The organism is Nocardia sp. A7 (assembly GCF_046549215.1).
Lineage (GTDB): Bacteria > Actinomycetota > Actinomycetes > Mycobacteriales > Mycobacteriaceae > Nocardia.
On sequence record NZ_JAJPWE010000004.1, the window covers coordinates 171,977 to 285,781 of the forward strand.

107 protein-coding genes and 3 tRNA genes (2 of these 110 only partly in view) are annotated in these 113,805 nt (G+C 66.2%); 41 read left to right on the forward strand and 69 right to left on the reverse strand.

The genetic code is table 11. The features are described 5' to 3' along the window. The 3 genes from ACLJPD_RS22710 to ACLJPD_RS22720 all read left to right on the forward strand — a co-directional run. Positions 1-1,937 carry the 3' portion of a fumarylacetoacetate hydrolase family protein gene (locus ACLJPD_RS22710; RefSeq protein WP_410874722.1) on the forward strand. The gene continues 211 nt to the left of window position 1, outside the view, so the window shows 1,937 of its 2,148 coding nt (coding positions 212-2,148); the start codon falls outside the window, past its left edge; it ends in the stop codon at positions 1,935-1,937. 43 nt (positions 1,938-1,980) lie between these two features. After that, positions 1,981-2,865 carry a phosphoribosylaminoimidazolesuccinocarboxamide synthase gene (locus ACLJPD_RS22715; RefSeq protein ID WP_410874724.1) on the forward strand — a complete coding sequence of 295 codons (885 nt, stop codon included), beginning with the start codon at positions 1,981-1,983 and terminating at the stop codon, positions 2,863-2,865. 396 nt (positions 2,866-3,261) lie between these two features. Next, a complete protein-coding gene (locus tag ACLJPD_RS22720; protein WP_410874725.1) occupies positions 3,262-4,023 on the forward strand; it encodes a hypothetical protein in 762 nt (253 codons plus the stop codon). Positions 4,024-4,256: 233 nt separating this feature from the next. On the opposite strand, the gene ACLJPD_RS22725 is transcribed toward ACLJPD_RS22720, so the two are convergent. The 38 genes from ACLJPD_RS22725 to ACLJPD_RS22910 form a co-directional block, all read right to left on the reverse strand. Continuing rightward, positions 4,257-4,850 carry a hypothetical protein gene (locus tag ACLJPD_RS22725; RefSeq protein WP_410874726.1) on the reverse strand — a complete coding sequence of 198 codons (594 nt, stop codon included), beginning with the start codon at positions 4,848-4,850 and terminating at the stop codon, positions 4,257-4,259. 226 nt (positions 4,851-5,076) lie between these two features. Continuing rightward, positions 5,077-5,991: a phosphotransferase gene (locus ACLJPD_RS22730; RefSeq protein WP_410874728.1), complete on the reverse strand. Its 915-nt coding sequence runs from the start codon at positions 5,989-5,991 to the stop codon at positions 5,077-5,079. 77 nt (positions 5,992-6,068) lie between these two features. Beyond that, a complete protein-coding gene (locus tag ACLJPD_RS22735; protein WP_410874729.1) occupies positions 6,069-6,827 on the reverse strand; it encodes an aldo/keto reductase in 759 nt (252 codons plus the stop codon). Positions 6,828-6,844: 17 nt separating this feature from the next. Continuing rightward, the gene (locus ACLJPD_RS22740; protein ID WP_410874730.1) at positions 6,845-8,068 is read right to left on the reverse strand and encodes a JmjC domain-containing protein; all 1,224 of its coding nucleotides are present in this window, start codon (positions 8,066-8,068) and stop codon (positions 6,845-6,847) included. A 10-nt stretch (positions 8,069-8,078) separates the two neighbouring features. Continuing rightward, complete coding sequence (locus ACLJPD_RS22745) at positions 8,079-8,219, reverse strand: hypothetical protein (RefSeq protein ID WP_410874732.1); 141 nt, start codon at positions 8,217-8,219, stop codon at positions 8,079-8,081. Positions 8,220-8,581: 362 nt separating this feature from the next. Next, on the reverse strand, positions 8,582-9,157 hold the full coding sequence (locus tag ACLJPD_RS22750; RefSeq protein WP_410874733.1) for a cysteine hydrolase family protein: 576 nt from the start codon (positions 9,155-9,157) through the stop codon (positions 8,582-8,584). Further along, positions 9,154-10,200, reverse strand: a complete 1,047-nt coding sequence (locus ACLJPD_RS22755; protein WP_410874734.1) for a helix-turn-helix domain-containing protein — start codon at positions 10,198-10,200, stop codon at positions 9,154-9,156. The genes ACLJPD_RS22750 and ACLJPD_RS22755 overlap by 4 nt, the downstream gene beginning before the upstream one ends. 323 nt (positions 10,201-10,523) lie before the next feature. Then, positions 10,524-16,586 (reverse strand): MobF family relaxase, encoded by a 6,063-nt coding sequence (gene mobF / locus ACLJPD_RS22760; protein WP_410874735.1) that lies wholly within the window; start codon positions 16,584-16,586, stop codon positions 10,524-10,526. Between the two features lie 393 nt (positions 16,587-16,979). Further along, positions 16,980-17,360 carry a hypothetical protein gene (locus tag ACLJPD_RS22765; RefSeq protein ID WP_410874736.1) on the reverse strand — a complete coding sequence of 127 codons (381 nt, stop codon included), beginning with the start codon at positions 17,358-17,360 and terminating at the stop codon, positions 16,980-16,982. 99 nt (positions 17,361-17,459) lie between these two features. Further along, a complete protein-coding gene (locus ACLJPD_RS22770) occupies positions 17,460-19,040 on the reverse strand; it encodes a hypothetical protein (protein WP_410874738.1) in 1,581 nt (526 codons plus the stop codon). A 534-nt stretch (positions 19,041-19,574) separates the two neighbouring features. Next, on the reverse strand, positions 19,575-20,681 hold the full coding sequence (locus ACLJPD_RS22775) for a DUF4192 domain-containing protein (RefSeq protein WP_410874740.1): 1,107 nt from the start codon (positions 20,679-20,681) through the stop codon (positions 19,575-19,577). A 107-nt stretch (positions 20,682-20,788) separates the two neighbouring features. After that, positions 20,789-21,214 carry a hypothetical protein gene (locus ACLJPD_RS22780; protein WP_410874741.1) on the reverse strand — a complete coding sequence of 142 codons (426 nt, stop codon included), beginning with the start codon at positions 21,212-21,214 and terminating at the stop codon, positions 20,789-20,791. Positions 21,215-21,232: 18 nt separating this feature from the next. Next, positions 21,233-21,763, reverse strand: coding sequence for a hypothetical protein (locus ACLJPD_RS22785; protein WP_410874743.1), 531 nt, complete (start codon positions 21,761-21,763; stop codon positions 21,233-21,235). Between the two features lie 514 nt (positions 21,764-22,277). Beyond that, a complete protein-coding gene (locus ACLJPD_RS22790) occupies positions 22,278-22,805 on the reverse strand; it encodes a single-stranded DNA-binding protein (protein ID WP_410874744.1) in 528 nt (175 codons plus the stop codon). Positions 22,806-22,905: 100 nt separating this feature from the next. Then, positions 22,906-23,838: a DNA-processing protein DprA gene (locus tag ACLJPD_RS22795; RefSeq protein WP_410874745.1), complete on the reverse strand. Its 933-nt coding sequence runs from the start codon at positions 23,836-23,838 to the stop codon at positions 22,906-22,908. Between the two features lie 165 nt (positions 23,839-24,003). Next, on the reverse strand, positions 24,004-24,333 hold the full coding sequence (locus ACLJPD_RS22800) for a hypothetical protein (protein WP_410874746.1): 330 nt from the start codon (positions 24,331-24,333) through the stop codon (positions 24,004-24,006). After that, positions 24,330-24,680, reverse strand: a complete 351-nt coding sequence (locus ACLJPD_RS22805; RefSeq protein ID WP_410874747.1) for a hypothetical protein — start codon at positions 24,678-24,680, stop codon at positions 24,330-24,332. The genes ACLJPD_RS22800 and ACLJPD_RS22805 overlap by 4 nt, the downstream gene beginning before the upstream one ends. 388 nt (positions 24,681-25,068) lie before the next feature. Continuing rightward, positions 25,069-25,533 (reverse strand): hypothetical protein, encoded by a 465-nt coding sequence (locus tag ACLJPD_RS22810; RefSeq protein WP_410874748.1) that lies wholly within the window; start codon positions 25,531-25,533, stop codon positions 25,069-25,071. Between the two features lie 2 nt (positions 25,534-25,535). After that, a complete protein-coding gene (locus tag ACLJPD_RS22815) occupies positions 25,536-26,336 on the reverse strand; it encodes a hypothetical protein (protein WP_410874750.1) in 801 nt (266 codons plus the stop codon). Between the two features lie 203 nt (positions 26,337-26,539). Further along, positions 26,540-26,872 carry a hypothetical protein gene (locus ACLJPD_RS22820; RefSeq protein WP_410874751.1) on the reverse strand — a complete coding sequence of 111 codons (333 nt, stop codon included), beginning with the start codon at positions 26,870-26,872 and terminating at the stop codon, positions 26,540-26,542. A gap of 45 nt (positions 26,873-26,917) precedes the next feature. Continuing rightward, positions 26,918-27,415 carry a hypothetical protein gene (locus tag ACLJPD_RS22825; protein ID WP_410874753.1) on the reverse strand — a complete coding sequence of 166 codons (498 nt, stop codon included), beginning with the start codon at positions 27,413-27,415 and terminating at the stop codon, positions 26,918-26,920. Further along, positions 27,412-28,164: a hypothetical protein gene (locus ACLJPD_RS22830; RefSeq protein WP_410874754.1), complete on the reverse strand. Its 753-nt coding sequence runs from the start codon at positions 28,162-28,164 to the stop codon at positions 27,412-27,414. The genes ACLJPD_RS22825 and ACLJPD_RS22830 overlap by 4 nt, the downstream gene beginning before the upstream one ends. A 27-nt stretch (positions 28,165-28,191) precedes the next feature. Next, entirely contained in the window at positions 28,192-29,067 is an 876-nt protein-coding gene (locus ACLJPD_RS22835; RefSeq protein ID WP_410874755.1) for a bifunctional DNA primase/polymerase, read from the reverse strand. Further along, positions 29,064-29,396, reverse strand: coding sequence for a hypothetical protein (locus ACLJPD_RS22840; protein WP_410874756.1), 333 nt, complete (start codon positions 29,394-29,396; stop codon positions 29,064-29,066). Before ACLJPD_RS22840 ends, ACLJPD_RS22835 begins: the two co-directional genes overlap by 4 nt. 95 nt (positions 29,397-29,491) lie before the next feature. Next, positions 29,492-31,396: a ParB/RepB/Spo0J family partition protein gene (locus tag ACLJPD_RS22845; RefSeq protein WP_410874758.1), complete on the reverse strand. Its 1,905-nt coding sequence runs from the start codon at positions 31,394-31,396 to the stop codon at positions 29,492-29,494. 106 nt (positions 31,397-31,502) lie between these two features. Further along, complete coding sequence (locus ACLJPD_RS22850; protein ID WP_410874759.1) at positions 31,503-31,817, reverse strand: hypothetical protein; 315 nt, start codon at positions 31,815-31,817, stop codon at positions 31,503-31,505. Between the two features lie 67 nt (positions 31,818-31,884). After that, the gene (locus ACLJPD_RS22855) at positions 31,885-32,109 is read right to left on the reverse strand and encodes a hypothetical protein (protein WP_410874760.1); all 225 of its coding nucleotides are present in this window, start codon (positions 32,107-32,109) and stop codon (positions 31,885-31,887) included. Between the two features lie 71 nt (positions 32,110-32,180). After that, positions 32,181-33,413 carry a hypothetical protein gene (locus ACLJPD_RS22860; RefSeq protein ID WP_410874762.1) on the reverse strand — a complete coding sequence of 411 codons (1,233 nt, stop codon included), beginning with the start codon at positions 33,411-33,413 and terminating at the stop codon, positions 32,181-32,183. Between the two features lie 78 nt (positions 33,414-33,491). Next, positions 33,492-34,064, reverse strand: coding sequence for a hypothetical protein (locus ACLJPD_RS22865; RefSeq protein WP_410874764.1), 573 nt, complete (start codon positions 34,062-34,064; stop codon positions 33,492-33,494). 45 nt (positions 34,065-34,109) lie between these two features. Then, complete coding sequence (locus ACLJPD_RS22870) at positions 34,110-34,934, reverse strand: methyltransferase (RefSeq protein WP_410874765.1); 825 nt, start codon at positions 34,932-34,934, stop codon at positions 34,110-34,112. A gap of 105 nt (positions 34,935-35,039) precedes the next feature. Further along, positions 35,040-35,681, reverse strand: a complete 642-nt coding sequence (locus ACLJPD_RS22875) for a magnesium chelatase domain-containing protein (protein ID WP_410874766.1) — start codon at positions 35,679-35,681, stop codon at positions 35,040-35,042. After that, on the reverse strand, positions 35,678-36,262 hold the full coding sequence (locus tag ACLJPD_RS22880) for a hypothetical protein (RefSeq protein WP_410874767.1): 585 nt from the start codon (positions 36,260-36,262) through the stop codon (positions 35,678-35,680). Before ACLJPD_RS22880 ends, ACLJPD_RS22875 begins: the two co-directional genes overlap by 4 nt. A 74-nt stretch (positions 36,263-36,336) precedes the next feature. Then, positions 36,337-37,755 carry a DUF3560 domain-containing protein gene (locus ACLJPD_RS22885; RefSeq protein ID WP_410874769.1) on the reverse strand — a complete coding sequence of 473 codons (1,419 nt, stop codon included), beginning with the start codon at positions 37,753-37,755 and terminating at the stop codon, positions 36,337-36,339. Between the two features lie 91 nt (positions 37,756-37,846). Further along, positions 37,847-38,584 (reverse strand): hypothetical protein, encoded by a 738-nt coding sequence (locus ACLJPD_RS22890; RefSeq protein WP_410874771.1) that lies wholly within the window; start codon positions 38,582-38,584, stop codon positions 37,847-37,849. 192 nt (positions 38,585-38,776) lie between these two features. Beyond that, positions 38,777-40,030, reverse strand: a complete 1,254-nt coding sequence (locus tag ACLJPD_RS22895) for a hypothetical protein (RefSeq protein ID WP_410874772.1) — start codon at positions 40,028-40,030, stop codon at positions 38,777-38,779. A 195-nt stretch (positions 40,031-40,225) separates the two neighbouring features. Next, positions 40,226-40,726 carry a hypothetical protein gene (locus ACLJPD_RS22900; protein ID WP_410874773.1) on the reverse strand — a complete coding sequence of 167 codons (501 nt, stop codon included), beginning with the start codon at positions 40,724-40,726 and terminating at the stop codon, positions 40,226-40,228. Between the two features lie 289 nt (positions 40,727-41,015). Continuing rightward, positions 41,016-41,825: a hypothetical protein gene (locus tag ACLJPD_RS22905; protein ID WP_410874774.1), complete on the reverse strand. Its 810-nt coding sequence runs from the start codon at positions 41,823-41,825 to the stop codon at positions 41,016-41,018. A gap of 309 nt (positions 41,826-42,134) precedes the next feature. After that, the gene (locus ACLJPD_RS22910) at positions 42,135-43,265 is read right to left on the reverse strand and encodes a DUF4192 domain-containing protein (protein WP_410874776.1); all 1,131 of its coding nucleotides are present in this window, start codon (positions 43,263-43,265) and stop codon (positions 42,135-42,137) included. Positions 43,266-43,568: 303 nt separating this feature from the next. Here ACLJPD_RS22910 and ACLJPD_RS22915 point away from each other — a divergent pair, with 303 nt between their 5' ends. Next, complete coding sequence (locus ACLJPD_RS22915) at positions 43,569-44,078, forward strand: hypothetical protein (protein WP_410874778.1); 510 nt, start codon at positions 43,569-43,571, stop codon at positions 44,076-44,078. Between the two features lie 166 nt (positions 44,079-44,244). Then, the gene (locus ACLJPD_RS22920; RefSeq protein ID WP_410874779.1) at positions 44,245-44,499 is read left to right on the forward strand and encodes a TIGR02391 family protein; all 255 of its coding nucleotides are present in this window, start codon (positions 44,245-44,247) and stop codon (positions 44,497-44,499) included. Between the two features lie 112 nt (positions 44,500-44,611). On the opposite strand, the gene trxB is transcribed toward ACLJPD_RS22920, so the two are convergent. Next, positions 44,612-45,721 (reverse strand): thioredoxin-disulfide reductase, encoded by a 1,110-nt coding sequence (gene trxB / locus ACLJPD_RS22925; RefSeq protein WP_410874780.1) that lies wholly within the window; start codon positions 45,719-45,721, stop codon positions 44,612-44,614. A gap of 108 nt (positions 45,722-45,829) precedes the next feature. On the opposite strand from trxB, the gene ACLJPD_RS22930 reads away from it, so the two are divergent. Further along, a complete protein-coding gene (locus ACLJPD_RS22930) occupies positions 45,830-46,504 on the forward strand; it encodes a helix-turn-helix domain-containing protein (protein WP_410874781.1) in 675 nt (224 codons plus the stop codon). Positions 46,505-46,534: 30 nt separating this feature from the next. On the opposite strand, the gene ACLJPD_RS22935 is transcribed toward ACLJPD_RS22930, so the two are convergent. Genes ACLJPD_RS22935 through ACLJPD_RS22945 form a run of 3 tightly spaced genes read right to left on the reverse strand, consistent with a single transcriptional unit; the run spans position 46,535 to position 50,196 of the window. Continuing rightward, positions 46,535-47,626 (reverse strand): flavin-containing monooxygenase, encoded by a 1,092-nt coding sequence (locus ACLJPD_RS22935; RefSeq protein ID WP_410874783.1) that lies wholly within the window; start codon positions 47,624-47,626, stop codon positions 46,535-46,537. Between the two features lie 11 nt (positions 47,627-47,637). Next, entirely contained in the window at positions 47,638-48,861 is a 1,224-nt protein-coding gene (locus tag ACLJPD_RS22940) for an MFS transporter (protein ID WP_410874785.1), read from the reverse strand. A 3-nt stretch (positions 48,862-48,864) separates the two neighbouring features. Continuing rightward, positions 48,865-50,196, reverse strand: a complete 1,332-nt coding sequence (locus ACLJPD_RS22945) for an FAD-dependent oxidoreductase (RefSeq protein WP_410874787.1) — start codon at positions 50,194-50,196, stop codon at positions 48,865-48,867. A gap of 101 nt (positions 50,197-50,297) precedes the next feature. Between ACLJPD_RS22945 and ACLJPD_RS22950 the strand changes: the two genes are divergently transcribed. From ACLJPD_RS22950 to ACLJPD_RS23025, 16 genes are all read left to right on the forward strand, one after another. Next, on the forward strand, positions 50,298-51,164 hold the full coding sequence (locus ACLJPD_RS22950) for a helix-turn-helix domain-containing GNAT family N-acetyltransferase (RefSeq protein ID WP_410874789.1): 867 nt from the start codon (positions 50,298-50,300) through the stop codon (positions 51,162-51,164). A 134-nt stretch (positions 51,165-51,298) separates the two neighbouring features. Next, the gene (locus tag ACLJPD_RS22955) at positions 51,299-51,661 is read left to right on the forward strand and encodes an ArsR/SmtB family transcription factor (RefSeq protein ID WP_410874790.1); all 363 of its coding nucleotides are present in this window, start codon (positions 51,299-51,301) and stop codon (positions 51,659-51,661) included. Continuing rightward, positions 51,658-52,761, forward strand: coding sequence for an ACR3 family arsenite efflux transporter (gene arsB, locus ACLJPD_RS22960; RefSeq protein WP_410874791.1), 1,104 nt, complete (start codon positions 51,658-51,660; stop codon positions 52,759-52,761). The genes ACLJPD_RS22955 and arsB overlap by 4 nt, the downstream gene beginning before the upstream one ends. A gap of 53 nt (positions 52,762-52,814) precedes the next feature. Further along, positions 52,815-53,168 carry a low molecular weight phosphatase family protein gene (locus ACLJPD_RS22965; protein WP_410875417.1) on the forward strand — a complete coding sequence of 118 codons (354 nt, stop codon included), beginning with the start codon at positions 52,815-52,817 and terminating at the stop codon, positions 53,166-53,168. Positions 53,169-53,200: 32 nt separating this feature from the next. After that, the gene (locus ACLJPD_RS22970) at positions 53,201-53,872 is read left to right on the forward strand and encodes an arsenate reductase ArsC (protein ID WP_378908491.1); all 672 of its coding nucleotides are present in this window, start codon (positions 53,201-53,203) and stop codon (positions 53,870-53,872) included. Between the two features lie 31 nt (positions 53,873-53,903). Continuing rightward, positions 53,904-54,314 carry an arsenate reductase ArsC gene (locus ACLJPD_RS22975; protein WP_410874792.1) on the forward strand — a complete coding sequence of 137 codons (411 nt, stop codon included), beginning with the start codon at positions 53,904-53,906 and terminating at the stop codon, positions 54,312-54,314. A 29-nt stretch (positions 54,315-54,343) separates the two neighbouring features. Continuing rightward, entirely contained in the window at positions 54,344-54,721 is a 378-nt protein-coding gene (arsD, locus tag ACLJPD_RS22980; protein ID WP_410874794.1) for an arsenite efflux transporter metallochaperone ArsD, read from the forward strand. Positions 54,722-54,726: 5 nt separating this feature from the next. Further along, positions 54,727-56,505, forward strand: coding sequence for an arsenical pump-driving ATPase (arsA, locus tag ACLJPD_RS22985; RefSeq protein WP_410874796.1), 1,779 nt, complete (start codon positions 54,727-54,729; stop codon positions 56,503-56,505). Positions 56,506-56,664: 159 nt separating this feature from the next. After that, a complete protein-coding gene (locus ACLJPD_RS22990) occupies positions 56,665-57,621 on the forward strand; it encodes a PstS family phosphate ABC transporter substrate-binding protein (RefSeq protein WP_410874797.1) in 957 nt (318 codons plus the stop codon). Then, complete coding sequence (gene pstC / locus ACLJPD_RS22995; RefSeq protein WP_410874798.1) at positions 57,618-58,604, forward strand: phosphate ABC transporter permease subunit PstC; 987 nt, start codon at positions 57,618-57,620, stop codon at positions 58,602-58,604. Before ACLJPD_RS22990 ends, pstC begins: the two co-directional genes overlap by 4 nt. Next, positions 58,604-59,494, forward strand: coding sequence for a phosphate ABC transporter permease PstA (gene pstA, locus ACLJPD_RS23000; RefSeq protein ID WP_410874799.1), 891 nt, complete (start codon positions 58,604-58,606; stop codon positions 59,492-59,494). Before pstC ends, pstA begins: the two co-directional genes overlap by 1 nt. A gap of 22 nt (positions 59,495-59,516) precedes the next feature. Then, entirely contained in the window at positions 59,517-60,395 is an 879-nt protein-coding gene (gene pstB / locus ACLJPD_RS23005) for a phosphate ABC transporter ATP-binding protein PstB (protein ID WP_410874800.1), read from the forward strand. Further along, entirely contained in the window at positions 60,379-61,191 is an 813-nt protein-coding gene (locus tag ACLJPD_RS23010; RefSeq protein ID WP_410874802.1) for a response regulator transcription factor, read from the forward strand. Before pstB ends, ACLJPD_RS23010 begins: the two co-directional genes overlap by 17 nt. Positions 61,192-61,204: 13 nt before the next feature. After that, a complete protein-coding gene (locus ACLJPD_RS23015) occupies positions 61,205-61,579 on the forward strand; it encodes an ArsR/SmtB family transcription factor (protein WP_410874803.1) in 375 nt (124 codons plus the stop codon). 77 nt (positions 61,580-61,656) lie between these two features. Beyond that, positions 61,657-62,400: an aquaporin gene (locus tag ACLJPD_RS23020; RefSeq protein WP_410874804.1), complete on the forward strand. Its 744-nt coding sequence runs from the start codon at positions 61,657-61,659 to the stop codon at positions 62,398-62,400. Positions 62,401-62,609: 209 nt separating this feature from the next. Continuing rightward, positions 62,610-64,664, forward strand: a complete 2,055-nt coding sequence (locus tag ACLJPD_RS23025; protein WP_410874805.1) for a PhoX family protein — start codon at positions 62,610-62,612, stop codon at positions 64,662-64,664. 480 nt (positions 64,665-65,144) lie between these two features. Here the strand turns inward: ACLJPD_RS23025 and ACLJPD_RS23030 are convergent, their stop codons facing one another. Further along, positions 65,145-65,750 carry a hypothetical protein gene (locus ACLJPD_RS23030; RefSeq protein WP_410874807.1) on the reverse strand — a complete coding sequence of 202 codons (606 nt, stop codon included), beginning with the start codon at positions 65,748-65,750 and terminating at the stop codon, positions 65,145-65,147. A gap of 1,602 nt (positions 65,751-67,352) precedes the next feature. On the opposite strand from ACLJPD_RS23030, the gene ACLJPD_RS23035 reads away from it, so the two are divergent. Then, a complete protein-coding gene (locus tag ACLJPD_RS23035; RefSeq protein WP_410874808.1) occupies positions 67,353-68,657 on the forward strand; it encodes a tyrosine-type recombinase/integrase in 1,305 nt (434 codons plus the stop codon). Positions 68,658-68,848: 191 nt separating this feature from the next. On the opposite strand, the gene ACLJPD_RS23040 is transcribed toward ACLJPD_RS23035, so the two are convergent. The 4 genes from ACLJPD_RS23040 to ACLJPD_RS23055 form a co-directional block, all read right to left on the reverse strand. Further along, positions 68,849-69,763: a DUF2637 domain-containing protein gene (locus ACLJPD_RS23040; protein ID WP_410874809.1), complete on the reverse strand. Its 915-nt coding sequence runs from the start codon at positions 69,761-69,763 to the stop codon at positions 68,849-68,851. A gap of 23 nt (positions 69,764-69,786) precedes the next feature. Beyond that, a complete protein-coding gene (locus ACLJPD_RS23045; RefSeq protein WP_410874810.1) occupies positions 69,787-70,839 on the reverse strand; it encodes a tyrosine-type recombinase/integrase in 1,053 nt (350 codons plus the stop codon). After that, positions 70,836-71,270 (reverse strand): hypothetical protein, encoded by a 435-nt coding sequence (locus tag ACLJPD_RS23050; RefSeq protein WP_410874811.1) that lies wholly within the window; start codon positions 71,268-71,270, stop codon positions 70,836-70,838. The genes ACLJPD_RS23045 and ACLJPD_RS23050 overlap by 4 nt, the downstream gene beginning before the upstream one ends. 179 nt (positions 71,271-71,449) lie before the next feature. Then, positions 71,450-71,531 (reverse strand) — tRNA-Leu (locus tag ACLJPD_RS23055). Between the two features lie 372 nt (positions 71,532-71,903). Between ACLJPD_RS23055 and ACLJPD_RS23060 the strand changes: the two genes are divergently transcribed. After that, complete coding sequence (locus ACLJPD_RS23060) at positions 71,904-81,224, forward strand: fatty acid synthase subunit beta domain-containing protein (RefSeq protein WP_410874812.1); 9,321 nt, start codon at positions 71,904-71,906, stop codon at positions 81,222-81,224. An 11-nt stretch (positions 81,225-81,235) separates the two neighbouring features. Next, positions 81,236-81,664 (forward strand): holo-ACP synthase, encoded by a 429-nt coding sequence (locus tag ACLJPD_RS23065; RefSeq protein WP_056821637.1) that lies wholly within the window; start codon positions 81,236-81,238, stop codon positions 81,662-81,664. A 13-nt stretch (positions 81,665-81,677) separates the two neighbouring features. On the opposite strand, the gene ACLJPD_RS23070 is transcribed toward ACLJPD_RS23065, so the two are convergent. Next, the gene (locus tag ACLJPD_RS23070) at positions 81,678-82,298 is read right to left on the reverse strand and encodes a TetR family transcriptional regulator (protein ID WP_410875418.1); all 621 of its coding nucleotides are present in this window, start codon (positions 82,296-82,298) and stop codon (positions 81,678-81,680) included. A gap of 319 nt (positions 82,299-82,617) precedes the next feature. On the opposite strand from ACLJPD_RS23070, the gene ACLJPD_RS23075 reads away from it, so the two are divergent. Further along, entirely contained in the window at positions 82,618-83,838 is a 1,221-nt protein-coding gene (locus tag ACLJPD_RS23075) for a hypothetical protein (RefSeq protein WP_410874814.1), read from the forward strand. 50 nt (positions 83,839-83,888) lie between these two features. On the opposite strand, the gene ACLJPD_RS23080 is transcribed toward ACLJPD_RS23075, so the two are convergent. Beyond that, positions 83,889-84,656, reverse strand: coding sequence for an ABC transporter permease (locus ACLJPD_RS23080; RefSeq protein ID WP_410874816.1), 768 nt, complete (start codon positions 84,654-84,656; stop codon positions 83,889-83,891). After that, a complete protein-coding gene (locus tag ACLJPD_RS23085) occupies positions 84,653-85,615 on the reverse strand; it encodes an ATP-binding cassette domain-containing protein (RefSeq protein ID WP_410874817.1) in 963 nt (320 codons plus the stop codon). The genes ACLJPD_RS23080 and ACLJPD_RS23085 overlap by 4 nt, the downstream gene beginning before the upstream one ends. Before the next feature lie 109 nt (positions 85,616-85,724). On the opposite strand from ACLJPD_RS23085, the gene ACLJPD_RS23090 reads away from it, so the two are divergent. Beyond that, entirely contained in the window at positions 85,725-86,450 is a 726-nt protein-coding gene (locus tag ACLJPD_RS23090; protein ID WP_410874819.1) for a TetR/AcrR family transcriptional regulator, read from the forward strand. On the opposite strand, the gene bcp is transcribed toward ACLJPD_RS23090, so the two are convergent. Beyond that, positions 86,447-86,920 (reverse strand): thioredoxin-dependent thiol peroxidase, encoded by a 474-nt coding sequence (gene bcp / locus ACLJPD_RS23095; protein WP_410874821.1) that lies wholly within the window; start codon positions 86,918-86,920, stop codon positions 86,447-86,449. The genes ACLJPD_RS23090 and bcp overlap by 4 nt on opposite strands. Before the next feature lie 75 nt (positions 86,921-86,995). Here bcp and ACLJPD_RS23100 point away from each other — a divergent pair, with 75 nt between their 5' ends. After that, positions 86,996-87,229 carry a DUF3618 domain-containing protein gene (locus tag ACLJPD_RS23100; RefSeq protein ID WP_410874822.1) on the forward strand — a complete coding sequence of 78 codons (234 nt, stop codon included), beginning with the start codon at positions 86,996-86,998 and terminating at the stop codon, positions 87,227-87,229. 67 nt (positions 87,230-87,296) lie between these two features. On the opposite strand, the gene ACLJPD_RS23105 is transcribed toward ACLJPD_RS23100, so the two are convergent. Beyond that, positions 87,297-87,593 carry an excalibur calcium-binding domain-containing protein gene (locus ACLJPD_RS23105; RefSeq protein WP_410874824.1) on the reverse strand — a complete coding sequence of 99 codons (297 nt, stop codon included), beginning with the start codon at positions 87,591-87,593 and terminating at the stop codon, positions 87,297-87,299. A gap of 135 nt (positions 87,594-87,728) precedes the next feature. Beyond that, positions 87,729-88,706, reverse strand: a complete 978-nt coding sequence (locus ACLJPD_RS23110; RefSeq protein ID WP_410874825.1) for a pirin family protein — start codon at positions 88,704-88,706, stop codon at positions 87,729-87,731. A 68-nt stretch (positions 88,707-88,774) separates the two neighbouring features. Here ACLJPD_RS23110 and ACLJPD_RS23115 point away from each other — a divergent pair, with 68 nt between their 5' ends. The 3 genes from ACLJPD_RS23115 (at position 88,775) to ACLJPD_RS23125 (ending at position 90,292) form a co-directional block, all read left to right on the forward strand. Next, positions 88,775-89,239: a MarR family winged helix-turn-helix transcriptional regulator gene (locus ACLJPD_RS23115; protein WP_410874826.1), complete on the forward strand. Its 465-nt coding sequence runs from the start codon at positions 88,775-88,777 to the stop codon at positions 89,237-89,239. A 96-nt stretch (positions 89,240-89,335) separates the two neighbouring features. Then, positions 89,336-90,142, forward strand: a complete 807-nt coding sequence (locus tag ACLJPD_RS23120) for an alpha/beta fold hydrolase (protein ID WP_410874828.1) — start codon at positions 89,336-89,338, stop codon at positions 90,140-90,142. Between the two features lie 24 nt (positions 90,143-90,166). Next, the gene (locus ACLJPD_RS23125) at positions 90,167-90,292 is read left to right on the forward strand and encodes a hypothetical protein (protein ID WP_410874830.1); all 126 of its coding nucleotides are present in this window, start codon (positions 90,167-90,169) and stop codon (positions 90,290-90,292) included. A gap of 3 nt (positions 90,293-90,295) precedes the next feature. Here ACLJPD_RS23125 and ACLJPD_RS23130 read toward each other — a convergent pair whose 3' ends face one another. Further along, positions 90,296-91,189 (reverse strand): LysR family transcriptional regulator ArgP, encoded by an 894-nt coding sequence (locus ACLJPD_RS23130; RefSeq protein WP_410874831.1) that lies wholly within the window; start codon positions 91,187-91,189, stop codon positions 90,296-90,298. A 71-nt stretch (positions 91,190-91,260) separates the two neighbouring features. On the opposite strand from ACLJPD_RS23130, the gene ACLJPD_RS23135 reads away from it, so the two are divergent. Then, the gene (locus ACLJPD_RS23135) at positions 91,261-91,881 is read left to right on the forward strand and encodes a LysE/ArgO family amino acid transporter (RefSeq protein ID WP_410874832.1); all 621 of its coding nucleotides are present in this window, start codon (positions 91,261-91,263) and stop codon (positions 91,879-91,881) included. A 9-nt stretch (positions 91,882-91,890) separates the two neighbouring features. Here the strand turns inward: ACLJPD_RS23135 and ACLJPD_RS23140 are convergent, their stop codons facing one another. From ACLJPD_RS23140 to ACLJPD_RS23150, 3 genes are all read right to left on the reverse strand, one after another. Beyond that, positions 91,891-92,235 carry a hypothetical protein gene (locus ACLJPD_RS23140; protein ID WP_410874834.1) on the reverse strand — a complete coding sequence of 115 codons (345 nt, stop codon included), beginning with the start codon at positions 92,233-92,235 and terminating at the stop codon, positions 91,891-91,893. Positions 92,236-92,333: 98 nt separating this feature from the next. Continuing rightward, entirely contained in the window at positions 92,334-92,969 is a 636-nt protein-coding gene (locus ACLJPD_RS23145) for a transglycosylase SLT domain-containing protein (protein WP_410874835.1), read from the reverse strand. A gap of 621 nt (positions 92,970-93,590) precedes the next feature. Then, positions 93,591-93,663, reverse strand: a tRNA-Lys gene (locus ACLJPD_RS23150). Between the two features lie 315 nt (positions 93,664-93,978). Between ACLJPD_RS23150 and ACLJPD_RS23155 the strand changes: the two genes are divergently transcribed. After that, complete coding sequence (locus ACLJPD_RS23155) at positions 93,979-95,187, forward strand: L,D-transpeptidase (RefSeq protein ID WP_410874837.1); 1,209 nt, start codon at positions 93,979-93,981, stop codon at positions 95,185-95,187. A gap of 61 nt (positions 95,188-95,248) precedes the next feature. Here the strand turns inward: ACLJPD_RS23155 and ACLJPD_RS23160 are convergent, their stop codons facing one another. Then, entirely contained in the window at positions 95,249-95,593 is a 345-nt protein-coding gene (locus ACLJPD_RS23160; RefSeq protein WP_410874838.1) for a hypothetical protein, read from the reverse strand. A gap of 109 nt (positions 95,594-95,702) precedes the next feature. Then, entirely contained in the window at positions 95,703-95,873 is a 171-nt protein-coding gene (locus ACLJPD_RS23165; protein ID WP_410874839.1) for a hypothetical protein, read from the reverse strand. A 25-nt stretch (positions 95,874-95,898) separates the two neighbouring features. Here ACLJPD_RS23165 and ACLJPD_RS23170 point away from each other — a divergent pair, with 25 nt between their 5' ends. Then, complete coding sequence (locus ACLJPD_RS23170; protein ID WP_410874840.1) at positions 95,899-96,450, forward strand: CGNR zinc finger domain-containing protein; 552 nt, start codon at positions 95,899-95,901, stop codon at positions 96,448-96,450. A gap of 86 nt (positions 96,451-96,536) precedes the next feature. On the opposite strand, the gene ACLJPD_RS23175 is transcribed toward ACLJPD_RS23170, so the two are convergent. The 3 genes from ACLJPD_RS23175 to orn form a co-directional block, all read right to left on the reverse strand. Then, the gene (locus ACLJPD_RS23175; protein ID WP_410874841.1) at positions 96,537-97,847 is read right to left on the reverse strand and encodes an FAD-binding oxidoreductase; all 1,311 of its coding nucleotides are present in this window, start codon (positions 97,845-97,847) and stop codon (positions 96,537-96,539) included. Positions 97,848-97,937: 90 nt separating this feature from the next. Continuing rightward, positions 97,938-98,010 (reverse strand) — tRNA-His (locus ACLJPD_RS23180). Positions 98,011-98,065: 55 nt separating this feature from the next. Continuing rightward, positions 98,066-98,704, reverse strand: coding sequence for an oligoribonuclease (gene orn, locus ACLJPD_RS23185; RefSeq protein WP_410874842.1), 639 nt, complete (start codon positions 98,702-98,704; stop codon positions 98,066-98,068). 196 nt (positions 98,705-98,900) lie between these two features. Between orn and ACLJPD_RS23190 the strand changes: the two genes are divergently transcribed. Next, positions 98,901-100,571: a helicase HerA-like domain-containing protein gene (locus ACLJPD_RS23190; protein ID WP_410874843.1), complete on the forward strand. Its 1,671-nt coding sequence runs from the start codon at positions 98,901-98,903 to the stop codon at positions 100,569-100,571. Positions 100,572-100,610: 39 nt separating this feature from the next. Here ACLJPD_RS23190 and ACLJPD_RS23195 read toward each other — a convergent pair whose 3' ends face one another. After that, positions 100,611-101,903: a diaminopimelate decarboxylase family protein gene (locus ACLJPD_RS23195; RefSeq protein ID WP_410874844.1), complete on the reverse strand. Its 1,293-nt coding sequence runs from the start codon at positions 101,901-101,903 to the stop codon at positions 100,611-100,613. 141 nt (positions 101,904-102,044) lie between these two features. Next, the gene (gene cmrA, locus ACLJPD_RS23200; protein ID WP_410874845.1) at positions 102,045-102,848 is read right to left on the reverse strand and encodes a mycolate reductase; all 804 of its coding nucleotides are present in this window, start codon (positions 102,846-102,848) and stop codon (positions 102,045-102,047) included. Positions 102,849-102,959: 111 nt separating this feature from the next. Here cmrA and ACLJPD_RS23205 point away from each other — a divergent pair, with 111 nt between their 5' ends. Beyond that, positions 102,960-104,165 carry a phosphotransferase enzyme family protein gene (locus ACLJPD_RS23205; protein WP_410874847.1) on the forward strand — a complete coding sequence of 402 codons (1,206 nt, stop codon included), beginning with the start codon at positions 102,960-102,962 and terminating at the stop codon, positions 104,163-104,165. Positions 104,166-104,296: 131 nt separating this feature from the next. On the opposite strand, the gene ACLJPD_RS23210 is transcribed toward ACLJPD_RS23205, so the two are convergent. Both ACLJPD_RS23210 and ACLJPD_RS23215 read right to left on the reverse strand, forming a co-directional pair. Continuing rightward, a complete protein-coding gene (locus ACLJPD_RS23210; RefSeq protein ID WP_410874848.1) occupies positions 104,297-106,327 on the reverse strand; it encodes an FAD-dependent oxidoreductase in 2,031 nt (676 codons plus the stop codon). Beyond that, positions 106,324-106,878, reverse strand: a complete 555-nt coding sequence (locus tag ACLJPD_RS23215) for a PadR family transcriptional regulator (RefSeq protein ID WP_410874850.1) — start codon at positions 106,876-106,878, stop codon at positions 106,324-106,326. Before ACLJPD_RS23215 ends, ACLJPD_RS23210 begins: the two co-directional genes overlap by 4 nt. Positions 106,879-107,034: 156 nt before the next feature. Here ACLJPD_RS23215 and ACLJPD_RS23220 point away from each other — a divergent pair, with 156 nt between their 5' ends. Then, positions 107,035-108,372 carry an MFS transporter gene (locus ACLJPD_RS23220; RefSeq protein ID WP_410874852.1) on the forward strand — a complete coding sequence of 446 codons (1,338 nt, stop codon included), beginning with the start codon at positions 107,035-107,037 and terminating at the stop codon, positions 108,370-108,372. Between the two features lie 51 nt (positions 108,373-108,423). Here the strand turns inward: ACLJPD_RS23220 and ACLJPD_RS23225 are convergent, their stop codons facing one another. Further along, positions 108,424-109,071 carry a TetR family transcriptional regulator gene (locus ACLJPD_RS23225; protein WP_378766498.1) on the reverse strand — a complete coding sequence of 216 codons (648 nt, stop codon included), beginning with the start codon at positions 109,069-109,071 and terminating at the stop codon, positions 108,424-108,426. A 144-nt stretch (positions 109,072-109,215) separates the two neighbouring features. Here ACLJPD_RS23225 and ACLJPD_RS23230 point away from each other — a divergent pair, with 144 nt between their 5' ends. From ACLJPD_RS23230 to ACLJPD_RS23240, 3 genes are read left to right on the forward strand one after another with little or no spacing between them, the layout of a single operon-like run. Further along, positions 109,216-110,307, forward strand: a complete 1,092-nt coding sequence (locus ACLJPD_RS23230; RefSeq protein WP_410874853.1) for a ferredoxin reductase — start codon at positions 109,216-109,218, stop codon at positions 110,305-110,307. A 30-nt stretch (positions 110,308-110,337) separates the two neighbouring features. Further along, a complete protein-coding gene (locus tag ACLJPD_RS23235; protein WP_410874854.1) occupies positions 110,338-111,489 on the forward strand; it encodes a fatty acid desaturase family protein in 1,152 nt (383 codons plus the stop codon). A 42-nt stretch (positions 111,490-111,531) separates the two neighbouring features. Then, on the forward strand, positions 111,532-111,852 hold the full coding sequence (locus ACLJPD_RS23240; RefSeq protein ID WP_410874855.1) for a hypothetical protein: 321 nt from the start codon (positions 111,532-111,534) through the stop codon (positions 111,850-111,852). 3 nt (positions 111,853-111,855) lie between these two features. Here ACLJPD_RS23240 and ACLJPD_RS23245 read toward each other — a convergent pair whose 3' ends face one another. Then, on the reverse strand, positions 111,856-112,380 hold the full coding sequence (locus ACLJPD_RS23245; protein ID WP_410874857.1) for a DUF4254 domain-containing protein: 525 nt from the start codon (positions 112,378-112,380) through the stop codon (positions 111,856-111,858). 330 nt (positions 112,381-112,710) lie between these two features. Here ACLJPD_RS23245 and ACLJPD_RS23250 point away from each other — a divergent pair, with 330 nt between their 5' ends. Further along, positions 112,711-113,031 (forward strand): hypothetical protein, encoded by a 321-nt coding sequence (locus ACLJPD_RS23250; protein ID WP_410874858.1) that lies wholly within the window; start codon positions 112,711-112,713, stop codon positions 113,029-113,031. 2 nt (positions 113,032-113,033) lie between these two features. On the opposite strand, the gene ACLJPD_RS23255 is transcribed toward ACLJPD_RS23250, so the two are convergent. Beyond that, positions 113,034-113,805: the 3' portion of an ATP-binding cassette domain-containing protein gene (locus ACLJPD_RS23255; RefSeq protein ID WP_410874860.1), read on the reverse strand. It continues 221 nt past the right edge of the window; the window shows 772 of its 993 coding nt (coding positions 222-993); its start codon lies off the right edge, out of view; the stop codon is at positions 113,034-113,036.

The following is a 113,805-nucleotide window of genomic DNA, read 5'->3' on the forward strand; positions in this document are numbered from 1 at the left end:
ACGGTCACTTCACGGTACCGACGACACCGCAGACAGATATCTCCTTGCTGGCGCCGATTACCCACCCGAGCAAAGTGATCGGAGTGGGCATGAATTACCGCAGCTTCATCACGCAGATCGGCGCACCACCGCCACTGCAGCCGCACCTGTTCCACAAGACTGCTGCGGCGTTGAACGCTCACCTGGCCCCCATCGCGATACCGGACAACACTCGCCAGGCCGTTCCCGAAGGGGAACTCGCGGTGATCATCGGCCGGACGGCATGGCGGGTCGGCGTCACCGACGCCGATCAATACATCGCCGGATACACCTGTGCCAACGACATCAGCGCCAAAGATCTCGAATTTCAGACCTCTCAGTGGACCAGCGGCAAAATGCTGCCGACCTTCGGCCCGCTCGGACCAGCGCTGGTCACGCCCGAGGAGATCGGCGATCCCGACGACCTCGAAGTCCGCACCATCCTCAACGGCCAAGTAATCCAACTCGGCCACACGAGCGACATGACCTTCGGCGTGCGCGAATTGGTCAGCCGGATCTCGTGGTTGGTGCGACTCGAGCCAGGTGATGTGATCCTCACCGGAACGCCGTCCGATCTCGGCGAAGTCGACCCCCCGGTATTCCTCACCCACGGCGACACAATCCAGGTGTTTATCAACGGGATCGGCGAGCTCGAGAACACGGTCATCGCGCCTCACCTGTCCCCACGATCAGACGGTGCCGCTCAAGCGTCCGAGCGAGCACAGCACCCAGACCCTTTGGCGCTCGGCTCATCTCGAACTGACGATGTTGTGGCGATCACGTCAGTCGACACGGAGCGCGACTCGATGTCGCTCACCTGGGACGACGGATCGGCAAGCCGATTCCACCACCTGTGGTTGCGAGACAACTGCGCCTGCCTCAAATGTGGGCCGCACGACAGCGGCAGCAGGCTGCAGAAGTTCCTCGACATCCCCGAAGATGCCGCCCCGGAATCGGTGTCGATCCTTGGCACCACACTGCGGATCGTGTGGGCCGGTGACCACCACGAGTCGACCTTCCCTGCGCGATGGCTGAGGTCGCGGGCCTACAGTCCGCCAATGCTGCGCCTGTCGCGCGAGCCCCGCAAGACCTTGTGGGACAGTTCCCTCGTTGAGATGCCGACAGTGGACTGGCAGCGTGTACTTGTCGACGATGTCGAGCGATTGCGCCTGCACGCCGCCGTGTATGAGTTCGGTTTTGTCGTCGTGACGAACGCGGGCACCGATCACGACCTGATCGAGCGGCTCGCCGCCGAGGTCGGATATGTGCGCGAAACCCATTACGGTCGTGTGTTCGACCTGATCACGCGGCGGGATCCGACGATCCTCGCCGACCTCGGTGGCTCGATCTTGCCCCACACCGACGAGACGTACCGGGCTGTGCCCACCGGCATCAATATCTTCCATTGCATCCAGCCCAGCGGTGACGGTGGCGGCATATCGACGCTCGTCGATTCCCATCACGTCGCGGAAGTTCTCCGCCGCACCGAACCCGAGGTCTTCGACCTGCTGACCACACTCCCGATCCGGCACGAACGACGCGTCACCGATCAAACGATCGTCTCGGAGCTTCCCGCGTTCACGCTCGACCACCGCGGCGACATTGTCGAGGTGAGACTCAACGAACGGACCATGTCCGCGCTGTGTGTCGAGGAGGATCAGATGCTTGCGGCCTATCGCGCACTTCGCACGGTGTTCACCCTCGCCTATGACCCAGCGAACCGGATCGTGCACCCGTTGGCGGCGGGTGAAGCGCTGTTGTTCGACAACCTGCGGGTCCTGCACGGGCGCACCGGCTACAACGGCGACCGATTTCTGCGACAAACCGGGGTGATGCGTGACGAGTTCTTCGGCAAACTCGCGTCGCTGTCGGTGAGGGTGGGCGCACACCACGACGGTCTGGTAGCGCGGCTCGGGTAATATCCGCATCCACTGATCAGGGACCGAATCCCGAGAGGAAGTCGTGGTAGAAGGCAAGACCAAGCAGATCCTCGAAGGCCCCGAACCAGGCACCGTGGTGCTGTTGGCCAAGGACAGGCTCACCGGTGGCGACGCGGCGAAAGTCGCCGAGATTCCCGGGATCGGCGCTTGGAAGACGACGCAGACCGCGAACGTCTTCAGGTTGCTGGCCAACAGCGGTGTGCCCACTGCTTTCATCCGCCAACTCGATGAGCGGTCGTTGCTATGCGCGGACTGCGAGATGGTCCCGGTCGAGTACGTCGTGCGCAGGTATGGGTGGGGAAGCTACCGCGCCCGCCATCCCGAGACGCCTGCGGTCCCCACCCCGTTCGATGAGCTGGTGGTGGAGCGCTTCTACAAGCATGCTCTGGTGCTGCCCCCTGCGGTAGCCGAACCCGAGGTGCTCGAGGAGTCGGTAGCGCGATCGAAATACCTGAGCAATGGGCGCTGGGCCGAGGGCGTGCACACCGACCCGTACGTGCAGATCCGCGATGACGGGTGGTACCTCCACTCGGCCAAACGCCCGGAACCTGAGCGGGATGGTGGCTACAGGATCGAGGCCCCGGCCTCCGACACGGCAGATACAACTATCGTCCAAGAGATTCTGCTGCCAGCATTCCGTGTGATCGAAGATGCGTGGCGCGATGTGACCACCGAGCACGGCCCGGTGGTGCTCGTCGACTGCAAGTTCGAGATCGGAACCCGCAAGTCGGATGGTGCCTTGGTGCTCTCTGACGTCGTAGACAACGACTCCTGGCGAATCTGGGCGGGTGGGGATCCAAAACGGCAGCTCGACAAGCAGAGATTCCGGGACGGCGCACCGCTGCCAGAAGTCGCCAACGCCTACAAGTTGGTCGCTGAGCTGACATCTCGCTTTAGCGCCGAGTGAGGTTGGCGACGACTGTCTCGGTCGGACCTGCCCGGCTAGGACAGTCGTTCGCGCACTCGCTGCTGGACGGCTCGCGCAGTATTGGCGTCGGAGGCGCGGGATCGATTGGCGGCGGTTCCGTCTAGCTCGACCAAGATCGTCTCGTCGGCCGCGTCGTGCCGTCGAAGCCATCAACAACGGCAACTCTGACGGATAGCTCTGTGTTGCGATCAGTCTTCCTTGCTGACAGCCTCGGAAAATTGCAACGCCAGGGATCGCTCACCAAACCCGACAACCTGCTGCTACTGGGTGGAGTTGGATGCGGAACGGCCCGCCGGGTTCGGTGTTGGAACTACGATGCGAACCTCTAGACACGGCGCTGCCGGGGTCGTGTCCGAACCGAGCTGGGGGTGTGGGATGGAACGAGTTGATCTGGACCGCGTGCACTGGGAGTCGTTTTCCGTCGATGTAGAGCTGAAGGGTTCCATCGTTCGAGCGGACTCCGATCCTGGGGTCATCGTGTGGTCTGGTTCGGCCCACTACATGGCTGGTGTCGAAGACTACGACGAGCAAGACTTCTCCGATGGCAATGATGTCCCGAGGTGGGATGCGGCGATCGAGAAGGGGCGAGCGTTGTTCCTGCGCGAAGAGGATGAGGACCTCGCGCGCTGGTCGGTGTTGCAAATGTCTGGTGTTCTGGTCGATTTGGTAACGACCATCGGTAGTGTCGTCGACCAGCTCGACAGCATGTCCGCAGACTACGAAGCATTCAGTCCGGTCTTCGCCGACAACGAACTGCATCCTGACCTGCTCGAGGTAGTCGAGGGTGTCGGCAACCGCGCGGTGCTGATCGACCGTGTGAACCTCGCTCCGGCGTGGCGCGGTGCTGGGGGTGTCGGCCGGGTGCTGATCAGCCGGATTTTGGGGTTGTTCACCTCGACCGATGCCGGTGTTGTGGCCACGATTCCTTATCCGATCGACCTGTTCGACGAATGCGACCGTCGTCGGGATGTGGAACAGCATCCCCGGTTCGGTGAGGAACTCGAGCGGGTGCGAAGGGTATGGGATTCCATAGGATTCATGCCGTACAGGGACGGAATCTGGGTGATGGACCCAGCGAAGGTTCATCACGACAACGGTGTTCGCGTGATCGAGTCTCGCCTGCCGCGCATGCGGTGAGCGTGTAGCCCCGAGGCGCCAGCTCACGTATTTCACCTAAGGCGAGCGGTAGGCGGCGAATGAGCGCCGTCGGCGAGTGGTTGCCCTTGGGACCTCCTGGTCCTGCATTCTGAGGGCCGTGCTCATCTCTTCGGATCGGATCGCCAAGTGTCCAACATGAATGGGCACCGCCACGCAGCAAGTTCCAACGCCGATCGGCTACCCGGCCGGTCGACCCTTCCGTTGCAATGCGTTCAGTAGTACATCAGCGGGCGGTCGCATTTCGGGCATAGTCCCTCGGCCTTGAGTAGCGCCTCCTCGGCTTCCGTGCCGGGAACGATCGCGACCAATGACTCGCGGCATATAGGGCCGTGCTGGCTGACACGCAGAACGGGCGGTTGCTGCCGTGTCCATCCGACGTAGTGCATCACCGCCTTGTGGGTGTCGGCGTCGCGGAGTTTGGTTGGCTTCTCGAAGCACGCGATGTAGACATGCTCATTGTGGGCGCGGCAGTCGTTTGTGCACCGGTCCCGAGCAAGCGGTGGACGGTCACCGTCCATCGGAACGGTTGATGGACCATCTGTCAGTGCAGGCAGCTTCGGGAGACTCGACACCGGTGCACCGTCCCAGACGTGCTGGGGGTCGGGGCCACGAGCCAATACATCTTCAATCAGGGTTTCGAACTGTTCCTGGTTTGTCAGGAAGGGCTCGGCATGTTCTGTCCGATCGAGGTACTGAGCTGTCGCAGCCAAGATCCTCGGTTTCCACTCGGAATCGTTGGATGATCGGCATCGGCACAGCGAGTAGAACGGCATTTCGTCGCCAAACGAGCCCTCGTAGATAGCCACTCGCTGTTTACAGAATCGGCACAGAAGCCCGCGTGGCCTCCGGTCCGCTGCTCGTGTCGTCGTGTCGATCACCATTGCATGGCAGCGCAGGCACACCATGCAACGTCCGTCGAGTAGCTGAAGCATTCGATCGAGCTGCTGTGGAGCGAGTCTGTACTTTGACGCACGCTTCGCCAGGGCGGCGCGCGGCGTCTGTAGCATGCATCCCCCGATGCAGAGCGCATGGCTATCGACCTCGTCTGTCACCTGATGGTCCTGCCGGATCTGCCAGGTCAGCTACGAGTTCGGCCGCGTGTCGTACTGTCGGCTCGAACGCTGGTGCTGAATCGAATTGGGGATCGTTGAGGTCTTTCGAGCAGCAGAACAGAGCCATGATCTTGCCGGATCTGGTGTCCAAATCAGCACACCGCGCCCGATATACCTTGTCGGCTAGGGCGGGAACCATCAGCGAGGCTACCCAGAGTGTCGCGGCGTCGAGGCCACGTGGAGCAAGGCCGAGGTCTTCCCAATCGAGTATCCAACAGTCTGGTGCGGTGAGGTTAGACCAATTCAGATCCGCGTGGGCGGGCACCCATCGCTGATCGGAGATCGTCGTGTCCACTCGGTCAGGGAAAGCTCGCTCGATCGTCTCGGTAACCAACGCCTGGGTGATCGGCTCAGTGTCTGGCGTCGCAACCCGCGTCACGTGCTGGCGGGCAAGGCTCTCCAGAGAGCTGTTGAGCGTGCGCCACCAGTCCGGTGACAGTTCCGGTTCGGTGAGTGGGTATCCGATCGGCGTCGCGGACGGCTCGGTGATCAATGCGCATTCGTCGGCCCGCCAGAGTAGCCCTGCCGATTCGTCGAGCCAGGACACCGCCTGGTGCCACCGGGGTTTGGCGATGCCATCCAGGAGAGCTGAGGCTTCAATACCGTTGTTGATTTGGCCTTGGGCGGCGGCTTTGTCTAGTGGTTGAGCCTCGATCCGTACCCACGTGCCTCGATCGCTGCGTACACCGATCGTGCGCCGTTTCCGCACCATGGTGGATGCATCGAAACCTGTTCCGAGGCGGGCTTGCACGTCGGTGATCAGTTGCTCGACCGGTAGTTTGCGCAGGTCGCCGATATCGGACACTCGCGTCTGGCCTGTCAGAGCTTCTGCCACAACTCCAGCTCCTCAGTGGTAGATGTGCTGGCTGAACCCAAGGACGTTTATATCGTCGGCGGTCTGGTTGCCTGCTGTCAGGTATCGGTTCGGATGAGTTCGCGGTACTGGGTGATGGTCTCGTAGCCGATCTCGACGTCTGTCGCATCAACCAGTTGTGCGAGATGTACTGCGTCGCCCGTTCCGACCGCGATCCGTGTGACAGACGGTAGTTCATACGCGACCCGAAAAGCGGCTTGCGGCGTGGAATACGGCCGCTGTGATGTCAGGAAAGTGGACAGGTTCGCCGTACTCCACACGTTGTCGGCCGTGCTGCCGCCGAACGGGCTCATACCCCACCGCCCAGCAGCGGTGATGCCGAACGCCCCGCTTATCGCTTCCGCCGCGGCCAACACAGAGTCGGGCACGGTGAGACCGGCGCGGACGAGCAGGACGGTTGGAAGCTGATCGGGTCTACTTGCCGCGAGCACGTCGACCAACGGGTGTGGATCCCACGACGAAATCCCCCATGCTGCACAAAGACCCGATGCCACTGCGTCGTCGAGACAGGAACAGGCACCTGCCAACTGGTCTCCGCCCTCGTCCGTGGACAGATCAGCGAGGGTGCGCTCTGGGTTGTGCAAGAGGACCACATCCGGCGTCCGGCCGAGGTCCTCACTGGACTGTTCGACGGCGGCGCGAAGCCGTTCGGGCTTGAGGGAGTGAACGGTGTGCCCGTCCGGTTCCGGGAAGAATCCGACTTTGGTCGAGACGGTGAATTCTGCGAGTAGATCGCCGGCGGTCTGGGCGAGCATCCGGTGTGAGGTGAATCCGCGGTAGTTGTATGCGGTATCCACGCCACACACACCGAGTTTCAGGGCATGTTCGAGCAGGTGCCGGTCGGGATCATGTCGGTATAGCCCGAGCGCAACGCCTCGGTCAGTTCGGCGCACAGGCCCTCCTTTATCAGGCTCTCCGCAAGGACGGCGGCGTCGATGGCCGTCATCGCGGTCACGGTGGCGAGGTCGACCGGATGCCCGGTCAGCAATAGTCGAAGCGCCGGCTCAGCCCGGACGGCGAAGGTCAACTTCTTTCCGGCAGCCAAGACATCGACTTCCTGGTCCCGGACTTCTATGCGTGGAGGGAAGTCGGTCACGCACACCGTCGTTTGCGCCGGGCCGAATACTGCACCGGTCGCTACATGGCGCGGTGGCTGCCGTTCAAGCTCACGGGCCGCGAGATACGCCGAAGTCGGGTAGTCAGCGAGTAGCTGCGCCATCCCGGCTACAAGTTCATCTTCTTGTTTGGCACGATCGGCTGCTGTTCCCCATCGGTGCAAGTCGCGCCGGAATGGCTCGCGTTCCCTGCTTCGATCCGCTACCCACGACATCCAATCGACCCCGGTCCGCTTCACGAATCCGAACGTCACGTGCAGGCTGTAGCCCGCTCCGCGGTCCCCGCGAGTCGCCTGGTGCCAGAACCCGCGAGGAATATGCATCACGTCGCCGGTCCGCATAGTGCCCGACCACACGATCTCCTCTGGCGGAACTGTGTTCGGCTCCGCGTCCCGGTACATCGGAACCGGCCTGGATGCCGCGCGCACTTCCCACGACTTCTCACCGCCGATCTGGACGATAACGACGTCGTGGTCGTCCCAGTGGAGTCCGAACCCAGCGGCATCGTTGGTGGTCAGGTAGGTATTCACTTGAACCAATTCTCGGGACCACCATTGCAACGCCCGGCATGCGATCTCCATGGTCGGATCGAAGGAGTCCAAAGAGTCCAACACCAAAGAACAGCCCGACTGTATGAGCTGATTCAAACGGTCCATGTTGGCTACGGGAAGGACCTGTGACCGACGGGTCACAACCTGTGTCAGGTACGCATCAGGGTGCAACTCAGTCCCGTTCTCGAAGCAACGGAACTGAGGAGGCGCCACGGTACGGCGCATGATCACGTCGAGCAGCTTCTGCGGAGTCAGCATTCTGGCGCACAGGTCCGTGTCGGGAACGGTGCCGCGCGCGAACGCGGCACCGAGCCCGTCGGACCCACTCCAACCCAGCGCCTTCTCGATTGCTTGGGCCAAGTAGTGGTCCATGGATCGTGGCCTACGACTCGGGGATGTTCAGGCCGTCGCCGCCCGAGCTACCGTGGCCGTCGCTGTTGCTGTCCGAATGCGTGCCGTCCAAGCGTCCACGAACGCTCTCCAACTGTTCGACCGCGATCAGCAGGTCATTCTTCGCATCCATGCGCCGCTCCATTCTCGATTAGGTGCGCGCAACTAAGCGCCCACTGTCGTCACGCCCGTCCGCCCTCTGGCGGTCGCGGTCAACGACATACATAGAGAATGCGCCTCCGGCCTGGCGATGCACCCGGTCGAAAGTGAGGAACTTTCCCCCGGTCAACTCCCGGCTGTGACCAGCACAAACTGGCTCCACGCCAGCGGAAGTCCGCAGGCTTGAGTACATCCCTCGACACGAGCCGGGCATCACGATCACCTTGCGGCGACCGCACCAAACACACACCCCCGTAACCGGATTCGCTGGATAGCACCGCGCCGAGGCCGTCACTTCCCCGGCCACAGCGAGGCGCCGGTCCGTGACGAGGCTCTCTAGACCGCCGCTGTCTTCGGCTGGTTTCGCGTCCGGAATTCGCCCAGCGGGACACACTCGGCATCGACGAGCCAACCGAGGTACGTCACTGAGGCATCCTTGTCTTCGCGGAACGACTCGATCCCGTCGTAAACCAGAGATACCGCATAGCCCCTGTTGTAGGCGTCGACGGAGGTGAATCGGAGGCAGACATCGGCGGAGTACCCGATGAGATAGAGGTGATCGCAGTCGAGGCTACGCAGAAGATCGTCGAGGTTGGTGTTGTAGAACGCGCTGAAGCGCTTCTTCTCAACGACGAAATCATCTGGCTCGATGGACAATTGGTCGACGACCTTCGCCAACTCGCCACCCCGCACCAGATTCGCACACCAGCTCTCCCCGGTACTCCACGCCTTCGGCCAGTCGACCCGGTCCTCCCGGTACAGCGTGACGACGTGGACAACCGGCATACCCGCCTGCCGGGCAGTGTCGATGATCTCGTTGCAGCGCTTCCCCAAATCCGTGCGGTCGACGTTCGGGTTCTCCACGAAGAAGAACTCCTGCATGTCGACAACCACCAGTGCGCTCTTCTTCATTCTGTGCCGTCCCTGGGTTGATGGTGCATCTGAATCGCCGTGCCGATGAGCCGCAACGCGGGCTCCAGGACATCGAGTATCGCGACCGATCGTTGCGGCTCGAGCGTGTCGCCGTCCCCGATGGGGTTTTCGAATCTGAAGTTGAGATTGAGAACGCCGATGATGGCTGACGCTCCGGGTTCCGGAGATCGGATAGCCGCGGCCAGCAACGCGCCGAAGTAGCACTCATCGCGCCAATAGTCGTACCTGGCTTCGATTTCCGACGCTACATCCGGGGCCAGATCGTACTCGGGCGCGGAATACAGTCCGCGAAACGATCCGACATAGTCGATGCCTCGCGACAGGAACGCATTCCCGCTTCCGCGCCACGGAGTCCCGTTCACCTGGATCGGAATCAGAGTTGGTCGCGTGGTCCGGCGGACACCGCTGGCCCACACCTGCAACCATCCGTGCTCACTCACCAACCCTTCTACCAGCGGGACCGCCACGAGGGGTGCGTCTGAGTGCGCCGGCACCACAACGTCGAGCCATGCGGCGTCCTGACACACCAACGTGGTGACAACCCGGTTCAACACCACTAACAGCTCGTCGATCTCTTCGCGATAGAACGTTCCACTTTCGATGATCGACAAACAGCACTTCACGTAGGCCGCACAGCCGTTCGCGACGTCGGCGGTCATACCTGCGATAGCCGCTGTGGGGACTCCCCGGTCCCCAGGCGCCGTGAGGTGGTCGTGTGCGCGAAGTGCGGTCCGCTCGGTGCGGGTCATCGCCTCGTAGTCCGCGAAATCAACGAGGTGATGCGGCTGCGTGCCGTAGAGCTGCGCCAGCACCGACAACGTATGCAGAGTCGGCTTGACCCCACCTATCGGCCACGCCTCGAAGTCCGAGATCCGCTTGCTGCTCATCGGCGCTTGAGGATCCCCTATCAACGCGTTGTACTCGGCAGCGACCTCATCCTGGGTCATCCCACGCCCGTGCCGCCATGCTTGTCGCGGACGAAATCCCCACCGCACCGCGAACTCACCGACGATCTGCTCCAACGAGAAATCTTCCCGTTGCATCGCACGTCTAAGACGTTCTCGCGCCGCCCTGCCACCGCTCTCAAACCCCACCATGTCACCCCCAACTTCACGAAACCATCCCCAGCTGACGTCAACTACACGCTAGATCCGCTGGACACCAAAGCGATACCGCCGTATGGGCGACTTGGCCTCGCATGGTCTCAGTCGGCAAATCCCTGAGATCCCAACAGCCCGTGTCGATGCCTAAGGTGGTCAACGGCCTTCGAGCCCAGATCCTTGACATTCTTCACGAAGGATGGCTGCGGCGTCGGTGTTGACGGTTGTAGTCGCGTTTGTCGAGGTCAGGGTTCGGCATCAATCTCGGGAACCAGCGGGCTTTGGTACTGATCTAGGGCTGTGTGGTCTGTGGCGGTGACGAGATCGCCAGTGCGGGTGATCGGTTCGTGCTCGTGTTGGGCGGGGTTGAGAATGTGTCGGCGTTGTTGTTCTGCACGAAGCCGATCGATCTCGTGGTGTTGGTCTGCCGTGAATTGGTCGATTTCGGCACGAGTAGGGACGCCTTCGGCGCGGGGTTGGTGCATGGGGGCTCGGCTGTCACTGGTGCTGGTGTTGAGGATGTCGTTCCAGTGCTCTGGTGTTCCGGCGCGGTTGATGGCGTTGCGTCGGGCCTCGCGAGTGTCGGTGCGAGCACGGGTGTGTTCGCTTTCGTGGGTGGCTTGTTGTTTGACGAGTTCCTCGATGCGGGTGCGCAATACGTGGCGGGTGTGTCGTTTGCGGGTGGGGGATTGGTCGAGTGTTTGGCGGAGCGTGGCCAGTTCGGTGCGGGTGGCGTGGAGTGCGCGGGTGGCGTGTTGGAAGTGTTCGTCGGCGTGCAGTGCTGCACGGATCGCGTCTTGGGCTGCGTGGTGGCGGGCGGTGAGTTGGTTGATGTCGGGTTGGTCGTCGGGGTCAGGCGGGGCAGGAGCGAAGGCAGCGGCGTAGGTATCGGCAAGGGCGATTTGTTGCTGGCGTTCGGTGATCTGCTGCGCGAGTTCGGTGTCGGTGAGCGTGGACAGTGGATCATCGACGGGCGGGGTGGTGTCAGGGAGTGGGTGTTCGCGGACCCAGGTTTCGATGTGGCTGCGCAGGTGTGGTTCGGGGGTGGCCTTCCAGTCGCGGCGAAGGATGGCATGGACGGTGGGTAAGGGTTTGGTGGCGGCGAGATGGTTTGCGCGGGAGGTCATGTGGTGGATGGGGTCGTGGTCAGGGATTCCGGGCTGGTTGGTGTCGCGGCAGTCTTCGCAGAGGCCGTCGTCGCTGCGGCGGGGTGGGATGGGCGTGGCGTCGACGGGGCGGCGTTCGATGCTGCACGCGACGCATTCCAGGCCGCGTTGGCGCGGCATGGCGGCTTTGTCGTAGTCGACTGAGTAGGCGGCGGGGGTGGGGTCTTTGGCTTCGTCGCGCAGGTATCCGCGGGCGGCGAGCGGGTCGGATTCGCGCGGCGGTGCTGTGGCAGGCCGGGGCAGGGGCGGTAGGTGTGAGGCGGGTAGGTCGGGATCGTCGGTCAATCGGCGGGCTTCGTGGGCGTCGGGGCGTGCCCAGGGTTGGTCGTCGATCCCGGCGCGGGTCTCGTGATAGTCCTGCTCATGGCGGCGTGCGCGCACCTGTGGGTCAGGTAGCGGATCGCTGATCAGGTCTGGGTTGTGTCGGGTGGTGTGATCGCGTGGAGCGTGCTGGCGGCGCTCATGGTTAAAGGGCGGGGGTGCTGTTGTTCTGTCGGTGGCTGGTTGGTAGACGCCGGGGTCGGTGGCGGGGGTGCAGGCTTCGATTAGCGCTCGATGTTCGGGGAAGCGTTGGGCGGCGTTGGCCAGGCGTGCGGTGGCGACGGGGTAGGCGTACCGGTAGAGGGTCTCGGTCACCGCGCCCAGGACCCAGCGTTGCTCGGCGGTGAGGCGGTCCTCGAATTCGCGGAACCGCGACACCGCTGCGCTGATGCGGCCTTGTCCGAACAACTCGGCGACCATCGCGATCTCCGCACCGATGCCTTGGGCGGGATCCTCGTGTGGAGCGCTTGGCAGTAGTCCCGGTTGTGTCAGCCCAGTTAGGTCGAGGTTGCGGTGCACGCGGTTGGTATCGGGCGGGAGATCGCGCTCCGTGGAATCAGAGGTCGCAGAAGTACTGGTGTCATCGTGTTCGGTCATCGGCGTGTGTCCGGTGGGCTCGGTTTCGGGTGTGTGGTGCACGAGCGCGTCGATGCGCCAGGCGAGTGCGGCGGCGATCTGGTCGGGGCGCAGCCCGGTGCCGTCGTCGGGTGTTGCGGCGGTGAGGAGTTCGTGCGCGGTGGCCAACAGGTCGCGCGGCGTCCACCCGGTGCTGGCGGCGCGGTCGACGGCGGCGACGACGCGCGGCCATGCGGGGTCGTCGATGACGCGCTCGGCGGTATCGATGCCGAGGATGTCGGGGAGTTCGGTGATCCAGTCCGGGCGCAGGTTGTGGTCGCGGCTGTCTAGCGCGGAGGGGTCGAGTGCGAGGCGCGACCAGAGTGCGGCGGCGGGCATTTCGTCGGGCAATGGCCGCAGACCGGCAGCGGCACGCAGACGGGTGGTGATGTCGATCCCGGCGTGGGCGGCGAGGTCGACGCGGTCGGCGACGGCAGGCCAGTACGGGTCGTCGAGGATGCGGGGTTCGATGGCACCGATGGTCTCGGCCCACTGGTGAACCGGGCGCGCTGGATCACCCAACGCGGATTCGATCCGACTGTCGAGCACCTTTTGGTGGTCGCGTTCGAGAATGGGGTATCGGCGCGGCCCGGTCGGCCGAAGGTCGGCGTCTTCGACATGCACACTCGCGCGCCAGACGGCGAGATCGGCGAGCAAGTCAGGGTCGGTGCCGAGCAGAGGTCGCGCCCACACGGGTGCGTCGAGTGGTGTCCAGTCGGCGGCGTCGCGTCGGATCTGAGTGACGATGTCGGTCAGGATGCGTGCGCGCGCATCGGTTTGGGTAGAGGTGGTGTCGAGCCTTGACGGGATGCCGGGTGCCCATGCCAGCGGCCCGGCGGGGGCCGAATGTGCACCGGTCGGGTCCAGGCGCCAGTCCAGGACCGCGGCCGGATCGGCGGCGGTGTCGAGTTCGCGCGAGTCGGCGGCGGCGCGCAATGCGGTGACCGGGTCGGTGCCCGAGGCTGCGATGGTGGCCAGATGCTGACGAAGTGAGGGGTAGGCGGGGCTGTCGGTCAGTCCCGGGTGCAGGGTTTCGGCGGCGGCATCCAGGCGTGCCAGGCCGCTGTCACCGAGTGCGGCCTCTGCGGCAAGCCCGAGGCTGTCGAGGTAGATATCGAGTGCGCGTCCGATCCGCCGGTACGGGTCGAGGACATCACGCAGGTGGGTGTGGGCAGATTTCTGGGCACCGTCGCGCGCCAGAATCTGCGTGAGATGTTCGACGGCGGTGCGAGGAAACGCTGCGGCTTCGGTCCAGAACGAGCCTTCCTCGCCGCTGAGGGCGGACGGAATGTAGGTGTGGTTGGCGTGGATGCCTCGGGTCATCGCGACGTAGAACTGCTGGCGTGATTCGTTGCCGGTGAGCGCGACGTGACAGGTGTCGGCGGTGATTCCCTGCGCGGAATCGATCGTCGCCGCGTATCCCAGCCGCACGAACTGGGCGACGTAGTCGGCGGGCAGGCGCACACTCGCCGCGGTGTTCCCGTGGTGTCGGGCGGTGATGCTGCCGTCGGGATGGACGGCGGTGACAGTCCAGGCGTAGCCGTTGCGCACCCAGTCGCGGGCACCCAAGCGCAGCTTCTGATTGTTCTGGCGGGTGCGGATCGTGTCGCCCACCGACGCTGCGGTGTGGTCGACGAGCCCCACTTGCACCCCGTCGAACCCGCTGTCGCGGGCTAGGCGGTCGGCCCGCGCGCGGGTGTTGAGGGCGGTAACGGTGTCGTGGTTGGCGGCCAACATGATCGCGTCGAGACCCGTGGCGTGGTCGCCTGCCCAGGCGGTGTAGGCGTCGTCGTGGGTTGAGCCGGTGTGTCCGCCGTGGATTCGGGCGTTGTCGAGGTACCAGCCCAGGGCGGCGGGATCGCCGTCGCGCAGCATCAAACTCGCGGATGCTTCGGCGGTGGAGGCGAACCGGACGACGTGGGTGAGGGTGAGTTGGTGTTCGGGCGCGGCGGCGGCCATGTCGTCATCGACACCGCCGGCGTCGATGGCGGGCAGTTGATGGTTGTCGCCGAGGCATCTGATCGTCGCGCCGCGATCAGCCAGGAATCGAAGCATTTTCAGGCGTTTGAAGGTGCCGATTTTGACGTGTTCGTCGACGATGGCGAGGGTGTTCGCGTCGATGTCGAGGACCCACTGCGGCAACGGTGGTGGCTGATCTCGCTGCAGGGTGGGGCTGTTGGGGCCGGGGGCGTGGAGGTCGATGACGGTGAGAAGTTTGTCGACGGTTTCGCAGCGCGCACCGATGGACTCGCCCAGGACTGCGGCGGCGGCGGCGGTAGGCGCGAGACCGAGCACAGTGCCGCCCTGGGTTTGCCAGGCTGTGGTCAGCACTGACATTCCGGTGGTTTTGCCGGTTCCGGCGGGTGCGTTGGCGGTGTGTACGCGTAAACCGGAGCTCGCGAAACCCTCGATCACGTTGCGCTGCCCGGCATTCAACGGCCTATCCGGGTGAGCGATGTCGTGGTCACGGATCGCCGCGGCCACGACCTCGGGCCGGAGACGGCGCGCGCCGGGCTGTACCGACAACGTGATCAGGGCATTCTCGGCTTCGAGGAGTCGTGTGGAGGTGTAGATCTGTGCGCCGGCCGGGGTGTACGCGCTGGAGTGATCGCGGCGGCGCAGTGTGTCGGGGACGGTGGCGAGTTCGGGTTCAGCGGTGACGTCGGGGTCACCGAGGGCGATGGACCGGGTGGAGTCGAGGGCGGCGGTGAGTACGGCTTCGGCGGCTGTTTCCCAGTCTCGGGCGTGGATCTTGCCGCGGATGTGGCGTTCGATCTCGGCGCGTACGTTCGCTGCCCGCCAGGTCGAACGGTGCTCGGCTACGACTTGTAAGACGTGGTCGGCGGCGCGCGCGATCCACGCACCGGTGACGTGGGCCCTCTCCGAGCGCAACGGATTCAACGCCCCCGACACCATGGCGGTGACGGCCTGCGCGGAACCGAGCAGCGTGATGGCCTCACCGAGCCAGCTGCGCCGTTGCTGAGCGTGCGAGCGGGAACTGTGCTTGGCGGGGCGGGTTTCCAGCGTGGCTTGCTGGGCGAGGCTGCGTAGTTCGGCCGGGGTGGGCTCGCGACGGTGGATGTGTTGAAAGTCGGCGGCGAGTTCACCGACGCGGGAACGGATCGCGGTTTCGCGCCGCGACCACGCCTCGATCAACGGCACAGGGATGCCGACGACCTCACGGATCGGCCGTTTGGTGGGGTCGGTGCCGGGACGTTCGGCGAACTCCACACCGATGGAGGTCTCAAGGTGGTGTTCGAGGCGGGTGTTGTAGATCTCGCTCACGGTCACCACGACCCGGTACAACGCCGCCCCGTCCAGGGTCCGCCAGCGACCGTCCAGGGTCCGCGACCTGTTGGCGATCAGCACATGAGTGTGCAGGTCAGGGTCACCGGCACGACTGTCGCGGTGGGTGAAACCCGCCGCGACGATTCCTTCGACATCGACCTGGCGAATGCCGTTGCGCCCCAACCGGGTGAAGATCGCGTGCCGTTCCAACCAGCCCAACGCATCTGACAACGCGGCCTCGTGGGCGGCCTCGATCTGCGTCGCCACCGAGAGCGGCGCGAGCGCCCAGAGCGCGGACACCGATTTGACGGGGCTGAAGGTGATGTCGAAACCCGCAACTGCGGTCGCGGCTGGGCGTGAGTTCTTCGCGATCCACCCCGACAACTCCCGCTCATCAAAGGGCGGCCGGGAGTATTCGTCGGTGAACATATCGAACGCGATATGTGTTCGGATACGCGCACGATCATCATCGGAAACAGCGTCGTTCGCGGGCTTCTCTTGCGCGATATTGTGTTCGGCGAACGCCTCCAAACACCGCTTTCGGAAATCGGAATTGATCGCGTACACGCGAAACGGATTGCCCAGACGGGACGCTTTGTCGGCAGCGTCGTCGGCTTGTTTCGGCGTCGAGCCTGCCGCGATCGCGTGGTTGTAGACCTGGTCTTCGACCACTTCGGCGTTGGGATGGCGTCCCAGTCCGAACAGTGACTTCATCTGTGACTCGGTCACTTCCGCGCCCGCATCGATGCGCAGGGAAGCCAAGCCGGTACCGGACCAGGTGCCGGGTGCTTCACCGTGGGCGGAGTAGTAGTCCGACAGCGATGATCGGCCGCGAGAGTCTTCATCGTGCGCGGCTATATTTCGCAGGTAATACTGGTAACCATTGCCTGCGACTACTTTGTGGATCGTCGCGGTCATAATTCCATCGAGCGCTCCGTGGCGTGAAAAGTCGATGGATTCAAGTTATGCAGTTGTCGGCACCTGACGCGAAATCCCTGGTCGTTACCCCATCGGTATTTGAAACGTAAGATTTTCAAAACCTGAATGCAAGAGGTGTGCTTAAGAAAAGTGAGGAGAGAACAGTGGTAGAGGGTGAGTAGTTGCGGGCGGAGTGAGGGAAGGAGTGGGCACGGGGAGGTGTGTGTGAGGTGAGGTGAGGTTTGGGGGTGTGGATGGGTGTGGACAGATTAGGTAGTGAGGGGTGGGGATGAGGGGGACCGGGAGAGAGGGCGTGCAGGGACCGGAGGAGATGATCCGGTCCCTGCACGGTCGTGAGCGCCGACTTGTGGCGCTGGGCGCGCGGAAGGCGAGTCAGGTCGGTGGGGCGGGGACGGCGGTCCATCCGGAATCGCGGCACGCGTAGTGGCGGTCATCGAGTCCGACGACGTCGCCGACCGAGAGCGACCGGAATCGGTTGGCGTACCAGGCGCGGGTGTGCCGGTAGTCGTCATCGTGCTCGGGGAAGTCGTTGAACGCGGCGAACGCGCGCTCGAGCAGAACCCCGTCGGTATCGGCGCGCACTCGGTAGGTGTAGGCCAGTGTCATCGGTGTGCCGGACCGGTGCCCGGTCAGCATCGCGGTCGGGTCGGTGTTGAGGTAGACCCGCACCTGGATCTGGTTCGGTCCGGACGTGAACAGTGTGTCGCGCAGCAGGCGAAAGGCGCGGCGCGCCCGGGTGGGTAGTCGGTGCACAGCAGAGCTCCTACTCGGTGGGTGAGGTGGTGGACCGGCCCGCCGCGGGCAAGTCGACACCGCGGCGGACCGGCGAACTGGGATGTAAGCGAGGAAGGGTCAGGCCACCGACTTCTTACGGCGGGTAGCGGGGACGAGTCCGAGATCGACGCGGCAGCTGGTGCAGTAGTTGTCGGCGTGCACGACGCCGTTGCGGGCGCAGGCGTCGCAACGGCCGATCCGCTGCCCGGCCCCCAGCGCCGACGTACGGCGCGGGCGTCGAACCGTGGGCGCAGATCGGACAGGGCGGTCGGGCTGGTCGAGATTGAGAGCCATCCAGCGGGTGATCAACCGCCACGTGAGACCGGTGTTCGCAGCAGCCGCCCGGATACGATCCAGCAGCACGCGCGCCTGAGCGGGATAGACGGCGGCGATATGGTCGCACCGGGACTCGACGAAATCGCCCAACCGGAAGTCCGAAGGCAGCGCGGGGATACCGGTGTGGCCGTCAGCGCGGCAGACATCGCAGAGTCCGTCGTCGCTGACCAGTCGCCCGTCGCGGACGTGGACGGGACGGTGGTCGAGCGCGGTGCGGTCAATCCAGCACACCACACACGGCCACCCCAGATACGGGGTCATCGCGACGAGGTCGTAGTCCAATCCCGAGCCCTGCCACGTGGACTCACGAATGTCGAGTTCGCTGTAGGGCACCAAGATTTCGTAGTCGGAGGGAACCTGGATCCCGGTGCGTCGGGCCGCGAACCGGCTCTGGTCGGCGGGGCTGATCCGCGGGGGCAGTTGAGGGCGGCCCCGGCGGGCGCGCGTGCGCCGATTACGAGAGGCTCCTTCGGGCTCGATGTCGTGCTCGCCCAGCAATTCCCGCGCCGCGTCTTCGAGCTCGCTGTGGCGGTCGGCGTGACCGCTGTGGCGCTCGGGGATCGTGGGGGCGAGCAGATGACGGTCGGCCTCGGTGTAGCAGTCGGCCACGTGCAGGAAATAGCTGCGGTCCCACAGCTCGGCCTGCACGTGCGTCCACAGAAGATCGGCGCGCTTGCGCGCGTCCGGCACCGGCGGGGTGCGGTCCTCGTCGCCGACGGGGTCGATCGCGTACAGCCGCTGCGCGGCATAGCTGGCGTACTCGCGCTCCCGCCGCTGGGCTACCCGAAGGTCACGCGCACGGTGGCGCAGACTCAGCACACTGGAAGCGGGCGCGGGGACGCGGGCACGGCGCGCCGCGATCGCCGTCGCGGAATAGCGGGCAGCGTCGGTCTCGGCACTGGGGGTGGCGGTGAGCCGCTCGCGGTGTCGGCGGTCGCGGATGGAACGGCGAACCCATTCGGCGGCCTCGATCGAGGTGTCGGACTGAGCGGGCAGCTCAGGGCGGTACAAGCCGGGATCGCCTTCGGCGGTGTTCTCGACGATCATCGACCGCAACTCCGGGCGGCTCTTGGCCATCCACCCCAACTGGCGGGCAGCGACCTTCCACGGAGACCGGGTCAAGATGTCAGCGGCACGGTCGAGCACCATGCGCTCGGTCGGCGACGCATGGGCCAGCACAGCAGCGAAACGCTCACGGGCGCGGTCGGGATCGACCTCGAGCAAGTACTCGATCTCGCCGAGCGCAATGGCGAAAGGCGACACAGGATCGGTGACGTCGGATGCGACGGTGGTGGTATCGGGTGAGTTCAAGGTAGCGGTCATCGCGAGGTTCCTGTCAGTCGTGGAAACGGCACAGCCCCGCGCCGGACGCGCCAACTCGAGCACGCACCCCGGCACGGGGCTGGGTGGCTGGTCGTCTGACCCGCCTGAGTGCGGCCGACCAGGGTGGGAGCCCGACACGGCGGAGAGAACGCGCCGATACGGCCAGCGCCGAATTCGCGGCGCCAGCCGTCTGCGCTGTAGCAACACGACCGGTGGATGCGAACGGGTCGGCGCGCTGGTCGAATTCGGTGAGGGCCGGGCGCGGGCTCGCAGCCGTGGCGGGCTCACGCCCTGGTAGCACTCGGGAAGGCGGGGCAGACGGCCAGACGCTCAGCCCTTCCCACCGCCCAACCCGACCCCGCTGGTGACAGGGCAAGGTCTCGGCGCGTCCGGTTGCTGCCACTTCAGATCACCGGCGGCCCCGTGAGGCCACGCCCCGGTCGTGGCCGGCGACAGGGTTTCGCGGCCGTTGTGTGAATCAGGGCGGGGTTCTCGACCGACGCCGAGACCGAGCGGGCACTGCTGAGTCGTAGTTCAGTCGGTGGTGTCGATGCCTAGGTCTGAGGCGATCTCGGCTCCGGCATCGGCGATCCTGCGGATCTGATCAGGTCGAATTCCCGCCGACAATGAAATGTCGAACAGCTGCGTGATCGTGTGGTCGGGGTCGGCTTGTAGTGCTGCGTCGATGGCGATCGCGGCGAGAACGGTGTTGTCGCGGTAGTAGGCGCTGTAGCCGAACAGCGTGGCGGCCTGGGCGTGATCGGAGCCGTCGGTCACCGACGCGATCTGTCGCCACAGTGCCTCGGCTTCGCCGTGCCAGCGGGTCGCGGCGAGGCTGTACATGATGTCGCGGATGGTCTGATCGCGCAGGAGCACGACGATCATTGCCAGATCCCGTGCGGTGTGGAGTGTTTCGTCGGCGACGCCGATCTGGGCGAGGATCCATACGGTGGCCTCGCGTCGGTGGTGGATCGCGCAGTCCGTCGTATTGGTCGCGGCGAGGCGATCACGGTATTTGGTCGCGGCGGGGTCGATGAGGGGGCGGACCTGGGTGGCCAGTGCGGGGTTCGGGGCGAGGAAGTCGACGAGTTCGGCACGGGAGCCATGGATCTGGCGGCCCTTGAGGACGTGGTCGAGCGCCACCGTCGACGCGCGAGGGTCGCTCACGCGGCCGACGCGGCCGAGTCTGAGCAGGTCGTGGTACTCCTCATCGGTCGCTATGTTCTCGACCCACCAAGCGTGCCTGGGCTCTAGCCCGGCCTCAAGGAGCGCAAACACGACGTCAACGGCAGTCGTAGCCGCGGCGTCCCGGTCATCGACGGCGATCAGCATCGGCGAGGCAAGGTTCTCGCGCAGGCATATCGTGTCGACGCTGTCGGCCACCTGCCGGGCCAGGTGGCGGGTGGTGGCGTCGTCAATGTCGAATCGGATCACCGCCTGGAACGTTTCCATGCCGGGGGGCAGGGAGTCGGTGCTGAGCAAGGCCACCACCAACGACCGGGTCGGGAAGAACCCGAGCATCGCGGGTATCGCGGCGATCAACTCGCCGGGATTGTCGACGTGCAGGTGTGTGAAGTGCTCAGTCGGGTCGAGGGCGCGCGCATCGAACGCGGGGGAGCCCGCTTCGTCGTTGGCTTCCACCACTGATTCCTTTCTGGCTCGAAGCCAATTCACGTGGGAGTACGACGGCAGGCAGAGGACGAGGTGCGCGTGCCTTGCGGCCGGACACATGGTGAGCGCGTACGAGCTCAGGGCTGCGCTGCGGATTCCAGCGGATCCACCGATTCGATGAATCGCAGCGGCACCAGCACCGGGGCGAGCCCGGCGCAGCCGTGGGTGTCCAGGACAGCGTGGCGGTGACCGACTGCCAGGACGCGGACACGGTGGCGCTGCCCGCCGCGGGTCGTGATCGCCGCTGAAGTCGCGGCGCGGCGCAACTGGTGCAACTCCACCACGATCAACGCCCGCTGACCGTGCCCGCCGGTGACGCCGTCTGCCGGGTCGCCCGGTTCTGCCTCGGTGATGACGGTGAGGCGTCCGGCGATGACTGTGCGCAGGCGACGAATTCCGTCCCACGGGCTGGTCTCACCGGCCAGGGTTTCGAGGCGGTCGAGCAGGTGGTGCAGAAACCGGATCTGGATCGTGGCCGTCTCTGGCGGGTCGTCGGCGCTCATGGCACACCCTTGTCCGGGTCAGGCCACCAACTGGCGGTGCACATCGGTGCTGTGTCCGGTCGCTGCGGTGGTGACGCTTGCGAAACCGGGGTGGCGGGCCGTGCGGTGGCGGGCACGGGCGGCGATCGCCGCGCTGGTGGTGCGCATCGCGTCGGTGGCCGGGCTCGGTTCGGCGTGCAGGCGCAAGTCGTAGCAGTCCTCGCGGACCGGGTGACGCGCCCATTCACCGATCTCGACCTCGATCGGGACCTCGACGACCTCGACGCCGATCACCGGGCGGGCCTGATGTTCGAGCGCATCGGTGTCGGTGGTGGACAGGCGGGCTGCGGCGAGGGCGAGGACTCTGGACAGGGCAGCGTTGGGTGAGTGGGCGTGGCCGCTGTGGAGTAGCCCCAGCCACGCCCAGTCCGCGGGTGCCAGCTCGTCCAGTGCTGCGGCCATCGCGGCGCGTGCTCGCGTGGGCGCGTGCTCGGCGAGTGCGATCAGCGCGGACGCCGCCGCAGCTGACGCGGTGAGTGCGGGAGGTTCGGTAGAGACAGGCTCGCTCATCAGGGGTCTCCTGGGTTCGGTTGAGGCAGCGATGGGTTCACGCCCGAGGGATGGATCCACCGCTGTCGAGATGATGGGTTCGTTCAGTGCTGTTCTTCACGCATCTACGGCTCGCGCCAGATCCGCTGCCAGGTGCGCAGGAACCGATCGCCGGGGCGCAGGGCCGCGACTGCCCCGGCGCGGTCGCTGGTCTCGGCAGAGTTGCCCGTTGGGACGGTGCACGGTGTACCAGCGGGTCGGCTCCCAGTCGCCCTGGTCGCGGACGTAGGTCGAGTTCTCGGGATCGTTCACGCGGTCACCGGCCTTTCGCCATGTTGATTCGGCGTACCGCGACCGGTCTGGCCGGTAATCGGGAAGGCGCACCATCGGAGGGCGAACGTCGCCGACGCAGGGGCCGGGCGGCGGTGAAACCGTTCGGGGGTGCACCCGACCCGAACATCGGATGCACCCCCGCCGATACCGGTGAGTGGCACTGACGCGGACCCCGGAGTTGGCACTAGCGCGGGACCGGTTTCTAGAACGGGGGCTCGTCGCTGAATCCGCCGCCGAACCCTGCACCGGATCCGTTACCGGGTGCGGTAGCCCAAACATCGTCGCCACCGCCGGCCGGGGCACCAACAGCTGCCCCGACAAGTTCTGCGGAACGATCGGTGCTAGTGTTTGCGCTGTTGCGCTTGCCGTTTCGCTTGTTGACCTTGGCAGTCGCATAGCGCAGCGAGGGACCGACCTCGTCGACCTCGAGTTCCACGACGGTGCGTTTCTCGCCTTCTCGGGTCTGGTAGGACCGCTGCTTGAGACGGCCGCTGACGATGACACGTGCTCCCCGGGTCAGCGACTCCGCGGCGTTCTCGGCGGCCTCGCGCCAAAGGCTGCACCGCAGGAACAGCGCCTCGTTGTCCTTCCACTCGTTGGTGTTGCGGTCGAAATATCGCGGGGTCGACGCCACGGTGAAATTCGCGACCGCGGCACCCCCGGGCGTAAATCTCAGCTCTACGTCCGCCGTGATGTTTCCGATGACAGTGATGACGGTGTCTCCGGCCATGACAGTCCTCCTCGAAGTTCGATGATCAACAGGGGCAAATGAATTCGCGGGACCACGCGCGCGCAACCCGCCGCCACAAGCCGTGCGGGTCAACGCGCCGCTAATCGCCGAGCGGGACAAGGGGTTCGGGGTCGGCGGTTTCCTCGAGCGCGGTGAGTACGTCGGTGACCGAGTGCACGGGGCGGGCGTCGCCTTCGCTGATCAGTCGGTCACAGCCCCGCGCGGCTGCGCCGGGGGCACTGGGCACGGCCAGTACCGGGCGGTGCAGCCGCCGTGCCCACCGCGCGGTCGTGAGGGTGCCCGAGCGGGGTCCGGCCTCGGGGATCACCAGCTGTTGCGACATCGCAGCGACCAGTCGATTGCGCGCCAGCAGCCGTGCAGGGTCGATCCCCTCACGTGGCGGGTATTCCGACACGACCGCCCCGGTCTCGGCGACCTCGGAGAAGACTCGTGCGTGCGCGGTGGGATAAACCTGGTCGATCCCGGCCGCGGACACGAGCGTGGTCGGCATGCCGTGGTCGAGCGCGGCCTGATGTGCCAGAACATCGACACCGTAGGCGCCACCGCTGACCATGTGCACACCGCGTGCGGCCAGTGCGCCCGCGATCTCGCCGGTGATGCGGGCACCGCGCGGCGAGACCGCCCGGCTGCCGACGACACCGACGCGGGACAGGACAGAGACCGGGTCGACGGTGCCGCGCACCCAGACCGCCACCGGCGCGTCGAAGGAATTGGCGGGCTGGTCGAGGGCATCGAATCCCAGTCCGGTCCAGGCGGGATCGTCGCGGGTGAGCAACCACGCACCGGCCTGCTCGGCCCGATCGAGATCGCGGGCGGCGATCTCGGCGATCGAGGCTCGCGAACCGGGTCCGGCGGCGAGCGAGCCGAGTTGTTCGGCAGCGTCCTCGATGTCGGTTCCGGTTGATCGGGTGGCCGCGTGCGCGCGGGCCGCGGTGGTGGGGTCGTGGGCGGCGCGGGCCAGGATCGCCCATGCCCGCAGTCGCGTATCGGAAACCGTGGCGATCGTGTGCACGGCAGTTCTCCTCAGAATCGGTGGGATGAGCGGATCTCCTCAAGGCGGGTGACCCCGCGGAAGGTCCGTGCGCGGGATTCGGTGGTGGCAGCACATCACCGGGGTAGAAGGGTGAGGCCGGTGAACCTGTCCAGCGTCCGGTCTTCTCGGCCATGACTTCGCCGACTACCGCGTAGTGGGGATCGGGAGTGGCGCATCGGGTTCTGCGTTCGCCGCGGCGTCGGAGAGGATCGCGCTGACTGGACGGCCTGTGTGCGTCGAGAGCAGGATGGCGTTCACCGTCGCCTCGTTCAATCCGCGTGCCTGGTTGACCTTGTCGCAGTGCGTGCGAGCGGCGTGGAGTGTGGGCCATCGCGCGTCGTCGGTTTGGTAGTAGCCCTGCTCGCCGCCCTTGAGGATCACGACCTCGGCTGTGCCGTCGCTGTGGACAAAGCTCGCGTCTGTATGTAGCGCGATCAGCGGGTGGTCTTCTCGGGGGATCGGCTCTTGTCTCACAGCAGCCACCAGGTGTTCGCCTGCAAGTCGGGACCGTCCGCTGCGAGGTACGCGCGCAGCGCTACATAGCGTTTGGGGTCGACGTAGCGATCGGGCAGGATCGCCCGCCATTCCTCGAGGGTCGGCAGACTCATTTTCGTCATGTCATGGACCAACTCGGCGAACGCGGCCCACGCGGTGGGGGATCGGAGTTCGAGTTTGCCCATCAAGTACGCGATCCGGGCCCGTTCGGGGCCGGTCAGGTGCGGCCAGATCCCGGTGTTGTAGAAGCTCACCCACCGATGTGGGTCGCCCAACGAGAACCCGGCAGTGTCGACGTGGCCGTTGTCGTACTCAACAACCCACATATCCACCGTCGTGTACACGCCCGCATGTGGTTTGTTCCACCGTCCGGTCTTCGGGTTCAGAGTCTGGCGAACTCCGCGTGTCAAACCGGCCTTCGGTCCCTTCGTGGAGCGTTCGACCCAGTACCGAATCTGGGTGCGACTATCCCCGTGGGGGTAGTCCTCGACCACTTTCGCAGTCTCGGCGCTGTCGTGGCCGCGCAAAACCGCAACGACCTTCGCTCGTTCCTCGTAGGTGCTCACTGATTCCTCCGAACTGATTGTGAGAGAGGGCTTTAGGCGTCCCCGCTGATCGCCCGAGCTATCGGGCTCGGATCGGTGGGAGTAGCGCCGAATGGCTCAGGTGTTCAGCCGCGCCGACGGTCAGACCGGTGCAACGAGCTGACTGCGGTCACGTCGCCTCGACGACGACGAACGCGACGTCGGCGTAGTCGCCTCGCATCGCCGACTGCACCGCCTCCTCGAGTGCTTGATCGGCGCGGTAGGCGAATGCCGGTGCCGGCACGTGGAATACGACGAACCCGTCGTCGCCGTTCTGCGGCAGACCCAGGACAGTGCGTCCGGACATGATGACCACTCCTTGCACGGTCTGGCCCGCGGTGACCGTGACGTCGGCGGGCCTGCACAACGGCACCCCGCACAGTCCCCAATCCACGGGAACCGTGCGCTTGCTGTTGCTCCACCGGTAGGTGTCGGCGATCTGTTCTTCTGTCAGGACCTGGTGCTCACGTGCCCAACGGATCAACGAATCCCACCGATCACGATCGCCGGTGAGGATTGCGTGATCGGTCGCCGACAACGCCCAGAGGGTCGCTCCCAGAAGGTTTTCCGTGGGAGCGGCGGTCAGGTCGAACATCGTCACCCCTGCCCGAGCGCGACGCGCGGCACCGCGGTCCCGGCAACGGTGTGCACGATCGTGAAGGTCGCGCGCGTGCCTGACTCGAACAAGCCCCGGTGGATCTCGCGCCCCCACCGGTCCGTGCTCGACGTGGTCAGCCGAATGCCGAACTCGGCGGCCATCTTCTCCAGATCGGCGCGGGTGCCGCCGTCACGACTGAAGCGGGCACCGCCGAAGCTCAACTGGATCTCGGTGGTGCTGTTGTCGACTAGCCACCGCTGCCAGCGCTCCTTGCGCACCTCCAGTTCTCGGATCATGTCGGTGCACTTGGACACCGACGGGAACAGCACGTGATAGCTATCAGCTCGCGCGCCCCGGCGTAGGCGCTCTATCCGGACCCGCTTGCGGTACACCCGCGCTTGCGCCACGGCCAGGTCGACCAGCTCGGTGGTGTTGGCCGCGGTCACCAACGGGACGTAGTCGTCGCGCCCCGGTCCGCTCTGCTCGATGCTCACCGCCAGGTCGTGTGAGCTGGCGGTGACGGTGAATCGCCAATCCGCGTCGTGGTCCTTGCGGGTGCGGCGCAGCTCATCGTTGCGCTCGAGCAACATTCGGCCGCCGAGACTGCCGCACTCCAGGTGGGCGTAGGCGACCTCTCGGTACGCCTCCCACGCGTCCACCGTCAGCCGCGCTCCGGAGGTGACCGTGTCCACCGCGAACTCGGCGAGATAGTCCACGTCGAGGCGGCCGTTGACGTTGTGTTTGTAGTAGGACGCTGTCTCGCCGTACAGGCCGAAGAAGAACACACCAGGATTGCTCACCAGGACTCCATTTCGTGCGGGCATAAAAAACCCCGGCCACGAGCAGTGACCGGGGGAGGCTTCTGCAATTGCGATCTCGGATGCAGTACGGCGTCACCGATCGGTGAAGACGGTTTCGCCGCACTTAGTGGGGATGAGCTGATGCGGCAGGGCGCGGGGTGACCGCGACCTGCTCGAGCACGGGATTCGAATGCGGCGAGGCATCACTGGGGCGGGAGCGTCCGGTCGGTGAGTACATGCAGGGCTTGGCGCCAGTCGGCGAAGCGGGCGTGTAGGTGTTCGTCGGGGATCAGGTGCCCGCAGTCACCTGCGGCATAGGCCCACCCGCCGCAATCGCGGGTAACCGCGGCCAGACACAGCTCGCCGGCCCAGACCCGGATCTCGGTCGCCTCGGTATCGCCGCCCGGATGCGCGGTGAGATCTTCGTCGCCGCGACAGAACTGCAGACGCAGACCCTCCTCGGTTACGGATACGACGGGTACCGGTGATGGCGAGACCTGCTGGGCGGTGGACGGATTCGGGGTGGAATCGAGCATGTGGGTCCTTCGGGCTCGGGCGGTCGAGGGCAGCGGTGCACGAGGTCAATCACCACACGCGGGCGGGAGGACGGGCACTGGCCGGTGACGCGGGTGGGCGTCGGATGTCGCGATGTCCACTGGGTTGGTGTCGCGGAGTTCGACGTGGGTGGCGTTGGGCTCGACGGTGATGACGAGCCACGCGGCCGTGTCGCGCAGGAAGTCGATCAGCGGTGCCGCGCCCTCACCGAGTGGCGTGGTCAGCGGGAAGTATTCGACGAAGTCGTCGCCCAGCGGCGGGCCGTGGTTCCAATGAGTGCCGTTGCCGTGGCCGTGGGCGTAGACGACATGCATCTTGTTGTCCGGGGGATCGGCAGCGGTGCGGGGTTGGCTGGGCAGCCCGTTGCTGAGCAGGTAGATGCCGTTGTCCTTGACCCAGATCAGAGACGGTGTCCTGGTGGTGGATTCGCAGTAGGGGTCGGGGCGGTGGTCGGGGGCGGTGATGGCGTGCTCGGCGAGCTCGAGCACGTCAGCGTGGCGGAACCACAGATGGGCCGAGGTCATCGTGGTGAGGTGTCCTTCCCGGTGGTGGTCGGTGGTGCGGCGCAGTGCTGGACCAGGTAGCGCCAGACGCGGGCGCGGCTGCGAGTGGCCGGGGTGAGCGGTGTGAGAAGTCGCGGGTCCAGGCCGCGGTAGTAGTAGCTGCCCTCGTTTTCGTGGCGGTGGGCCAGTTCGACCCGGACCCGGTCGGTGTCGGATCTGCGGGCGAGGCGGTAGAGCAGTTGGTGGGCGGTGATTTCGCCGGTGGCGTCGGCGACGGCAGCGGTTAACACCCTGTCCCAGCTCGTTGGGACCCCGGTCGCGATCGTGTCGGCAGCTGGGGTGTGGTCGTGGTGGAGCAACCGGTGGCCCTCGGGCAGGTGCTCGCGTAGATACGTCAATGCCACCGTGTCGAGATCGGTGCCGGTGGGCACGGTGACCGCGACCGCGCGCGGCCCGGTGAGCCGATAGCGGGAGGCGAGCCGGTCCTCGGGATCGACCCCGTCGAGCCACTGCGTGTGTCCGCGACCCATCACGTATTCGCCGCCGGGCGGGTCGTCGAAGACGTCGATCAACTCGGCGCGGCAGGCTGGGCTGCTCGGTTCGGCGAGGGTGGCGTCGCGGAATTCGCGCCAGTCGTCCCATTCCCAGCCGTGTCCGGCGTCGATGTCCACCGACTGGCAGTCCACCGCGACGCCGTCGACATACACCGACACCGAGGTCTGTGAGGACGGGTCCCGAATGACCACGACTTCGACAGTCGGATCCGGCATGAGTGGTCTCCTTCGCAGTGGTGGCGGTCATCGCCGCAGGTAGCGGGGACGATTGCGGGAATAGGACAGGCCGTTGGCGATGGTGCGGTCTGCTTCTCGGGTGGTGAAGCCTTCGACGCCGACATGCACGGCCGCGGCATCGGAAAGCACGGCGTGGGCGTCGTGTTCGGTGATCTCGTCGGCGGCGACGAGCCGTCCGAGGACGAGCGCGGAACGAAACAGCGTGTCGTTGCGCAGATGGACTCGCGCGGTGGTGACGCGACGCGCTTCTCCGGCGAGGATGGCCGCGAGGTAGGCATCGGGATGGGTCGCGGTAGCGGGCAATCGCGACGCTGGCGCGGGTGGTGGCGGGGTAAGCAGGACGGCGAGCTCGGTGGGGAGGTCGGCGACGGGGTGGTCGGCGGCGACGGTGTAGTCACCGTGGCGGGTGCGGGATCCGGGGGCGATGACGTAGCCGCCGTGGCCTCGGGTGTCGATTCCGTCGCCGAGGCGGCCGATAGTGCACGGCAACCGCGGTGTGTGCGGGGCCCGGTAGTAGAGGTGCCAGCCGTGCGGGGTTGTCACCGTCCATGTCACCGGGACCGGATCGGGGAGGCGGGTGAGGGCGTCGGTGAATCCGTGGGCGGGCGGGCTCATGTGGCGGGGGTCGAGGTCGATCACGCACAACCCGGCCGGGCCTGTCGCGATCGCGATGTTGCGGGCCGGGTCCTGGTTCCACCACCGGTGGATGCGGGTGGGGTCGGTGCTGGCATGTTCGGGCCAGCGTTTGAACACCGGTGGCTTCTTCGCGCCGGGTCGGACCGGGAACACCGGCCACCCGCGCGCCGCGATCTCGAGAGCCACCGTCCGCAGATCCGGGCTCACCCCGCAGTCGTCGAGGTGTCGCGCCGTGGTGGTGCTCACCAGCGTGGCCCGAGGCCGCGGGCGGTCCGCAGGATCCACACCGTAGTGGTGTGTAGTTCGCGGATGCGGGCACGGACCTGTTCGAGGGTGGCGGGCAGGTCGTGGTCGGTGGGTAGGCGGGGGTAGTCGGTGTGGTCGGCGCGCAGCACCAGGTGCCACGACAAGCTCATCTGGTCGAACACACGCACGGTGGCACCGAAACCGCCTTCGCTATCGACGGTGACGGTGATGTCGGCGGGCTGATTGTCGACCAGGCACAGGCTGCGAGCGCGATAGCCGGTGTCGGTGCGGGCCAGGGTATCGATGGTGGGTTCGTCAGGGGTGCGCACAACTGACTCCTTCGAGGAATGTTGCGGGGGTCGGAACCTGGTCCCGGTGCGCCCGAGGGGAGTTCGGGCGCACCGGGAGCCGCAGGGCAGGGCGGTCAGGCCGCTGCGGGCAGGTCCTGCTCGTCGGCGTCGGATTCGGTGGAGGCGGCGCTCGGGTCGGCGGGTTCGCCGGTGGCGGTGGGGTTGTCGATGTCGATATCGATGGCTTTGATCTCGCCGAGGGCGGCGAGTTCGACGGGGACGAGGGGGTAGCCGAGTTCGCGCAGGAAGTTCAGGTAGCGACGGACCGCGGATTCGCTGTAGCGCCACAGGTCCTTGTCGGCGCGGTGTTCGTAGCCACCCAGCACCAGCGCCAGCGCGATGACCTGGGCGCGGGCGGGTTTGGTGGTGTCGAGGGTGGCGAGGATGTCGAGGCGGGAGCGGTAGCCCTCGATTCCCAGTAGCTTCAGCGCGGAGTCGAAGGCGTGGTACTCGCCGGTCAGGCCCGGATCGGCCAGCAAGGACCGGGTCAGGAACATCGCGGCCTGCGCGGGCGGGGTGCGTCGGGTCAGCAGCCGGGTCACGTACTCGATGCGGGTTGCCTTGGCGGCCACACCGAGCTTGTTGAGCTCACGTATCCGCCGCCGCTCGGCCCGCTCGATCTCGGCTCTCTGGGCCGCTGCTTCGGAGGCTGCTTCTGCGGCGGCGCGCCGATCCGCCGCAGCCTTCTCCGGGTCGACCTGACCGAAACGGCTGCCGTGCTCGCCGGGCTCGTCGTCCTCACCGGCGTCTACGACATCACTGGTGGCGGTTTCGTCCTCGGTGTCGACACGTTCGCACAGCCCGACGGTGTCGAGGTGTTCGCGGGGCAGGAAGTACTCGGGCAATACCTGGTCGCGCTGTTCGACCTCGCGGGCGTGGCGCAACCCTTCTGCGGGCGATGCTTCGGGCTGGTCGCGGGTGTCCCAGTCCACGGTGTCGGGGTCGATGATATGGCCGGTGTCGATCTCGACCCACACCTGGTTCTCGTCGAGGTCGAGCCACACCAGCCACGGCCCCGGATTCGCGGCGATGTGCGCGAATTCGAGAGCGTTGCCTTCGGCGTCGACGATCTCGGCCGCACACAGCAACTCGCCGTGATCGGGGTGATCGAGGTCGGGGTAGTCGGTGAGGACACCGAGTCCGGCCTCGGCGTAGGGCAGGGCGTCGGCGAGGTAGGTACGTCGTTCGTCGCGGTCGGCGGCGATGCGGTGGGCCTCGAAGTCGAACTGAGCGGGGCGGGCGTTGAGCAGCCGGGTGACCGCGTCGGTGTCGCCGAGGTGCTCGTAGTCGGCGATGAGCGCGGCATGGGCCAGGTCGTACTGATCGTCGTCGTCGATGAGCCTGCGCGCGGTCGCGGAGGCGCCGACCTTGCCGACGAGTTTGACCTCGTCGCGTTTGGTCTGCAACGCCTTGGCCACGCGGGTGACCGAGGCACCGAGGTCGAGGGCCTGGGTGATCCCGGCGGCACGGTCGCTGTTGGTGAGCGGGATCCGGCGGTCGTTGAGGGTGATCTGCTCGAAGACTCGCTCGATCGCGGCCTCGTTGGTGTCCACGCTCGGGTCGAAGTCGCGGATGTAGACCGGGACCTCAGCCAGCCCGTGGGCGAGCGCGGTCAGGGTGCGAATCTGTCCGTCGCGCACGACAAGGCGTTGGTCGGGCATCCGGATCACCAGGATCGGGTTCCGCACGCCGTGTTCGCGGATGGAGTCGGTGACCTCGGGGTGGTCGTCGAGACTGAAGGTCTTGCGCACGTTCTCGTCGATCTCGAGATCGGCGGGATTCACGGTCGGCCCCGTGCACAACCTCTCGAGGGAGCCGATTTCCTCGGCACTGTCGGCGGCGGCGTCGGGCTCGCCGGGGTTCGAGCCGCCGTAGTCGGTGTCGGGGTAGGTGGTGTCTGGACCGGGCCACGTGTCGAGGGCGGTGGCTTGCTCGACGATTTCGGGGTCGGTGGTGGTCGTGTCGGTGTCGGTGGGCATCGAGATGGGCTCCTATCGTGAAAGAGGCAGGGACCGGCCAGCCTTGGACTGGTGGGTCCCTGCCTCGGGGGAGGGGACTTCGATGGATAGAGTCGGGTGAGAGTGGCTACCCGGAGGTGGGGTCGGCGCCCGGTCGTGGGGATTGGCCTTCGATGACGATCTCGAGGTCCTCGCGAGCGATAGCGATCTCGGTGTGTCTGCCGCCGTGTTTGTGGTGTACGTCGCGATAGCAGGCACGGCACACGACACCGGAGATCGAATCGCCGCTGCCTTTGCCGGTGGCGTGACAGCACGGGGTGAGCACTGCGGTGTGGTCGGGGCCGAACCTGATGACCACGCAGCCTTCGGCGTCGAGGCCCACGATGTCCTCGACGGCGTCGAAGTCTGCGGGCAGCACCAGTTTTCGGTTCTGTGTCGTCACGGGTGCAGGCGTCCTTTCCTGGTGTCGTGGGTCGGCGGCACCGGTGGTGGTGCTCGCCGGGGTGGTGCTACGTCTTGGTGCGGGGGGCGACGTTGATCGGGCGCAGGTGCCGGGCGCCGTGGGGGGCTTCGGGTTCGGTGTAGCCCCAGTGCTTGGCTTTCCAGTCCGGGAACTGCGCGCGCCAGCCGGTCACAGTCGTCTCGCCCAGGGCGGTCGCCGCGCCGGCGGCGCCGAGGTGCTCGGCGGCGTCGAACTCGGCACGGGTCAGGGTCAGGGTGGTGGTGTCGGTCATGAGGCACAAACTCCTTCGAGAGAGCGGATAGGGAGGGTGCGGATCGAGTGGCGCGGGTGCGTTGGCGGAGTTCAGACGAGGGTCATCGCGGTCAGGGCGAGATCGTCGAGGTTGTCGGCGCGGTCGGGGTCGGGGATGGTCTGGGAGTAGCTGGTGACCGCGTTGGCGATCCCGGCCGCTGTTAGCTGCCCGCCGGCGATGAAGTGCGACAGGATCCCCGAGCGTTCGTTCTCGGTGAACCCGAGCTTTTTCGACATGACCTCGAGGGTGCGTTCGGGCTGGGTCACTGGTGTCGCGGCGTGACGTTCGAGGTCGGCGACCCGCGCAGCCAGGAAATCCGGGGACATCCACTCGCTGACCTTGTCGCGGGTCTCGGCGGTGATCACGGCCAAACGTTTGCGCTGGGTGTCTTGTGACCAGGTCCCGCCGACCTCGAGACGGTCCCCGACGTGGCGTTTGGTGAACGCGAACAACGGCAGAGTCAGTCCGTTGCCGCAGATCTGGACCATCAACTCCGGTTTGATCGTGACCGCGTGATGACCGATCTCGGAGTTGGAGAACCGCAGCCCGGCGAACACGACCGGCTCTGTGCCGGGCCGGTAGCCTTGCCCATCGCGGGCGGCCATGCGGCGCCCGGACTCGATCGGTCCGGCGGCACGGCGGCGTTCGGCTTCCAGATCCGGGTTGGCGAACGGATTGCGATAATTCGCCAGGAACGTCGGGGCCAAGGCCCGGATCTTCGGGGAGTACACCTTGCAGTGCATGGAAGTATCCGACAGATCACAGGAACGGACCTTCACATCGGTGTCGGCGGCACGGATGCCTTCCAGCACGGCGGTGAGGACATCGAGGTTGTCGATGATGCCGTAGCGATCCGACAACACCGCCCGCAGCAAGCCCGGTTCGTTCGGGTTCCCGGAGGTGAACAACCGCAACAGAAACGACCGCTCATCGGGTCCACCGGGCAGACGCGGATCCAGCGGCCCGTGGAGCAATCCGTTGACGTTGGCGTCGTAGAGGTCGGTGCGCTGCTCCTGGCGCAGCCACTTCAAGTAACCGGCGGGGATCTTCAGCTTCGATCCCAGATGCGAGTCCGCCGCGGCGGTCGGCCGATACAAGCCATCGACCGGGGTGAAGCCCCGCTCATCGAGCACCGGCTCCACCCCCGACAGTTCCAGCAGACCATCGCTGGCGCGCAGGGCCGACGCCGGAGCCAGGACGTCGAGCTTGGCGGCCTGCTGATCGTTGAGCCGCGCGACCAGATCCCCCAACTCGGCGTGACGGACAGACGAGGTGATCAACATAAGCGGAAATCCCTTCTCGGACAGACGGATACGACACAGGACACGAGTTGTCGGCCTGCGTGCGGATGGGGTGCGATGTCAGTTCTGTGCCCGCAAGGTTTGGAGCAGAGCCCAGGAAGCGTTGACATCGGCGCGGGCCTCGGTCAGGCGCTGGTAGGTGCGCTGTCGGAGCGCGTCGACGGCGTCGAGGGCAGTGGTAACTTCTTCGCGGCGTCGGTGAGCGCAGGAGTGCCGGTAGCGGGCGGCGCGCTCGTCGGTGAGGAATTCGTGGGCGAGCGCGATGACGGTGTCGGAGACGAGATCACGCCGATCGGTGTCGACGGTGTCGAGGGGATATCCGAGGTCGAGGTGCATACGTCCCGGTTCGCCCAGACATATCGCCGCGTCGGCCCCGCGTCCGGGATCGCCCGGGTGGAAACGTGCGAGCACGCGCGGGTTGCCGAGAGGGTCACTTTCCACGGCCAGTGCGAAGAACCGGGCGACGACCATAGATCGGATCTGGGGTTCCCCGTCCACGATCGGACTGTGTTCGCCCATGTCGAGGAAGACCTGCCCGGAGAGTGGCGCGTCGTCGGTGGCGAAAAGAATGTAGGCGGCGCCGAAGTCAGCGGAATAGGCATTGGTACTGAGGCTGAAACCTGCTGCGGGCATGACGAATCCAGAGCTCCTTACGGAAGCGATCGGTGATGGTGGTGTTCAGCTCGCGCGGGCGGACAGAGCCAACGGTGCAGCGAGGGGGTTCGCGGTGCGGGCGCGGCGGCGACGCGCGATCGCGGTGTCGGCGAAGTCGGTGGTGACGATCTCGGTACGGATCGGCGGCTGATGCCACTCAGAGTCGTAAAAGGCCGTGTCGACACTGCATCCGGGCTCGAGAGTGATGCCCGTGCCCGAGGAAAAGCGGCGGTATTGGGCGTCGCCTCGGCCTTCGTGCATGCCGTCGCCGCCGCTGTAGTGGAACGGGGCAGAGTTCTGCGGGATCAGGAACACCCCGTGCCGCGCGAGATGGGCGGCCACCGCGATCGCGTGGTACTCGAACCGGGGTCCGCGATAGCCGGGCGCGTTGCTGGTGCGGGGGTGGACACCGAACGGTGGGTTGGCGATCGCGGTGTCGAATGGCCGCCACCGTCGCCGCATCACAGCGAACATGTCCGCGCACACCCACGTGGCCTCGGGAACGATCTTCATCCCGGCGGCCACGAACTCGGGGTTGGACTCGACACAGACCAACTCCCGCGCCGGCCACCCGCTGGACTGCTCGTGCGGATTGCGGCACGCGTAGGCGAGTGCACCGATCCCCGCGCACAGATCGATCACCTGGGTACCGACGACATCGAGCGACATACACACCGCCAACCCGGTCGGGGTGAAGAACGCACCGTCGGTGTGGTGGGTGGGGTTGGCCGATTCCTGATAGTGGTTGAGGACGAACAGTTTCTCGTCCTCGGTGAGATCACGGCGAACACCGGCCAACCCGAGGGCCTCGCGATGCGCGGCGGCCTCGGAGCGAGAAAGTCTGCCCATAGCTGAACAACCTCCGGATACAACAAAGACGCCGGTCCCGCACTGCCGCGGCCCGGCGAACGATGGATGTGAGTACGAAACCGGCCCGCTTCTCAGGCTGGTGAACTAGAGCAGCCGGTCCGTGCGCAGTGCCTCGACATGCTGGGCAAGGGTTGTGGATCGGGTCTGCGGCGTCGGTTGTTCGGCCGTTCGCCTCGGTGTCGGGATAGGTCCAGGTTCGGACGTGTTGAGCAACGCCAGCCAGTCCAGGACCTTGCCGAGGGTTGCCGCGGTGATGATGGTGATGCCGTCGACAGTGTCGAGGTATCGGTCGTCGTCGCTGGCAGCGACGACCGCGTAACGGAATCGGGTATTCGCCGCAGCGCGGACGGCAGTGGTGATCACCTCGGGTGGGCCGGGGCGCAGGGTGCCGTCGAGGCCGAGTTCGGCGAAGAACACGATGTGATCGAGCAGTCTGGTCCAGTCCGGGGTGGTTGCCAGCTCGTGGACGGCGACCGCGATCGCCAGGTCGTGCAGTGACTGACTGCGTGAGCCACCGATTCGGTAGAGGTCGAACGCCTCGGACGGGAACCGACCGGAACTGTTGGCCATGGCTGCTCGGACTCTGTCGCGGGGTTCGGCCGCGATCGGTGCGGTCCCGTGGATGTCGGCGATCGGGTTGGCTTCCACGGCAGGACTGGCGGCGATGAGGGTCAACCCGGCGGTAGCGCCGGTCACGGTCGAGGTCCAGGCGTAGTTGTTGATCACGGGGTCTCCTGTTCCGGGGGCGAGCCGGGGCTATGGGCTGGTGTGGCGGTCGAGGGGCGGGGATATGTCTGTAGGGGACGCCCGTGGCGCCAGTTGGTCCAGGTGTCGGCGATATTGAGGCGGTTTCCGCCTGCGGCGACGAGCACGGCATAGGCGTGTCCGAAATCGACGGCGTCACCGGAGCCGATCCCGGCGGCGTCGCACCAGCCCCGCGCGTAGCCGACGGCCTCGACACACAGCCACAACGCGGTCCGGTCATGCAGGGCCGGGTCGTACTGTTCGAACGTCGGTGTCTGATCGTGGGCGGCGGTGGTGAGCTCGGCGGTGATGTCGCCGTCCGCACGCCAGCTGACCCAGGCACGGCCGATCGCGGGCGGATCTGTGCCCTCAGCGAGTAGCGTGCCGACGCCGGTGGCGTACGCATCGGCGAACGCCGTCGCTGTTCGCGCGTCGGCGGTGTCGGGGTGGTCGATGTGGAGAACTCCCCAGACGTAGCCCTCAGCGCGGGCACGGGCCGCAGCGACCCGTTCAGCCAATTCTGAGGCCGTGATGGGCAAGGGGACAGGGTGCGGTGTGGACATGGCCAGATGGCTCCTTCGAATCAGGGAAAATGCCGCAACCACCCAGGCATCGCAGCGCGCTGCGGCGGGGTGGATCAGGCGCAGAGCGGGAGATACGCGCGGGCCTCGACGAGAACCCGGACCTGGTTGTGGATTTCTTCGGGCCAGCACACCGGCCCCGCAAGAGCGAACTCGGTGACCGGCAACTCGACAGGCTCGCCGTGCACGCGGCCGGATTCGCGGCGTTGGGCTCGCACACGTACGACCCCTGGGTCGCTGATCGGCTGCGGTGGTGTGGTGTACCAGTGGGGCGGGTGCGCCCAGGCCGCGGCGTATTCGATCCCGTCGATGTTCCATTCCCACCGTTCGGCGGTGAGGCCGCGGTGGTGGTCCACTCGTGTTGTGCCGCTGCGGCGTTTCGGTCGCGGCGGTCGCGGGTCGGCGTCGAGGTCGGTGAAGATGTCGGCGAAGCGTTCCTGGGCTTGGGCCTGGCTCATCACAGCGGTGATGTCGATGTAGCGGACGGGGTGATCGGTGGTGATGTCCCGGCGACTCGACACCTTGGCCGCGATAGTGTGCAGAACCAGCCTGGCCGACGAGGTATTCACCACCGACACCGATTTGGGGTTCACGCGGGTGATCTGGTGCCACGGCGTGCCACTGATTCGGACGAAGTCCCCGACCGTGAAATCCTCGCGGCCCCACCCTGGCGTCAGTCCTTCGTCGATCTGGGACTGACGGATCCGCTTCCAGTAGGCGATCTGATTCTCGCGCTCGGTCATGCGGTCGAGCACCCGCGACCGGTGCTCGCCGGTAGCGGGGGAGGTGGTGTCGGTGTAGAGGACGCGGCCGTCGTTGTCGAGGAAGCGGCGGGTGTGGCCGTCGAGAGCGCGTTGATCGCCGCGTTGTTCGGCCTCGAGGGTGTCGATGCGATTGCTGACCGTGCGCGGGCCGTAGCGGTGCTCGGTCGTGTGCGTGGCGGCGTCGGCACGGTCATGTGCGTGCTGTGCGTCGCGACCAGCCTGTATCGAGCGCCCCCACGCCGTGTCGGCGCGCTCGATCGCGCGGCGATGTCGGTGTTCGGAGTGATGACCGATCTTGATGGGCTCACCGCCGGGCGGTAACGACTCGTGGGCCCGCCGGTGCGCGGCGTCCGCCGCAACGGCCTTCGCACCCTTGCGAAATGCCTTGTTCTGCAACGCATCAACTCTGTCGCTTTGGCGGGAGGCGCGGTCGGCCTCGGCGTCCTCGGTGGCCCGCGCGGTGCGGTCGATGGACAACTCGACGGTGTAGCCGGCCTCGCGCAGCTTCTCGGCGGCGTAGTCGATGTAGTACTGCTTGGGTTGGCGATCGCGAGAAGACACCACGATCCAGCAGTCCACGCTCCGGGCCCACCGCCAGTGCCCGACCGCGCCGCGCACGGCCGACATGACTTCGTAGGTGCCGTCGCCGCGAACGGTGCCCTCCAGCAGGGTGCCTCGCTCGGCGGTGTGGGAAATCGTGACCACGGTCATGACCGAAACCTCCTTCAGCAATGCTCTAATGCGCACTTACGCATTGATTGGATTGGGCGGTTCCGCTGGGGAACAACCCTCGAAGGGTGTGTCAGTGCGGGGATGTGTGGGTGTGCACCAGCAGGTATTCACCGGCTGCTGTCGGTGTGAGGTCGATGCGGGTGAAGTCTTCGACCGCGGGTCCGATCCACTCCGCGGTGTCGCCCGGATTGTCGGTGTCGCCGCGCAGCCAGGAGCCGAAGTCGTCGCCGATGTCGAACAGTCGACCCGTTTCCGGGTCCTCGACGCACAGACGCCGGGCATCCCCATCGCGGATCAGCAACAGTGCAAGTCCCGTCGCGTTGCGGATTTGGGTGAGGACAGTGACGACCGTCTCGGTGGGTATGGCGTCCAGGGCGGTGACGTCCAGGCAACCCTGGAAAACGGTGGGGGCGGGGAACGGGCACAACGTTCGGGTCAGCGCTTTCCGGCGCGCCCCGAACGCCGCGAAGACCACCTCGTCCAGGGCCTCGTAGACGGTGGAGCCCTTGATCGCGGTACGGATGAGTCGCAGTTCAGCGGCGGTCAGCGGGCCGACCAGCATGCCGAGGTCCGACACCGCGATCACCGGCGCTGTCTGCCGCGCCAACACGAGAGGCTCCGGCGTGGTGACGGTGGCATGGTCGGAGGTGGGGTCGTCGTCGTAGCCTCCGATTTCGAGATAGGCGCCGGTTGTAGTGGCTGTGCGTGGCGGGAGTTCGACCAGGGTGAGTCCGTCCTCGTCGATCCCGACGTGTCCGGTCGGGTCCAACGTGGCAGCCCACGCCAGCAGTTCGGATATCTTGATCACGATGTACCTCCAGATAGGTTGCGGGAAAACAGATTTCGGCCATCAGCGGGCCCATGCCAGCGATTGTCACGAACTCATGCTCGCGGTGGCGTGCGTCGAGTTGGTGGTCGCTGAAGCGGGAAATGCGGTCGTGACGGGGCCGCGCAAACCGCGCCGATCACCACGCTGGGTAGTGGTGGCGAGGCGGGGTTGTCAGGCGGCGCGCGCTGTCCTGGAATCGCAAAACAGTTCGGCTCGGTGTTCGAGAGTCAGCAGTGCCGCGTCGGCGTGACCGTGCCACCGGGTCTCGAAATTCAATCGCCGTTTCTCGATCACGGAATCCGGTGCGGCGACGAAGAATTCCTCCAACCGCGGAAACTGGGTCGAGGGCGGAGCCAGCCACAACCGGGTGTGCTCGCCATCGGTACGCAGCGGTATCCGTAGATGTGTGGCGAGGCCGGTCAGCAGTGCGGTCGCCTCGGCACGGTCTGCGCGGTGGACGATCTGAATACAACGCCATGCCTTGCCCGGTGCGGTGTAGCAGCGTCGCACCCGGTAGACCGCCCACCGGCAGCGCTCGAGCGCCGCGTCGGCCAGGGTATGGACCTCGACCGCGCCGTCGGTGCGTAACCGGTCTCGCAGGGATTTGTTGGGTCCGAACAGCCCGGTGCGGTGGTTGAGGGCCAGGCTGGTGTACTCGTCGACGAGATGCTTGTAGGACTCTTGCGGAGCTGCCCGGTAGCGGGCGAGCTGGTCAGGCCAGCTCGGCACTGATACGAAACAGCATTGGCGGCAGCATGATTTGGGCCACCAGACACCGAACAACCCGTACAGGTATCCCTGAGCTCGTTCGCGGCTCCATCCTGCCTCGTGCAATGGGTAGATCGGGTTGCGGCGCCCACTCATGGTGACCGAGGTGTCACGCTCGATCCGGCGAGTTTCGTTGTAGTTGAACCCAACCGCGTGGGTATAGGGGAGGTGACCCAAATGTGTTGCCCGCCAAGCATCGAGGGGCTGGCCTTTTGCCTTGGCCGAGCACGATCGCCCTGCCAGAGTGGGCATCACCCCATTGCCGCGGTGCTCGGCCGACAGCGCGTAGAAGCCGTGCTCGTCTGCGTCGGGGTGCAATCGGGTCGGGGTTCGGGTGTCCTGTAGAACCACGATCCCGTCCGCGACCTTGGGTCCGGCGCGGGCAACCTCGACCAGACGCACCCGCCGTGCGGCGAGCAGCGGTAGCACGTGTTCGGCGACCAGGTCGCAGGTCGACGTCCATTCATCACCGGTCTGAGCGACCATCACGATCAGATTCGATAGGTCTTCCCGTAACTGCGGTGGCCGGAAGCCCGGATCCAGCAGGGTGCGCACCACCCCGGCCGCGCTCTCGACACCGAGACCGAAAGACCAACATACCGGGGTCGCGCTACCGAAAAGCGAAGGCAGCGCGAATAGTCCGTCCGCGTATTCCATGTGATCAGCTCTCCTTCTATTACTGGCACGCGAGCCCGGAAACCATCACAGTGCTGGCAGGGCGCGAGGACACGGCACGGTTGTCGGCAGGCACTCGGACGACTTCGTGCGCGGCACGGGTGTGGCTCGTTGGCCCGTGGGCGGTGATCAACCGGCAAGGCGTCAGCGAGTGCTTATCGCGACGGGTTGCGGTTGTCAGCAGGACGAATCGATAGCTGTGTCCAGCCATTCGTCAGTCAAGGCGAGGCGGAAGTGAAACGAGAGGTCCGCGGCCATGGTGGTGGTGATGTGCAACCGGTAGGTGTCAGTCCAGGTGCGCAGCTCGTCCCCGGTGACGGTGAGTCGATGTTGGGCCTCGGGATCCAGTGTTTCGAAATGGGTGGCGTAGTCGGCGAGGCTGCCTGTGTAGAGCGCGCCCGCGTACTGCCAGAGATAGCGGCGCGGTTCACCGTGCAAGCACAGGTCGAGGTGGCGGACATGGACTCCACCGAGAACCGACTCCGCGGTATCGGGGCACTGACAACGAACAGCCGCACCGACATTGCGTTCGACAACAGTGACGCCGTTGAACCTGATCCGCACCGGGGCCATTCGCGCCTGGTCCGCAACGGTCATCTCGACCACCAACACACCCGGATCCACGCGGCGGTCAGCGATCTTCAGCAGTGGTGTGTGCTCGTTGGTGAGAACCTGCATGCAGAACGTTGTATTCGGGCCTGGGCCAGTGGCCATCGTGGCCGCCTTTCGGTAGTCGAGGTGAGTGAGGACGCGCACGACCGTGGACGGCGCGCACGTCCGGCGTAGTCATGGGGGCGGCACACGTGAGCTCAGGCTGTCAGTGGCGTTCGCCCGGATTCTGTTGGAGCGGCCAGGCAAGGAAGGGCGCTGCTCGCGGAGGGGTGGAAACTGCTACGACCGAGGGGCCGAAACCGGACTCGCAGATGGTCTTCGGTGGTAGATCTGGGCTTCGGATTGCCAGTGTGTGTCAGCGCTCGATGGGGCGGCGCGCGTGCAGGAGCACCGTGTCCACCTCGGTGCCGGAGGTGGTGAATGCCCCGGCGGGCAATGCCTCGTGAGCGCCGTGTTCGGTGATGAATTCCCTTATCGCCCGGTGGTCGCGGTCGGTGCGGTGGGTGTAGTTGCTGGGTGCGAGGGCCAGCATTTGTCCGCCGTCGTCGAGCAGGTCCCAGGCGGTATAGAGGTGGTCCATCCATACCGTGGCCTGCCCTGGCAGGGCGAACGGCGGGTTCATCACCACGCCCGCGTACCGGGTTGTGGCTGTGGTGGCGAATTCCTCGAAACTGGCGATCACGACGGTGACCCGCGGGTCGTAGGCGATGGCCTTGGCACGCTCGCGGTCGGGTTCCACGGCGGTGATCTGCACCGACTGGTTGGTGGCCAGGATCGCCCGCACCAGCGCGCCATCACCGGCCGAGGGCTCGAGCACGTGCGCGCCGGGCGCAAGAGCGGCGATGCCCGAATGCTGTCCCGCGACGAGGTGGCGGGCCAGCGGCCCGGGTGTCGCGAAGTACGCCTGCAACACTTTCCTGTCGGTGTTGGGGGTCGTGCCGCGCGCCACGGCCCCAGCGACGGTCTCGCTGGGGTCCTCGGGAAAGACGTGGGCTTGTGCCCGGCGGTTCCATTTTCCGCCCATGGACTCGATGACCCTGTTGATTCGTTTGTAGTCCGCGGTACTCAGCTGTTGGGGCAGGAACAGGTTGTTGCCTTCCACTCGGGACTCGGCCAGGATCACGCGAGCGAACTCGGGCACCGGCACCGACGTTCTCACAGCCATCGATGATCACCTTTCACATAGATATGACAGGGGCAGCGGACGATGAAACTTGCTGAGGCCGTACAGCATTCGCAGAAGGTCATCCCAGGCCGTTATGCGATCCACGCGGGTGGCTGCGGCCACCTCCCGTGGTCGACGCTGGGGACGACAGATCAGCGGAGTCAGTAGCGGTCGTCGATCTCACTGAGCGGCCGATGAGGTATGAGTTCGCCGCCTTCAAAGTAGATCTCGATCGCGGTCAGGATCCGCGCGAGCACCGCGGCGGGCCGCTCACCCTGTCGGTAGGAGCGCTGGTGCACAACCGGCGAATTAGCGGGTGTTCGTTGTGATATCGACGCCGAGGGTTCGTGCGACCTCGTGTCCACCCTCGGCGAGTTGGGTGAGCTCGTGCGGCGGGATGCCCTCTCGCAGTGCGGTTCCCAGCAAAACTGCTATCTGATGGGTGGGATCGGCACGTAGCGCCTCGTCGATAGCGATCCCGGCCAGGACAGTGTGTCCGCCGCAGTACGAGCTATGGGCGAACAGGACAGTGGCCCCGGCGCGGTCTGTGCCAGTGGTGGCGCGCGCCAGGTGCTGCCACATCATGTGCGCGGAAACGCTGTGCGGGGTTGTGGTGAGAGCGAACATGATGTCGCGAATGGGCCTGTCACGCACGACCGCGGCCAAGGTGGCCAAGTCATCGGCCGTCGGAGGGTTCGCCGTGACGGAGTCGATCTGGTCTAGCATCCATTCAGCGGCATCACGTCGGTGTTCGTCGCTACGGCCATCACGAATCGCTGCGTCTCGCTCGTCTCGACATCGGGCGAAAGCTGCGCCGATTGCCGCCGCAACTTCGGTGACAAGGTCGGTATCAGGTGCGAGCGAGTCGACGAGTTTGTCACGGGAGCAGCGGATTTGGGTGTCGTCGAGAACGTCGGCGAACGCGATCTGTCTGGCAGCTGGGTCCTCGGCTTGGCTATGGCCCTCGCCCACCAGCAGATCTCGGTATGGGGCTTCGGGCGCGATGGTTTCAACGAACCACGCATTGCTCAAAGGGATCGACAGGTCGCGTAGTGGTTGCAGGACGTGATCAGAGTGCTGCACCGCGCCTGGACGGTCGTCGATGACCACAGCCATTGTCGCGACAGCATTCTTGCGCAGGGCGATCGATGCGACGGTGGCTGTCAGGTGCGGGCGGAGGTGCTCGTCGGTAGCAGCGTCGACGTCGAAGCGGATCATGGGTTGGATCGACTGAACGGCCGGGTGGTCGGAGTGTTCACTCGCGGTTGTCAACAGGGCAACGACCAGTGATCTGCTGGGTAGGAAACCGAATATCGCGGGTATCGCGGCGATCAGCTCACCAGGAGTGTCTACCCGGCGCGGGGCACTGTCGCCGTCAGTCCCGTCGGAATTGGCCTCATCATCGGAGTCCGGGTCGGCGGGTTCCTCGCTCGTAAGCACGCGGAGTTTCCTTTCGTAGATTGTGCCGGTGGGAATCGGTATGGGGCGCAACGAGTGTCAGAGGGGTAGCGGCGGTGCCGATCTCAGACCGCAAATCGCCAACCGAAGCGGGTCCGGCTCTGGAGTGGCTGGCCAGCTGAGTGCCGTGCGACGGTGTGCATCTCGTGCTCAACAACCCGCGAAGTGGGCTTCTGTCTCGGATCTGAAACAGATAGATGAGGGAGGCGGTTGCGGATCGGACGCGGCGTACCGTCGGTGTGGGGGATCAGCAGCCTGGCCGCGATACCTTTGTGGAGGTCATTTATGTCATCGAGCCGTCCGCCCCGCTCTCCCCGCGCAGCGCGCTCACCCGAACTCATTGATCGGCTGGAACGCAGCCGCGAACGAGTTCGCAAGCGTCGTGAACGCGCGCGAGAGCGAGAACGCGTAATCGCTGGCGCCGTAAAGCGTTACCTGGATGCTTGGCAAGCGATCACGCTGCGGGAAACCGAACGCGACGCCGCGATCGACGGGCTCCGCCGCCAGATCAGCGATATCGAAAACCGTGCGGTCGAAGACATCGCCGGACTACGCGGTGACCAAGCGGGAGCCGCGGTCACCATCCGCGAGCAAGGACAGACCGACGACGATATCGCCGACCTGCTCGAGATCGGTGTGAAGCAGGTTCGTCAACTCATCAGCTTCGCGCGACCCCAAGTGCCGCCGCAGTCAACAGCGAAGCCCCAACTGTCTGCCATCGTGACTGGATCGGAAACGACGATTCGGAACTTGGGGTTGCGCGAGCCCGCGACCAGCGACGACGCAGAAGACTGATGTGGGTTGGGCGGCTCCGCTACCTATCCGCCGTCTACGCCATCAGAGTTGTCGATCTCGGCGAGAACCGCGGTGACAATGGCGCGGTTTCCACCACGCTCGATGAGGCAAGCAAGAACGCGGCCACGCTGCGGCCGAACTGCGGCGCCGCCGCACGCATCCGGACGTGCTCACCTACTGCACGGTGGAGCTGTTGAAGAAGAGCAACTTCCACGCCGCGCTGGAAGCAACCAAGGGTGTGTTCGACCGACTGCGCACGATGTCCGGGCAGACCGGCGACGGGGCGAAACTCGTCGACGCGGTGCTGGCACTCGGCGCCACGGGCATCCCGAAGGTCGCTATCAACAGTGGCCGGTCGACGACCGATCGCGACGAGCAGACCGGGTTCGCGGCCTTGCTCAAAGGGTTGAACAGCATGTAGCGCAACCCCACCGCGCACGACCCGCGAGCGCTACGAGCCTTTCCCGATGACGATCTGCTCAAGCTGCTCACGATGCTGTCGATGGTTCACCGTCGCCTCGACACCGCGATCGTCAAACCCTGATCGCCGAACGTCGCGAACTCTCGACACCACTGATAGGTGGCCCTGAGTCGGCGCCGGTTCTCAGTGTTCGGATCTCCGCCGGCGACTCGAGTGGTCCCGGGACCGTCATCGTTTGGTGAGCGAGCCAGCGTTCGGTGTCGATCGCTGCGGCACAACCGGATCCAGCGGCGGTGATCGCCTGCCGGTAGCGGTGATCGACGAGGTCACCCGCAGCGAACACTCCAGAAATCGAGGTTGCTGTCGAGTCCGCGGCGACAGTGACGTAGCCGCTGTCGTCGAGGTCGACCTGGTCGGCGACCAGCGCGCTGCGCGGTTGATGGCCGATCGCGACGAACACGCCGGTGACCGGCAGCTCGCGAGTGTCTCCGGTGGCGGTGTCGGAGATGGTCAGGCTGGTGACGGTGGAGCCGCCGTTGACCTGGTGGACTGCGGTATTGGTGAGGAAGGTGATCTTGTCGTTGCCGCGGGCTCGGTCGAGCATGATCTTCGAGGCTCGGAAGGTTTCGCTGCGGTGGATGACGGTGACGGTGCGGGCGAACTTGGTCAGGAAGATGGCTTCTTCCATGGCGGAGTCGCCGCCGCCGATGACGGCGATGTCGTGGTCGCGGAAGAAGAAGCCGTCGCAGGTCGCGCAGGAGCTGACACCGCGACCGAGTAGTTCTTGTTCTCCGGGGATGCCGAGGTAGCGGGCCGCAGCGCCCATGGCGAGGATCACCGCGCGGGCCCGATACCGGGTTCCGCCTGCGACGATGGTCTTGATCGGGTCGTGCAGGCGCAGCTCCTCGACGTCTTCGGTGCGCAGGTCGGCGCCGAAGCGTTGGGCTTGTTCGCGCATTTCGATCATCAGGTCAGGGCCGGTGATGCCGGTCCGGAAGCCGGGGAAGTTCTCGACTTCGGTGGTGGTCATCAACGCGCCACCGAATTGGGTGCCTTCGAAAACGAGTGGCGTTAGCTCGGCGCGGGCGGTGTAGATCGCGGCGGTGTATCCGGCGGGGCCGGATCCGACGATGATGACGTCGTGGACGCGGTCGTCGTCGATGATGGTCGGCGTGGCCGAGTCGGTGCTGGTGGTCAGGGTGATCCCGAGGTCGGCGGGCATGATTCAACGCTCCTGAAGAAGAGTTTTCGACGCGGTGACGTCGGTCAGATGATGCGGTGCTGTCGCCCATCCTTGAACATTTGATATATGTCAGTCAAGATTGAGTCAATGAACATTGAGTGTGATGAGACACTGTCGCGTCGTGTTGCTGTGCACGCAGCGTTGGCCGACCCTGCCCGGCTGCGGATCGTGGACGCCCTGGTCCTCGGCGATGCCTCGCCATCGGATCTGGCGCAGATGCTGGGAATACGGTCGAATCTGCTGGCCCATCACCTGCAGACATTGACGGCAGCGGGAGTTGTGACCCGGCAGCGGTCCGAAGGTGATCGGCGACGAACCTACGTGCGATTGCTACCGCGGGGGCTGGAGCCGCTGTCGAGGGCTACATCGTTGATCGCGCGGCGCGTGGTGTTCGTGTGCACGGCGAACTCGGCGCGTTCGCAATTAGCTGCCGCGCTGTGGTGCCGCGGCAACGAACTGCCCGCCGCATCGGCGGGAACTCATCCGGCCGACCGGATCAACCCCGGCGCGGTCGACGTCGCCGAGCGCCACGAGCTGGCATTGATGTCGGGTGGCCCGCAGCGTATCGACGATGTCCTCACCGAGGGTGATCTCGTGGTGACGGTGTGTGACCGCGCCTACGAGGAGCTTCCTGGTGTTCCGACGCTGCACTGGTCGATCCCCGATCCGGTCGGATCTGTCCAGGTCACCGCGTTCGACACCGCCTACGACGACATCGCCACCCGGGTCGAGAGTCTGGCCCGTCACGTCCGCTGTGCGTGACTCTCGACCCCGCACCGCCCGAGAAGCCGTCTACCGCTTAATGCCTATTTCGTTCCTGCCCTTGCTGTTTCGCGTCGCAGCCGCATCCAGCTGTTTGACGAGCCTTCGGGCATCGCGCCCGACCCCACGCAGTGACGCCGACGACAAACTGCGTTGCCATTCCAGACCGAGGTATCCCAGACCAAGGTGGGTGGTCGAGATTCCTTTGCGGTGCATCGGCGTGCCGGTGTCGTCGAGTGCACCGACGTTGCCGAGGTAGGACAGGTTCGGGCGGTAACCGGTGGCGAGGATGATCGTGTCGACCTTGCTGCGGGTACCGTCCGGCCAGATCACGGCGTCGGCTTCGAGACGGGTGAACATTGCCCGCGCCACGGGTTTCCCTGCGGCTAGCGCGCCACGGTAGCGGCCGGTGTCGAAGATCGGCGCGGTGGGTGGTTCGCTGATCAGGTGGCCGATGGGCAGTGAGTCCAGGCCGCTGTTGATGAACCAGAAGTGGATGTCTCGGCCGAGTGGTCGTTGGGGTACGAACTTGACCGGGGTGCGGCTGGCCAAGGTCACCGATGCGGTCTCGGCGAGTTCGGTGGCGATCTGGACTGCGGAGTTTCCGGCGCCGACCACGATGACCCGCTGACCAGCGAAATCCGCGGGTGACCGATAGCGGCTGGCGTGCAGGATATTCCCGGTGAAGTCGCCCTGGCCGGACAGTGTTGGGGTGTTCGGGGTTGCGAATCCGCCTGTGGCTGCGATCAGCCGTGGGGCGGTGTAGGAGTGGCCGGTGTCGGTGTGTGCGGTGAACAGGTGTCCGTCGTGGTCGACTTCGGTGACGGCCCGGGAGGTGTGGATGTCGGCGGTGACGGTGTCGGCGTAGCGGCGCAGGTAGTCGACCACTTCGTCGCGGTGCGGGTAGCGGTCCGGATCGCCGGGGAACGGAAGACCGGGTAGGGCACTGTATTTCGCGGGTGAGAACAGGGTGAGGCTGTCGTAGTAGTGCGGCCAGGAGCCGACCGGCTCGGGCCCCGTCTCCACGACCACGGTGCGCAGGCCACGTGTGCGGAGGTGGTGCGCGGCTGCCAGACCGGATTGGCCTGCGCCGACGACGACGGCGTCATAGCTCGAATGCACGAGGGGATCCTTTACAAGACAAAGAGTTGCGACGGGCGCGGCATGGTCGCGACGGCGGCGAGCGCGGCTACTGCGGCGATGCCGGCGAGGACGAAGTAGGTGCGGGCGTAGCTGCCGGTCCAGGTCATCAGCACGGTTCCGCCCCACGGTGCGAGCGCCATCACGATCACCATGGGCGCGGACAACAGGCCGTTGAGGCGGCCGTAGTGGGTGGCGCCCCAGCGATCGGTCACGGCGGTGGCCTTGACGAGGGTCATGATGCCGCGGACCAATCCGGCACCGATCGAGATGGCGATCAGAGCGAATACTGTCGTTGCCCAACCGGTCAGTGCCGTCGCTACGGCGGTTGCCGCGAAGACGCCGACGATGCGCCCGCGCGCGGTCGTGCGGGTGACCAAGGGCAGGTAGCCGATCCGTCCGAGAACCTGCCCGGCCCCGCCCAATCCGAGGGTGAGCGCAGCCAGTGTGGGGGAGAACCCGCGTTCGATCAGCAGCGGAACAAGGTTGAACACCGCAGCGAAGGCCGCGAACGCGCCCAAACTCGAGGCGAGGACCAGTATTCCGAACGCGGGACTGCGCGACACCGCGCCGTGGTCGTCGTCGGCGGGGGACGCAGCGATCGGCGGGTTCGGCCACGGGCCGGTCAATCCGAACAGGTGAGCGGGGATCGTCACGACCGCTAGGACGACGACGAGCGTGAGATAGGTTGCGCGCCAGTCGGTGCTCTGCACCAGCGCAGCGGTGAGTGGGGCGAAGACGGTGCTGGCGAACCCGCCGGATAGGGTGAGGATCATCAGCGCTTTGACATGGTCGGCGCCGAACCAGCGCGTCAGCGCCGCGAACGCGGGCGGATACAGCACCGCTCCCATCGCGACGCCTGCGGCCAACCACCCGGCGAAGAACACCGTCGGGTTCGGTGCCAATGCGACAGCGATCAGTGCGGGTACTGCCAAAACCGACCCCGCGGTCATGATCATGCGCGGCCCGAGCCGGTCGATGACGCGGCCGACCGGGATTCCGGTGAGCGCGGCGGCGAACTGGCCCAGCGAGAACGCCGCGGTGATCATCGGCAGCGACCACCCGGTATCGGCCGAGATCGACACCGACAGCACAGGAAACGCGTAGTACAGGATTCCCCAGCTGGTGATCTCGGTCAGGCAGAGCGTGATCAGAACCCGCCGACGCAGACCGGGCTCAGTCGACCCGGTCTGCGCGACGATGGTGGTGGTCGACACTTCTCAGCGGACGAGCGAGGGCGCCGACAAGGTCAGCACTTCGGGTGCGGGGCCGCAGCAACCACCCGAGCTTGCGCCTTCGGGCTCGTCGAAAACGCCTGCGCCGCCGCATACTCCGGTCTCGGGCAGGGTGAGCTCGACTCGGGCCGCGGACTCGTGGTCACCGACGAGTTCGGCGGCGATGGAGCGGACCTGTTCGTAACCGGTCATTGCCAGGAAGGTCGGGGCGCGTCCGTAGCTCTTCATGCCGACGAGGTAGACGCCGGATTCGGGGTGAGTCAGTTCGGCGACGCCGTGCGGGTAGACAGTTCCACACGAGTGCACATTCGGGTCGATCAGCGGCGCCAATCGAACCGGGGCTTGCAGCACCGGGTCCAGTTCCAGTCGCACCTCCGACAACCACCCGAGCTCGGGCCGGAAACCAGTGAGGGCCACCACGTTGTCCACATCGCCGATGCGGCGCTCGTCGTCGGCCACGAGTGTGACGCGTCCGCTGTTGTCCGATTCGATTGCCGCAGTGCGGAATCCGGTCACCACCGCGAGGAGCCCGGCGTCAACGACCTTCTTGGCTTGCAGGCCGAGTGCGCCACGCGCGGGCAGTTCATCGGCATCGCCGCCACCGAAGGTCGATTCGGCGGATCCGCGCCGCAGGATCCAGGTCAGCCGGGTTCCCGGCCGCTGCTCCGCCAACTGTGCCAGGGCCACGATGGCGCCGAGCGCGGAGTGGCCGCCACCCGCGATCACCGTGTGCTTGCCGCCGAAGCGGTCGGCCTGCTCGGCGGAGTCGATATCGGGTACCCGGTAGGTCACTGCGGCGGAGCCGCGTTCACCGAGCGCCGGAAGCCCCTCTCCGCCCAGTGGATTCGGTGCTCCCCAGGTACCTGAGGCATCGATTACCGCGCGCGCGAGGACGCGTTCCTCGCTACCGTCGGTGCGGCGCAGGTGCACCGACAGTGGTTCGCTGTCGCGGCCGGCGTCGACGACACGGTCGCGGCCGCGGCGGGCGAGTCCGACGACCTCGCTGTCGTAGCGCACGGAGTCGCCGAGCGCGGCGGCCAGCGGGGCCAGGTAGTCGCGCGCCCATTCCTGTCCGGTCGGGTAGCCCTCGTCGGCGGGGGCGATCCAGCCGGTTCCGTCCAGCGCGCGGCGAGCGGCGGGGGCGATCAGTTCGGCCCACCGGGAGAACAACCGCACGTGATTCCACTCCGCGACCGCGGCACCGGCACGCGGTCCGCGTTCCAGCACCAGCACGTCCACGCCGCGTTCTCGCAGTTCAGCGGCGGCGGCCAGCCCCACGGGCCCGGCTCCTACGACGACGACAGGCAGCTCGGTCATCACACTCTCCATCCATCGATACACATCGATCTAATAGGTGTGACTGTATCGACAGGCGTCTATGAATGCAACCATCGATTGTCGTCGATACAATGACGGTCATGACGTCCCTGGATATGCCCGTCGTGCGCGACGCAGCCGCTCCGCGCGTCGACGCCCTGGCCGACTCCGACGCGGCGACCTACGCCGAATGGTTCGCCTGCCTGGCTGACCCGACTCGTATCCAGCTGCTGCATCTGGTTGCCACGCGCCCGGCCGGGATCACGGTGCGCGAGCTGACCGCCGCTTTAGACATCACGCAGCCGACGGTGTCGCATCACGTCCGCAAGCTCGCCGAAGTCGGTTTCGTCACCACCCATAAGAGCGGGACCTCTACGGTCGTGGCGGTCAACCCGACCTGCTGCACCGGCCTTCCGTACGCTGCCGATGCGGTCATGGGCGTGCTCGCTCCGCGGCCTTGCTGCCCGACCGATCTGCCTGCCGACGTGTCGGTTCGGGCGATGCGTGAGGACGACTGGGACGCGGTCCGACGGATTTACGGCGAGGGCATCGCCACCGGATTGGCCACCTTTGCCACCGAGGTTCCCGACCGGGGGATGTTGGACGCACAGTGGTTGCCTGATCATCGCTGGGTCGCCGAGATCGACGGCGTCGTCGTCGGCTGGGCAAGTCTGAGCGCGGTGTCCGGGCGTGACTGCTACGCCGGCGTCGTCGAGAACTCGGTCTACGTCGGCGACGGCGTCCGCGGACGCGGCGTCGGGAAATCGCTGCTGCGGACCCAGGTCATGGCCGCTGACGAGGCGGGCTTGTGGACGCTGCAGAGTGCGATCTTCCCGGAGAATCGTGCCAGCATCGCGCTGCATCACTCGGCAGGATTTCGCACCGTCGGCGTCCGGGAGCGCATCGCCCAATTGGACGGCGTCTGGCGCGACACCGTCTTGCTGGAACGGCGCAACGCGAGTTCTTGACGCCGTAGATCAGCTCGGCCAAGACCGAACAATGTCGCGTCTAGGCACGGGGCGCCGACCATCTGAGTGGGCATCGCCACCTGTTCACCCGACGTTTGCTTGCACATTGATTCGATGTACGTCAATATCGAGGAATGTCTAAGTCGGAGCTGAACCTGACACCGGTCGAGGCCTGTGCCGCCGAGCCGGTCGTCCGCGATCCCTTGACCCCTCCGGAGGCGGTCGAACTCGCCGCCGTGTTCAAGGCGCTCGCGGATCCGGTGCGCCTTCGACTGTTTTCGCTGGTCGCTAGCCGAGCGGGCGGTGAGGCGTGCGTGTGTGATATCTCCGACGGTGTCGAGGTCAGCCAGCCGACGATCTCGCATCACCTCAAGGTTTTGCGTGAAGCCGGTTTGCTCACCAGTGAGCGCCGCGCCTCGTGGGTGTACTACCGCGTCGTGCCCGAAGCATTCGCCCGCGTCGCGAGCGCCCTGATCACCGAGAGCGTGCACGCATGAGCGCGACCACCACGACCGAGCACCCGCCCGTCGTCGGCAAGCTGTCGACTCTCGACCGTTTCCTGCCGCTGTGGATCGGTGCGGCGATGCTGGCCGGAATCCTTCTGGGGCGCATGATCCCCGGCCTCGGTGACGCGCTCGGCGCGATCGAGATCGACGGTGTTTCGCTGCCGATCGCGATCGGCCTGCTGATCATGATGTACCCGGTACTGGCCAAGGTCCGCTACGACCGCCTCGACTCCGTCACCGGCGACCGCAGACTCCTGATCGGCTCGCTGGCGCTGAACTGGATTCTCGGACCGGCGCTGATGTTCGCGCTGGCCTGGCTGTTCTTGCCCGACCTGCCCGAGTACCGCACCGGCTTGATCATCGTCGGCCTGGCGCGCTGCATCGCGATGGTGATCATCTGGAACGACCTGGCCTGCGGTGACCGCGAAGCCGCCGCGGTACTCGTCGCGCTCAACTCGGTGTTCCAGGTCTTCATGTTCGCCGTGCTCGGCTGGTTCTATCTGTCGATCCTGCCCGGCTGGCTCGGCCTCGAACAAACCCACATCGACACCTCGCCATGGCAGATCGCCAAATCGGTGCTGATCTTCCTCGGCATTCCACTCGTCGCCGGATACCTGACGCGTCGCTTCGGCGAGCGGGCCAAGGGCCGCGAGTGGTACGAGTCGAAGTTCCTGCCCAAGATCGGGCCGTGGGCGCTGTACGGGTTGCTGTTCACGATCGTGATCCTGTTCGCCCTGCAGGGCAAGCAGATCACCTCCCACCCGCTCGACGTCGTACGGATCGCACTGCCGCTGCTGGTGTATTTCGCCCTGATGTGGGGTGGCGGCTACGCACTCGGCGCGGTCATGGGCCTGGGCTACGCGCGCACCACGACCCTGGCGTTCACCGCGGCGGGCAACAACTTCGAGCTCGCGATCGCCGTCGCGATCGCGACCTACGGCGCCACGTCCGGTGAAGCCCTCGCCGGTGTCGTCGGCCCGCTGATCGAAGTTCCGGTGCTGGTCGGCTTGGTCTACGTGTCGCTCGCGCTGCGAAAACGATTCGCCGAAGCCACCGCCTCCAACCCGGCCGTCACCGGGGAAGTCAAGTGAGCGACAAGCCCTCGGTGCTGTTCGTCTGCGTCAAGAACGGCGGAAAGTCGCAGATGGCGGCAGGGCTGATGCGCCACCTGGCCGGTGACCGAGTCCAGGCGTACTCGGCGGGAACCCGCCCCGGCCCCGCGTTGAACGAGCTGTCGGTGGCCTCGCTCGAAGAGCTGGGTATCGACCTTGCCGGCGAGTCGCCCAAACCGATCGACCCCGACCTGCTGCGCACCGTCGACCTGGTGGTCACCCTCGGTCGCGAAGCCCAGGTCGAACCCGTTCCCGGTGTGCGAATCATCAACTGGGACACCGACGAACCCTCCGAACGCGGCATCGACGGCATCGAACGCATGCGCTTGGTGCGCGACGACATCCGCGATCACGTGCAACACCTGCTTTCCGAACTCGACACCTGAATATCATCGGACCCGACCAAGGGACATTTGTCATGGCTGACAGCCCGGTAGACCACGCCCACACTCTCCGCGACACCCTCACCCTCGATCAGAAGCACGCCATGAAAACAGCCGCGACCCGGCTACAGCGCGACTTCGAATCGACCTTCGGCATCGAGACGATCGAACGGTTCCTGTACTCCTCCTACGACCAGTTCGCCGGTCGCGCGACCGTGGTGAACTTTCTGCCGCTGCTCGCCGAGCGGTTCGCTCGACAGCGCCTGATCGCGTTGGCTCGCGTCGAGGGCAAGGCCAACACCGGCAAGCCGACCGTGCTGTTCCTGTGCACCCACAACGCCGGACGTTCGCAGATGGCACTCGGGTTCTTCACCCATCTGGCCGGTGACAACGCGGTGGCCTGGTCGGGTGGTTCCGAGCCCGGCGACGAGATCAACCCCGCCGCCGTGGCCGCGATGGCCGAGGTCGGCATCGACATCACCAACGAGTTCCCCAAGCCGTGGACCGAGGAGATCCTGCAGGCCGCTGACGTCATCATCACGATGGGTTGCGGTGACGCCTGCCCGCTGTACCCGGGACGCCGCTACGAGGAATGGCAGCTCGAAGACCCCGCCGGTCACGATGTCGCCGCGGTGCGTCCGATCCGCGACGACATCGAGACCCGGGTCCGGCATCTGCTCGCCGAACTCGACATCCTCACCCACTGACTCACTCCCTGACCGAAAGGCATTGCAGCCCATGTCGACCAAGCCCAGTGTGCTCTTCGTCTGCGTCCACAACGCCGGACGTTCCCAGATGGCCCAAGGGTTCCTGACCCATCTGGCAGGCGACGCCATCGAGGTCCGTTCCGCTGGTAGCGCACCTGGCAACTCGCTCAACCCGGCCGCGGTCGAGGCGATGGCTGAGCTCGGTATCGACATCACTGCCCAAACGCCGAAGATTCTCACCCCTGACGCGGTGGAGACGTCCTCGGTGGTGATCACCATGGGCTGTGGCGATGCTTGCCCGTATTTCCCCGGTGTCGACTACCGCGACTGGAAGCTCGAAGATCCCGCGGGCAAGGGCGTGGAGTCGGTGCGGCCGATCCGCGACGAGATCAAAAAGCGCATCGAGGAACTGATCGCCGAACTGCTCCCCGCCCGCGCCTGAACCACCCACTCCGAGAAAGCGACATGTTGATGAGCAAGATCGAGGTATTCGAGCCCGCACTGTGCTGCAACACCGGTGTGTGCGGGCCTGATGTCGACCAAGCCCTGGTGAGTTTCTCCGCCGATCTGGACTGGCTGCGCAGCCAGGGCGCAGACATCAGCCGGTTCAACATGGCATCGGAGCCTGTGGCCTTCGCGGGTAACGACGCCGTCCGTAGTTTTCTCGAAGTCGCGGGCTCGCAAGGGCTTCCGCTCGTCCTGGTCGACGGTGTCACCGCGCTGACCGGCCGCTATCCGACGCGTGAGGAGATCACCCTGTGGGCGGGCACCAGCCAGGTGAGCCCGCCGCAGGGTGTGGGTTTGCTCGATATAGCCGAGGACAGCTGCAGCGGACCCGGCTGCTGCTGATCACTGTGGAGACCCCCGCCTTCTTGACCGATGCCCCGCGTTTTGTGTTCTTCACCGGCAAAGGCGGGGTCGGCAAGACCTCGGTCGCCTGTGCGTCGGCGATCGCGCTCGCCCGCGGCGGTGCCCGGGTGCTGCTGGTCAGCACCGATCCCGCCTCCAACGTCGGACACGTCTTCGACACGACCATCGGCGCGTCGGTCACCGCGATCCCTGCGGTGACCGGCCTGTCGGCGTTGGAGATCGATCCACACCAGGTCGCGGCCGCCTACCGCGAACGGATCATCGGACCTGTGCGCGGGCTGCTGCCCGCCGCCGAGATCGACACCATCACCGAACAGTTGTCGGGCTCGTGCACCACCGAGATCGCCTCGTTCAACGAATTCACCGCGCTGCTCGACCCCGCAGCCACCCAGTTCGCGCAGTTCGATCACATCGTTTTCGACACCGCCCCGACCGGCCACACGATCCGACTGCTGCAACTGCCCGGAGCGTGGACCGAATACCTGCAGGGCAGCGGTGACGCCTCCTGCCTCGGACCACTGTCCGGACTGAACGCGCAACGCGAAACCTATGCCGCCGCGGTGCACGCACTGACCGACCCAGCGCTCACGCGTCTGGTCCTGGTCACCCGCGCCCAAAGCGCGGCGTTACGCGAGGTCGCCCGAACCTACGACGAGCTGACCGATATCGGCGTCAAAGCCGGACACCTCATCATCAATGCCGTTCTGCCACAGACGGATACACAGGACGATCTCGCCGCCGCGATCACCCGTCGCGAGAATACGGCGATCGCGGCGATGCCCGAATCGCTGGCCCAGCTGCCGTGCGACCGGATCGCCCTCAAGCCCGTCGAGATGGTCGGCGTGCAGGCACTGGGCATGCTCTTCGACTCCGCCGCAACGGTTTCCGAGCCCATTGACTGCGTTGAACCGCTCATCGAGCCTGCTCCGCTGGCGGCGCTGATCGATGAGCTGGCTCTCGATGACCATGGCCTGATCATGTGCATGGGCAAAGGCGGTGTCGGTAAGACGACCATCGCCGCCGCGATCGCGATTGCCTTGGCCGCCCGCGGCCACGACGTGCACCTGAGCACCACCGATCCCGCCGCGCACCTGACCGACACCCTCGGCACAGGTCTTGCCACCATGCAGGTCTCACGCATCGACCCCGACGAGGCGACCGAGCAGTACCGGCAGCGGGTGCTGCGCACCCGCGGAGCCGATCTCGACGAGCAGGGCCGCGCGGCACTCGCCGAAGATCTGCGCTCGCCCTGCACCGAAGAAGTCGCTGTGTTCCAAGCGTTTTCACGTCTGGTGCACGAGTCGCGGCGTCGCTTCGTGGTCGTCGACACCGCACCGACCGGCCATACCCTGCTGTTGCTCGATGCCACTGGCGCCTATCACCGCGAGATCAGTCGCAACCTCGGCGCTGATCGCAGTTTCACCACTCCGCTCATGCGGTTGCAGGATCCCGCTCAGACGAAGATCCTCGTCGTCACCTCCCCGGAATCGACACCCATCCTCGAATCCGTCGAACTCTGTGCGGATCTGGAACGCGCGTCCATCACCCCGTGGGCATGGGTCCTGAACAACTCCCTCGCCGCAGCCCACCCCACCGATGCGCTGTTGCACGCCCGTGCCGCCACCGAGGTAGCCCATATCGAGGCTGTCGCAACGCGATACAGCCGTCGTCATGCGATCGTCCCGATGCTCAGCTGCGAGCCGACAGGCACCGATCGGCTGGCCGAGCTGTCCGGCGACGCCCCGGTCTCGGCAGGCGAATAGCCACACCAAACATCTCGAATCGAAATTTATCGATCCATAGGGTGTCGAGTCGCCGTCCGTTCATCTCACCGTCACATCGAAATATTTGGATTCAAGGGTCCCGAGATGAGGGATCCGGTGGCCTACACCGGATCCGGGCAATGACTGGAGGCCCCACCCATGATCAAGCGCACCCGCGTGCACCTGACCGCCGCAAGCGCTGTCGCGGCACTGACTTTGGCCCTGTCCGCGTGCGGTGCTGACCCGGAGGGTCCGTCCCTGTCGGGCCCGGTGGTGATCGACGGATCGAGCACCGTCGAACCCCTCTCCGCGGCCGCGGGTGAGCTGTTCATGCAGGACCACAAGGACGTCCAGGTCACCGTTGGCACCTCCGGTACCGGTGGCGGTTTCAAGAAGTTCTGCGTCGGCGAGACCGACATCTCCAACGCCTCACGTCCGATCAAGGACGCCGAGAAGCAGATCTGCACCGACAAGAACGTGCAGTTCAGCGAACTGCACGTCGCCAACGACGCGCTCACCGTCGTGGTGAACAAGGCCAACACTTGGGTGAACTGCCTGACTGTGGCGCAGCTGAAGAAGATCTGGGAGCCTTCCTCCACGGTCAAGAGCTGGAACGAGGTCGACCCGTCGTTCCCGAACGAGCCGCTCAATCTCTATGGCGCGGGCCCTGACTCGGGCACTTTTGACTACTTCACCGGTGTCATCAACGGCAAAGAAGGCGACAGCCGCAAGGACTACAACCCGACCGAGGATGACAACATCACCGTCCAGGGTGTCGCGGGCGCCAAGGGTGGGCTGGGCTACTTCGGGTTCTCCTACTTCGAGGAGAACGAAGCCAAGCTCAAGGCCGTCCAGATCGACGGCGGCAACGGTTGCGTCGCTCCTTCGGTCAAGGCAGCCCAGGACGGCACCTACAAGCCGCTGGCTCGCCCGCTGTTCATCTACGTCTCTGACACGGGTGTGAAGAAGGCGCAGGTCGAGAAGTTCGCCGAGTTCTACATCGACCGCAACGACACCATCGTCGAGGCCGCGAAGTTCGTGCCGCTCACCGACGCCCAGAAGGACAAGACCCGTGCCGCCCTGGCTGATCTCAAGGCCAAGGCGGGCGCTAAGTGACCATTGGTCACCGCACGACCGATGGCCCCTCGACCGCGGGGGGCCATCCCGGCGTGTGGCAAGGAGAGACCGCTGACCTGAGCGCGCGCTCGGCACGGGTCGGCGAACGCATCATCAAGTTCGCGCTGATGTCGTCGGCATTCTTTTCGGTGGTCGTCACCGTGGGAATCGTGCTGTCGCTGATCGTTCCGCTCGGGACGTTCTTCCAGCACGTCGGACTCGGCGAGTTCCTGTTCGGCACAGAATGGACCGCCGCGTTCGGTGACAAGTTCACCTGGGACGACAAGTCCTGGGGTGTGCTGCCTTTGGTGGTCTCGACCATGATGATCACCCTGATCGCGCTCGCCGTCGCCGTGCCGCTGGGCCTGGGTGTCGCGATCTATCTCAGCGAATACGCTTCGCAGCGCGTACGCAAGGTGCTCAAGCCGCTGCTCGAGATCCTGGCCGGCATCCCCACCGTCGTCTACGGATTCCTCGCACTCACCGCGTTGACACCGATCCTCGGCAGCATTTTCGAGTTCCAGGGGATCTACACCAACCTCGCTCCGGGCATCGTGATGGGCTTCATGATCGTGCCGACCGTCGCCTCGCTGAGCGAGGACGCCATGTCGGCGGTGCCGCTGGCGTTGCGCCAGGGCTCGTATGCGTTGGGCGCCAACCGGATGCAGACCACTGTGCGCGTGGTGTTCCCGGCCGCGCTGTCGGGCATTGTCGCCGCGATCGTGCTCGGTATTTCCCGTGCGGTGGGCGAGACGATGATCGTCACCATCGCCGCGGGCAGCAAAGCGCACTTGTCGTTCGATCCGCGTGAGGGCGCGCAGACCATGACCGGGTTCATCGCCCAGATCGCCAGCGGCGACGCACCCCAGGGCAGCCCGGTGTACTACTCGCTCTTCGCGGTCGGCGCACTGCTGTTCGTGATCACCCTGGTGATCAACATGATCAGCATCCGTCTGGTCCGCAAGTACAGGCAGGCCTACTGATGACCTCGACATCGATCATCCGCCCCGATCTGACCAGCAAAAACCACAGTTCGGCACCCTCGACGATCTTCGCGATGCTGCTGTGGGCGAGCTTGGCGATCGTGTGCGTGTTCCTGTTCTTCGTGCTCGCGATCATCGTGCAGAAGGGCGTCGCCCGATTCGACCTCGACCTGGTCACCAACCAGCCCTCCAAGATCGCACCGCAGACCTCCGGCGTCGCCTCTGCCCTGTACGGAACGCTGTGGGTGTGCGTGCTGACCGCGACGTTCGCACTGCCGCTCGGTATCGCCGCCGCGGTCTACCTCGAGGAATACGCCGACCCGAACTCCCGATGGAATCGGTTGGTCGAGTTGAACATTCAGAACCTCGCGGCGGTGCCGACGGTCATCTACGGCATCCTCACCCTGGCGTTCGTGGTGCGCGGCCCGTTCGCGATCGGCGGTGTCGTGTTGGCCGGTGCGATCGCCTTGGCGTTGTTGATCCTGCCGGTCGTCATCATCACCACCCGCGAAGCGCTGCGCGCGGTTCCGCGCGAAATCCGCGACGGCTCCCTGGCATTGGGCGCCACGCTGTGGCAGACCACGTGGAAGCAGACCCTGCCCTCGGCGATCCCCGGCATAGCGACCGGGTCGATCCTGGCGTTGTCGCGAGCGATCGGTGAAGCGGCCCCGCTGATCCTGGTCGGCGCGACGACCTTCGTCACCTTCAACCCGGACGGGGTGTTCGACCGCTACACCACCTTGCCCGTGCAGATCTACAACCTCGTCCCGCAAGACCGCCAAGCCTTCCGCGACCTGGCCTACGCCGCGATCCTGCTCCTGCTCATCGTCTTGCTGGCCATGAACGCTGTCGCGATCTGGCTGCGCAACCGCTACCAGCGCCAGTGGTGAACCCGTCATGAAGGAGAAGACCATGACCACAGCAGATTCCCACCTCACCGCGGGCAGCGGCCGACGATCCACCCGCATCAAGATCGAACCAACCCAGTCCCTGCCCGCGGTGGGCGGGCAACCCGACGGCGTGATCAGCCTGCGCGACCTCGCGGTCTACTACAAAGACTTCCGGGCGGTCTCGGATGTGACCATGTCGTTCAGCAGCAAAGAGATCACCGCGCTGATCGGACCGTCGGGCTGCGGCAAATCCACCGTCCTGCGTTGCCTGAACCGGATGAACGACCTCGTCCCCGGAGCCAGGGTCGAAGGCCGTGTCGCCTACCACGGCGCCGACATCTACGGCGCCGGTGTCGACGTCATCGAAGTCCGCCGCCGCATCGGCATGGTGTTCCAGAAGGCCAACCCGTTCCCGAAATCGATCTACGACAACGTCGCCTACGGCCCCCGCGTGACGGGCATGCAGATCGAGAGCATGGACGAACTCATCGAACAGGCACTGCGCGGGGCGGCGCTCTGGGACGAGGTCAAAGACAAGCTCAAGGAGAACGCGTTCGGTCTGTCCGGCGGTCAACAGCAACGCCTGTGCATCGCGCGCGCGATCGCCACCTCCCCGGAAGTGATCTTGATGGACGAGCCGTGCTCGGCACTCGACCCGATCGCCACCGGCAAGATCGAAGACCTGATGACCGAGCTCGCCTCGGAGTTCACGATCATCATCGTCACCCACAACATGCAGCAGGCCGCCCGAGTCTCCCAGCGCACCGCGTTCTTCACCGCAGCCGCCGACGACAAGGGCCAGCGCACCGGAGCCCTGGTCGAATACGCCCCCACGGAGCAGATCTTCGGCAATCCCGTCGACCCTCGAACCGAGGACTACATCAGTGGCCGGTTCGGCTGAGATGCCCGACCCGCTCACCGAGGCATGGGAATTGGGCTACTCGCAGTTCCATGCCCGTCGCCGCGCCTGCGTCACCGGTGCCATCCGTGACCGGATGACCCTGTTGGTCGTCGACGAGGCAGACATCGCCCGAACCCTCGGTGTGGAACTGGCTGGGCAACCGGTCGAAATACGGGTGTGCAGCGACCCGGCACAGGCACTGCTCGTTCTCGGACGGACTTGTCCGGACGCGGTGTTACTCGGACCAGCGGTCGGGCGGCTGTCCGCGATCGATTTCCTCGAGATCCTGCGGGCCGAGGAACCCGGCATCCCGGTACTGGTGGCCGCAGGCTCGGGCGACGGCGCGTTCGCCGCCCGAGCCTCCGAGCACGGCGTGACCGCCGTCATACCCAGGCCCTACCGCAGCCGCGAACTACTCGCGATCCTGCAGTCCCTCGCAGTCGCCTCCGAGCCGCTCGCGATCCACCCCATGGTGATCGACCTGGGCAGACTGCGTATCGACGGCGCCGCCCCGCGGATCTGGCTCGACGGGGAGCAGATCATGCTGCCCCCAAGGGAATTCCTGCTGCTGCGCTACCTCGCCGAACGCGAAGGCTCGGTCATACCGCGCAAGGATCTGGTCCGCGCGTTATGGGGTGACCAACCGGTATCGAGTAACAGCCTGACCGTGCACGTACTGCGATTGCGACGACGCCTCGGTGACGACGAACACAACCCGCAATGGATCCGAGCGATCCGTCGACTGGGCTACCAGTTCGACGTGCCGCCACGTTCACCGAACGTTCACCGCACATGAGCACGATGTCACCATGGCAGCGTCACCGAAGGACACCGAACAGCACAGCACCACCGCAGTCGCGACCGTTACCGGTCACGAACCCGCCGTGGCCGCTCGCCTGTTCAAGGCCCTCGGCGACCCCATCCGCGTCAAACTCCTCATCCTGGTGCGTCGGTCCGCCGGTGGCGAAGCATGCTTCTGCGACCTAGCCGAGGAATTCGACTTCGCCCAGTCCACGCTCAGTCATCACCTGCGGATTCTCGTCGACGCAGGGGTGCTGTCGCGAACCCGCCGGGGGCGGTGGAGCTGGTACCGCGTCGAGCACGAAGCTCTCGACGAGATGGAGCTGATTCTGCGCGCCGGTGGTCCCTTGCGTGCGAGCCCGGGCAGCAACTGCGCCTCCTGACTCCGTCAGCGTCTTGTCCATCTGAGGTTCACCAGCCGTTCCTTGATCACCGGGTCGACACCCCGCAGGATCGAAATATGTCGATCCAACCCGCTCGTCGAGCCGTGCCTTTCGGTGCGGCCGGGAGGCTCGGCATCGCCATGGCAATCGAGTTCGTCGGCACAGCTCTGCTGGCGACACTGCTGTCGATGATCCGGGTGGCAACCGACGCGTCTCGACACTCCGGTAGCAGCGAATCGGTGACAGCAGCAGTGTCGGTGAGCGTGCTCGCCGCCTGCGGCGCCCTGCTGGCTCTCGCCCACGGTGCGCACCTCAATCCCCTTCTCACACTGGCTGCTTGGTTCGACGGCCGCCGTTTCCGCCACGACGGCCGGATAGTTTTCGCCTACTTCGCGGCGCAGGGCGCAGGCGCGTTCGTCGCTTTGACTGCGATCGATCTGGTGATCGACGGTCGACAGCTTCCCGCTGTCGACACTGCGGCGACGACCTGGCTGGTCGGCACCGAATTCGTTTGTGCCACCGGCTTGGTCGCGCTGTTCCTGATCTTCGCCACTGCGCGGCGCGGTTCATCGATCGCCGCAGCATTGGGTGGGTACCTCGACGTCATCACCGTGGTCGGCTGGTCGTATTCGTTGGCCAACCCGGCGCTTGTTCTCGCAACCCTGCCGCACACATCCTGGGAAGACGGCACCACCGATACCGCCGTTGTCGTACTTGCCGCCCTTTGCGGGGGCGGGTTCATCGGTGCCCAATTCTTCGCCGCTGAAAAGAGCGGAGGTGTGGATCTTCGGCCGAGAAAATCGATAAATATCCATCACTGAGAACTCATTCTCCAACGTAAACTGCGACGGTGAACAATCACCTGCCGCGCGCGAAACTGTCGCTCCAGCCCAGGCCTGACAGTAGGTTCTACCTGCCTAAATGCAACTTTATGAGGGTCGCCTAATTGGATTGAAATTCACTTTCCGGACTCTTTTCGATCCATTTCTGCCTCTACCGTCCCGAATACCACTCTATTTCGGGAGATTTCGTGAACCTCAAACCACTCGCCCTGTTCGTGAAGCACGACGGTCAGTCGTCGCGCACTTCCATGACATGCCAGTACAAATGCGGCAATGCGTGCTTCCATGAGGTCTCCAACACCTCCGACGGCGCGTACTTCGGCGACATCGTCTCCGCACTCTCCCGCCGCGGCGTGCTCAAGGGCGGCGCTGCCGCGGTTCTCGCGGTCGGTGCGGGCAGCGTCCTGGCCGCCTGTGGCGACGACGCTCCGGCCGATCCGGCCGCCAATCCCGCGGGCTCCCCGGGAACCGGCACCGAGTTCACCGCGATCGCGCCCAACACTCGCGACGAGGTCGTGATTCCCGACGGATACGAACAGCAGGTCGTTATCCGTTGGGGCGACCCGCTTTTCGCTGATTCGCCGAAGTTCGATTTCGACAACCAGACCGCGGCCGCCCAGGCCAAGCAGTTCGGCTTCAACGCCGACTATGCCGCACTGCTACCGGTCGAGGGCGCACCGAACAAGTACGTGCTGGTCGTCAGCCACGAGTACACCACCGAGCCGATGATGTTCCGCGGGTTCACTCCCGACACAGTCACCCAGGCGCAGTACGAAATCGCCTTGGCTGCACACGGTTTGACGGTCGTCGAGGTGCAGGGCGAAGCCGGGACCGGCAAGCTCACCGCGGGTTTGGGCAAGTACAACCGACGCGTCACCGCCACCACCGAGATCGGTTTCACGGGTCCCGCCGCGGGCAGCGACCTGCTCAAGACCTCCGTAGACGCTACGGGGACAATGGTTCTCGGCACACTGAACAATTGCGGTGGTGGTGTCACCCCGTGGGGCACGGTGCTCTCGGGCGAGGAGAACTTCAACGGCTACTTCGCCGGTGAAGCCAGCGACCCGGCGGTCGCGGCACGCCACAAGCGCTACGGCGTCGGCAAGGTCGATATCCCGCGCCACTGGGAGCGTTTCGACAAGCGTTTCGACGTCGCGAAGGAACCCAACGAAGCCAACCGATTCGGTTGGACCCTTGAGATCGATCCCTTCGATGCTTCGTCCACCCCGGTCAAGCACACCGCGCTGGGTCGGTTCAAGCACGAAAGCGCCGAAATCTATGTCACCGGCGACGGCACGGTTGTGCTGTACATGGGTGACGACGAGCGCTTCGAGTACATGTACAAATTCGTGTCCTCGAAGAAGGTCCAGTCCGGCACCGGTGCCGCGGCCCGCCGCCACAACATGACCATCCTGTCCGAAGGCACCCTCTACGTCGCCAAGGTCACCGGCGACCACCCCGACAAGATCGACGGCACCGGAAAGGTCCCCTCCGACAAGGGATTCACCGGCACCGGCCAGTGGCTCCCGCTGCTCGAAGCCCGCGCCGACGGCCAGAGCAAGTCCCTCGTCGACGGCATGAGCGCCGCCGAGGTCGCCGTGTTCACCCGCCTGGCCGCCGACAAGGCAGGCGCGACCAAGATGGACCGCCCCGAAGACATCCAGCCCAACCCCAAGACCGGCAAGGTCTACGTCGCGCTGACCAACAACACCAACCGCGGCAAAGAAGGCTTCGCTGGTCCCGACGAAGCCAACCCGCGCAACCAGAACAAGAACGGCCAGATCCTCGAGATCACTGACGACCACAAGGGCACCAGCTTCACCTGGACGCTGCTGCTGGTCTGCGGTGACCCCGCCGCCGCCGACACCTACTTCGCCGGTTTCGACAAGACCAAGGTCAGCCCGATCTCCTGCCCCGACAACGTCGCCTTCGACCCCTACGGCAACCTGTGGATCTCCACCGACGGCAACGCCCTGAAGTCCAACGACGGCCTGTTCTCCGTCGTCCTCGACGGCCCCAACCGTGGTGAGACAAAGCAGTTCTTGACCGTGCCGATCGGCGCCGAAACCTGCGGCCCGATCATCGAGGAGAACCGGGTCGTGGTCTGCGTGCAGCACCCCGGTGAGTCCGACACCGCCACCCCCGACAAGCCGACCTCCCACTGGCCCGACGGCGGCACCGCGCAACCCCGCGCGTCGGTTGTGGTCGTCTGGAAGAAGAACGGCGGCCGCATCGGCCGCTGATGCCGAGGTTCCTTGCTCCCGCTTCCCGGTCGGAGCAACGCACCCCCGTAGCGATCGCGGCGATCGCTACGGGGGTGCGGCTAGTCCTTCAGCTTCCTGGCGAGGTCGCACCTGGTCGACCCAACTCACGTTGCCAGCTCAGGCTTTGGCGCTAGGAAATGAAGGGAACCGTGAGAAGGCGCGCGGGCATCAGATCGGCAGATCGGCAACAAAGACAAGGTCAGCGCGCCGTGAAATGAAGCGAGGAGTGAGAACCTACACGGACTGTCCCGACCGCGTGCACGGCACTGTCACGGGTCGGGGCGGGCGATTGAACAGGCAGGATTCCGGCGTCTCCTGTTCGTTGTAGCAAGCAGCCCGGTCCGGCACGAGCGGGCTGTGGTCAGCCGGTAGCTGAAAGATCGCTGCCCCGTAACTGTGTCAGGCACAAACGATGCAGTAGCTCGCGGGCATCTCGAAGGCTGGGACGGCGTATACAGATCAGAACCGGGCGTACCCGCCAGCATTCCAGACATGCCACCGATACTGATGAGGCAGAAACGGTTGACGTCCAGGAATAGCCGGGGTGGGGGAGTACGGCCAGAACGCGGTGCCACAGCGATGGCAATAGAAGCCGGCCTGCCACAACGCGCGAGCGCTGGGGCGTCCACGTTTGATCAGTGTGTTGATGCGACGCCGACCCTTTGCCGCTGACAATGTCAGAAACCCGGGGGTGGCGAGCGCGCCTACGAAGCAGAGCGCGGCAACGACCTTGGCCCATATGGGACTGGGATTCTCCGCGACCACGGACGCGACCGATGGCGGCAGCGCCAGAAACGCCGGGATCATCAGCAACCACCCCGTGCGAGTCAAACGGCCTGTCGGGCGCAGGGGAGGTGAGAGGGCGAAACTCGCCGCGAGAGCGGTCGTGTGTCTGCGGTCGACGACCATGGTTCCGATCACTGGCACGAAGCCAGTCGATGAGACCCCGAACCCCGAATACGATCCCGCCCCAACGGAAGTCGAGGTCCCGTTGGCACTCAGCGCGGGCACGCTCTGGACGCAGTCGAGTTGACCGCAACCGGGGCAGTTGATGTCGATGGTCATGCGGGATGTACCTCCCCCAGCCGCGGCATCGCCGACGGATGGTCGCGGTGCCGCCTGCGAAGAAACTCCTGGCAAACCGAATTGAACACCGCTAGTGGCTTGATGTCGAGCAGCTATTTCAACAAAACGCATGGTCGGTTCTCCTTTTGGGGGCGCGATGTGCGAGTCGCCGTGCACGTGCTTGTGAAGCCCCTGGCTGCGCAGCAACTCGAGTGCCAGCACCTTCCTGCCGGATACTCAGGGGCTACGGGTTCGACCGCGTGAGCGAGGACAAGGGCACTATGTGAGTGAAAACACAGTTCTGATGACTGCCTCCCCGGATGGATTGCTCGCACTTCGGCCAATCTCGCACGGGGTCAGGGTCGCGAGAATATGCTGGTCAGACCCTGGTGACAGAGTCACCAGGGCGTTGTGGGGCCGGAATGCCACCTGCGGTTTTGACGCGTCACCACTTAACCCGGTATTTTGATTCTCGCAAGGTCGCGAAACGTCCCGAAACGGCACTCAACCAGGAAGGCAGGGGTCCCTGAACAGGGAAAATGAGAGGGTCACCGAAGAGGTTCAAGTCCTCCTAGGGCCTAAATACCCTGCGACCCTGCAAAATACATCATCCCGCAGTTCGCATATCCGCGCAAGTGTGGCTTCTTTCCGCCTGGTTGGACGGTTCGCCGATGGGTGCGTTTCGAGCTGAAGCAAGCTCGATCAAGCCCGTTTCGGTTGGCTCAGTCGTTGCGCTCTCGTCGTCCCGGCGCGCGGCTTGATTCTCGAAAATTCTGCAGCGATGAGTATTTTCCGCTCAGAAATATTCCTGTCGCGCACAATTGACTGTGCAATCGCGTGAATAGTGTGCTCAAAGAGATTTCGACCGGGCAATTGCGTCTGGCGGGTTGGCGGGTCGTGGCCGCGCATAAGATATCGAGGATTGGTTGTCGACAATAGTCGCCGACTACATTATCGGACGCTGGTATCGGAAGGGCTATTCGGCTGCCGCTTGTTATCGGCCCTGTGGTGGAATCGGCCGGCGGTGGCGGGTGCGCTGTGGTCGGTTGGGCCGGATTGGAGGCTCCGCACTCGCCGCACGTTTTAAGGACTTGCCCGGATGGCTGGTGGCCTCGATGGCTGCGGCGATGTCGCTGGTGGTGAGAAACCAGGTACGGCCTGCTCTGTGTCCCGGGAAGCGTCCAGCTCTGAGTTGCTGCGTGTACCAGCGTTCGGACTTGCCCAGTGCTCGGGCTCCGGCGGACACCGGGTACGTCGGTTCGTGGGGAGCACCAGGAACGGGTTGTTCAAGTTCGGAGCGTGCGACGTCCAGATCGTCGTTCATCGTCGGCCTCCTGGCTTTGAGGCTGTCGATCGAGGTGATGGTGACGTGCGATCGACATCGGGGATGAGTTGGATTCTATGGCGTCCCGGTAGCTGATCCGTGCTATTCGGTCGATCGGCTGCGAAAGTTCCTGCTGGGGGCCACCATATACGTGGTCGGATCTCTGATATCCGCAGTTGCTGAGTGGTCCGGGACGTGTTGTGGCCGGGCGAGATTCACGGTCGGTGCGACCGAGATCTCAATGAGACGAGTGTTCGGGTCCGACGAAAGGATTTCCGATGAGTGCTCCTCGGCCGCGCCAGCGCAAGGACGGCACAATCAATTGGCAGGTCCCGTTTCACTACTTCGACACAGACGGGGTTCGCCGCAGCACGGCAGAGAGTTTCGATGAGGATTACGAGGAAGCGGTCTGGTGGTCTGAGTATCTCGACCGTCACGGACTGGACCGGGCTTTGGCGATCTTGCCGGCCAGACGTGCGGGTGCGGACGGGGGTGTGTTGTTGGGTGGCTGGCTCACCGACTACGCAGACCGACTGCTGAAGGTCGGCAGTATCTCCCCGCCGGTCCATCGCAAATACCTCGGATACGTGCGCAACGATGTCGTCCCGTTCTTCGGGGCGACAGCCACTCTCGACGCGGTCACTGCCGACAGCGACGCAGCGTGGATCGTGTTCCTGGCGGAAGACAAGGGCCACAAACCCCACACGATCCACAACAAGCACGGGTTCCTCTCGGGTGGATTGCGGGCGGCGGTGAATCAGCGCCCGTTCGGGCTGTTGCCGTTCAACCCGTGCTCCGGTGTTCGGTTACCTGCCGATCGCGGTCGAAAGCATTGCATCTTCGACAATGACGAGTGGGAGTTGTTCGAGGAGTTGATCTTTCCGCGGTGGCGTCCGCAGGCTGAGTTCGGGCTGGTGTCGATGGCACGGCCGTCGGAGATCGGGGCGTTGCTGGTGCGCGATGTGCACCCTGTGACGGGGGTGGTGCAGATCGATAAGGCGTGGAAAGACGCTGGCTCGCGGTTGGTCTTGGGTCCGCCGAAGACCGAACGTGGAGAACGTAGCATCAATGTGCCGCTCCAAACTCTCGAGCGCCTCGATCTGGACCGCGATGGCGATGAATACTTGTTCTGCACTAAGGATAAGGGCCCGATCACGGCCGCGAGCTTCTATGAGAAGGCGTGGCAACCGGCGTTGCGGCGCCTGGAGGCACTCGCCAGTGCGGTGGCGGCGTTCAATGCGGGCAACGACACTCTGGCTCAGGCGCATCTTCAGCCGTTTACTCACCGGGCGAGGTGGACTGGCGTCGATGCGGAGGAATTGATCACCCGCTATCCCGCGGCATTGCAGTCGCTACGGCGCAAACACCTGACTCCGTACATGTTGCGCCACACCGGGATCTCGTGGAAGTTGCAGGACGGGGTGCCGATCTTCGTGGTATCCCGTGACGCTGGACACGAGTCGGTCGCCGTGACAGACCGGGTCTACGGTCACAACGACCGCAGACCCAGCGAATCCGCCGCGAAGACGATTGGCCAACGGCTGCCTCGGGTCCGCGCGCCTATGCTCGACGCCGAAGGCTGACCCGATCGGTCGCGTGACTGGCGGGATTCCATTCCATTCCACGCGGCCGAAATGGAATGGAATGGAATCATCCGCAGCATGATCTTCGTGCCGAGCACGCCTACGGCTCTGGCATGGACCTGCGTCGGCATCGGTCGAGATCGATTTGCCAGACCTTCGCGGAATCAGGCGACAGTCTTTGCGCAATCACGTCATTCGAGAGGCCCCGCATTCATCGTGACCGAGCCGGAGGACGGTGATGCCTCGGCACGGTCGGCCTGGTTGTGGAGACAGTTTTCCTTGGAGGTTGCGAAGGTTCCGAAGGCCGCGGCGTCGCTGAGAATCCGGCTGATAGTGGAGCGGCTCTTGTTCAGTTCGGTGGCGATGCGCGTGGGATTCCAGCCGTCGAGATGGTGATGGGCCAGTGCTCTGGCGACGAGTTCGGGGTCTCGTCGCCGGGCTGGATCACGTGCGCACAGCTGCGTCGCCAGTTCGGAGAAGTCACGGCTGCAGTCTGGGGATCTGGATGGGACCGTGCGCACAGCTCTGGCCACCACGAGCTCTTTCTGCGCGACCTCGCCGGGCACTACCGACAGATTCTGTGGCTCGGATAAATCGGTGGGCGCACGGTCACCAGCGTGCGCACGCTGGTGACCGCGACCCGGGGTCGAGTAGGCGAGCGCGAGCAATGCGACAGTGGCCTGGGCCATCGAGCCCTCGATGATCAACGGCCACAACCACGCTTCACCGCGGGGAACTCCGGCGGTCAAGGCTAGTGACCGCAGAGCGGTGAAGGACAACCAGAACGCGCCGGTGGCGATCAGGACTGTCATGGCGGTTGCGACCCAGCGTGTGGCTCGGGTCGCGGTGTGTGCACGGGCGAGGACGGTTACTCCGTGCACGGCGGCGAGCAGTGCCAGGGGCGGGATGATCGCGACCGCCGCAGCGACGACGGGCAGTGCGGTGTCGTGGAGGAGGGCTTGGGTGGCGTTGCCGGTGATGCTGACGGTGGCCGCAGCGGCGAGCACGGTCCAGAAAAATGCGTGCGCACGCGTTTTCGGTGGATCCGTCTGCGAATATGTCGTCCGCACGGCAGGGTCTGGCTCGGTAAGAGCGAAGTCGATCATGAGAATGTCCTTCGGTCGCGGGCTCAGCGTGCGAACGGCCCGGGCATGTCGGGCTGGTAGGCGGGCACGAGCGGATGGGTTTCGCCGGTGAGCACAGCGAGCGCGGCGGCGACTTCGGTGAGGTCGGATTTGACGTAGGTAGCGGTGGTGCCGTGGCTCTTGCTGTGGTGCCCGGCGTACTTCTGGGCGACGGCGTAGCTGAAGGTGCGTTCGACCCAGGTGAGGGTGGTGTGGCGCAGCCAGTGCGTGCTGATGCCCTGGCTGGTCACCCACGGCAGGGTTTGCCCGACGCGATTCCAGATGTGATCGAAACGCCTTTTGGTGATGGGTTTTCCGTTGCGGTAGCGCAGCAACTGCCCGGTGCGCGGGCCTTGTCGATCCTCGGCGTGCGCGAGTAGGTGTCGCATGAGCGTGGGGGAGACGGGTTGCCAGCGGTCGGTGCCGTCCTTCTCCCGCAGATAGATCAGGCATTGATCAGGGTCGAGATCGTGCGGACGCAGCGCGAGGGCCCCGCCGCGGCGGCACGCGGTCTCGGTGTGTAGCCGCAGGATCAGCGAGTCGAGTTCAGGGTCGTTGCCTGTGGTGGCCGCGACGGTGCAGATCTCGGTGAGCTGATTCGACGGGATGGCCTGGCGGTGCGACGGCTGTCGGATCGGCATGGCGAGTTTGCGGGCGGGGTTGTCGGAGGGCCGAATCCAGCCGGTGTCCTCGGCGTAGCGGTAGAGGCAGCGAGTTGCGCTGATGAAGTGCTCGACCGCGCTGGTGCCGCCGCGTGAGGCGCGGTTGACCCGCGCGTCTGCCTGGATGCGGCTGGCGATCTCTTCGAGGTCGGTTTTGCTCGGCTCGTCGAGACGACGGTCGGCCCACTGTGCGAGTAGGTGGTCGAAGTGGGTGTTGTAGGTGCGCAGCGTTCCTTCGGACAATCGTGCCCGGACCTTCGGAATCAGCTCGCCGAAAGTCGGCATCTGTGCGTCGGGGATGACGAGATCAGCTGGCGACAACCCCATCTGGGTCAACAACAGCCGTGCGGCGGCCACCGTCGCGGCGCTGGCGGATGACGAGGCGTGTTCGGTCATCGCGCGCCCTCCGTCATCAGCTGCAGGCTCGGCGCGCACAGCAGGTCGAGGGCGGCCGGTGGATGGATCAGCAGCGCACGGTGGCTGCGGTGCCCTATCAGCAGGGCACGATGACCGATCGACAGGCTCACTCGGCGCCGCAACCGGTAGGGAACCCGGAAGTAGCCGCCCTCGGAGACGGCGGTGGCACCGTCGGGTACCGGACGAGCAAGCAGAACCCCGGCATCCAGGCATATCAGCTCGAGGCGAGTGCCGCGACTCAAGTCCAACGCGGCGAAGGTGATTTTGTCGAGAATCCGGCCACCGTCGCCGACAGTGCAGGTGCCGATCACTAGGTTGTCGTCGGCCGGACCGATCGAGCGGGTCGCGGCCAGCGGTCCGTGGACGAGTTCCTGCAGCGTCGATTGTGGCGGGATGACTGGTGCGATCACCGCTGACCACCCCCGCCAGGGGTGTCAGCAAACCTCCCACAGGGGTCAGAAGTGTCGCGAAGTGGCAGATTTGCCAGTAACCGGTGCAGGTCAGAGTATGTTTCCACTGGTCGTCCTCCGTGTGTGAGAGTGCTCTCCAACACGTGGCACGAACAAGTGTCATATCTGACGTGAATCTGTGCGCGAGGGGGGACTTGAACCCCCACGTCCGTGGACACCAGAACCTAAATCTGGCGCGTCTGCCAATTTCGCCACTCGCGCTGGATGTGTACGACCGTCCAAACTCTACCGGGCGAATCGGGCTGTGCGAAGCGTTGGGGCGGCGTGGCGTACTCGTGGGTAACACGACCTGGGATTATAACGATTCGGTAAACCTCAATATGAGGGGCGCTCATGTTTGAGAATCGGAGTAACGGGTTGGACCTGCGCGTTCAAACATGAGGTTGAGTCATGTTTCAGAAGGTTTTGGTACTGACGTACGGAAATACTGTGGAGTAGGGCTCGGCGGGGCCGGAAACGTGAGGCTTTCCTCATGATTTTGTGCGATTGTGGCTCTCAACAGGCCCGAGGGGCTGCCGGAAACGTGTGCGTGCCGTCGGTGGGCGACACGCCAGGAGAAGGAAGTCGAGCGTCTTGACGATCAACGAGAGCACCGCAATCGGCACGGAAGCGACCACGAAGACCAACGGTCGTGGATCGGCGAGAGGTGCCCGCGCGGCGCTGTTGGAGCAGCTGCGTAGCGGGGCGGGGTACGCGTTGGCGTTCGGCGGGCAGGGTGCGCAGTGGCTGCGTGAGCTCGAGGAGATCGGGCGCGACAGTGCGCTGGAGCCCGAGCTGACCGCGCTGGTGAATGAGGCGTCCGTCCTGATCGAGCCGGTCGCGAACCAGCTTCTCGTGGTGCGCCCCGGTGGGTTCGACCCCATGGGTTGGGTGCTCGAGAGCGAGCTCGACGAGCCGGAGGAGCCGTCGTCGGCGCCCGCGGACTCGGTGCTGCGTTCGGTCGCGGTGTCCATGCCCGGTGTGCTGTTGGCTCAGCTCGCCGCGACGAGGGCGCTCCGGTTGCAGGGTCTCGACCCGGCCGAGCACGCGCCCGTCGCGATCATCGGACATTCGCAGGGGCTGTTCGCCGCCGCGGCGGTCGAAGCGGGCGGCACGCGTGACGCGGAGCTGCTGGCCATCGCCCAGCTCGTCGGCGCGGCTGCCGGGCTCGTCGCGCGCAGGCGTGGACTGATGCCGGTGGGCGAGCGCTCGCCGATGGTCGCGGTGTCGAATGTGGATCCCGAACAGCTGCGGGCGATCGTCGCCGAGGTCGCCGTCGGGGTCGATCCCGCGCTCGCCGCGGTGGTGTCGATCCGCAACGGCCGCAGGCGCGTCGTGCTCTCGGGTGCGCCCGCGCAGATCGACCGGGTGCGCACGCATTGCGCGCAGCTGCACGACGAGCAGACCCGTGAGCGCGAGACCAAGGCCCGTGGTGGCGCGGTGTTCGCGCCCGTGTTCGAAGACATCTCCGTCGACGTCGCCTTCCACCACCCGGCGCTCGCCGAGACCGTCGAGCTGGTCGCGGGCTGGGCTCGCCAGTGCGAGCTCGACGCCGACCTCGCCGCCGCCCTGACCCAGCAGGTGCTCGTCGACCCGATCGACTGGGTCGCCACCGTCGACGCCGTGGTCGATGCGGGCGCGCAGTGGATCCTCGACCTCGGCCCCGGCGACCTGCTTTCGCGGGTGACCGGCGGCTCGCTCAAGGGCACCGGCGTCGGCGTGATCGCCGCCGCCACTCGCGCCGGTCAGCGCAGCCTCGTCACCCCCGGCGCCGCACCCGAGCCGTCGACGCCGTGGTCGGCGTTCGCGCCGAAGCCGGTGCGCCTGCCCAACGGTCGCATCGTCGTCGAGACCGCGTTCACCAAGCTCACCGGTCGCTCGCCGATCCTGCTCGCGGGCATGACCCCGACCACCGTCGACGCGAAAATCGTCGCGGCCGCGGCCAATGCGGGCCACTGGGCCGAGCTGGCCGGTGGCGGACAGGTCACCGAGCAGATCTTCGCCGACCGGATGACCGAGCTGCGTCAGCTGCTGCAGCCGGGCCGCGCCGTGCAATTCAACTCGCTGTTCCTCGATCCCTACCTGTGGAAGCTGCAGCTGGGTGGCAAGCGTCTGGTGCAGAAGGCGCGGGCGGCGGGTGCGCCGATCGACGGCGTGATCGTCACCGCGGGCATCCCCGAACTCGACGACGCCGTGGCGCTGATCGGTGAGCTGACCGAGGCGGGCATCAGCCACGTCGCGTTCAAGCCGGGCACCGTCGCCCAGATCAAGGCCGTGCTGCGCATCGCCGACGCCGTGCCGGACTACCCGGTGATCATGCACATCGAAGGCGGCAAGGCCGGCGGGCACCACTCCTGGGAAGACCTCGACGACCTGCTGCTGGCCACCTACGCCCAGCTGCGCAGCCACGCCAACGTGGTGATCTGCGTCGGCGGCGGTATCGGTACTCCCGAGCGCGCCACCGACTACCTCACCGGCACCTGGTCCACCGGCCACGGGTACCCGCTCATGCCCCTCGACGGCGTGCTCGTCGGCACCGCGGCCATGGCCACCCTCGAGGCGACCACATCCCCCGAGGTGAAGCAGCTGCTGGTCGACACCCCCGGCACCCCCGACTGGGTCGGTGCGGGCACGGCCAACGGTGGAATGGCCTCCGGGCGCAGCCAATTGGGCGCCGACATCCACGAGATCGACAACGCCGCCTCGCGCACCGGCCGCCTGCTCGACGAGGTCGCAGGCGATGCCGAGGCCGTGGCGAGCCGTCGCGCCGAGATCATCGCGGCGCTCGACGCCACCGCCAAGCCCTACTTCGGCGATGTCGCCACCATGACCTACCAGCAGTGGCTGGAACGCTATGTGTCCCTGGCTGTTTCCAGTGATGTGCCGATCTCGTTCGATTGCGGCAGCGACATCGGCGATGCGATCCGCGACGCCACCCGCTCGGACTGGCTCGACATCACCTGGCGTGACCGCTTCGCGGAGATGATGCGCCGCACGGAATCGCGGCTCAACCCGGCCGACAGCGGCGAGATCGAAACCCTCTTCGCCGACGACGACGCCTTCGAGCACCCGGTGCAGGCGCTGTGCGCGCTGAAGAAGCAGTACCCGAGTGTCGCCGACACCGTGCTGCACCCGGCCGACGTGCCGTTCTTCGTCTCCCTGTGCAAGACCCCGGGCAAGCCGGTGAACTTCGTCCCCGTCGTCGACGCCGATGTGCGGCGCTGGTGGCGTTCGGATTCGCTGTGGCAGGCCCATGATCCGCGCTACTCGGCCGATCAGGTGTGCGTCATTCCTGGCACCGTCGCCGTCGCCGGTATCACTCGCGTGGACGAGCCGGTCGGCGAGCTGCTCGACCGCTTCGAACAGGACACCGCGTACAGCATGGTCAGGGCCGGTGTCGTCCCCGAGTCGGTGGACGCGCGTCGCGTCGCCGGTGTGGTGGCGGGACCGATCGACACCGTGCTCGCCGCCCCCGACGTGCAGTGGGCCGGTCGCACCACCGTCAACCCGGTACACCGCCTCGGCGACGTCTCGGAGTGGATCGTCGAGCAGGGGAGCGCGGTGCATCACGGCACCGGCGCCACGCTGACCGAAACCACCGGTCCCGAAGCCGAATTCAGCTACGTGGAGCTGACGGTGCCGCTTGCCCGCGACTCCGTGCGGATCCGCATCACCGTGCCCGCGAGCGTGTATTCCGGTGGCGCGCCGGTGATCACCGACGCCGATGCCGAAACCGCGATGTCGGCGCTGCTCGGCGTGGCCGCCGGGAAGTCGCTGCCCGAGGTGAAAGCCGGGGTGGCGCACGTCAACCTGGCGTGGATGCCCGATTTGATCGCCGACCATGCCGGCGTCACCGGCTCGGGTCTGCCCGACAACCTCAGCACCCTCGGCCGCACCGCTCCCGACGTCCTCGTCGGCGCCTGCTGGCCCGCGGTGTTCGCGGTGCTCGGCGCGGCCCGCACCCCGGTCGGAGGTTCGGTCATCGAGGGCATGCTCGACCTGGTCCACCTGGATCACCAGATCGACCTGCTGAGCGAACTGCCTTCCGAGACAAGCATTCTCGTCGTTCGTGCCGAGGGCGGCGCGGTGGTCGACACCGACATGGGCCGCGTGGTCGAGGTCGTGGTGAACATCGGCCTGATCCTGGATCAGGGACTCGACGCCACCCCGCTGGCACGCCTGGTCGAACGCTTCGCCATCCGCGGCCGCAACGGCGCCGGCGAGCTCACCGATCCGCCGCGCGCGGCCGGTGCGGTGTCCGACACCGCCACCGACACCCCGCGCCGCCGTCGCCGCGACGTGCAGATGGCCGCCCCGCGCGCCATGCACGCGTTCGCCGCGGTCTCCGGCGACCACAACCCGATCCACACCTCCGACGCCGCGGCCAAGCTGGCCGGCCTCGGCAGCCCGATCGTGCACGGCATGTGGCTCTCGGCCGCCGCCCAGCACGCGGTGGTCGCGGTGGATCCCGAAAGTTCCGTTCCCGCACGCACTCTCACGGCATGGACCACTCGGTTCCTCGGCATGGTGCGCCCCGGCGCGACCGTGGACGTGCGAGTGGAGCGGATCGCGGTGGACGCGGGCGCCGAGATCGTCGAGGTCTCCTGCCGCGTCGACGGTGACCTGGTCATGACCGCGACCGGGCGCACCGCCGCCCCGAAGACCGTGTACGCCTTCCCGGGCCAGGGCATCCAGCGCAAGGGGATGGGCCTGGACGCGCTGACCCGCTCGAAGGCGGCCAAGCAGGTGTGGGAGCGTGCCGACGCGCACACCCGCGAAGCCCTCGGTTTCTCGATCCTGGCGGTGGTGCGCGACAACCCCACCTACCTCAAGGCGCGTGGCGTCGAACACCGGCACCCCGACGGCGTGCTGCACCTGACCCAGTTCACTCAGGTCGCGATGGCGACGCTGGGTGTCGCGCAGGTCGCGGAACTGCGCGAAGCCGGTGCGTTCGTGGAGGATTCGATGCTGGCCGGTCACTCGGTCGGTGAGTACAACGCCCTGGCCGCCGTGGCCGGTGTGCTGCCGCTGGAAGCCGTGCTCGAGGTGGTGTTCCAGCGTGGCTCGGCCATGCACGAGCTGGTGCCGCGTGACGCGAAGGGCCGCAGCGACTACCGGATGGCCGCCATCCGCCCGTCGCAGATCGGGCTGCCCGACGCCGAGGTGATCGACTTCGTCAACGGCATCGGCGCCCAGGCCGGCGAATTCCTCGAGGTGGTGAACCTCAACCTGCGCGGCGCCCAGTACGCCATCGCGGGTACGGTCGCCGGGCTCGAGGCGCTGGAAACCGAAATCGACCGTCGCCGTGCCGAATTCGGTGGCAAGCGCGCCTTCATCCTGGTGCCCGGCATCGACGTGCCGTTCCACTCTTCGGTGCTGCGCGACGGCGTGCCGGAGTTCCGGCACAAGCTCGAACAGCTGCTGCCCGCCGAGGTGCATCCGGAAGTCCTTGTCGGACGCTACATCCCGAACCTGGTGCCCCGTCCGTTCTCGCTGGATCGCGCCTTCCTCACCGAGATCGCCGAACTCGTGCCGTCGGAGCCCCTGGTGGCCGTGCTGGCCGACTTCGACAACTGGGCTCAGCGCGATGCCGAGCTGTGCCGCGTGGTGCTGATCGAGCTGCTGGCCTGGCAGTTCGCCAGCCCGGTGCGCTGGATCGAGACCCAGGACCTGCTGTTCACCGACACCGCGCACGGCGGCCTCGGCGTCGAGCGTTTCGTCGAGGTGGGCCTCGGCGCCACCCCGACCGTGGCGAACCTGGCCTCGCAGACGCTGAAGCTGCCCGCGTTCGGTGGGACGACGGTGGAGGTCGTCAACGTCGAACGCGACGCGGCGGTCGTGTACTCCACCGACACCGATCCGGCCCCGGTCGACGACATCGACGACACCCCGGTCGAGACCGAAGCCGCACCGACGGCAGCGCCCGTCGCCGCCGCCCCGGTGGCGACCGGTGGCCCCCGCCCCGATGACATCGCCTTCAGCGCCGCCGACGCCACCCGCGTGCTCATCGCGCTGTGGACCAAGCTGCGTATGGACCAGATCGGCCCGGTCGACACCATCGAAGGCCTCTGCGACGGTGTCTCCTCGCGCCGCAACCAGCTGCTCGTCGACCTCGGCGCCGAACTCTCCCTCGGTGCCATCGACGGCGCCGCCGACGCCGACATGGGCGCACTCGCCGCCACCGTCGAACGCCTGGCGCGCACCTACAAGCCCTTCGGCACGGTGCTCACCGATGCCATCGGCGACCACCTGCGCAAGGTCTTCGGCCCGTCGGGCAAGCGGCCAGCCGCCATCACCGACCGGGTCAAGAAGGTCTGGGAACTCGGCGACGGCTGGGCCAGCCACGTCACCGCGGAGGTCTCGCTCGGCACCCGTGAAGGTGCCAGCGTGCGCGGCGGCGACCTCGGCGGTCTCGTCGGCGGTGCGCTCACCGATGCGGCCTCGATCGACGCCGCCATCGACGCCGCTGTGCAGGCTGTGGCCGCACGGCGCGGTGTCGCGGTCTCGATGCCATCGACGGGTGGCGCGGCAGGCGGCACCGTCGACGCGGCGGCGCTCGGCGAGTTCACCGAGCAGATCACCGGACGCGACGGCGTGCTCGCCACCGCGGCGCGAGTCGTGCTCGACCAGCTCGGCCTCAGCGAGAAGGTCAGTGCGCCGGAAGCCACTCCCGACACGCTCGTCGACCTCGTCTCGGCCGAATTGGGCTCGGACTGGCCGCGTTTGGTCGCACCCGCCTTCGATGCCCGCAAGGCCGTGCTCATCGACGACCGCTGGGCCACTGCCCGCGAAGACCTCGCGAAGATGTGGCTCGGCGACGATGCGGCCACCGCGGAGCGGTCGATCGACGGTTTCGTCGGCTCCGGTGAAGCCGTTGCCGCCCAGGCGAACTGGTGGCGTCAGCGGGCCATGCACGAAGCCCGCTCCGTGCTCGCCGGGGTGTACGCGCAGATCTCGAAGGCCGCCCTCGACACCACCGAGCCGGGCCTGTGGTCCGACGACCTCGCCGTGATCACCGGTGCCAGTAAGGGTTCCATCGCGGCCGCGGTCACCGGCAAGCTCCTTTCCGGCGGCGCGACCGTAGTGGTCACCACCTCGGGCCTCAACGACGAGCGGCTGCGGTTCTACCGCTCGCTCTACCGCGACAACGCCCGCCACGGTGCGGCGCTGTGGGTGGTCCCGGCCAACATGGCCTCCTACCAGGATCTCGACGCGCTGATCGACTGGGTCGGCACCGAACAGGTCGACAACGCGGGTGGCGCCAAGATCAAGGTCAAGGACGCGATGACCCCGACGATGCTGCTGCCGTTCGCGGCACCGCGCGTCGCTGGTGACCTCGCCGACGCGGGCGCCCGCGCCGAAATGGAAATGCGGGTCCTGCTCTGGTCGGTGGAACGGCTGATCGGTGGCCTGTCCGCCCTCAACGCCGACCACGATGTCGACGCGAAACTGCATGTGGTGCTGCCGGGTTCGCCCAACCGTGGCCTCTTCGGTGGCGACGGCGCCTACGGTGAATCCAAGGCCGCGCTCGACGCGGTGGTGCTGAAGTGGAAGGCCGAGAAGTCATGGGCCGCGCGCGTCACCCTGGTGCACGCGCTGATCGGCTGGGTGCGCGGCACCGGGCTGATGGGCCACAACGACCCCATGGTCGAGGCCGTCGAAAAGGCGGGCGTGCACACCTGGTCGACCGCCGAGATGGCCGACGAACTGCTCAAGTGGTGCACCTCGCGTGCCCGTCAGGTGACGATCACCGGACCGCAGCAGATCGACCTCACCGGTGGTCTGGCGCGCGCCAAGCTCGACCTGCCCGCGCTCGCCAAGCAGGCGCAGGAGGCCGCTGCCGAGAAGATCGAAGAAGCCGCTACCGCCGCGACGATCGCCGCACTGCCCGCACCGCCCACGCTGAGTTCGGCACTGCCCGTGCCGGACTGGGCTCCGGTCACCGCGGAACTGAGCGACATGGTCGTCATCGTCGGCGCGGGTGAGCTCGGCCCGTACGGCTCCTCGCGCACCCGCTTCGAGATGGAGGTCGAAGACCAGCTCTCGGCCGCCGGCGTGCTCGAACTGGCCTGGACCACCGGATTGATCCGCTGGGAGAACGAACCCAAGCCGGGCTGGTACGACACCGAATCCGGTGACTTCGTGCCGGAAGCCGAAGTCGCGGAGCGCTATCACGACACCGTCGTCGAACGCTGCGGTGTGCGCCGTTACGAAGACGACGGCGCCATGCTCGACAACGCGGCCCCGCTGCTCACCTCGGTGTTCCTCGACCAGGACCTGTCGTTCACGGTCGCGAACGAAGCCGAGGCGCGCGCCTTCCACACCGCCGATCCCGAGCACACGGTGATCAGCCCGGTGGCGGGTTCGGGCGACTGGACCGTCACCCGTCAGGCGGGCACCGAGATTCGCGTGCCGCGCAAGGCCAAGCTCTCTCGGGTGGTCGGCGGTCAGATCCCGACCGGCTGGGACCCCACCATCTGGGGCGTCTCGGCCGACATGGCCGCCTCGATCGACCGGGTCGCGCTGTGGAACATCGTCTGCACCGTCGACGCGTTCGTCGGCGCGGGCTTCAGCCCCGACGAGCTGATGAGCTGGGTGCACCCGAGCCTGGTGGCCAACACCCAGGGCACCGGCATGGGTGGCATGTCCTCGATGCGCTCGCTCTACGTCGACAACCTGCTCGGCGAACCGCGCCCGAACGACATCCTCCAGGAGGCACTGCCCAACGTCGCACTGGCGCACGTGGTGCAGTCCTACGTCGGCAGCTACGGCGCCATGGTGCACCCGGTCGCGGCGTGCGCCACGGCGGCGGTGTCGGTCGAGGAAGGCGTCGACAAGATCCGGCTCGGTAAGGCCGAGGTCGTGGTCGCCGGTGGGTTCGACGACCTGGGTATCGAAGGCATCGTCGGCTTCGGTGACATGTCGGCCACCGCCGACTCGGCGAGCATGCGCGCCAAGGGAATCAGCGACCGCTACTTCTCCCGCGCCAACGATCGCCGGCGCGGCGGATTCGTGGAATCGCAGGGTGGCGGCACCGTGCTGCTGGCCCGCGGTGACGTGGCCGTGCAGATGGGTCTGCCGGTGCTCGGCGTCGTCGCCTTCGCCCAGTCCTTCGCCGACGGCGTGCACACCTCCATCCCGGCACCGGGTCTCGGTGCGCTGGGTGCGGGGCGTGGCGGGCGCGAGTCGCGACTGGCGGCCGAACTGCGCAAGCTCGGCGTGACCCCCGACGACATCGCGGTGATCTCCAAGCACGACACCTCCACCGCGGCCAACGATCCCAACGAGTCGGAGCTGCACGAGCGGCTCGCGGGCGCGCTGGGTCGCACCGAGGGCGCACCGCTGTTCGTGGTCTCGCAGAAGAGCCTCACCGGCCACGCCAAGGGCGGCGCGGCGGCCTTCCAGCTCATCGGCCTGTGCCAGGTGCTGGAGAACGGTGTGGTGCCGCCGAACCGGAGCCTGGACTGTGTCGACGAGAAGATGGCCGACTACCCGCACCTGGTGTGGGCGCGCGAACCACTGCGCTTCGGCGAGAAGTTCGCGTTGAAGGCGGGTCTGGTGACCTCGCTCGGCTTCGGTCACGTGTCCGGGCTGCTCGCGGTGGTACATCCGCAAGCCTTCCTGGCCGCGATCGAACCGGCCGCGCGGGCGGAGTACCAGGAGCGGGCGCAGACGCGTCAGCTCGCGGGCAGGCAGCGGTTCGCCGAGGCCATGTGTGGCGGGTCGGCACTGTACGAGAAGCCCGCCGATCGTCGCCTCGGTGCCGACGGCACGCCTGCCAAGCAGATTCGTCAGCTCGAGGCCGACATGCTGCTCTCGCCGCAGGCCCGCTTGGACACCGACGGTGTCTACAGCGCGAGCGGATGGGGTTGCGGCACCGGGCAAATCGCCGCGCAGCCGACCGAAGCGTCGTAGGCTGCCGCTTCGTGACGATTCTCGGTATCGGCTTGGACTTGGTGACCATCTCCGAGTTCTCCGAACAGCTACAACGGCCCGGGTCGACCATGCTCAGGGAGACATTCACCGCAGGTGAACGTCGCTACTGCCAGAGCAAGCAGACCGACCCGGCCCGCAGCTTCGCAGCACGATGGGCCGCGAAGGAGGCGGTGCTCAAAGCTTGGGCGTCGTCTCGCTTCGCGCGCAGTCCCCAGATCGGGGACAATCCGTATCCACTGATCGAAGTCGTCAACGACGCGTGGGGCAGGCCGAGCATCAAACTGCACGGCCTCGCCGCGGAATTCCTGCCCCGCGTGCGCGTACACCTGTCCCTGACCCACGACGGTGACACCGCCGCGGCGATGGTGGTGCTGGAAGACCCGGGTGAACTGGCCGACCTGATCGAAGGCCGAAACTAGAACTCGCGGACCGCTACTTCTCCTCGGCGGTCCGCGATTCTTTTTCCGCGACAAGCAGATACGCGACCATCAGCCGCTTGAGTTCGGCGACGGCGTCGGTGTTGGATTGATCTTCCTGCACCGAGAAATTCAGCATCGAGTACACGACGTGCACCAGCACTTCGGCCATCATCGTGCGCCGGGCGCGTGGGGTGCGCGGTGTCAGCGGCCGCAGCATCTGCGAGACGACCGCGGCGAATTCCTTCTCGTGCAGCGCGCCCGTAGCCCGCGTGGACGGGGTCGACTGCATCGCCAACCACACCTCGCGCCGGGACGGGTCGGTGGTCCACAGGTTCGCCATGTGGTCGACGAACTGGTTCATGTGCCGCAACCAGTCCAGCGAGGGCACTTCACCGTGGAAGTCGGCCAGCTCACGGGAAACCGCAACAAGGTCTTGCCGATTGAGCTCGCAGACGATCACGTACTTGTTGGCGAAGAACTGGTACAGCGTGCCGATCGGCACCTCGGCGCGTTGCGCGACCTCTTCACAGGTGAACGATTCGAAGCCCACCTCGGTGAGCAGTTCGCGCGAGGACGCCAGCAGCGCGTCGAACTTGCGCTTGCTGCGCTCCTGGGTCGGCCGCTTGCGCGGCATCAGCTCTTGCGGGTCGTCCTGCAATTCCAGCGCAGGGTCCGGACGGCTCTGCGGTGACCGGGCCTGCGCGTGTACTTCCACCCATCCAGGCTAGCGGTATACACACATCCGCGATACGACTCTGTCGACAGCGTGTCAACAACTGGTCCATATCCCGACCCATCCACCGGCTGACCGGTGACGAATCATCAGATAAGTGTGCGTCTATCTGCATGCTTGTTCGCGGCTGGACAGTTCACGCCGCACCAGACCTACCGCGAAGTGACGGACCCTGTGCGGTCCCGTCCCGCACCGTTTCGCACAGGGGAAGGCAAGACTTGTGGCAACAGGATCTGTGGTAACCCTCGGCGTCAGCACCGAGCGGGGAGCCGTGCACGCGGTGGCGTTCACCGACTCGGGCGTCACTCTCTCGGATCGGATGCTGCTGCGGCGCACTGTCCGTGCCGGGGGCGACGGGAAGGCCGACGTGGCGGCGGCGGTACACACCGCGCTGGACGCGATCGCGGCCGAACTCGACAACGAGCACGAGATCGCCGGGGTGGCAGTGAGTTACCGCGACGCGAACGAGCGGCGCGCGATCGTCACCCGTCTGGCGGAGACCGAATGGGGTACGGCCTCGCTGGTTTCGGCGAAATCGGCGCATCTGTTCGTCGCGGGCGCGATGACCTGGCTCGACGAGTTCGACAACCTGCTCGTCTACGAGGCGGTGCCGGGCCACCAGGCGATGACACTGATCGACCAGGGTCGCCACCGCGTCCTCGCCGCCTACTCACAAACCGGCGCGCCGACACCCGACGCCTTGCGTGCGGGGGTGTCGTCAGCGTGGGATCAGTTCGAGGCGGCGTCGGTGAAGCCCGGCGCGGTGGTGCTGATCGGCTCGTCGTCGGACGCGCCCGCGGTGCGCGACGCGGTCGCCGGATTCGGCGTGCCCGTGCTGCCGTGTCGGTTGGCGCCGTTCGCGCCCGCTGCCGGTGCCGCGCTGGTCGCGCTCGGTGACGCGGTCGTGGTGCCGATCTCGGCCGGCTCGCGGTCCAAGCGGGGGACCGCGATGGTCGCCGCGGCGGCGAGTGTGTTCGTGGGCGGGCTCGTCGCGGGTGGTTCGTACGCGGTGATCAACGGCGGGTCGCCCGCGGTCGACAACACCGCCGTGTCGTCGGAGCCCGGCGTCGCGTCGGCGCCGATGGTTCCGCAAGCCCCCCAGACGCATGACGCCGCCTCGGTCGAGTCGGGGTCGAGCGGCGGTGTGGGGTCCGGCAGCGGATTGCAGGTGAGCCCGGCCGAAGAGTCGCCCACCTCGCCCTACGAGACGGTGTCGCCGAATCCGCAACTGGTGAACCCGGGTGAGTTCCCCCTCGACTACCCGACCCAGCTGTACGGGGACGCGCCACAGGAAGATCCGCTCCCGCTCGAACCCGCTCTTCCCGCGGTTCCGCAGATTCCCGCCGCCGCACCGACTCTGCCCGGCACCGGCATTCCGCTCGGGATGCAGCCCGCGCAGGCGCCCATGCCTGCGGGCCCGGACACGGCGTCCGCCGACTGATCGGTTCCACAACGAAGGGGGCAGCGCACGCGCTGCCCCCTTCGTTGCTTTCAGACGCTGGTGTGGCGCCGGAACAGCGCGCCCGCCGCGATGTACCCGACGAGCCCGATGCCCGCACACCACAGCACCGCGAGAACCCAGCTGTTGCCGATCGGTGTGCCCATCAACAGACCGCGCAGTGTCTCGATCACCGGGGTCACCGGCTGATTCTCGGCGTACCAGTGCAGCCAGGTCGGCATCGACGAGGTCGGCACGAACGCCGAGCTCACATACGGCAGGAACATGAACACGAACGTGAAGCCATTGGCCGCCTCCGGATTTCGCGCGACCAAGCCCAATGCGGCGGCCAACCAGGACAGCGCGAACACGAACATCGCCAGCACGCCGAACACGCCGAGCCAGCGCAGCGGATCGGTGGTCGGCCGGAAACCGAGTGCTACCGCCACCACGATCACGATCCCCGAGGTGATCAGATTGCGGACCACGCTCTCGGCGACGTGCCCGGTGAGCACCGCGGACCGGGCGATGGCCATGGTGCGGAACCGGTCGATGATGCCCTCGGCCACGTCGGTCGACAGGGCGATCGCGGTGGTGGACGCGCCGAAACTCGCACACAGCAGGATGATTCCGGGTACCACGTAGTCGATGTAGGCACCGGGGCCGACGTCCATGGCGCCACCGAAGACGAACACGAACATCAGCAGGATCATCACCGGCAGCACGACCGTCATGATCATGGTGTCGGGGCTGCGCAGGGTGCGGCGGATATTGCGGTCCAGCATCGTGGCCGAATCCTGCAGGGTACGAGTGGCATTCATGCTGCGACCTCGGTTCGTCCGGGCTGACCGGTCAATGCGAAGAACACATCGTCGAGGTCGGGAGTGTGCACGGTCAGTTGCTCGATCGCGATGTCGAGTTCGGCGAAACGGTCGAGTAGCTGCTTGATCTCGGCGGCGCTACCGTCCGACGGCACCTGCAGGGTCAGCTGTTCGGGATCGGGATGGGCACCGGCACCGGCGTCGAGTGCGCGGGTCGCGGCACTCAGCAGGCCACGGTCGGCGAAGCGGAACTGGATGTGCCCGCCCGGCACCAGGCGCTTGAGTTCTTCCGGGGTGCCGTCGGCGACGATCCGGCCGTGGTCGAGCACGGCGATCCGGTCGGCGAGCTGATCGGCCTCTTCCAGGTACTGCGTGGTGAGCAGGATGGTTGTCCCCTCGGCCGCGAGTTGCCTGATGGCCGACCACAGATCGCGTCGGCTCCGCGGGTCGAGGCCGGTCGTCGGCTCGTCGAGGAAGACCATGCGCGGCTTGCCCATCAGGCTCATCGCGAGGTCGAGTCTGCGCCGCATGCCGCCCGAGTAGGAGGCGACCGGCTTGTCGGCGGCGTCGACCAGGTCGAAGCGTTCGAGGAGTTCGGCGCCGAGGCGTCGGGTCTCGTTCTTGCCGAGGTGCAGCAGCCTGCCGGTGAGGCGCAGGTTCTCGGCGCCGGTGAGGACCCCGTCGACGGCGGCGTACTGACCGGTGACGCCGATCATGCGCCGGATCGTATCGGGGGCTTCCGCCAGATCGTGTTCGAAGAGTGTCACTTCGCCGCGATCGGGCTGGATGAGGGTGGCCAGGATGCGGACCAGGGTGGTCTTTCCCGCACCGTTGGGTCCGAGCAGGGCGAAGACGGTGCCCGCGGTGATGTCGAGGTCGAGGTCGTCCAGGACGACGTGGGAACCGAAGGCCTTGTGCAATCGACGGATCGAGAGGGCGGGCGGGTGGTCGGGGGTCATGGTGCGCTCCGATCGAAAAACTGTTTATATAATAAACACAGTTTATAGGCTAAACAGTTCTTGAGCGCAAGAGCGGGCGGGTTACAGTCGACGGGAGCAGAGGAGGCAGATGACGACACCCGGCGACATGGCGCTACCGAAAGCGGTCGAGCTGATGTGGGGCCGCGAACAAGCAGGCGGCCGGGGCCCCAAACGTGGGCTCACTCTGGAACAGATCCTCGACGCCGCGACCGAAGTGGCCGATGCGGAGGGGTTCGCGGCGCTGTCGATGAACCGGGTCGCGAAGCAGCTCGGCTTCACCGCCATGTCGCTGTACCGGTATGTCGACAGCAAGAACACGCTGGTCGACCTGCTGATGGACCGCGTTGTCGGCCCACCGCCCGAGATTGCCGCCGGCACTCCGTGGCGGGTGGGCCTCGAACAGTGGGCTCGTGCCGAGTTCGAACGTCTCGGCCGTCATTCGTGGTGGCTGGACATCCCGCTGAGTCGGCCACCGATGGGGCCGAACAATATGGCCTGGCTGGAGACCGCGTTGCAGGTGCTCGCGCAGGCGCGGGCGCCGGAGGCGATCAAGCTCCAGCTGGTGATGAACGCGTCGATGTTCGTGGTCGGAAAACGGCGGTTCCTGCGGGACCTGCAGCAGGAAGAGGGCGGTGACTTCGCCTCGGTGATGACCAGGGTGCTCGACCCGCAGCGCTTCCCCTCGGTGTCGGCCGCCCTCTCCAACGCCGCGTTCGAAGATGGCGACATCGATTGGGAGAAGGCCGATTTCGAGTTCGGCCTGGCCCGTTTGCTCGACGGTTACGAGGTCTTCATCGCCACCTTCGGAGACTAGACCGACAGATCGCGGCGCAACTTGGCAACGTGGCCGGTGGCCCGCACGTTGTACTGGGCGACCTCGATCTTGCCTTCCTCATCGACCACGAAGGTCGAGCGGATCACGCCGGTCACGGTCTTGCCGTACATCATCTTCTCGCCGAACGCGCCCCATCCTTTGAGCACCTCGCGCTCGGGATCCGAGAGCAGCGGGAAGGTCAGGCCCTCGTTGTCGCGGAACTTGGCCAGCTTGGCGGGCTTGTCGGGCGAGATGCCGAGCACCTCGAGGCCTGCGCCGCCCAACTCGGCCAGGCTGTCGCGGAAATCGCAGGCCTGCTTGGTGCAGCCGGGCGTGCTGGCGGCGGGGTAGAAATAGACGATCACCTTGCGGCCGCGGTAGTCCGACAGCGACACGTCCTTGCCGTCGGCGTCGGGCAGCGTGAATTCGGGGGCGGTGTCTCCGGGGGAGAGGCGATGGTTGTCGGTCACCACCGCACGGTAACCGACCGGGTCCGCGCGGCGCATGGATAGACTCGGTGACGAGCAGTAGACATTTACCTGGAGGTGACGGTGGCCAAGGACGACACCGACCGGATCGAACGCGAGATCGAGATCGCGCGTACCCGGTTGGCGACCACGCTCGACGAACTGGCGGTGCGCGCGGATCCGCAACGGATCGCGGACGACACCAAGACGATGGTGATCGCCAAGTTCAACGAGCCGAAGGTCAAATACACGCTGATCGGAGCGGGCGCCCTGGTGGCAGGCCTGGTTCTGATCAAGATCTTCCGCCGCTGAATCAGTAGGCCGGACAACAAAAAACACCCGATGTGCCAACGAGTCACATCGGGTGTTTTTTGTGTTTCTACTGCGTGGGGCAGGCCAGGCCGTCGCCGTCGGGATCGAGGTGGGGGGAGTAGCCCGCCTCGCCACGGAACAGCGGCGCGCGGCCGGCGGCCATTGCGTCGTCGCAGCTGCGGAACGCCCCGCCCGCGGAACCGGACTGGACCAGATTGGCCGAGCCGGTCGCGCCGAGAAGGGAGTCGAAGCTGGACGATCCGGTGCCCGCCGAGCCCGCGAACGGGTTGGCGCCGGCGACGGGAGCGGCGATCAGGGCGAGCCCTACGGCGGCGAGGCTGACGGTGAGCCGACGAACGTTCATGAATTCCTCTATGTCTGCTGCGGTTCGGGAGTGGTCACGGCCACGATGTGGCCGGTAGGCCCCGTCCACCTTGGTGACGGGGCGACCGATTGTCAACCGCACCCGACCCGAGAATTCGCCGAAACTCGCGGTTGGTTATTCGCCCAGCCTGCGCCCGGTCAGGTGTTCGGCCGGGATGGTGCCCATGCGCCCCGCGTTGAAATCCTCCATCGCCTCGATGATTTCCTCGCGCGTGTTCATCACGAACGGACCGTATTGAATCACCGGTTCGCGCAACGGAGTTCCACCGAGCAGCAGTACCTCGAGATCGCCGGTGTTGCTGTGCTGGGTGCGGTCGGCGGTCAGCGTGATGGCGTCGCCCTTGCCGAAGACCACCAGTTGTCCGGCGCTGATCGGCCTGCGATCGACACCCACCGTGCCGCTGCCCGACAGGACATAGGCCATCGCGGTGAAGTCCTTGGGCCACGGTGTCTCCAGTTGGGCGCCGGGGACGAGGGAGGCGTGGGCGTAGGCGATCGGGGTGTAGGTGGAACCGGGGCCGGCGAAACCGGCGACCTCACCGGCGATGACGCGCACGAGCGCACCACCGTCGTGGGAGCTGACGAGGGTCAGTTCGCTCGCCCGCAGGTCCTGGTAGCGCGGGGTGGCGAACTTGTTCGCCCGCGGCAGGTTCACCCACAGCTGGATTCCGTGAAACGTGCCGCCGGAGATCACGAGCTTCTCCTCGGGCAGTTCGTCGTGCAGCATGCCCGAGCCCGCGGTCATCCACTGGGTGTCGCCCTCGCTGATCACACCGCCGCCACCTTGGGAATCGTGGTGGACCATGGTGCCGTCGAGCATGTACGTGACGGTCTCGAAGCCGCGGTGGGGATGCCACGGGGCGCCCTTGGCCTCGTACGGTTCGTAGGCCACCGGGCCCATCTGGTCGAGCAGGATGAACGGGTCGGCCGAGCGCAGGTCGACGCTGGGGAACGGCCTGGTCACCTCGAATCCGGCGCCTTCTTGCTGGCGGGCTGCGGTGACGATCTGGCGAACCGGTCGCTGGGTCTCGGTGACATCGGGACGGGGCAGCCGGGGCAGCACCATGATGTCGTCGACGGTGATAGCTGGCATTGGGGTGCCTCCTGGAAGCGCTGTCGTTTGGTTTCCATGTCAACCAACTGCCCCCTAGAATCATTCCCGTGCCCCGATGGTTGTCCGAAGAAGAGCAGCAGACCTGGCAGTCCTACATCCAGATGCGCCAGCGGCTCGACGCCGTCCTGGCCGCGGGCCTGGGTGAACACGGACTGTCGATGTCCGACTACGAGCTGTTGGTGCCGTTGTCGGCGGCAGCGGGCGGATGCCTGCGGGCCAAGGAGCTGGCGGCCGAGGTCTGCTGGGACAAGTCCAGGTTGTCCAAGCAACTGGCCAGGATGGCGACGCGCGGGCTCGTTGACCGAGTGCCTGCCGAGGACGACGCACGCGGCATCGTCGTGTCGTTGACCGAGGCCGGACGCAAGGTGTTGCGCGAAGCCGCGCCCGAGCATGTCGAATTGGTGCGGGAGTTGTTCGTCGACCGGATGACCGACGCGGAAAGCGCCGCGGTCCGCTCGCTGGCGGAGAAGGTGATACTGGCCAGCGAGAGCCGAAGTGGCGCGCCGAGTTGATGATTCGTGATCGGGCCGTCTCGCCATGGCGGTAGGTCGAGCTATGTCCGATGATGGTCGTGATCGCATCGGCGTGCCTTGGCGGTAGGTTGAGCTATGCCTATCGCCTCGCTCAACGGCATCCAGCTCAGTTACGACGTCACCGGTTCGGGACCGCTTGTCCTGCTCGTGATGGGTAGTGGGAGCCCCGGTCGTGTCTGGCGCACCTATCAGGTGCCCGCCCTGGTCAAGGCCGGGTTCACCGTCGCCACTGTCGACAATCGGGGGATCGCGCCCTCGTCGGAGTCGGCTTCCGGGATCACCATGGCGCAGTTGGTCGGCGATACCGCCGCGTTGATCGAGCACCTCGGTGCTCCGGCGCATGTGGTCGGCACCTCGATGGGGTCACGGATCGTCGCCGAACTCGCGCTCGCCCGCCCGGAACTGGTTCGCAAGGCGGTCATGTTCGCCGCCACCGCGCGCCCGAATCCGGTGACGAGCACGCTCAGCAAGGGCGAGCAGGCGTTGTTCGACAAGGGGATTCAGCTGCCGCCGGAGTACGCGGCCGCGGTCAAGGCGATGCAGAATCTGTCGCCGCACACCCTGGCGGATCCGGCCAAGGCGCAGGAGTGGCTCGATATCTTCGAATTCACCGCGGGGAAGGGAACTCCAGGGACTCGGGCGCAGGCGGGGATGGATCGATCGCAGGATCGGCGGGCGGCCTATCGGGGGATCTCGGTGCCCAGTTTGGTGGTCGGGTTCGCGGATGATCAGATGGTGCCGCCGCGGTTTTGCCGGGAGGTCGCCGAGGCGATTCCGACGGCTACCTATACCGAGATCGAGCGTTGCGGCCACTACGGGTACCTGGAGCGGCCCGATGAGGTCAATCGCGTGCTGATCGAATTCCTATCCGCTGCTCGATAATTCACCACGTACAAGGATCACCGCATGACTGATTGGTTGAACTGTCCCGCCTGTGACGACAAGTACATCTACAAAGAGATGAACGGGACGTGGGTGTGTACCAACTGCGCCAACATGTGGGGTCTGTCCGCGGTCCCGGATCTCGAATAGCTGTCAGCTGGTCGTCAGTACTGATGCCGCGGTGGCGGCGATCGCGGTGGCGAGGGCGGTGAGGGCGGGGGAGTGGAGCTTCCACTGCTGCCAGTACAGCGGGACGTCGATGTGGGAGTCGCCGTCGATATTGACCAAAGTGCCAGCAGTGCAGTCTTTCTCGATCTGCAGGTCGGGAAGCATGCCCCAGCCGAGGCCGAGCCGCACCGCATCGACGAAGGCGCTCGACGACGGGACGTAATGACCCGGCGGATCGACCTGGCGACGGGTGCGCCGGCGTAGTTGGCGGAGCTGGAGATCGTCCTTGCGATCGAAGTGCACGACGGGGGCGCGGGTGTACGCGGCGGCGGTCGGGCCGTCCGGGAACCAGGTGCGGACGAATTGCGGTGTCGCCGTAGGGCGGTAGCGCATCGCGCCGAGCGGGGTCACGGTGCAGCCCTGGACCGGTGTCGCGGTCGCGGTGATCGCGGCCGTCACGGTGCCGTCGCGCAGCAGACGGGTGGTGTGCTCCTCGTCTTCGCGGTGCAGGTCGAAGGTGATGCCGGCGGGCACACGCGCGAGCGCGGGCATCACCCAGGATTCGAGGGAGTCGGCGTTGACGGCGATCGGAATGCGGATCGGCCGGTCGGCGGGGCGGTCGGCATCGCCGAGTTCGCGCGCGGTGTCGCCCGCGAGCAGTTCCACCTGTCGGGCCAGACGCAGCACCGCTAGCCCGGATTCGGTGGGGCGCACCGGTTTCGAACGTTGCACCAGTACCCGCCCGGCCGACTCCTCCAGCGCTTTGATCCGCTGGCTGATCGCCGACGGGGTGAGGTTGAGTCGGCGCGCGGCCGCGTCGAAGGTGCCTTCGGTGAGGACGGCATTGAGCGCGCGCAACTGGTCCAGTTGGAGGTCCACCTGAACAATTCTAATGGTAGTGAAGAATCATTAGCTGGACTGAAAATTGACGGCCTCTTAACGTCGATGCGGTGACGGCATCATCGGCGGCGCTGGCCGCCCTCTCCGGATTGGGTTTCGGCCTCTCGCTCATCGTGGCGATCGGCGCGCAGAACGCGTTCGTGCTGCGCCAAGGGGTGCGTGGGCAACACGTGTTGCCGGTGATCGCGGTGTGCGCGGTGTCCGACATGGTGTTGATCGCGGCGGGTGTGGCCGGGTTCGGGACGATAGTCGAGTCGTTTCCGGCGGTGCTGACCATTGCCCGGTACGCGGGGGCGGCCTTCCTGATCGGCTACGCGCTGCTGGCGGCTCGGCGCGCACTCGGTTCGTCGGCCTTGATCGCCGAAGCGGCGGGCGCCTCGGTAGCCGTCGGCGCGTCCGTGCTCACCTGCCTGGCGCTGACCTGGCTCAATCCGCACGTGTATCTCGACACACTGGTCCTGCTCGGCTCCTTCGCCAGTACCTACGCGTCGCCTGATCGCTGGTTCCTGGCCGCGGGCGCCATGCTCGCCAGCGTGCTCTGGTTCGTCGCCCTCGGCTACGGAGCTCGCCGGCTGGGTCCGCTCTTCGCGCGCCCGATCGCCTGGCGGGTGCTCGATTCGCTGATCGCCGTGATCATGCTCGCACTGGCCATCGGGCTGCTGCTCGCCTGAGGTGACCTGCTAGGACTCCGCCGCCCAAGGCTTCACCGGCGGTTTCACCCACAGCAGCTTCTCGTCGGCGTGGGTACGGACCGCGGCCGAATGCTCGGGGTGGCGGGCCGCCCACGCGTCCTTCTGGTCGAGCAGGTCGGCTACCACCTGCCAGGTCTCGCCGGTGCTCGGTGGGTTGGTGTCAGCGGCGCGGGCCAGCTTGCGCAGGGTGGTCGCGGGCAGGGCGAGCAGTTCGGCGCTGCGGATGTCACGTGACCACACGTAGGCGGCCATCCGGCGGGCCTTGGCGACGCGGCTGGCGGTGGCCGCGTCGGAATGCGCGTGATCGGGTGCCTGATCGGCGCTGTCTGGCACGACGGCGATTCTACGACGAACGCCCGCGCTCCGGTCGACACGATGACCGGGGCGCGGGCGTTCGCCCGTCAGATGGTTCAGGAGGCGCGGTGGACGACTCAGTAAGCGGAGTTCACATTGTCCATGGAGCCGTAGCGCTGCGCGGCGTAGTTGCAGGCCGCGACGATGTTGGACACCGGGTTCCAGACGTCGAAGGGGGTGCCGTCGACGTGGTAGGTCGCGAAGGTGGGGTCGATCACCTGCAGCAGGCCCTTGGAGGGGATGCCGTTGATCGCGTTGATGTCCCAGAGGTTGATCGCCTGGGGGTTGCCGGTCGACTCGCGCATGATGTTGCGGTGGATGCCCTCGTAGCTGCCGGGGATGCCCTTGGCGGCCATGATGTCGAGCGCTTCGCTGATCCAGCCGTGCAGGTCGTTGCTGTAGACCTTGGGCGCGGGGGCGGGCTCGGGCATCGGGGCCGGTGCTGCCTCGGGAGCCGGTGCGGGGGCGGGAGCAGCGGCCTCCGGCGCGGGGGCCGGTGCCGGGATGGCCTGGATGGCGGGTGCGGCGGCGGCGGGGATGTTCTCCGCCTGCTCGACGACCATGGCGGCACGCTCGGGAACGCTGTCATCGGCGAACGAGACGGCGGAGGACGCGGCTACGGCGACCAGACCGACCGCGGCGACTGCCACGGTGAACGCCTCACGGCGCGAGCGACGGCCGATAACGGTGCTGAGCTTGTCTTTAGTGAGCATTGCTTTTCTGTTCCTTCATCTCTGTCTGGCGACGCAGGCCCTGGTTGAGGGCGCGTTGGATCGCGCAGCGCGCACGGGAGTGCCACGCCGGTCAGGCGATGCGTTGTTTCTGTCTGTGTATGGGAAGGTGCGACACTGTCGGGGGACGAACGCTCGATGGCAGTTCATCGCTGGCGCCGCACGGTGCTCCACAGCTGGCTGCGGGGAGACCACGCGCTGTTCGGTGCTTTCGGAGGTTGGATACTTCCGGGCTAACCAAACCGCAGGTCCGTTTGTGACCTGATGACAGAATGGTCACGAAGGGTTAACGCAAGGTAAACGAAACTTGAACGGCAAACGTTGCCGATCTTGTTTCATTGCGGGGCAGTTGCGGAATCGTTATGTATGCAGGAGGTTTAGAACCCTGATCTGCGTGTCGGCCATCACAAAAAAAGTTTGCCCGAATCAGGTTTCGCGGGGGTTTGCGCAGCTCGGAGGAGTCCGAATCGGCGCCCTAGCGCTCAGGTGCCTGCTTGTACATGATGGTTCGATAACGAGATCGTGACCGTTGTCCGACCTACTCCACCGAGCAGAAAGACCGCATCCCGGCAGTTGTGGTAACTGCCGGGATGCGGTCTGTTGTGCGCCATCAGGGACTTGAACCCCGAACCCGCTGATTAAGAGTCAGCTGCTCTGCCAATTGAGCTAATGGCGCGTGTTTTTGTTCTTTGCCCCGTCTCCGGTGCGGAACAAACATTAGCAGGCCCCGGGGCGGAAAGTGAAATCGGGCGCTGACCAGCAACGATGTGGCATTCCGGGCGTTGTTAACGCCGACGGCCCTCGCACGTATCTAACGATTGTGACTTGGTCGTGTCGCGGGGGCTTTCCCGTTGGACGTGGCCGGGCAAGCTGGCAGAATGGGCGAGACGTCGAGTTCGTAACGCCCCCCGCTTACACGGATGGCTCTAGCGATTCGGTCGGTGGGATCTGCGGCGCACTGTAATCGCGTCGGTACGGAAACGGGGTTGACATGGGTAAGAAGCGGGGGCGACCTCGGTCGCTGCGGACGATCGTTCCGGTGGTGCTGCTGGCGGTATTCGCCCTGGGGGCGTCGGCGTGCTCGGCTGCCGAGGGTGCCGGTGTTGAGGTGGCGATCGATCGCAACCCTCTCGCCGAGCTGATCAAGCCGAAACTGGTCTCGACCATCAAGGACGGGCAGGTCGGCGTCTCGCCCGGCATGCCGATGGCCTTCCAGGTCGAAGACGGCAAGTTCACCGACGTCACGCTGACCAATCAGCAGGGCACCACGGTCGCGGGCCAGCTCGCCGCGGACGGGCGGTCCTGGTCGACCGCAGAGGTGCTCGGCTACGGCAAGACCTACAAGCTCACGGCCTCGGCCATCGGACTCGGTGGCGCGAACTCCTCGACCCTGAGCTTCACCACCAGCTCGCCGAAGAGCCAGACCAAGCCGTACCTGCTGCCCGGCGAGGGCGATGTGGTCGGTATCGGTCAGCCGGTGGCGATCCAATTCGACGAGAACATTCCCGACCGCAGGGCCGCGCAGGAGGCCATCAAGATCACCACCGAGCCCGCGGTCGAGGGTGCGTTCTACTGGGTGAACAATCGCGAAGTGCGGTGGCGCCCAGAGCATTACTGGGCACCGGGCACCAAGGTGACCGTCGATGTGAACGTCTACGGCAAGGACCTGGGCAAGGGTCTGTACGGCCAGGACAACATCCACTCGTTCTTCACCATCGGCGACGCGGTGATCTTCACCGCCGACGACAACACCAAGCAGGTGACGGTGGAGAAGAACGGTCAGGTGATCATGACGATGCCGACCTCGATGGGTAAGGACAGCACGCCCACCGACAACGGCGTGTACATCGTCAGCGACCGGCACGAGAAGATCGTCATGGATTCGTCGACCTACGGTGTGGCGGTGAACTCGTCCGACGGGTACCGCACCCCGGTCGACTACGCGACGCGAATCTCCTACAGCGGCATCTTCTTCCACTCGGCGCCGTGGTCGGTGGGGCAGCAGGGTTACTCCAATGCCAGCCACGGCTGCTTGAATCTGAGTCCGGCGAACGCGCGCTGGGTGTACGAGAACGCCAAGCGTGGCGACATCACCATCATCAAGAACACGGTCGGCGGCACCCTGTCCGGTGTCGACGGGCTGGGTGACTGGAACATCGCGTGGCCGGAATGGAAGGCGGGCAACGCCGACGCTCCGTAGTCGCGTTACGCACGAACAGCGAAGGGGCACGGGAAGTTTCCGGTGCCCCTTCGCTGTTGTCTCAGATCGGGGTCGGGAGGTTGCGGCAGTCCATCATCGCCTCGCCCGCGACGGCGAGTGCGCTGCCGAACGCGCCGCACAGGATGCGTCCACCGAACAGCAGGCGGTCGAGGTTGGGCAGGCCGGCCGAGCCGGTGCCGGAGGAGCCGGTGGTCTCGAGGCCGGTGGTGGAGCCGCTCTGGGCAGAGCCGGACCCGGGCTGCTCGTTCGGCAGACCGAAGTCGCCGACCGGAGTCTCTGCCGTGAAGTCGGTGAGGGGCAGGCCGGGCGAGGCCGCCGCGGTACCTGCGACGGGGCCGAGCACGGTGGCGGCCGCGAGGATGGCGACGACGGTGGAACGCTTCATCAAGGGGTCTTTCCGGTCGAGCGCTGACGCTGTGGCGAGATCTGCCCCACATCTGGGCAGCGGTCCAAAGTGTAGCGGTCAAACGTGATGTACGTCATGGTGGTGCGGGTTATCCAGTGGCGGCCAAGTCCGGTTCGTCGCGGTGGATCTCGGACGCGACGCTCAGGTGGTCGACGACCACTCTGCGCGCGCCGCAGCGGCAGCGTTGATAGGCCACGATGCCTTCGCTGGTCCGGTGGCTCGACTCGATCTGCCAGGTGTGTGTGGGGTGGCTGCTCATGATCCGAGTCTGATGTAATGGCATTGTGCATTACAACCATTACGGACGGGAGCCGGTGCTGCTCGGCGTCGATCTGCTCAATGATCCGTGTTCGACTGTCGCGGAGTTGGCGCGGCGTTGTGCAGACGCGGGTTTGGTGCTGAGTGCGCCGGTGTCAGCGGCGGATCTCGCGTCGGTGACGGCCTTTCTCGGGCGTTGGCGCGCGGTGGTGGAGTGTGCGGACCGCGCCGAGCGGGCGGCGCTGCTCAATGTGTTGCTGGCCGAGTACGCGTCGCCGCCCCGCCTGACCGACCACGTGGGCGACGGCTGGCACCTGCATTTCCGGCCACCCGAGGTGCCGACCGACCGCCAGATCGCGGCGATGATCACCGTCGGCACCGCCCTGCACCTGACGGGTCTCGGCATGGACCGTTTGGGCGCCTGCGCGGCCGAGGGGTGCTCCCAGGTGTACGCCGACATCTCGCGCAACGGCAGACAACGGTTCTGCAGCCCGGCCTGCGCGAACCGGTCGGCCGTCCGCAGGCACCGCGCGAGCCGCGCAACCACTGACGGCCGTCCGGCGGATGTCACTCCCTGACGCGGCCAGCCCTTCGCGGGACCGCGTGCGGCGAACACCCGGTCCCGCGAAAGGGCGGCACGCCGTCGGACGGCTCGTGTTCGTGGTCAGCCCTGGACGGGGAAGTTGGCGCGCAAGACATTTCGCGGGTCGCGGGCCCGCTTGATCTCGCGGAGGCGTTCCAGGGTGGCTGTGTCGAAGGCGGCCTCGGCCGATTCGCCGGGCGCGAGGAAGGTGTAGGGCTTCTTGCCGGTGACGTGGGTGCCGAGGTTGTCGATGATGGTGGTGAAGGCCGCCTTGACGTCGTCGATCAGGTGGGGCAGGCCGAGGCCGAGCAGATACAGGGCGTAGGGCTCGGTGACCGGGCCGCGGGCGCCGTGATCACGCGTGGTGTCGGCGAGGGCACCGCCGAGGGCGCGGATCTGGATGTTGAGCAGGGGTGCGACCGGTGCGTCGATGAGGGTTTTGACGACTTCGTCGTCCAGGTCGGTGAGCAGTTCGCCGCGCGAGAGCGAAGGGCTGGGGTCGGTGGGCTCGGCGGTGATGGTGCCGATCTTGTCGGGGGTCATGGTGGTGCGGGTGTCGGCGAGTGCGCCGGTGACGGTGTCGAGGCGGCGGGTCAGTTCGCGGCCGTGAGCTTCGTCGCCGAGGTAGGCGAAGTCGAGCGCGACGGTCGGGGCGGCGCCGGGAATCTGGTAGCGCTGCAACCACACTGAGAGCTCCGGCGGTGCGTCGGCGGTGAGTTCGGTGAAGACGTCGAACACCTCGCTGGTGCGTTCGGCCGACCAGCTCACCCGGCCGCCGTAGAGCTGCGGCAGGTCGAACAGGTCGATCTCGAGTGCGGTGACGATCGCGAAGTCGCCGCCGCCGCCGCGCAGTGCCCAGAACAGCTCGGGATCGGTGTCGGCGCTCACCCGGCCGCGTCGGCCGTCGGCGTCGACGATCTCGAACGCTCGGACCGCGTCGGCCGCCCAACCGTGTCGACGGGCGAGCCAGCCGAAGCCACCACCGAGGGTGTATCCGGTGACGCCGACCACGGGATTGCTGCCTGCCAGACCGCTGAGTCCGTGTGCGGCGGCCGCGGTCTGCACGGCACCCCACTGGGCGCCGGAACCGATGCGGGCCACCCGCTGGGCCGGGTCGACGGCGATGGTGGCGAGTCGTCCGGTGCGCACGAGGATCGCGTCGTCGATGTCGCCGGTCGCGCCGTGGCCGGTGGGTTGGGTCACCACCGCGCGGCCCGCGCGGTTGGCGTAGCGCACGACATTCGCGAGGTCGTCGGCGTCGGCGACCTCGATGACGGCCGCCACCGACTGGGCGATAGCGGTGTTCCAGGGGCGGGCGGCGAGGTCGAAGGCCGGATCCCCTGGCAGGAGGACGTTTCCCTGGATCTCGGTGCGTAGATCGTTGATGCTCATACCCGGTAGACGACATGGGGCCCGCGAGTGTGACATCCGGCCCGGACAGCGAAGAAGGCCCGGTCCTGGAGGACCGGGCCTTCTCTTCGGGGTGACCGACGGGACTCGAACCCGCGACATCCAGGATCACAACCTGGTGCTCTACCAACTGAACTACGGTCACCATCACCGGTGAATCACCGGCGCCGTCGATATTAGCGTGAGTTAGGCGTCAGGCCCTAATCGGCTGGTAGATGGCTTGAGCCGGTGACATCCACGGCCTCGGTGGCTGCCTGCGCGGCGGCCGCGATCTCGGTGGTCGAGGGGCCGGGCAGCGGCACGAACGCGGTGCGGCGGTAGTACTCGAGCTCGCGGATGGATTCCTTGATGTCGGCCAGCGCGCGGTGGGCGAGGCCCTTCTCCGGCTGACCGAAGTAGATACGCGGGTACCAGCGCCTGCACAGTTCCTTGATCGAGCTCACGTCGACCATCCGGTAGTGCAGGTGCGCGTCGAGTTCGGGCATGTCGCGGGCGATGAAACCGCGATCGGTGCCGATGGAGTTACCGCACAGCGGCACCGTGCGCGCGGTGGGCGCGTACTCGCGGATGTAGTCGAGCACCTGCTGCTGGGCCTGCTCGAGGGTGACGGTGGAACGCCGAACCTCTTCGGTCAGACCGGATTTCGCGTGCATGGTGGCGACGACCGGCGGCATGCAGGCCAGCGCGGCGTCGTCGGCGTGGATGACGATGTCGACACCGTCACCGAGAATGTTGAGGTCGCTGTCGGTTACGAGCGCGGCGATCTCGATCAGCTTGTCGCTGTCGAGACGGAGCCCCGTCATCTCGCAATCCATCCAGACCAATAGTTTGTCGGACACCGCGCCACCCTAACGGGGTGGGCGCGAACCTCGTCGTCAGGTGTGTCGTGTGGGCGAGGCGAGCCGGGTTTGCCGACGACATCGGCGGATGTCCGCTACCCGGGTGACCGGCCCGGATACAGTTTGCCTGGAATTCCCCGGAGACGTTTCGAGCATTTCTTGCGTACGTGCCAGTGAGCAGACGGAGGACGCGCGAATGACCACCCCACAGGAGAAGGCGGCAGCGGCACGCAAGGCGGCCGAAGACGCGGCCCGGGTAGCGGCCGAGGCCATGGCCGCCGCGGAGGCCGCCGAGCAGGAAGCCGCGGCGGCAGGCGGGACACCGGCATCCGGCGAGCCGAGAGTGTCCGGTGCGGCAGCGGAGATCGCCGAGGGCTACGCCTTCAGCGGACCCGCGGTGGAACTCGGCACGGTGATGGTCGACGGCGTGGCTGATCCTGGTGCGCGCGTGCGTATTCCGTTGCGGATGATGAACCGGCACGGGCTCGTCGCGGGTGCGACCGGCACCGGTAAGACCAAGACCCTGCAGGGCATCGCCGAACATCTGTCCCGCGCGGGCGTTCCCGTGGTGATGGCCGACGTCAAGGGCGATCTGTCAGGTCTGAGCGAGCCGGGCGCCGACAACGAGAAGATCCGGGCGCGCGGGGCCGAAACCGGCGCGACCGATTGGGCACCGAGCACGTTCCCCACCGAGTTCGTCTCGCTCGGCACCGGCGGCATCGGGGTGCCGATCCGGGCGACGATCACCTCGTTCGGCCCGATCCTGCTCAGCAAGGTGCTCGGCCTCAACGACACCCAGGAATCGACGCTGGGCCTGATCTTCCATTGGGCCGACCAGCGCGGCCTCGCCCTGCTGGATCTGAAGGACCTGCGCGCGGTGATCACCCACCTGACCAGCCCTGACGGCAAGGAGGATCTCAAAGGCATCGGCGGTGTCTCGTCGCAGACGGCGGGGGTGATCCTGCGGGCGCTGGTGAATCTGGAAGCCGAGGGCGGTGACACGTTCTTCGGCGAACCCGAACTGGACCCGGCCGATCTGCTGCGCACCGCGGGCGGACTCGGCGTGATCACGCTGTTCGAGCTCGGACAGCAGGCGGCGCGGCCTGCCTTGTTCTCGACTTTCCTGATGTGGGTGCTGGCCGATCTGTTCCAGACGTTGCCCGAGGTGGGCGATGTCGAGCAGCCGAAGCTGGTGTTCATCTTCGACGAGGCGCATCTGCTGTTCACCGAAGCGTCCAAGGCGTTCCTGCAGCAGGTCGAGCAGACGGTGAAACTGATCCGCTCCAAGGGGGTCGGGGTGTTCTTCTGCACGCAGTTGCCCACCGACATCCCCAACCCCGTGCTCTCCCAGCTCGGTGCCCGCGTGCAGCACGCGTTGCGCGCGTTCACACCCGACGATCAGAAGGCACTGTCCAAGACGGTGCGTACGTACCCGAAGTCATCGGTGTACGACCTGGAAGAGGCCCTGACCTCGCTCGGCACCGGTGAGGCGATCGTCACCGTGCTCTCCGAAACCGGCGCGCCGACGCCTGTCGCCTGGACCAAGATCGCGCCACCGCGTTCACTGATGGACACCATCGGCGACGACGCGATCAGAGCCAAGGCACTGTCGAGCGCGCTGCACGGCAGATACGGGCAGAGCGTCGACCGGGAATCGGCCTACGAGATGCTGCTGGCCAGCGTGGCGGCCGCCGAGCCGGAACCCGACTCCGCGCCCGCGCCGGAGCGTTCGGAATCCCAGCAGAAAGAGGACTCGGCGGCCGAACGGATGATGGCGAACCCGGCGGTCAAGAGTTTCCTGCGCTCGGCGGCGAGCGCGGCCGGGCGCGAGATCAGCCGGAGCCTTTTCGGAACACGGCGCCGGTGAGCGAGCGCGGCCCGTCGAACCACGACGGGCCGCATCCCCTCAGTGTGCGAGTTCGCGCATCAGCAGGTCGGCGGTCGTCTCGCGGCGCAGCAACAGCTCGGTGCGCCCGTGGGCGACCGCGACTACCGGGGGCCGTCCGACTGTTCGATACCCGGCGCCGCACGGGTGGTAGGCGCCGGTGCACGGCACGGCGAGGACCTCGCCGGCGCGCAGATCGGCGGGGACGCGAACCTCGGCGGCGATGAGTTCGCCCGCCGCGCCGTGCCTGCCCGCGACCGACGCGGTGAGCTGGGGCCCGGCCGGATGCCGGTTGACGACGAGCGCGCTGCCAGACCCACGACCGGCGGAATCACCATCGACGATCACGCATGTGCCACCGCCCGCGACCTCGGTGACCGCGAGCACCCGATACAGCGTGACACCCGCCCGCGCGACGATCGCGCGCCCCGGTTCCATCGCCAGCACAGGGCGTGGGAAGTGGTGGCGTGCGCAGCCCGCGTCGAGCGCGTCGTCGAGGATGTCGGCGAGTTCGCGCAGGTTGAGTTCGGCGTCGCCACTGCGGGTGGCCACGGCATGCCCACCGCCGATATCGAGATGGGTGAGCAAGGTGCCGTGCTCGGCGTGGACCCAGGCCATCTCGCCGATCATCCGGCGGATCGCCTCGCCGTAGAGGTCGGGATTGTGGATCTGGGCGCCGAGGTGGCAGTGCAGACCGGACAGGAGCAGCTTCGGCTGCGCGATGATCCGGGCGACGGCCGCCGCGCAGGAATCGCTGCCGAGCGGGAACCCGAATCGCGAGCTGCCCGGTACCTCGATCCCCGGCGCCACGCGCAACAGCACCTGTTGCGGGCGGGTCGCGAGCGAGGCGAGCAGGGTGATCTCGGTGAGAGAGGAGACAACGATCCGGCCGACGCGGGCGGACACGGCGGCGCGGAGTTCGTCGAACGGAGTTCCATTGCCCTGCAAGACTATTCGGCGTGGATCGATGCCCGCCGCGAGTGCCACCTCTAGCTCACCGGCCGAACCGACCTGCACCGCGAGGCCCTCCTCGGCGACCCAGCGGGCCACGGTGCGCAGCATGAGCGCGGTACCCGCGTAGACGATCTCGGTGTCGGGGAAGTGCTTGCGGTAGGCGCGGCAGCGCTGCCGCACCTCGGTCTCGTCGAGCACGCGCACGGGGGTGCCGTACTGGTCGGCGATGTCGTGCAGCGCCACGCCACCGAGGGTGATCCGGCCGTCATCGTCGTAGTGGGTGTCGGCGGGCCACACCGCGGGGTCGAGCCGGGGCACCGTACTCGCACGCAGGGACGGGAAGATTTCGAGCAACGTCACGGTGGTCTCCTCCGGGAGGACGCCCCCGCACTCGGACGGCGGGGCCACTTCCAGGACTACGCCGTTCGCGCGCTGCTGAACCCGCTGTTTACGGGTCCTTGACTACCCGCCGACCGTTCCTGACGGCTTGCTGACGCGGCGTCAGCTGCCCAGCTTCTTGTAGAACGCGCCCGCGACGGGGGCGGTGAACGCGCGGGGGCCGTAGTTGCCCGCGACACTCATGCCCTTGCTGATCAGGCCGGGGACGATGCGCATCTTGTTGCGGGCCAGCGCGTCGATGGAGACCTTGGCGGTGTACTCGGAGGACACCCAGAGGAAGTCGGGGACCATCTTGTCGACGATCGACTGGTCTTCGGGGGCGGGGGTTTCGGTGCGGACCGGGCCGGGGGCCAGCAGGGTGACGTGCACGCCGGTGCTCTTGAGCTCGCCGCGCAGCGACTCCGAGAAGGTGTTCGCGAACGCCTTCGACGCCGCGTAGGTGGCATTGTTCGGGATCGGCATATTGCCCGCGGCCGAACCGCTGATCAGGATGCCGCCCGCCTTGCGCTCGATCATGCCGGGCAGCACGGCCAGGGTCAGGTCGTGCACGGCGGTGGCGTTGAGTTCCATCTGCATGCGCTCGTAGGCGAAGTCGAGCTCGGCGACCGGGCCGAAGGTCGCGATGCCCGCGTTGTTGCAGAGGACGGCGATATCTCGGACCGAGAGCTCCTCGACGAGGCTTGCCCGCTGGGTGCGATCGGCCAGGTCGACCGCGCGGACCTCGGCGGTGATGCCGTGGGCCAGGGTCAGCCGCTGGGCCAGCTCGGCGAGGATCTCACCGCGGCGCGCGACCAGGATCAGCGAATAGCCGCGCCCGGCCAGTTCGGCGGCCAGCGCGGTGCCGATGCCGGAGGACGCGCCGGTGACGACGGCACGATTGTCTGCAGTGGGGGAGGGCAAGCTCACGAGGGGAGCTTAGGTGATCGGCTACGGCCGTGCGCTGTCCGCATCGACGCCGGTGGCGCAGCGCCGCGACGGTGCGACGTCACCGTGGCCGACACCATCGATACTGGACCGATGGCTGACGAGCAGGTGTTCGGGATGGGTGATGACCCGCTGGCCGAGCCGACGTGGCCCGCGCTCACCGACGACGAGATCGCTCGCGCCCTCGCTGCGACCTGGGGCGGATCGGGGCTCGCGGCGATCGAATGGCGTGGTGCGCGACCGTTGTCGTCGACGGTGGGGGTGCGGTTGGACGACGGGGAACGGCTTGTTGTGAAGCGGATGCCGGTGCGATTGCGCGATGAGATGGCGCTGGGCGAGGAACACCGATTCATGGCGCATCTGCGGGATCGGGGTATTCCGGTGCCCGAAGTGCTTGCCACCATAGGTGATTGGGCGACGCCCACGCCCGACCACAACCGCAGCGTTGGCGACGGCGACGGCGACGGCAATTTCGGTTGTGGCTCCGGAACGGCCGATGAGTTCCGCCGTGACAGTGCTCGTGCGAGAGCCGACGCGGGCGAGTTCGTCTACGAGGTGCATCGAGTGGGAACGGGGGAGGACCGGTATCGCGTGGACTTCTCCTGGTCGCCCTATCGGGACGACGACGATGCGGTGGGCGCGGGAGTAATGCTGGGTCGACTACATCAGGCCGCCACAGGTTTCGACGCTCCGGCTCGACCCGCCCGACCGTTGCTGGCAAGCATGCACGGTGACGTGGTGAGCGCGTTCGAGTGGCATATCGCCCGCCGACCGGCTGTCGCTCGCTTCCTTGGGGAAAGAGACTGGCGCGCAGAGGTTCCCGAGCTGCGGGCCGACCTCGCCGACGCCGAACCGCTGTGGACGCACGGGGATTGGCACGGCACCAACCTGCTGTGGGGTGACCACGAGGTGACCTCGGTGATCGATTTCGGGCTGGCGGATCGAACGACGGCCGTCTTCGACCTCGCCACCGCCATCGAACGCACCGCTATCGACTGGGTTTCGCTGCGCGACGGCGGGCCCGCCCACGTCCGCGCCGACCAGATCGCCGCGCTGATCCACGGATATCAGTCAGTGCGACCCTTGTCGGCCGCCGAACAGAACCTGCTCCCAGACCTGCTCCCACTGGTCCACATCGGCTACGAACTCTCCGAAATCGACTACTTCCTTACCGTCGCGCAGGACGCACGCAATGCTGAAATCGCCTACCACGACTGGCTTCTCGGTCACCTGCGCTGGTACGAAACCGCCGAAGGCCGCGATCTGCGCGACCTGATCCGCGACGTGTCTGCCGCTTGACCTCGCTCCCTGCCGGATGAGCTCAGCCGCCACCCACAACGAACACCGCCCCGCGCGCCGGATGCGAGTTCGGCGTGCGGGGCGGTGCGGCGGTCGTCCGTCGCGTCGGACGACCGGGTTTCGGGGGGGATTTACAACCGTGCGGCCAGGCGGGTGCCCTGGTCGATCGCGCGCTTGGCATCCAGTTCGGCGGCCAGGTCGGCGCCGCCGATGAGGTGCAGGTCGACGCCCGCTGCCCGCAGTGGTTCTTCGAGTTCGCGGACGGATTCCTGTCCGGCGCAGACGATTACGTTGTCGACCTCGATCACCCGCGGGTTCTCGCGCTTCTCGCCGAAGCTGATGTGCAGGCCCGCGTCGTCGATGCGGTCGTAGTTCACGCCGCCGACCTGCTCGACGCCCTTGGCCTTGAGGGCCGCGCGGTGCACCCAGCCGGAGGTCTTGCCGAGGTCCTTGCCGAACGGGGTCGACTTGCGTTGCAGCAGAACGACATCGCGGGCCGCGGGGGAGGGCTTGGGCTTGCGGAGCTGGCCCGGCGCCTGCTCGTTCTCGGAATCGACGCCCCACTCCTCTTTCCACTCGTCGAGCTTGAGCGTGGGATGTCCTTCGACAGTGAGGTATTCGCTCACGTCGTAGCCGATGCCGCCCGCGCCGATCACCGCGACCTTCTTGCCGACCGGCTTCTCCTCCTTCACCAGTTCGGCGTACGAGAGCACCATCGGGTGGTCGATACCGGGAATGTTGGGGATGCGCGGGCGCACACCGGTCGCCAGGATCACCGAGTCGTACTTGCCCGCGATCAATTCCTCAGCGCTGACCCGCTTTTCGAGATGCAGGGTCACGCCGGTGAGGTCGATCTTGCGGCGGAAGTAGCGGATCGACTCGTCGAATTCTTCCTTGCCGGGGATACGGCGGGCGATGTCGAACTGGCCGCCGATCTTGTCGTCGGACTCGAACAGGTCCACATGATGGCCGCGCTCGGCCAAGCTCACCGCGGCCGACAGCCCGGCCGGTCCCGCACCGACGACGGCGATCCGCTTGGCGCGCCGAGTGGGCAGCAGGTTCAGGGTGGTCTCACTGCCCGCGCGCGGGTTCACCAGGCACGACACCTTCTTGTTGCCGAAGGCGTGGTCGAGGCAGGCCTGGTTGCAGGCGATGCAGGTGTTGATCTCGTCGGCGCGATCGCTCTGCGCCTTGTTGGCCCATTCGGCGTCGGCCAGCAGCGGGCGGGCCATGGAGATCAGCGCCGCGTCACCGCGGGTCAGGATCTCCTCCGCGATCTCGGGCATATTGATCCGGTTCGACGCACAGACCGGGATGTTCACCTTGCGCGCGATCTTGGCGGTGAACTCCACGAACGCCGCGCGCGGCACCGAGGTGACGATGGTGGGCACCCGCGCTTCGTGCCAACCGATATCGGTATTGAGGATGTCGACCCCGACGGCTTCCAATTCCTGTGCCAGGGCGACGATTTCGTCGAAGGTCTGCCCCTTCTCCACCAGTTCGGCCATCGACAGCCGGAACACGATGATGAAATCGGGACCCACTTCGGCACGGATGCGCCGGGCGATCTCGACGGGCAGCCGCCGCCGGTTCTCCGGGGTGCCGCCCCACTTGTCGGTGCGCTTGTTCACGCGCGGCGCGAGGAACTGATTGAGGAAATAGCCCTCACCGCCCATGATCTCGCAGCCGTCGTACCCGGCGAACTTGGCCAGGCCCGCACAGCGCGCGTAGTCGTCGATGGTGCGTTCGACACCCTTCGACGACAGTGCCCGCGGCTTGAACGGATTGATCGCGGACTTGATCGCCGACGCCGAAACACTGGTCGGCATATAGGAATAACGGCCCGCGTGCAGGATCTGGATGGCGATCTTGCCGCCCTCGGCGTGCACCGCCTTGGTGATCGTGCGATGCCGGTAGGCCTCGGTCTTGTTGGTGAGCTTGCCGCCGAGCGGCAGTAGCCAACCGGTGCGGTTGGGGGCGTAACCACCGGTGATGATCAGGCCGACACCACCGCGGGCCCGCTCGGCGAAATAGGCGGCCAGCTTGTTGGTGTCCCAGGCGCGGTCTTCCAGACCGGTGTGCATGGAGCCCATGACCACGCGGTTGCGCAGCGTGGTGTGGCCGAGGTCGAGTGGCTCGAACAGATGGGGATAGGCAGTCATGGGCGGTCGTCACCTTTTCGCGGTCGCAGGGCCTGCAGTACTTCGTCGCACCATTCGAGGTAGCCGGACTCCGCGCGGATGCCCGCGCGCAGGACCAGATACTGGTGCAGAGCGGTGCCGGAGAGCTGGTCCGGCACCGGGAAGAATTTCTTTTCGCTGAGGCGGTACTCGTCGAGGCGCTGGGCGTGCTGGCCACGATGGCGCTCCACCTCGGCGCAGACGGCGTCGATGTCGCCGTACGCGGCGGCGCGGATCTTCACGCCCAGTTCGTCGCGGGCGGGGATGGCGTCGGTGGGTTCGGCGAGCCAGCGGGCGATCTCGGCCTGACCGGCCGGGGCCACCGAGTACACCTTCTTGTCGGGCTTGCCCTGCTGGGCCACCGATTCGACAGTGACCCAGCCGGCGGACTCCATGCGCTTGAGCACCCGGTAGATCTGCTGGTGGGTGGCACTCCAGAAGTAGCCGATCGACTTGTCGAATCGGCGCGCGAGCTCATACCCCGAGCCGGCCCGCTCGGTGAGCGAGACCAGTAGCGCGTGCTCCAGTGCCATAAGACGAGAGTATCCGCAACACTCGGTACTATGCAACCAGGTTCATATGCATTGACGCCGCGGACCTTGCTGGCGGCGTAGGTGCCGGATCCGACCCGGACAAGGTGCACGCGTTATGGGCGGCGCGGTGGTCGTTTCGTCGCTACTCTTCGGCTCATGACCGAGGTGAACGCGTCGGAGACCGTCGGCGAGGCGGCCGGGCGTGGGCAGGTACTGGCGTGGGGATTGTGGGACTGGGGCTCTTCGGCGTTCCAGGCCGTGACGCTGACCTTCGTGTTCTCGGTGTATCTCACCGACAAGGTGGGCGACGATCTGCCGGGTACGACACCGGCCAGCGCGTGGCTGGGCTGGGCGCTGGCGGGGGCCGGACTTGTCGTCGCGCTGACGGCGCCGGTCTGCGGGCAGTACTTCGACGCCGTCGGCTCACGTAAACGGGCCTTGGCGACCTTGACGGCGCTGACGGTCGGCGCGATGTCGCTGATGTTCTTCGTCCGCGACGACTACCACGATCTTTGGCTCGGCCTGGCGCTGCTCGCGTTCGCCTCGGCCACCTTCGAGCTCGCCGGCGTGCCCTACAACGCGATGATGCGGCAGGTGTCGACCCCGGCCACGGTCGGGCGGGTCTCCGGATTCGGTTGGGCGATGGGCTATTTCGGTGGCATCGTGCTGCTGCTGGTCTGCTACGCGGGCTTCCTCGCCGGAGACGGCGACACCCGCGGCCTGCTCGCGATGCCCACCGATCAGGGCCTCAATGTCCGGCTCGTCATCGTGCTCGCGGCGGTGTGGTTCACCGTGTTCGCGCTGCCGGTGCTGTTCGCGGTGCCCGAGATGCCGCGCACCGGCGCCGACCCCGGCGCGGCAAAGGTCGGCTTCCTCGGTTCCTACCGAGTGCTCTGGCGTGACGTGCGGGAGCTGTGGGGGCAGGACCGGCACACGGTGTACTTCCTGCTGGCCAGCGCGGTGTTCCGGGACGGCCTGGCGGGTGTGTTCACCTTCGGCGGAGTGCTCGCGGTGACGGTGTACGGGTTCGCCGACGCCGATGTGCTGCTGTTCGGGATCGCCGCGAATGTCGTCGCCGGGGCGGCCGCGATCGTGGCCGGCCGGTTCGACGACCGGATCGGGCCCAAGCGGGTGATCGTGGCGTCGCTGGTCGGGATGCTCGCGTGCGGGCTCGCGCTGTTGCTGGTGTCGGGCTCGACGATGTTCTGGATCTTCGGCCTCGCGCTCACCGTGTTCGTCGGTCCCGCGCAAGCCTCGGCCCGCTCGTTCCTGGTGCGGCTCGCACCGCCGGGCCGGGAAGGTCAGCTGTTCGGCCTGTACACCACGACCGGTCGGGCCGTGTCATTCCTGGCGCCCGCCCTGTTCGGCGTGTTCGTCTTGATCTTCCACAGCGACCGTGCGGGCATCGCCGGACTTCTCGTCGTCCTGGCGGTGGGCCTGCTGGTGTTGCTCCCGGTGCGTGCGCCGTCGCGCGCGGCGACCGTCGATATGTGACGGATCACCGACGGGCTGCCGTCGAGTTGTGTGAACGCCCGTACTCCGAGTTCAATTCGCGTTTTTGGGTACCCAGCCCGCGATGCCCAACGCGATCAGGCGCATCTGCATGACGGTGCGCTCCACGATCGCCGATTCCTCACGGGAGGTGGACGCGACGAACGCGGCGATACCGTCGGTCACGGTGGTGACGAGCAGATCCGCGGCGATCTCCAGCTCGGTGGTGCTCCACGAATCCAGTGCGCGCAGCCGGGACAGATCGGCGACGATCTCGCGCACGATCAACTGCATCTCCATCGCGATCGCCTGACGCAGTGGAGCAGGTCCACCATGACGCTCGCGAATGAGGAAACCGAACAGGGCGCGCTTGGCGCGAACCTGCTCGAAGACGAAGCGGACCGTGTCGGCCAGATGGGCGTCCGGCTTGCGCCTGACCTCACGCAATGCCAGGCGCAGCGCGGTGACGCCTTCGTCGACGATCGTCGCGCCGAGGTCGTCGAGCGAGGCGAAGTGGCGGTAGAAGGCCGTCGGCACGATGCCTGCCGAACGGGCGATCTCACGCAGGCTCAATGCCGCGAATCCGCGCTCCGAGGCCAGGGCCAGGGTGCCATCGAGCAGGGCGGCCCGGGTATGCGCTTTGCGCTCGTTGCGGGTTCCTGCCTGCTCAGTCACATCGGTGAGCATACAGCCGTTCACCATAGCGGCCTTTGTCATGATGTTGTCCGCCTCACATTATTGCCGGTTGACAGTGGCCCGGGGTCATCGGGCACACTAGTGAGTGTACAGACGTGCACTGAAATTTGAAGAGCACGCCGACGGACTTCTTGTAAGGGGCGACACGACATGGTGGGACTGATCGATCTGGTGCAGACGTTGACGACGCCGCACCCGCTGGACCGGTACCTCGAGCTCGTCCATCCCGGGCTCACCGCCCGGGAGCTGCGGGCCGAGGTCACTCATGTTTCGCACGCGGTGCCGGGCTCGGTGACGCTGACCCTGCGCGCCTCGCGGCAGTGGCGTGGCCACGCCGCCGGTCAATACGTGCAGATCGGCGTCTCGATCAACGGTGTGCGCCACACTCGCTGCTACTCGCCGATCGATCCGGAGAGCACCGGCGATCGCTACCTGCAGATCACCGTCAAGGCACACCCGGGCGGGCTGGTGTCGAACTACCTGCACGCCAACGCGAAGCCGGGCATGGTCGTCGACCTGGCGCCGGCGTCCGGTGTGTTCCATCTGCCGCAGCAGCGACCCGACAAGATCCTGTTGGTCAGCGGCGGCAGCGGCATCACGCCGGTACTGTCGATGCTGCGTACTCTCGACGCCGAGGGGTACTCAGGAGACGTCACGTTCCTGCACTACGCGCGGCAGCCCGAAATGGTGCCGCACCGCGCAGAACTGTCCTCGATTGCGCAGCGCCGCGCCAACTTCCGTATCGAATACCGCTACCCGGTCGAGCCGGGCACGGTGATCGACGGTGAAACCTCCACCGGCAGCGGGTTCTTCGACTACGACGAGCTCGAGCGGGTCGCACCCTGGTTCGCCGACGCGCAGACCTTCGTGTGCGGGCCGCCGCCGCTGATGCGGGCGGTCAAGACGATCTTCGAAGCCGAGGGTCTCCAGGATCGGGTGTTCAGTGAGGAATTCACGCTCACCACGGTTCCGACCGACCCGTCCGAGGCGACCGGCACCGTCACCTTCTCCGGCAGCGACGTCGCCGCCGACAACACCGGAGCATCGCTGCTCGAGCAGGCCGAAGCAGTCGGCCTGGCCCCGGAGTACGGCTGCCGCATGGGGATCTGCTTCTCCTGCACGGCGACCAAGGTCTCCGGCTGCACTCGCAACATCCGTACCGGCGAACTCGACGCCGAGCCCGACAAGCAGATCCAGGTCTGCATCAACACCGCTGTCGGCGACGTCGACATCGCGCTCTAGATCGACACAGAGACAAGGGGAGACACAGCCATGACTATTCTCACCGAAGGCAAAGACGGCCCGGTCATCCTGAGCCCGGATCAGGTCGAAGAGCTCGGCGCCGCACTCGACGCGCTGCGCGCCCGGGTGGTCGACGACCTCGGCGAACGCGACCGCGACTACATCTACAGCATCATCAAGACCCAGCGTGGCTTCGAGATCGCCGGCCGCGGTCTGATGTACCTGGGCTTCCTGCCGCCGTTCTGGCTGGCCGGTGTCGCCGCGCTCGGTGTGTCGAAGATCCTCGACAACATGGAGATCGGCCACAACGTCATGCACGGCCAGTACGACTGGATGCGTGAGCGCGGTATCAACTCCCGCGAATTCGACTGGGACACCGTCTGCCCGGCGGACCAGTGGAAGCACTCGCACAACTACATGCACCACACCCACACCAACATCGTCGACATGGACCGTGACATCGGTTACGGCGTCCTGCGGATCGATGAGGCGCAGAAGTGGAACCCGTACTACCTGGGCAACCCCGTCTACGCCTTCCTGCTGATGATGTTCTTCGAGTGGGGCGTGATGCTGCACGACCTCGAGGCCGACAACATCATCAAGGGCAAGCGCAGCTGGTCCGACATCAAGCCCCTGCTCAAGGGCCAGGGCAAGAAGGCGGGCAAGCAGGTCCTCAAGGACTACGTGATGTTCCCGGCGCTGACCGGCCCGCTGTTCGTGTCCACCCTGGCGGGCAACGTGGCGGCCAACCTGGTGCGCAACGTGTGGACCTACTCGATCATCTTCTGTGGTCACTTCCCGTCGGGCGTGCAGACGTTCTCCAAGGAGGAGACCGAGGTCGAGACCCGCGGTGAGTGGTACGTGCGCCAGATGCTCGGCTCGGCCAACATCACCGGCTCGCGGCTGTTCCACATCATGTCGGGCAACCTGTCGCACCAGATCGAGCACCACCTGTTCCCGGATATCCCGGCGAACCGGTACCCGGAGATCGCGCCCGAGGTGAAGGCGCTGGCCGATAAGTACGGCCTGCCCTACAACACCGGTCGTTTCTCCAAGCAGATCGGTTCGGTCTGGGGCAAGATCTTCAAGCTCGCGCTGCCCGATCGTTTCACGAAGAGTGACCCCACGCCCGGTGTTATCGTTATGCGTAATCAGCCGGAATCCTCCACTGTGAGCGGGTAAATGGTCGGGAAATTCGAAAGCAACAAGGATCTTGTCCAAGAATTGACGGCATCCGGTGCGCAGCGGGTCGGCAAAATCGCCTCGCTGATCACCGGGACCGTCGCCGAGGTTGCTCGCGAAATCGGTGAGTTCGTCACCGATGTGATCGAGATGAGAGAAGCCGCGGCGGCCGCTCGTCGAGATGCCGAGAAGGATGCGGCTTTCGCCGAGACCGAGGCCGTCGACCTCGACGCTCCGGTAGCGGACGACTTCGGCACGCCGATTTTGTTCGCCGAGCCGGCCGCGGGTGACAAGGCCCCGGCTGCCGATGACAAAGCCCCGGTTACCGACGACAAAGCCCCGGTTACGGGCGAGCAGGCCTGATCCTCACCACACCGGCAACCGCCTGCGGTGTTCGGTGACATCGGTGATCAGATCCCGGTAGCCGTCGGTCAATTCGGCAAGACGACACCACTGCAGATGGGTGCGAGCCTCCCGCTGCGGTGGTGTCGTTGTCGTATGTGCGGCCAGCGAGTGGTGCGCCGCAATCCATTTCGCGGCCATGCGGTCGATCACCGCGCCCAGGGTCTCGGTGTGCAGCGAGGCGCCGTCGCGGTGTTCGACATAAGTGGCGACCCAGACGTCGATGCGGGTGATCAGCGCGACACGGTCGTTGTCGATGTCGTCGACGAGGCGTCCGCACGCCGCCACGCCGCGGCTCGTCGCGGCGGGGTCGCGTGCCTGTTCCAGGATTCTGCGTCGGCGATCGTGGCAGTGCGCGAGCCCGCGGGCGGCGTCGAGAACCCGGTGTGGCGTCGGGTCGGGGTGGTCGGTTTCCAGAAAGGCCCGCAACAGTGCCGAGGGAGTCGGCAGCTGTGCGGCATCCAGACGGTGGCCGTGATCGATCGGCATGTGCGCGCCCCCTGATAACGCTGTGTGCATGGATACGCCAGAGCCGAGGAGGGATAGGCGGGGTGCACTCCCCGGCACCGGCGTAGCCCCGCCCGGGCGTCGACGAAAGTCCGCGACGCTGCGGGTGGAGAAGTCGGCCCGGGGAAATCGGGACCCATTCAGGAAAGCGCGATTCGGCGGCGACGCGCAATAGTATGGTGTACGAAACCGGCGGTCGGCGACAATTGTTATCCATCATTACGGCGTGGTCTCCCGGTGAGCACTACTCGGTAACCGCGGCGGCACATTTCGGGCAACCATTTGCCGCCCTGTGTACTAGCCTCGATAACTGTGCCGGCCTACGTATCCTCGCCAGAGCTGACCTTCGGGTTCCTGTTCGCGCTGGAAGACCCAGAGCGAATCGCCGATGTCGTGCGCGGCCTCATGGAACGTCACGCGGTATCGGTGTTCCGGCTCGCGCGATTATCCGGCGACGTCGGCCCACCCGAGCGCTATGTCGTGAACTGGGCTGCCATCCCGCAGATTTCGATCACCACCGGCGCCCCCGACGACGAGGAGCTGCGCGCGCAGCGGATCATGCTGGTGAACGCCTTCCTCGGGGAGGGCGGCGAGGTGAGCATGTACGCGGGAAATCCGGACGGGCCGAGCTGAATTCAGCGGGTCGACTCGTAGATCCGGCGGACCACGTCCTCGATATCGGGTTCCTCGATCGACAGATCGCGCACCTGCGCCCGGTCCGACACCGCCGCCAGTAAAGCCGCCGCGGTCGTCTTCTCCGCGTCGAAGGCCAGACGCTGACGCATGCCGCCCGCCTCGCTGGACAGTAACTGCGCCCCGCACGGTAGATCGTCGAGATCCGGTGTGGGAGCGGCCAGATCGACCACCAGTACGCGACGCGCGCCCACGGTGGCGCCGAGCCCGGCCAATGAACCGTCGTACACCAGCCGACCGTAGTCGACCACGAGCACACGATCGCAGAGCCGTTCGATATCGCCCATGTCGTGGGTGGTGAGCAGCAGCGTGGTGCCGCGCTCGATCCGTTCGGCGCGCAGGAACTCGCGTAATCGCTGCTTGGACAACACATCGAGGCCGATCGTCGGCTCGTCCAGGATCACCAGCTCCGGCGAATGCAGCAGCGCGGCAGCCACTTCCGCGCGCATGCGCTGTCCGAGCGAGAGCTGGCGGACCGGGGTGTCGAGGGTGTCGGCCATTTCCAGCTGTTCCACCAGTTCGTGCGTCCGCTTGTCCGCGATATCGGGATCGAGGCGGTGGATCGCCGCCAGGATCGAAAACGATTCGTGCAGCGGCAGATCCCACCACAGCTGCGAACGCTGCCCGAACACCACGCCGATGCGCGAGGCGAGTTCCCTGCGCTGGCGCACCGGCTCGAGGCCGCAGGTACGCACGGTTCCGGTGGTGGGGACG

What these genes read in the sequence shown, in the direction of transcription:
- ACLJPD_RS22990 (WP_410874797.1), top strand. Translation starts at nt 56,665, where the DNA reads ATGATCAAGCGCACCCGCGTGCACCTGACCGCCGCAAGCGCTGTCGCG.
- ACLJPD_RS22965 (WP_410875417.1), top strand. Translation starts at nt 52,815, where the DNA reads ATGGCGGCAGGGCTGATGCGCCACCTGGCCGGTGACCGAGTCCAGGCG.
- ACLJPD_RS23210 (WP_410874848.1), bottom strand. Translation starts at nt 106,327, where the DNA reads ATGACTGCCTATCCCCATCTGTTCGAGCCACTCGACCTCGGCCACACC.
- ACLJPD_RS23120 (WP_410874828.1), top strand. Translation starts at nt 89,336, where the DNA reads ATGCCTATCGCCTCGCTCAACGGCATCCAGCTCAGTTACGACGTCACC.
- ACLJPD_RS22750 (WP_410874733.1), bottom strand. Translation starts at nt 9,157, where the DNA reads ATGAAGAAGAGCGCACTGGTGGTTGTCGACATGCAGGAGTTCTTCTTC.
- ACLJPD_RS22780 (WP_410874741.1), bottom strand. Translation starts at nt 21,214, where the DNA reads ATGAGCGCCGACGACCCGCCAGAGACGGCCACGATCCAGATCCGGTTT.
- ACLJPD_RS22790 (WP_410874744.1), bottom strand. Translation starts at nt 22,805, where the DNA reads ATGGCCGGAGACACCGTCATCACTGTCATCGGAAACATCACGGCGGAC.
- ACLJPD_RS22880 (WP_410874767.1), bottom strand. Translation starts at nt 36,262, where the DNA reads ATGTCCACACCGCACCCTGTCCCCTTGCCCATCACGGCCTCAGAATTG.
- ACLJPD_RS23175 (WP_410874841.1), bottom strand. Translation starts at nt 97,847, where the DNA reads ATGAGCATCAACGATCTACGCACCGAGATCCAGGGAAACGTCCTCCTG.
- ACLJPD_RS23225 (WP_378766498.1), bottom strand. Translation starts at nt 109,071, where the DNA reads ATGGTGAACGGCTGTATGCTCACCGATGTGACTGAGCAGGCAGGAACC.
- ACLJPD_RS23165 (WP_410874839.1), bottom strand. Translation starts at nt 95,873, where the DNA reads ATGAGCAGCCACCCCACACACACCTGGCAGATCGAGTCGAGCCACCGG.
- ACLJPD_RS22845 (WP_410874758.1), bottom strand. Translation starts at nt 31,396, where the DNA reads ATGCCCACCGACACCGACACGACCACCACCGACCCCGAAATCGTCGAG.
- ACLJPD_RS22720 (WP_410874725.1), top strand. Translation starts at nt 3,262, where the DNA reads ATGGAACGAGTTGATCTGGACCGCGTGCACTGGGAGTCGTTTTCCGTC.
- ACLJPD_RS22745 (WP_410874732.1), bottom strand. Translation starts at nt 8,219, where the DNA reads ATGGATGCGAAGAATGACCTGCTGATCGCGGTCGAACAGTTGGAGAGC.
- pstA (WP_410874799.1), top strand. Translation starts at nt 58,604, where the DNA reads ATGACCTCGACATCGATCATCCGCCCCGATCTGACCAGCAAAAACCAC.
- ACLJPD_RS22860 (WP_410874762.1), bottom strand. Translation starts at nt 33,413, where the DNA reads ATGTTGATCACCTCGTCTGTCCGTCACGCCGAGTTGGGGGATCTGGTC.
- ACLJPD_RS22740 (WP_410874730.1), bottom strand. Translation starts at nt 8,068, where the DNA reads ATGGACCACTACTTGGCCCAAGCAATCGAGAAGGCGCTGGGTTGGAGT.
- ACLJPD_RS23110 (WP_410874825.1), bottom strand. Translation starts at nt 88,706, where the DNA reads ATGCCAGCTATCACCGTCGACGACATCATGGTGCTGCCCCGGCTGCCC.
- ACLJPD_RS22885 (WP_410874769.1), bottom strand. Translation starts at nt 37,755, where the DNA reads ATGACCGTGGTCACGATTTCCCACACCGCCGAGCGAGGCACCCTGCTG.
- ACLJPD_RS23085 (WP_410874817.1), bottom strand. Translation starts at nt 85,615, where the DNA reads ATGACCCCCGACCACCCGCCCGCCCTCTCGATCCGTCGATTGCACAAG.
- ACLJPD_RS23035 (WP_410874808.1), top strand. Translation starts at nt 67,353, where the DNA reads ATGAGTGCTCCTCGGCCGCGCCAGCGCAAGGACGGCACAATCAATTGG.
- ACLJPD_RS22870 (WP_410874765.1), bottom strand. Translation starts at nt 34,934, where the DNA reads ATGGGCAGACTTTCTCGCTCCGAGGCCGCCGCGCATCGCGAGGCCCTC.
- ACLJPD_RS22895 (WP_410874772.1), bottom strand. Translation starts at nt 40,030, where the DNA reads ATGGAATACGCGGACGGACTATTCGCGCTGCCTTCGCTTTTCGGTAGC.
- ACLJPD_RS23205 (WP_410874847.1), top strand. Translation starts at nt 102,960, where the DNA reads ATGGCTGACGAGCAGGTGTTCGGGATGGGTGATGACCCGCTGGCCGAG.
- arsB (WP_410874791.1), top strand. Translation starts at nt 51,658, where the DNA reads ATGAGCGCGACCACCACGACCGAGCACCCGCCCGTCGTCGGCAAGCTG.
- ACLJPD_RS22900 (WP_410874773.1), bottom strand. Translation starts at nt 40,726, where the DNA reads ATGCAGGTTCTCACCAACGAGCACACACCACTGCTGAAGATCGCTGAC.
- ACLJPD_RS22855 (WP_410874760.1), bottom strand. Translation starts at nt 32,109, where the DNA reads ATGACCGACACCACCACCCTGACCCTGACCCGTGCCGAGTTCGACGCC.
- ACLJPD_RS23230 (WP_410874853.1), top strand. Translation starts at nt 109,216, where the DNA reads ATGGTGGGACTGATCGATCTGGTGCAGACGTTGACGACGCCGCACCCG.
- ACLJPD_RS22805 (WP_410874747.1), bottom strand. Translation starts at nt 24,680, where the DNA reads ATGTGGGTTGTTGAGTACGACAACGGCCACGTCGACACTGCCGGGTTC.
- ACLJPD_RS22785 (WP_410874743.1), bottom strand. Translation starts at nt 21,763, where the DNA reads ATGAGCGAGCCTGTCTCTACCGAACCTCCCGCACTCACCGCGTCAGCT.
- ACLJPD_RS22770 (WP_410874738.1), bottom strand. Translation starts at nt 19,040, where the DNA reads ATGACCGCTACCTTGAACTCACCCGATACCACCACCGTCGCATCCGAC.
- ACLJPD_RS22810 (WP_410874748.1), bottom strand. Translation starts at nt 25,533, where the DNA reads ATGTTCGACCTGACCGCCGCTCCCACGGAAAACCTTCTGGGAGCGACC.
- ACLJPD_RS22865 (WP_410874764.1), bottom strand. Translation starts at nt 34,064, where the DNA reads ATGCCCGCAGCAGGTTTCAGCCTCAGTACCAATGCCTATTCCGCTGAC.
- ACLJPD_RS23160 (WP_410874838.1), bottom strand. Translation starts at nt 95,593, where the DNA reads ATGAAGCGTTCCACCGTCGTCGCCATCCTCGCGGCCGCCACCGTGCTC.
- trxB (WP_410874780.1), bottom strand. Translation starts at nt 45,721, where the DNA reads ATGCCCGCCGACCTCGGGATCACCCTGACCACCAGCACCGACTCGGCC.
- ACLJPD_RS23020 (WP_410874804.1), top strand. Translation starts at nt 61,657, where the DNA reads ATGTCGATCCAACCCGCTCGTCGAGCCGTGCCTTTCGGTGCGGCCGGG.
- ACLJPD_RS22975 (WP_410874792.1), top strand. Translation starts at nt 53,904, where the DNA reads ATGTCGACCAAGCCCAGTGTGCTCTTCGTCTGCGTCCACAACGCCGGA.
- ACLJPD_RS23235 (WP_410874854.1), top strand. Translation starts at nt 110,338, where the DNA reads ATGACTATTCTCACCGAAGGCAAAGACGGCCCGGTCATCCTGAGCCCG.
- ACLJPD_RS23080 (WP_410874816.1), bottom strand. Translation starts at nt 84,656, where the DNA reads ATGAATGCCACTCGTACCCTGCAGGATTCGGCCACGATGCTGGACCGC.
- ACLJPD_RS22955 (WP_410874790.1), top strand. Translation starts at nt 51,299, where the DNA reads ATGTCTAAGTCGGAGCTGAACCTGACACCGGTCGAGGCCTGTGCCGCC.
- ACLJPD_RS23040 (WP_410874809.1), bottom strand. Translation starts at nt 69,763, where the DNA reads ATGATCGACTTCGCTCTTACCGAGCCAGACCCTGCCGTGCGGACGACA.
- ACLJPD_RS23215 (WP_410874850.1), bottom strand. Translation starts at nt 106,878, where the DNA reads ATGGCACTGGAGCACGCGCTACTGGTCTCGCTCACCGAGCGGGCCGGC.
- ACLJPD_RS23070 (WP_410875418.1), bottom strand. Translation starts at nt 82,298, where the DNA reads ATGCCGCGCAAGCGGCCGACCCAGGAGCGCAGCAAGCGCAAGTTCGAC.
- ACLJPD_RS22820 (WP_410874751.1), bottom strand. Translation starts at nt 26,872, where the DNA reads ATGCTCGATTCCACCCCGAATCCGTCCACCGCCCAGCAGGTCTCGCCA.
- ACLJPD_RS22905 (WP_410874774.1), bottom strand. Translation starts at nt 41,825, where the DNA reads ATGGCTGTGAGAACGTCGGTGCCGGTGCCCGAGTTCGCTCGCGTGATC.
- ACLJPD_RS23125 (WP_410874830.1), top strand. Translation starts at nt 90,167, where the DNA reads ATGACTGATTGGTTGAACTGTCCCGCCTGTGACGACAAGTACATCTAC.
- arsD (WP_410874794.1), top strand. Translation starts at nt 54,344, where the DNA reads ATGAGCAAGATCGAGGTATTCGAGCCCGCACTGTGCTGCAACACCGGT.
- pstB (WP_410874800.1), top strand. Translation starts at nt 59,517, where the DNA reads ATGACCACAGCAGATTCCCACCTCACCGCGGGCAGCGGCCGACGATCC.
- ACLJPD_RS23045 (WP_410874810.1), bottom strand. Translation starts at nt 70,839, where the DNA reads ATGACCGAACACGCCTCGTCATCCGCCAGCGCCGCGACGGTGGCCGCC.
- ACLJPD_RS23090 (WP_410874819.1), top strand. Translation starts at nt 85,725, where the DNA reads ATGACGACACCCGGCGACATGGCGCTACCGAAAGCGGTCGAGCTGATG.
- ACLJPD_RS22930 (WP_410874781.1), top strand. Translation starts at nt 45,830, where the DNA reads ATGAACATTGAGTGTGATGAGACACTGTCGCGTCGTGTTGCTGTGCAC.
- ACLJPD_RS23105 (WP_410874824.1), bottom strand. Translation starts at nt 87,593, where the DNA reads ATGAACGTTCGTCGGCTCACCGTCAGCCTCGCCGCCGTAGGGCTCGCC.
- ACLJPD_RS23245 (WP_410874857.1), bottom strand. Translation starts at nt 112,380, where the DNA reads ATGCCGATCGATCACGGCCACCGTCTGGATGCCGCACAGCTGCCGACT.
- ACLJPD_RS23190 (WP_410874843.1), top strand. Translation starts at nt 98,901, where the DNA reads ATGACCACCCCACAGGAGAAGGCGGCAGCGGCACGCAAGGCGGCCGAA.
- ACLJPD_RS23030 (WP_410874807.1), bottom strand. Translation starts at nt 65,750, where the DNA reads ATGACCATCGACATCAACTGCCCCGGTTGCGGTCAACTCGACTGCGTC.
- ACLJPD_RS23145 (WP_410874835.1), bottom strand. Translation starts at nt 92,969, where the DNA reads ATGCTCACTAAAGACAAGCTCAGCACCGTTATCGGCCGTCGCTCGCGC.
- ACLJPD_RS23015 (WP_410874803.1), top strand. Translation starts at nt 61,205, where the DNA reads ATGGCAGCGTCACCGAAGGACACCGAACAGCACAGCACCACCGCAGTC.
- ACLJPD_RS22825 (WP_410874753.1), bottom strand. Translation starts at nt 27,415, where the DNA reads ATGACCTCGGCCCATCTGTGGTTCCGCCACGCTGACGTGCTCGAGCTC.
- ACLJPD_RS23220 (WP_410874852.1), top strand. Translation starts at nt 107,035, where the DNA reads ATGACCGAGGTGAACGCGTCGGAGACCGTCGGCGAGGCGGCCGGGCGT.
- ACLJPD_RS22970 (WP_378908491.1), top strand. Translation starts at nt 53,201, where the DNA reads ATGGCTGACAGCCCGGTAGACCACGCCCACACTCTCCGCGACACCCTC.
- ACLJPD_RS22950 (WP_410874789.1), top strand. Translation starts at nt 50,298, where the DNA reads ATGACGTCCCTGGATATGCCCGTCGTGCGCGACGCAGCCGCTCCGCGC.
- ACLJPD_RS22915 (WP_410874778.1), top strand. Translation starts at nt 43,569, where the DNA reads ATGTCATCGAGCCGTCCGCCCCGCTCTCCCCGCGCAGCGCGCTCACCC.
- ACLJPD_RS22945 (WP_410874787.1), bottom strand. Translation starts at nt 50,196, where the DNA reads ATGACCGAGCTGCCTGTCGTCGTCGTAGGAGCCGGGCCCGTGGGGCTG.
- ACLJPD_RS22830 (WP_410874754.1), bottom strand. Translation starts at nt 28,164, where the DNA reads ATGCCGGATCCGACTGTCGAAGTCGTGGTCATTCGGGACCCGTCCTCA.
- mobF (WP_410874735.1), bottom strand. Translation starts at nt 16,586, where the DNA reads ATGACCGCGACGATCCACAAAGTAGTCGCAGGCAATGGTTACCAGTAT.
- ACLJPD_RS23155 (WP_410874837.1), top strand. Translation starts at nt 93,979, where the DNA reads ATGGGTAAGAAGCGGGGGCGACCTCGGTCGCTGCGGACGATCGTTCCG.